The sequence below is a fragment of the Tepidimonas sediminis genome (assembly GCF_007556605.1).
GTDB lineage: Bacteria > Pseudomonadota > Gammaproteobacteria > Burkholderiales > Burkholderiaceae_C > Tepidimonas > Tepidimonas sediminis.
In genome coordinates, this window is record NZ_VJND01000003.1 from 166,147 (window position 1) to 250,016 (window position 83,870).

The following is an 83,870-nucleotide window of genomic DNA, read 5'->3' on the forward strand; positions in this document are numbered from 1 at the left end:
CTCGGCGGGCCAGTCGCGGCCGCGCTGCGTCCACAGCGACACGCAGCCCAGCCCCTCGTGCAGGAACACGAGCGGCGCGCGCGGCGGCGCACCGTCCGGCGGCGCCAGGTGGCGCACCTCCAGCGCCACGCCGCCGACGCGCACGTGGCTGGCCGCGGGGGGGACGGGCTCGACCATGCGCTCATGGTAGCGCGGCCCGGCCTGGGCCTGCGCCGGCGCGGTATGCTTGCGGCTCCATGCGCTTGCTGCTCGGTTCGTTCTGGCGCGCAGTCGCCTACTGCCTGCACCCGCGGGTCATTGCGCTGTCGTTGCTGCCGCTGGTGCTGATGGTGGCCGGCGCGTTCGCGCTCGGCTATCTTTTCTGGGACCGGGCGGTCGATGCCGTGCTGCACTGGCTGGAGTCATGGGCGCTGGTGGAGTGGGTGCTTGGCTGGCTCGACAGCGTCGGCCTGGGCGGGCTGCGCGCCGTGGTGGCGCCACTGCTGGTGCTGGTGCTGGCCACGCCGCTGATCGTGGTGGCGGCGCTGCTGCTGGTGGCGCTGCTGATGACCCCGGCGATCGTCGACCTGGTGGCGGCGCGGCGCTTTCCGGATCTGGAGCGTCGCCACGGCGCCGGCTGGTGGGGCAGTCTGGCCTGGTCGGTGGGGTCGACGCTGCTGGCGCTGCTGGTGCTCGTGGTCACGCTGCCGCTGTGGCTGATCCCGCCGCTGGCGCTGGCGCTGCCGGCCCTCATCTGGGGATGGCTCAGCTATCGGGTGCTGGCGTTCGATGCGCTGGCCGCGCACGCCAGCGCCGAGGAGCGGCGCGTCCTGCTGCGGCGCCACCGCGGCCCGCTGCTGGCCATGGGCGTGGCCACCGGCCTCATCAGCGCCGCTCCCAGCATGCTGTGGGCCTCCGGGGCGATGTTCATCGCGCTGGCGCCGCTGCTGCTGCCGCTGGCGATCTGGATCTACGCGCTGGTGTTCGCGTTCGCCTCGCTGTGGTTCGTGCACTACCTGCTGGCGGCCCTGGCCGCGCTGCGCGAGCAGACGGCTTTGCCGCCTTCACCGCCTGCGGCGCCGGCCGCGGCGAGCGTCATCGACGTGCCCGCCCGCGAACTGCCGGGCGAGGCCGACTCCTCCGTCCGTCCGTCCGCATCATGAATGCTGCTGCGCGCTTCGGCCTCATCATCATCGGCGACGAGATCCTGTCGGGCAAGCGACAGGACAAGCACCTCGGCAAGGTCATCGAGCTGCTGCAGGCGCGCGGCCTGGCGCTGGCCTGGGCGCGCTACCTCGGCGACGACCGCGCGCTCATCACCGAGGCGCTGCGTCAGGTCTTCGCCGGCAGCGACGTGGTGTTCTCCACCGGCGGTATCGGCGCCACGCCCGACGATCACACCCGCCAGGCTGCGGCGGCGGCGCTGGGTGTGGAGCTGGCCCTGCACCCCGAGGCCAAGGTGCTGATCGAGCAGCGCATGCGCGAGGTCGCGGCCGAGCAGGGCGTGCCGTTCGAGCCGGACCGTCCCGACAATCTCCAGCGGCTGCAGATGGGCATGTTCCCGCAGGGCGCCCGCATCATCCCGAACCCGTACAACCGCATTCCGGGCTTCACCTGCCTCGGACCGGGAGGCGCCGTGGTGCACTTCGTCCCGGGCTTTCCGGTGATGGCCTGGCCGATGATCGAGGCGCTGCTGGATACCGAGTACGCGCACCTGCACGGCCGCGGCCGCCAACACGAGCGCTCGGTGATCGTGCTGCGTGCGCTGGAGGCGACGCTGACGCCGTTGATGGAGCGCATCGAGGCACAGTTCGACGGCGTCAAGGTCTTCAGTCTGCCCAGCGTCGACCATCCCGAATACGGCCGCCACATCGAGCTCGGCGTCAAGGGGCCGGCCGAGGCGGTGGAGGCGGCCTATCGCGAGCTGCTGCAGGGGCTGCAGGCCCTGGGGCAGACCTTGGGCCCTGAATTGGTGCGTTGAGCGATGCACCAATCGGAGGCGGCGCACCATGATGGTGCAATCTCCCATTCCGGCGATCGGCTGGGTGCCGCGCTCCCCCTTGCCGGGGAACGCCGCTGCAGCGGCGGCGGGGCGCCGCGGGAGCTGGCATGGATCCTGCTAAATTCCGCTCATCCCTTTTCGACCCCCTGACCCAATCAAGGAGCAATGGCATGGCCAAGACCGTCGCCGACGTCATGAACATGATCAAGGAAAACGACGTCAAGTTCGTCGATTTCCGCTTCACCGACACCCGGGGCAAGGAGCAGCACGTCACCGTGCCGATCTCCGCCTTCAGCGAGGACAAGTTCACCTCCGGCCATGCCTTCGACGGCTCGTCGATCGCGGGCTGGAAGGGCATCGAGGCCTCGGACATGCTGCTGATGCCCGACCCCAACACGGCCAACATCGACCCGTTCTACGAGGAGACGACGCTGTTCCTGCAGTGCGACGTCATCGAGCCCAGCGACGGCAAGGCCTACGACCGCGACCCGCGCTCGATCGCCAAGCGCGCCGAAGCCTACCTGAAGGCCTCGGGCCTGGGGGATACCGCCTACTTCGGTCCCGAGCCGGAGTTCTTCGTCTTCGACAGCGTGACTTGGAACACCTCGATGGGCAAGGTGGGTTACGAGATCGAGGAGTACGAGGCGTCTTGGAACACGGGCACCAAGTATGAGAACGGCAACCGCGGCCACCGCCCGGCGGTCAAGGGGGGCTACTTCCCCGTGCCGCCGGTGGACAGCACGCACGACATGCGCGCCGAGATGGTGCTGATCCTCGAGAAGCTCGGCATCCCGGTGGAGGTGTTCCACCACGAGGTCGCCGGTGCCGGTCAGTGCGAGATCGGCACCAAGTTCAGCACGCTGGTGGAGCGCGCCGACTGGACGCAGACGCTCAAGTACGTGATCTGGAACGTGGCCGAGCGCTACGGCAAGACCGCCACCTTCATGCCAAAGCCGATGGCCGGCGACAACGGCAGCGGCATGCACGTGCACCAGTCGGTGTGGAAGGACGGCAAGAACCTGTTCGCCGGTGACGGCTACGCGGGCCTGAGCGACTTCGCGCTGTACTACATCGGCGGCATCATCAAGCACGCCCGCGCGCTCAACGCCATCACCAACCCGACCACCAACAGCTACAAGCGCCTGGTGCCGGGCTTCGAGGCGCCGGTCAAGCTCGCCTACTCGGCGCGCAACCGCTCGGCCTCGATCCGCATCCCGTACGTGGCCAACCCGAAGGCGCGCCGCATCGAGGCGCGTTTCCCGGACCCGACCGCCAACCCGTACCTGTGCTTCGCGGCGCTGCTGATGGCCGGTCTGGACGGCGTGGAGAACAAGATCCACCCGGGTGAGGCCGCCACCAAGGACCTCTACCACTTGCCGCCGGAGGAGGACAAGCTGGTGCCGACCGTCTGCCACAGCCTCGACATGGCGCTGGACTACCTCGACAAGGACCGTGCGTTCCTGACCAAGGGCGGCGTGTTCACCGACTCGATGATCGACGCCTACATCGAGTTGAAGATGCAGGAGGTCACCCGGTTCCGCATGGTGCCGCATCCGGTCGAGTTCGACATGTACTACAGCCTGTAAGGCGGGCGTTGGCGGCTCCCCGGTAGGGGGCCATCCGGCGATGGCGGGGCGGCCGGCGTGCCGCCCCGCGGCGTTTTCGGGGATACTGTGGCCCATGGTCAAGCAACGGTGTCGGGTGGGAGCGGTGGTGCTGGCGGTGGCGCTGGCCGGCGCGGCGCTGACGGCGGCGGCCCAGGGCGGCAAGATCTGGCGCTGCGGCAACGAGTACACCAACAACCCCGGGCCGGACCCGGCCGCGCGCGGCTGCCGCGAGGTGCTGGGCGGCAACCTGACGATCGTCGAGGGCACGCGCCCGGCCGCCGCCTCGGCGCCGGCTGCGGGCGGGGGCGCTGCCGGCTCACCGGCAGGCAACGGCCGCACGGCAGCCGAGCGCGTCGCCCCGGACCAGCAGCGCCAGCGCGACCTCGAGGCGCGCCGTATCCTCGAGCAGGAGCTGCGGCGCGCGCAGGAGCGGCTGGAGCAGGCGCGCGCCGACTACGCCGGCGGGCAGCCGCCGCGGCTGGCCAACGAACGCACCGACGGGCCGCGCTACCAGGCGCGCGTGGAGGAACTGCGTGCCCGCGTGGAGCGCGCCGAGGCCGACGTCGCGGCGCTGCAGCGCGAACTGGCGCGCCTGCCGCCGGCCCCCGGTGAGGGTCGCTGAGCACCCCCGCAAGCGGCGATGACACGCGCGCGCGAGCCCGACTACGCCGCCTTGGACCTGCTGGCCACGCTGGTGGCGGTGGTCGATGCGCAGGGGCGCATCCGCTTCGCCAACCACGCGCTGGAGGATGCCATCGGCCTGTCACGGCGCAACCTGCAGGGTGTCGACCTGGCCGACTGGCTGATGCAGCCGCAGCTGTGGCGCAACGCCCTGGAGGGGGCGCAGGCGCACGAGTACGCCGTCATCCGCTACGACACGCAGCTGCGCCGCCTGCTGCGCGCGCCACTGCCGGTGCACCTGGTGCTGGCCGCCACCGAGTCGCGCGAGCAGCGCATCGTCGAGATGCTGCCGCTGGAGCAGCAGGCGCGCCAGGAGCGCGAGGAGCGGCTGCTGGAGCAGGCCCAGGCCAACAAGGAGCTGATCCGCAACCTCGCGCACGAGATCAAGAACCCGCTGGGTGGCATCCGCGGCGCGGCGCAGCTGCTGCAGCTGGAGCTCGCCGATCGCGCCGACCTCGCCGAGTACACCGACGTCATCGTGCACGAGGCCGACCGGCTGCAGGCGCTGGTGGACCGGCTGCTGGCGCCGCACCGCCGTGCCCCGCAATGGGGCGAGGTCAACATCCACGAGGTGTGCGAGCGCGTGCGCGCGATCCTGCTGGCGGAGTTTCCGCGCGGTCTGGAGGTGGTGCGTGACTACGATACCTCGATCCCCGAGTTCCGCGGCGACCGCGAGCTGCTGATCCAGGCGGTACTCAACCTCGCCCACAACGCCGCGCAGGCGCTGCGCGAGCGCATCGAGGCGGGCGATGCCCGCATCACGCTGCGCACGCGCGTGCAGCGCCAGGTGACGTTCGGCAAGCGGCGCGTGCGGCTGGCATTGGAATTGCATGTGATCGACAACGGCCCCGGCGTGCCCGAGGACATCCGCGACCGCATCTTCTACCCGCTGGTGTCCGGACGCGACGGGGGGACGGGGCTCGGCCTGACGCTGGCGCAGACCTTCGTGCAGCAGCACCAGGGCCTGATCGAGTGCGACAGCCGGCCCGGCCACACCGATTTCACGATCCTGATCCCGCTGGCCTGGGGTGGCGGGGACAGGGTCGGCAGCGTCGAGGCATGCCCATGAAACCGATCTGGATCGTCGACGATGACCCCTCCATCCGCTTCGTGCTGGAGAAGGCGCTGGCGCGCGAGGGACTGCCCACCCGCAGCTTCGACGCGCCCAAGGCGGTGCTGGACGCGCTGGCCGGCGGCGCCGACGAGGGACCGCAGGTGCTGGTCAGCGACATCCGCATGCCCGGTGCCAGTGGCCTGCAGCTGCTGGAGCAGGTGCGGCGCCAGCGCCCGGGGCTGCCGGTCATCATCATGACCGCGTACTCCGACCTGGACAGCGCCGTGGCGGCCTTCCAGGGCGGCGCGTTCGAATACCTGCCCAAGCCGTTCGACCTGCCCAAGGCGGTGGAGCTGATCCGGCGCGCGGTCGACGAGAGCCTGCGCGAGGAAGAGGCCGCGGCCGAGACCGTCAACGGCGGCGCCCCCGAGATCCTGGGCCAGGCGCCGGCGATGCAGGACGTCTTCCGCGCCATCGGACGGTTGAGCCAGAGCCACGTCACCGTGCTGATCACCGGCGAGTCCGGCACCGGCAAGGAGCTGGTGGCGCGCGCGCTGCACAAGCACTCGCCGCGCGCCGGCGGGCCGTTCGTCGCCATCAACACCGCCGCGATCCCGAAGGACCTGCTGGAGTCCGAACTGTTCGGGCACGAGCGCGGCGCCTTCACCGGCGCGCAGGCGCAGCGCCGCGGCCGCTTCGAACAGGCCGAGGGCGGCACGCTGTTCCTCGACGAGATCGGCGACATGCCGCTGGAGCTGCAGACGCGCCTGCTGCGCGTGCTGTCCGACGGTCATTACTACCGCGTCGGCGGCCACGCGCCGCTCAAAGCCAACGTGCGCGTCATCGCCGCCACGCATCAAAATTTGGAACAACTGGTACGCGAGGGGCGGTTTCGCGAAGACCTCTATCACCGCCTCAACGTGATTCGGCTGCGCCTGCCCCCGCTGCGCGAGCGGCGCGAGGACATCCCGCTGCTGGCGCGCTTCTTTCTGCAGCAAAGCGCCCGCCAGCTGGCGGTGGAGCCCAAGCGCCTGTCGGAGGCGGCGCTGGCGGCGCTGCAGGCGTTCGATTTTCCCGGCAACGTGCGTCAGCTGGAGAACCTCTGTCACTGGCTGACCGTGATGGCGCCGGCGCAGGTGGTGGAGGTGGAGGACCTGCCGCCGGAGGTCCTGCAGGCCATTCCCGCGGCGGCCGCGGCGGCGCCGACGGCAGGTGCGGCGCCGCCGCGGGCTGTCCAGCCGGGGCCGTGGCCGTCCGGGGACACGCCGAGGACGGCCGCCCCGGCGCCGGCCGCCGGCTGGGAGGAGCCCCTGCGCGCCGAGGCGCAGCGCCTGCTGGCCGAAGGCCGGCGCGACGTCTGGGACGCCTTGATGCACCGGGTCGAGCGCTGCCTGCTCGACGCGGCGCTGCAGGCCACCCATGGCCGCCGGATCGAGGCTGCGCAGCGCCTGGGCATCGGCCGCAACACCATTACTCGCAAGCTGCAGGAGCTGGGGATGGGTTGAGTGCCGCTGCGGCCCGGCTACGCGAGCCGCGACGTCTGCCTAGTTCAGCGTCAGCACCAGCGGCGCGTGGTCGCTCGGCTGCGGGCGCTTGCGCAGCGCGCGCTCGATCGCGCAGGCGCGCACCAGGGGGCGCAGCGCCTCGCTGACGAGGATGTGGTCGATGCGCAGGCCGCGGTTTTTCGGGAAGGCCAGCTGGCGGTAGTCCCACCAGGTGTAGAGGCCTGCGCCCCCGTCCAGCAGGCGCAACGCGTCGTGCAGGCCCAGCCGCAGCAGCGCCTGCAGGTGCGCGCGCTCCTCGTCGGTGCAGTGGATGGCGCCGCGCAGCCCCTCCGGGTCCCAGACGTCGCGGTCGTCGAAGGTGATGTTGAAGTCGCCCATCAGCACCAGACGCGGATGGCGCGCCAGCTCGTCGGCCAGCCAGTCGCGCAGCGCCTGCAGCCAGCGCATCTTGTAGGCGAACTTGTCGCTGCCGGGGGCCTGGCCGTTGGGCACGTAGACGCCGACCACGCGCAGCGGCGCCTCCGTGCCGGCGGGCCGCACGGTGGCGGCGATCAGGCGCGCCTGTTCGTCCGCCAAGCCCGGCAGGTTGCGCTGCACGTCGGTCAACGTGCCGGGTGCGCGCACCAGCAGTGCCACGCCGTTGTACGTCTTCTGGCCCAGCCAGGCGGCGTGGTAGCCGGCCTGCGCCAGCGCCTCGTGCGGAAACTTGTCGTCGGGCAGCTTGAGTTCCTGCAGCGCCACCACGTCGGGGGCGCGCTCGGCCAGCCAGTCCAGCAGCTGCGGCAGCCGCACCGCGAGCGAATTGACGTTCCAGGTGGCGATCTGCATCGGGTCGGCCTCGTCGGAGGATGGCGCCGGATTATCGCCGCCGCGGCGTGCTCAGCAGGTCTCCAGCCCACCGTGATCCGGCGTGCCGACGGGTCGGCAAAGCCGCACCCGTCCGACGCCGTGCACGACGACGCGCACCGCGTGGCCGTCGGCCAGGCTCAGCGTCAGGTGGCCGGCGGTGGCGGTGCCGCGGCGCGGGCCGAACCAGAACGTGCCGCCGCTGACGCCGACAGCGAGCGCCACCCCGGGGTGGTCGGCGCCACGGCGCACGCGCTCCACGCCGTCCACGTGGCAGGCCCCCGGCTGGTGGCAGTCGCACGCATCGCTGCCCGCGTGGAAGCCGAGGCACCAGCCGTGGGCGTCGGCCTGCGCCGTCACGCCGAGGGTGAGGTGCCGCTTGGCGGCCTCGGACTGGGCGTGGCGCAGGTCGGCGGCGAGCAGCTCCGCGGTGGCGCGCAGGCGCGCGCGCTGCTGCCAGCCCGACCAGGCCGGCGCCCCGGCTCCCGCCAGCAGCGCCAGCACCGCCAGGCCGACCAGCAGCTCGATCAGCGTGAGCCCCCGGCCCCGTCGCCGGCTCCTTCCCCTGCGCCCCATCGCCGCGCGTCTCGTCGCCTGGCGACAGTATGCGCGGCGGCGGGCGCGCCGTCATTCCCTCGTTTGGGGGAGGGCGGACGGCCGCCTCAGACCGCCTGCTGCAGCCACGCCAGCTCGGCGGCGCTGAAGCCCGCGCGCTGGCGCGCCTCGGTGTTGAGCGGAGGGCGTGGGCGCGGGGCGCGGTACTGTCGCATCAAGTGGCGGAAGTGCGGCAGCGGCTCCAGCCCGTGCTGCGCGCACAGCCAGCCGTACCAGCGGTTGCCGATCGCCACGTGGCCGACCTCGTCGCGCAGGATGATGTCGAGGATCGCCGCCAGCGCCAGCGCCTGCGGCGTGCCGGCCTGGCGCAGCTTGGCCTGGATCGGCGGTGTGGCGTCCAGCCCGCGCGCCTCCAGCGTGCGCGGCACCAGCGCCATGCGCGCCACCACGTCGCCGGCGGTGCGCGCGCACATCGTCCACAGGCCGTCGTGGGCGTCGAAATCGCCGTAGGCCCAGCCGCGGCCGCCGTCGGGCCGCGGCAGCGTGGCCAGGTGCTGGCGCAGCAGGTCGAAGTGCTCGGCTTCCTCGGCGGCCACGCGCCACCAGTCGCGGTAGAAGTCGGCGGGCAGGCCGCCGAAGCGCCACACCGCATCCAGCGCCAGGTTGATGGCGTTGAACTCGATGTGGGCGATCGCGTGCGCCAGCGCCGCGTGTCCCTCCGGGGTGAAGGGCGAGCGCGCCGGCACCTCAGCCGGGTCGACCAGCCGCGGGCGCGACGGGCGGCCCGGCAAGGGACGGCCGGGCGGCGGTGTCAGCGCACCATCGGGGTCGAGCCAGCGGGGCTGCGGCCAGCCCGCCGCCGACCACGCGAGCCAGGCCGCGCGCACCCCGGCCACCTTGGCGGACGGATCCGGTTCCGTCAGCCAGTGCAGGGCCTCGGCGCGCATGTCGCGGGCGGTGGCGGAAACGGTGGACGGCGCAGCGGGCATCGATAGAATTCTAAGGATGGCGATCTACCAGCTCGACGACCTGCGTCCCGACCTGCACCCCACCGCCTGGGTGGCCGACAGCGCCCGCGTGATCGGCCGCGTCACGCTCGGCCCCGACGTCAGCGTCTGGGACGGGGCGGTGCTGCGCGGTGACAACGACCCGATCACGATCGGCGAGGGCAGCAACGTGCAGGACGGCAGCGTGCTGCACACCGACGTCGGCGTGCCGCTGACCATCGGCGCGCGTGTCACGATCGGGCACATGGTGATGCTGCACGGCTGCACGATCGGCGACGAGTCGCTGATCGGCATCGGTGCCATCGTGCTCAACGGCGCGCGCATCGGCCGCCACTGCCTGGTGGGGGCGGGCGCGCTGGTCACCGAGGGCAAGACGTTCCCGGACGGCGTGCTGATCCTGGGCAGCCCGGCCAAGGTGGTGCGCGAGCTGACGGCGCAGGAGATCGAGGCGCTGCGCGCCAGCGCCCGGCACTACATCGACAACGCCCGTCGCTTCCGCGCCGGCCTGCGGCGGCTGGACGCCTGATGGCGGGGACGGCGCGCGTGTCGGAATTGCAGCGCTTCCTGTTCGACGGCGTTCCGGTGCGCGGCGCGCTGGTGCGGCTGACCGGCGACTGGCAGGCGCTGCTGCGGCGCCGCCAAGCCTCGGGGGGCTATCCGCCGGCGGTGACGGCGCTGCTGGGCGAGATGACCGCCGCGGCGGTGCTGCTGCACACCAGCATCAAGTTTGCCGGCACACTGGTGTTGCAGATCCTTGGCGACGGGCCGGTCAAAGTGGCGGTGGCCGAAGTGCAACCCGATCTCGCGTTCCGCGCCACGGCCACGGTGATCGGGACGGTGGCACCCGATGCACCGCTGGCGGACATGGTCAACGTGCTGGGGCAGGGGCGCTGCGCGATCACGCTCGACCCGCGCCAGACCTCGCCCAGCCTCAAACCGTACCAGGGCGTGGTGCCGCTCGTGGATGCCGCGGGCCGCAAGCTGCCGCGCCTGGCCGACATGCTGGAGCATTACATGCGCCAGAGCGAGCAGCTCGACACGCGGCTGGTGCTGGCGGCGGATGAGCGCACCGCCGCCGGGCTGCTGATCCAGCGCATGCCGGCCACCGGCGAGGCCAACCTCGCCGGCACTGCGGCGGTGACGGCCGAGGGTGACGCGCTGGACGCCAACGAGGATTTCCGGCGGCTGGCGCTGCTGGCCGCCAGCCTCAAGCCCGAGGAGCTGCTGACGCTGGACGGCGACACCATCCTGCACCGCCTGTTCTGGCAGGAACGGCTGCTGCGCTTGGTGCCGCAGGGGCCGACGGCCCAGCCGCATTTCGCCTGCACCTGTTCGCGCGAGCGCGTGGCGGCGATGCTGCGCGGCCTGGGCGTGGCGGAGGTGGAGGCGATCCTGGCGGAGCAGGGCGAGGTGGACGTGGCGTGCGAGTTCTGCGGCCAGCGTTACCGCTTCGACCCGGTCGATGCGGCGCGGCTGTTCCTGGAGCCGGCGCAGCAGTCCCCGGGCAGCGACCAGCTGCAGTAGGCCGCCTGCTCACGGGCGTGCGCCGGCGGCAGCCGGCCGCTGGATCTGCACGAAGATCTCGTCGGGCTTGACCAGCCCCAGCTCCTGGCGCGCGATCTCCTCCACCGTCTCCAGTCCCTCGCGCAGGTCGCGCACCTCGGCGGCCAGCCGCTCGTTGCGCTGGCGCGCCTGCTCGTTGGCCAGCTCCAGCTCCGCCAGCTCGCGCCGCAGCGCGCGCACCTCCGCCACGCTGGCCCGGCCGAACCAGATGTGCCCCTGCACCAGCGCGAGCAGCGCCAGCAGCAGCAGCGTCACCCAGCGCGCCGGGCGCATCGGGGTCGTCCGGTCGGCGGTCAGCGCAGGTTGTAGAACGCGTCGCGGCCCGGATAGACCGCCACGTCGCCCAGGTCCTCCTCGATGCGCAGCAGCTGGTTGTACTTGGCCATGCGGTCGCTGCGGCTCATCGAGCCGGTCTTGATCTGGCCGGCGTTGGTGCCGACCGCGATATCGGCGATGGTGCTGTCCTCGGTCTCGCCGGAGCGGTGGCTGATGACGGCGGTGTAGCCGGCGCGCTTGGCCATCTCGATGGCCGCAAACGTCTCGGTCAGTGTGCCGATCTGGTTGATCTTGATGAGGATGGAGTTGGCGATGCCCTTGGCGATGCCTTCCTTCAGGATCCTGGTGTTGGTGACGAACAGGTCGTCGCCGACCAGTTGCACCTGCCGGCCCAGCCGCTGGGTCAGCAGCGCCCAGCCGTCCCAGTCGCCCTCGGCCATGCCGTCCTCGATGCTGACGATCGGGTACTTGTCGCACCAGGTGGCCAGCACGTCGGTCCACTCGGCGGCGCTGAGCACCAGCCCCTCACCTTCCAGGTGGTAGCGGCCGTCGCGGAAGAATTCGCTGGAGGCGCAGTCCAGCCCCAGCGCCACCTGCGTGCCGGGGGTGTAACCGGCCTTCTCGATGGCCTCCAGGATCAGCTGGATGGCGGCCTCGTGGCTGGCCACGTTCGGGGCAAAGCCCCCCTCGTCGCCGACCGCGGTGCTCATGCCGCGGTCGTGGATGATTTTCTTGAGCGCATGAAACACCTCCGCACCCCAGCGGATCGCCTCGCGGAACGACGGCGCCCCCACCGGCAGGATCATGAACTCCTGCAGGTCGAGGTTGTTGTTGGCGTGCGCGCCGCCGTTGATGACGTTCATCATCGGCACCGGCAGGGTGGTGGCGGCGCTGCCGCCGAAGTAGCGGTACAGGGGCAGGCCGGACTCTTCGGCCGCGGCGCGCGCCACCGCCATGCTGACGGCCAGCAGCGCGTTGGCGCCCAGGCGGCTCTTGTTCTCGGTGCCGTCCAGCTCGATCAGCGTCTTGTCGAGGAAAGCCTGTTCGCTGGCGTCCAGCCCCAGCACCGCTTCGCTGATCTCGGTGTTGATGTGCTCGACGGCCTTCAGCACCCCCTTGCCGAGGTAGCGGCTGGGGTCGCCGTCGCGCAGCTCGATGGCCTCGCGGCTGCCGGTGGAGGCGCCGGACGGCACGGCCGCACGGCCCATCACGCCCGACTCCAGCAGGACGTCGCACTCGACGGTGGGGTTGCCGCGGCTGTCCAGGATCTCGCGGCCGACGATATCGACGATGGCGCTCATGGTTTGGGGTTTCCTTCGTTGCGTGGGATGGTGGGGATCAGGTCAATCGGTGGGCCGGTTGGCGGGCTCTCAGGCCACGCCTTCGACGGCGATCATGCGCATCACGGCGGCACCGGCGCGGGCCTCGCGCGCGCGGCGGTACTCGGGCGAGTCGTGGAAGGCGCGCGCCGCCTCCACCGACGGGAAGCGCAGCACGACGATGCGGCTGGGCTGCCAGCCGCCCTCCAGCACCGTGACCGCGCCGCCGCGCACCAGCACCTCGGCGCCGTGTGCCTGCATGGCGGCGCTGGACCAGCGCTTGTACTCCTCGTACTGCTGCGGATCGGTGACGTCGACGTCGGCGATGATGTAGGCGCTCATGGTGGGTCGGCGGGGGTGTTGAGGGCGCGCTGCAGCACGAGGCCGGCAAAGCGCAGCAGGGTGTCCAGTTCGCGGTCGATGACCGCGCGCGCGATCTCGGGGTCGAGATCCTGGTATTCGTGCACCAGCACATTGCGAAACGCCACCATGCGGCCAAGCTCGGCGGCCAGTGCGGCGTCGATCCAGCCGTGGCGGGCCAGCGCCTGGAACGCGGCGCGGGCGCCCTCGGGTGCACCCAGCTTCTCCTCGGCCACGATCAGGTTGGCCATGTCGATGGCTTGCTCGCAGGCGCGCTGGACGTTGAGCAGCGCGGCGTCCTGGTGCGTGAGGTCGTGCGCGAAGTCGTCGGTGGCGGCGCGCTCGGCGCGCGCCCGCTGCACGGCGCGTTGCAGCCGCTGGGCCTTCTGGGCCAGCACCTCGCGCAGCGTCGGCGTCACGCGGCGGCCTCCTGCAGCCCGGTGGCGAGCGCGCGCAGCGCGGCGCGGCGGGCCGGCTGCAGATCCTGCCAGTCGCGCAGCACGCGCGCCCACAGGCGCCAGGCATCGCGCTCGTCGTGCGCCAGCAGCAGCCGTCCACTCGACAGGACGATGAACTGCGTGACGGTCGGCGCGCGCGCCAGATCCAGCAGGTCCACCTCGCGCCCAAGCCGCTCGCCCAGCCGCGCGGCGGCCTGCAGCCAGCGCCCGGCGGGCAACGGTCGCGGCAGCCACACCGCGACGTCCAGGTCGCTGTCGGGGCGCAGCGCGTCGCGCATCGCACTGCCGTGCAGCCAGGCCAGCGTCGCCTCCGGCAGCGCGTCGCGCAGCGCCGCGCGCAGCGCCTCGTCGAGCGGGTGGGCCTGCGGCGGCATCATGCGGCGGCGAACTCCGCTTCCAGCAGCGGCTGGCGCTTGACGACGGCGTCCAGCTCGCGCAGCGACTCGAGCAGCGGCCGCATGAACTTCAGCGGCACGGCGTTGGGGCCGTCCGACAGCGCCCGCGCCGGGTCGGGGTGCGTCTCCATGAACAGCCCGGCCACGCCGACCGCCACCGCGGCGCGCGCCAGCGGCGGCACGAACTCGCGCTGGCCGCCGCTGCTCGTGCCCTGGCCGCCGGGCAGCTGCACGCTGTGCGTGGCGTCGAACACCACCGGCGCGCCGCTCGCGCGCATGATGACCAGGCTCCTCATGTCCGACACCAGGTTGTGGTAGCCGAAGCTGTAGCCGCGCTCGCAGGCCAGGAAGTTGTCCTCGGGCAGGCCCTTTTCGCGCGCGGCGGCGCGGGCCTTGTCGATGACGTTCTTCATGTCGTGCGGCGCGAGGAACTGGCCCTTCTTGATGTTGACGGGCTTGCCGGACTGCGCCACGGCGCGGATGAAATCGGTCTGGCGGCACAGGAAGGCCGGCGTCTGCAGCACGTCCACCACCGCCGCCACGGCCGGCACCTCGGCCTCGGTGTGCACGTCGGTCAGCACCGGCACGCCGATCTCGCGCCGCACCTTGGCCAGGATCTCCAGCCCGCGCTCCATGCCCGGGCCGCGGAACGACGCGCCGCTGGAGCGGTTGGCCTTGTCGTAGCTGCTCTTGAAGATGAAGGGGATGCCCAGCGCCGCCGTGATCTCCTTGAGCTGCCCGGCCACGTCCAGCTGCAGCTGCTCGCTTTCGACCACGCACGGTCCGGCGATCAGGAAGAACGGGCGCTCCAGCCCGACCTCGAAGCCGCACAGCTTCATGCGCCGGCCTCCTGGCGCTGGTGCTGGTGCTGCAGCGCCGCGGCGATGTAGGCGTTGAACAGCGGGTGGCCGTCCCACGGGGTGGACTTGAACTCGGGGTGAAACTGCACGCCCATGAACCAGGGGTGCACGTCCTGCGGCAGCTCGACGATCTCGGTGAGCTGCTCGCGCTGCGTCAGCGCCGAGATCACGAGCCCGGCCTGGCGCAGCCGATCCAGATACTGCGTGTTGGCCTCGTAGCGGTGGCGGTGGCGCTCAGTGACCACCGGGCCGTAAATCTGGTAAGCGAGCGTTCCGGGGAGCACGTCGGCGCTCTGGGCGCCCAGCCGCATCGTGCCGCCGAGGTCGCCGCCCTCGCTGCGCTTCTGCAGCGTGCCGCTGGCATCCAGCCACTCGTCGATCAGGGCGATGACCGGGTGCGGCGTCTGCGGGTCGAATTCGGTCGAGTTGGCCCCCTCCAGCCCAGCCACGTGGCGCGCGAACTCGATCGTGGCCACCTGCATGCCCAGGCAGATGCCGAGGTACGGCACCTTGTGCTCGCGCGCGAACTGGGCGGCGCGGATCTTGCCTTCCACGCCGCGTTTGCCGAAGCCGCCGGGCACGAGGATGGCGTCGAAGCCGCGCAGGCGCTGCTCGACGTCGCCGACCTCCAGCGTCTCGGAGTCGATGTAGGTGATGGCCACGCGCACGTGGTTCTTCAGCCCGGCGTGCCGCAGCGCCTCGTTGAGCGACTTGTAGCTGTCGGACAGATCGACATATTTGCCAACCATGGCGATGCGCACTTCGCCTTGCGGGTGCTCGACCTCATAGACCAGGTCGTCCCAGCGCTTGAGGTTGGCCGGCGGGGTGTGCAGGCGCAGCCGGTCGCAGATCAGGCCGTCGAGCCCCTGCTCGTGCAGCACGCGCGGCACCTTGTAGATCGTGTCCACGTCGGGCAGCGAGATCACGCCCCACAGCGGCACGTTGGTGAACAGGCTGATCTTCTCGCGCTCCTCGTCGGGGATGGCGCGGTCGGCGCGGCACAGCAGCGCGTCGGGCTGGATGCCGATCTCGCGCAGCTTCTGCACCGTGTGCTGGGTGGGCTTGGTCTTGAGCTCGCCGGCGGCGGCGATCCACGGCACGTAGGTCAGGTGCACGAAGGCCGAGTTGTTCGGCCCCAAACGCAGGCTCATCTGCCGTGCCGCCTCCAGGAACGGCAGCGACTCGATGTCGCCCACCGTGCCGCCGATCTCGGCGATGGCCACGTCCACGCCCTCGGCGCCGCGCTGGATGAAAGCCTGGATCTCGTTGGTGACGTGCGGGATGACCTGCACCGTCTTGCCGAGGTAGTCGCCGCGGCGCTCCTTTTCCAGCACCGACTTGTAGATCTGCCCGGTGGTGAAGTTGTTGGTGCGCTTCATCCGCGTGGTGATGAAGCGCTCGTAGTGGCCCAGGTCCAGGTCGGTCTCGGCGCCGTCGTCGGTGACGAACACCTCGCCGTGCTGGAACGGGCTCATCGTGCCCGGATCGACGTTGAGGTAGGGGTCGAGCTTGATCAGCGTGACCTTCAGGCCGCGCGACTCCAGCAGCGCGGCCAGCGACGCGGAGGCGATGCCCTTGCCCAGGGACGAAACCACGCCGCCGGTGACGAACACGTATTTGGTCATGACGAGGGGCGGGCCGCGCTTCCGGCCCGTCGGTGGAAAGGCAAATTATAAAAGCCGCCCCCTGCGGCGGGGCGCGCTATAGTGCAGCCGCATGAAGGAGCTGCACGACAAGCGCATCGTCCTGGGTCTGACCGGCGGGATCGCCTGCTACAAGGCGGCGGAACTCGCGCGCCAGCTGGTGCAGGCCGGCGCGCAGGTGCGCGTGGTGATGACCGAGGCGGCGGCGCAGTTCATCACGCCGCTGACGATGCAGGCGCTGAGCAACCACCCGGTCGTCATGAGCCAGTGGGACGCGCGCGAGCCCAACGCGATGGCGCACATCAACCTCGGCCGCTGGGCCGACGCGATCGTGGTGGCGCCCGCGAGTGCCGACTTCCTCGCCCAGCTGGCGCAGGGGCGCGCCGCCGAGCTGCTGGCGCTGCTGTGCCTGGCGCGGCCGGCCGAGCGCGTGCCGCTGCTGCTGGCCCCGGCGATGAACCGCGAGATGTGGGCGCACCCGGCCACGCGGCGCAACGTCGCGCTGGCGGCCGCCGATGGCGCGGTGGTGCTGGGCGTGGGGCAGGGCGAGCAGGCGTGCGGCGAGGTCGGCGACGGCCGCATGCTGGAGCCGCAGGAGATCGCCGAGGAGCTGATCGCCCACCTGCAGCCCAAGGTGCTGCGCGGCCAGCGCGTGCTGCTGACGGCGGGGCCGACGTTTGAGCCGATCGACCCGGTGCGCGGCATCACCAACCACAGCAGCGGCAAGATGGGCTTTGCCCTGGCGCGCGCGGCGCGCGAGGCCGGCGCCGAGGTGACGCTGGTGGCCGGCCCGGTGCACCTGCGCACGCCGCGCGGCGTGCGCCGCGTGGACGTCCAGACCGCGCAGCAGATGCTGGAGGCGGTGCTGGCGGAGGTGGAGGCCGCCACCGTCTTCATCGCCGCCGCCGCGGTGGCCGACTGGCGCCCGGCGCAGGCGGCCGAGCGCAAGCTCAAGAAGGACGGCGGCGGCCCGCCGCCGGCGCTGACCTTCGTCGAGAACCCGGACATCCTGGCCACGGTGGCGGCGCTGCCGCGCGCGCGCCGCGGCGAGCTCTACTGCGTCGGCTTCGCGGCCGAAAGCCACGATCTGCTGGCGCATGCGCAGGCCAAGCGCGCGCGCAAGGGCGTGCCGCTGCTGGTCGGCAACATCGGCCCGGCCACCTTCGGCCGCGACGACAACGCGCTGCTGCTGGTGGACGAGCGCGAGGCCGTGGAGCTGCCGCCGGGGCCGAAGATCACGCTGGCGCGCCAGCTCATCGGCGAGATCGCGCGTCGGATCGGCCATGTCGGCGCCCACGACCGCCCACCGATTTGAGTCTGTGGCCCTAGGGGTGCCATATCTTTGGTGATCTATCATCGAAAGATGAACGGCAAGAAGGTCATCCGGCGGCTGGAGCAGGCGGGCTGGCGCGTGGCGCGGGTGCAGGGAAGCCACCCCATCCTCGTCAAGCCGGGCTTCCCGCGCAGCGTGCCGGTGCCCGTGCACGGCAGCCGCGACCTCTCCGCCGGCCTCATCGACGCCATCGAACGGCAAAGGGGAGTCAAGCTGACATGAACGTCGCCTACCCCTATACCTTGCAGCCGCAGCCCGAAGGCGGGTTTCTCGTGCAGTTCGTCGATCTGGAGGAGGCCTTCACCGAAGGCGACACCGAAGAGCAGGCCGCCTTCAACGCCGCGGAGGTGCTCACCGGCGTGCTGGCCGTGCGGCTCGAACAGGGCGAGGACATCCCGCCACCGTCGCCGGCCTTGGGTCGCCCGGTGGCCATTCCCGACGCGCCCGTGCAGGCCGCGCTCCTGATCCACTTTGCGCGGCAGGGACACAGCCTCGCGGAGCTCGCCCGCGCCATGGGCACCTCCTGGCCGGCGGCGCAGCGGCTGACCCGCCCCGGCAACCCCACGCTCAAGCAACTGGAGCGGGCGGCGGCCGCCTTGGGCAAGCGGCTGGTGCTCAGCTTGGAGTGAGTCAGGCCGCCGCCGGCCGGATACGGAACCACAGCGCGTACAGCGCCGGCACGAACAGCAGCGTGATCGCCGTGCCGACGGCCACGCCGCCGATCAGCACGTAGGCCAGCGGCCCCCAGAAGCTGTCGTGCGTCAGCGGCACGAAGGCCAGCACGGCGGCCAGCGCCGTCAGCACCACCGGACGGGCGCGTTGCACCGCCGCTTCGACCACGGCGTCGAAGGCGCTCAGGCCGGCTTCGAAGTTGTCGGCCACCTGCTGCGTCAGGATCAGCGTGTTGCGCATCAGGATGCCGGCCAGGCCCGTCAGCCCCAGCAGCGCCACGAAGCCGAACGGCTGCCAGAACACCAGCAGCGCCAGCACCGCGCCGATCAGCCCCAGCGGCGCGGTGGCCACGACCATGAAGGTGCCGGCGAACGAGCGCATCTGCAGCATGATGAAGATGAGCATCGCCGCCACCATGAGCGGCTGCAGCTTCTGGATCGAGAGGTTGGCCTTCTCGGACTGCTCCACCGAGCCGCCGATGGCCACGCGGTAGCCGGGCGGCAGCTCGGCGCGCAGCGACTGCAGCGCCTGCCAGACGGCGGCGGTGACGTCGTTGGGCTGCGCGCCGCGCACCTCGGCCTGCACGGCCACGAACGGCTCGCGGTTGTAGCGCTTGATGACCGGCTCCTCGTAGCGCACTTCGATGGTGCCGAGCTGCGCCAGCGGCACCTTGCGCCCGTCGCGGTTGAGCAGCTCCAGCGCCCCGACGCTGTCGGCGCCGGGCCGCGCGCCGAGCACCGCACCGCGCGCCATCAGCTCCACCGTGCGGTTGCCGATGCGCAGCTGCGTCACCGGCACGCCGTCGAGCAGCGTCTGCAGCTGCTGAGCCACGTCCTGCGGCGTGAGGCCCAGCAGCCGCAGCCGGTCGGCGTCGGCGCGCAGTGCCAGCACCGGCACGCGCTCGTCCCATTCCAGGTGCGCGTCCACGACGTGCGGGTTGGCCGCCATCACCTCGCGCACGCGGTGGGCGACGCGGCGCAGCTCCACCGGATCGGGCCCGAAGACGCGGAACTGCACCGGCCAGGCCACCGGCGGGCCGTACAGCAGCCGCGCCACGCGCACGCGCGCCTCGGCGAATTCGCCGCGCTGGATGTGGTCTTCGAGCGTGGCGATGATGCGGTCGCGGCTCGCCTCGTCGTGCGCGACGACGATGAGCTTGCCAAACGCCGGGTTGGGTGGCTCGGGGTTGGCGGAGATGAAAAATCGCGGCGCGCCTGCTCCGACGTAGGCCGACAGCGTCTTGACCTCCGGCATCGGCGCCAGGATCGCCTCCAGCCGGCGCACGGTCTGGTCGGTGACGCGGATGCTGGTGCCCTGCGGCAGATAGACGCTGACCAGCACCTCGGGGCGGTCGCTGCTGGGGAAGAACTGCTTGGGCACCACCTTGGCCATGGCCAGCCCGGCCAGCGCCAGCAGCGCCACGGTGGCGGCCACCACCGTCTTGCGCTGCGTCACGCACCAAGCCACGACGGCCCGCAGCCGGCGGTACGCCGGGGTCTGGTAGAGCTGGTCATGGCCGTGGCGCGCCTCGGGCGGCACGTCGCGCAGCATCTTCACGCCGAGGTACGGGGTGAACGTCACCGCCACCAGCCACGACACCAGCAGGCTGATCGCCAGCACCCAGAAGATGTTGCCGGCGTATTCGCCCACGCCCGAGCGCGCAAAGCCGATCGGCAGGAAGCCCGCCACCGTGACCAGCGTGCCGAACAGCATCGGCGCGGCCGTCACGTTCCAGGCGTGGGCGGCGGCGCGCACCCGGTCCCAGCCTTCCTCCATCTTCACCAGCATCATCTCCACGGCGATGATGGCGTCGTCCACCAGCAGGCCCAGCGAGATGATCAGCGCCCCCAGCGTGATGCGGTCCAGGTTGATGCCCATGGCCTTGAAGACCACGAAGCTCAGGCCCAGCGTCACCGGCACCGCGATGCCGACGATCAGGCCCGCGCGCAGCCCGATGGCCAGCATGCTCACCGCCATGACCACCGCCACCGCCACCAGAAACTTGATCTGGAACAGGTTGACCGCCTTGGCGATGGCGTCGGCCTGGTTGGTCAGCTGCGTCAGCTCCAGTCCCAGCGGCAGCTCGGCCTTCTCGCGCTCCAGATAGGCGTGCAGGCGCTCGCCGAGCTGCAGGCCGTTTTCCCCTTTGTTCATCACGACGCCGATCAGCACCGCATCCTGACCGCGCGCGCGCACCAGGTAGCCGGGCGGATCCTCGTGGCCGCGGCGGATGGTGGCGATGTCGCCCAGCCGGATCACCTTGCCGCCGGCGCGGATCGGCAGCCGCGCCAGTGCCTCGGGGTCCGATAGGTCGGCGTCGAGCCGGATGTGCAGGCGCGGGCCGTCGGTTTCCAGCCTGCCGGTGGGCACCAGGCGGTTGCTGGCGTCGATGGCCTCGAAGATGGCCTGCGGCGACAGGCCCAGGTTGACCAGCCGCGCGTTGTCGAATTCCACATACATGCGCTGGGTGCGCTCGCCCAGCAGCAGCGCCTTGTGCACGCCTTCGATGCGCTGGATCTCATCGCGCAGCCGTTCGGCCTCGCGCACCAGCCCATCGTGCGGCAGCTTGGGCGCGGTCAGCGCCAGCAGGCTGAAATAGACGTCGGCGAAGTCGTCGTTGGCCAGCGGGCCGATCACGCCGGCGGGCATTTCGCGCTGCGCGTCCCACATGCGCTTGCGCACCTGGTAGAACAGCTCCGGCACGCGGGCCTGCGGCGTGTAGTCGTAAAACTCCACCTGCAGCGTGGCCTGTCCGGGGCGGATCGTGGTCTCGATGCGGTAGAGAAATTCGACCTCCTGGATCTTTTTCTCCAGCCGGTCGACCACCTGCTCCTGCAGCTGCTGCGGCGTGGCGCCGGGCCAGGCCACGTTGACCTGCATCACGCGCACGGTAAAGGCGGGGTCCTCCGCGCGCCCGAGCGTCGCAAAGGCGTAGAGGCCGCCCAGCACCGACAGGATCAGGAAGAAGAGCGTGACGGCACGCTCGCGCACCGCCAGCGCCGACAGGTTCGGAAAGCTCATCGCGCGCGCTCCTGCACCGTCATGCCCGGCTGCAGCAGGTGCGTGCCCAGCGCCACCACGCGCTCGCCGGCCTGCAGCGGCGCGGCCACGACGGCATGGCGGTCGTCCAGCCGCAGCACGCGCACCGGCACCGCCTCCAGCTTGCCGTCGCGCACGCGCCAGACGCGCGGCCCCTCGGCGCGCTCATCCAGCGCGCCCACCGGCACGCGCCAGGTGCCGACCGGGCTGGTGCTCTCTGCGGCGGCGGCCGGCCGGCCCGGCAGTGCGAACTGCGTGCTGACGACGCTGCCCAGCGGCAGCTCCGCCGGCAGGCCGTCGGCGCGGTAGCGCGCGCGGCGCGTGCGCGCGAGCGTATCCACCATCGGGGCGGCCTCGCGCAGGGCGAGCGGCACCATGCGCCCGTCGGGCAGCCGTGCCTGACCGGTCGCGGGCGGGGTGACGGTCTCGGGGAAGAACACCTCCACCTCGCGTGCGCCGGCCTGCGCGAGCGTCGCCACCGGCTGGCCCGCCGCCACCACCTGGCCCGGCTGGCCGGTGACCTCGGTGACCACGCCGGCCGCGGGCGCGCGCAGCTGCGCGTAGGCGCGGCCGTTGCGCACCTGGCTCAACCGCGCCTGCGCGGCGTCGCGCCGGCTCGCGGCCTCGCGCGCAGCCAGCTGCGCGCGATCGGTGGCCTGTGCGCTGACGAAACCCTGCGCCGCGAGCGTGCGCACGCGCTCGAGATCCGCCTGCGCGGTGCGCAGCGCGGCCTCGGCGGCGGCCACGTCGGCCTCGGCGGCGCGCACGGCCTGCTCCAGATCCGCCGGATCCAGCTCGAACAGGACCTGCCCGGCCTGCACGCTCTGGCCGGCGTCCACGCGCCGCGCGGCGATGCGCCCGCCGACCTGAAACGCCAGCGGCGCCTCCACCCGCGCGCGCACCGTGCCGGACAGGCCCAGCCCTGCCGTCCCCAGCGGTTCCACGGTTGCGGTGGCCACCACGGGCGGGGCGGCCTGCGCGGCGGGGGCGCCGACGCGCTGGCAGCCAGCGGCCAGCGCCACCATCGAAATCGACACGACCAACGCGCCGAGGCGCAGGGGCTGAGCGTTCACGGGCCTGACCTCCACTTGGCTTGGCAATTTGTGAACGCAATCGTACACTAAATGCCATGACCATGCGAAAGGCCGAGGCGCGGGCCACCCCCGGCCGCCCGCCGGATGTGCGCAAGGACGAACTGATCCTGGAGGCCGGGCGGACGCTGTTGCTGGCTGGCGGGCCGGCGGCGCTGACGATGGATGCGGTGGCGCGCGCCAGCGGCGTCTCCAAGGCGACGCTCTACCGCCGCTGGCCGCACCGCGAGGCGCTGCTGGAGGCGCTGGTGCTGCGCGAGGCGCAGCCGCTGCTGGGCATGCTGGAGACGGTGCCGGCCGACGCCGCCGGGCTGGCCGCGGTGCTGGAGCGGTTTCTCGAGCAGCTGCTGGCGTTCGTCGGGCGGCCCCCTTACCGTGCCTACCTGCAGGCCATCGCCGCGCTGCCGCAGTCCCAGGCCGACCTGCAGCGCATCTGGCGCCTGGGGCCGCAGCAGGCGATCGATGCCGTCGCTTCCCTGCTGCGCCGCCACGCCGCAGCCCAAGGGCGGCGCTGGCCCGGCGCCGCCCGCGACGCCGAAACCCTGATCGGCATGGTCATGGGCATGGAGCTGGCGCGCATCCTCTACCGCCAGCCGCCGCGGCGCGCCGATGCGCGCCTGCGGCGCCGGCTCGTGCGGGCGGTGGCGCGGGATTTTCTCGATACGTGGGAAAGCGGCAGGGAGCCGGTGACGAAGCGATGAATCGCGTGATGGTGGCGGCGTATATTCCCCCTGATTCCCCCCGAATCCGTGGTCGCCCTAAGGAACGTCTGCACAACCACCCCCTGACCGGGTAGCATGACGCTTGTGAGGAAGCACACCGCAGGAGCGCCGCCGATGAAGCAAGCCAGCCTGGGAGCAGGGTTCGAGCTGAAGGTCAAGACCACCCGCAAGCGCGAGTTCCTGCGGCAAATGCAGCAGGTGGTGCCGGGGCGGCGGCTTGAGGCGCTGATTGCCCCGCACATGCCCTCGCCTGGCCCCAAGGGCGGCCGTCCTCCGTACCCGGTGTCGGTGCTGTTGCGCATCCACTTCCTGCAGCAGTGGTTCGCGCTGTCGGACCCGGCAGCGGAAGAGGCGCTGTACGACGTGCCGGCCTTTGCCGAATTCGTGGGTCTGGACCTGGGGGTGGACACCGTGCCGGATGAGACCACGATCCTGCGCTTTCGACACCTTCTGGAAGAGAAGAACCTGAGCGAGCGTATGCTGGGCTTGGTCAACGGCATCCTTACCGAACGCGGGCTGATGGTCAGAAGCGGCACGGTGGTGGATGCCACGCTCATGGCCGCGCCCAGCTCCACGAAGAACCAGACGCGCAGCCGCGACCCTGAGATGGCGAGCGGCGATGAGTCGGAGCCGCGAACGACGAAGAAAGGCAACCAGTGGTCCTTCGGCTGCAAGGCGCATGTGGGCACGGACGCGGCCAGTGGACTTGCCCACAGCGTGGTGGTCACGCCAGCCAACGTGGCCGACGTCACGCAGGCGCACGCGCTGCTGCACGGCAAGGAACAAGACGTCTTTGCCGATGCCGGCTACCAGGGCGTGGACAAGCGCGAGGAGGTGCAGGCTCGTCACCCCAAGGTCAACTGGCACGTGGCCATGCGGCCGGGCAAGCGCCGCCAGCTCGATCCGACCAGGCCGCTGGGTGCGGTGCTGGATGAGCTGGAAAGCGTCAAGGCGCGCATCCGCGCGCGCGGCGAGCACATCTTCGGCGTGCTCAAGTGCGTCTTCCGATACACGAAAGTCCGCTACAAGGGCCTGAAGAAGAACGCGGCGCAGATCACCACGCTCTTGATGCTGGCCAACCTGTGGCTTGCGCGCAGGCGGCTTATGCAGCCCTGCGTGGGGTAAGTGCGTCCAAACAGGGCCCACAAGCCCCCTGCGGGGCCGCCAAAGGCCCCTGCGGGGGCCGAAACGGCCCCGCAAGACCCCCGAAAGGACGCCGGAATCCATCATGTGAAACCCGCCACTGGCCACGGCGTCAGTAGCGGGGGTTGAGCAGACCTTCCAAAGGAGCTCGTTGGAAGACGAAATTCGAGGGGCACCTCATAGGCGGGAGAAGCAGCATGATGCTCAGTGTAATCGTGACCACCTACCGGCGGCACCGCCACCTCATCCGGGCTTTGGTCAGTGTCCTCATCCAGAAAATCAATCCTGATGATGCCAGGTTCGAGGTGATTGTGGCCAATGATGATCCTGATGATCAAATGATCGATCAGATCGCTCAAATCGTCTCCGGAGAGGTGGCTTATCAGGGATCGTTGCGAGTCATTAATCGGCGTACCGAGGATGTCGGTGGGGTTGCGGCGTCTCGAAATAGAGCGATAGAGGCAGCCAGAGGGGATTTTTTGCTATTTCTGGATGATGATGATTTTCTTGTGTCGGGTGCTTTGGCTTCTTTTGTATCCTTGCTCAAGGAGCATGCTTGTGATTTTGTCTATGCCAACCATGTTCACGTGATTGAAGATGCAGATCTGAATGAAATCACCCGAATCAGGAGGGTGCAGCAGGATATTTCGTACAACGATCTGTTGGTCATGAATAGGATCCCCGTGGGATCGTTTGTGATCGCGCGGCGCGTGATCCGTCATTTCTTTGATGAGAAGTATACGAGTCTTGAGGACTGGGTGTTTCTTTTGGACAATCTTCAGGGTGTTAGGTTGGTTCGTGGAGACTTTGATGCGGTAACAATCTGCCACAGTGTGGACAAGGGGTACAGGCACCGCAACCGCGAAGGGGGGGTCAGCCGGTTCGTCGAGAACGTATGCCGCCTTTATATCCGGCATCCATCTGTCGAAGTCTTGGAGGCGCGCCGAGAAGTGCTGGCGAGCGTTGAGCTCCCATCTGTCGCACAGCTTTTTATCGCTGGCGCGGTCTCAGCCCAGAGGGAAGTGGTTCCTCGCGTTGTCTCTACCAAGCAAGGGCGGTTTTTGATCGTCAACGAGGATGAGACCATACAGCACTCTTTGGTCTCGCGTGGATTCTTCGAGCCATTGCCCGCGTTGCTTGCTATTTTGATTGCTCGCCAGAGCCAGGGGCTGATCATTGATGTTGGTGCCAACGTGGGCAGCTTCGCCGTCCCAGTAGGGTTGTCGATCGGGGGTGAGCGTCTCGTTGCCATTGAACCGCAGCGCCAGGTGTTTGCGATGCTTGAGGCGAATCTTGTCATTAATGGTATCTTAGGAGTGAGATCCCACCGTGTGGTAGTCGACCAGGCAACGCGAGAAACCTCGACGCTTCGGGTTCCTATCTTTGATGTCCGCTGCGAAAACTACACCGGGGCGGTGTCGTTCGATCCGGAGGTGATTGCGGTCCGGTCGGAACTGCCCGGCGTGGCGGAATCTTCCCAGCGAGCCCAGCGGTACGAAGACGTGGCGGTCCGTGGACTCGATCAGCTTCTCCCTGGTGAAAATATAAATTTTATCAAAATCGATGTCGAGGGTATGGAGCAGGATGTCATCCGTTCGGGGTTTGGCTTGATTCAAAGGGAAAGGCCGTTTATCTACTACGAAGCGTGTCCGATCGAGCGACTTCAGTATCGTAGCCATGCGGTCGCGGAAATGCTCAGGGGGCTGGGCTACCGACTGTTCCCAGTCGGGGGCAATTTCTTCGCATGTCATCCTCAGCGTCTCGCTCCGTCGTTGCGTGACGCAATCGGCCTGCTGTTCGATCTAGACTCGCGGGCCCTTGAACACGAGCGTGAGTTGAGTATCGATCACGGGCTCGCAGCGGAGTTGTTGGCTCGATTTTGCGAGGCGGGCGCTCCGGTCACTTCGATTGTAGACGAAGGGGGCGGGTCAAGCACCAAGTGCAACAGCGGAATCACTGAAGGGAGCTGCTGGCGCGGGTGAGCTTGTCCAGCATGGCCTGGCAGCCGGCGATCGGCGGGCGGAAGCCGTGGATGGCACGGGGCCGATGCCCGAGCCGGTCGGCGATCGCATCGAGCTCTTCCTGGCTGTAGACCGACAGCTTCGTGCCCTTGGGCAGGTGCTGGCGCAGCAAACCGTTGATATTCTGATGAAACCGCAAGCGGTTTTGATGAAACCACTTGCGGTTTTGATGAAATCGCGGGCGATTTTCGCGACTGCCCCGCTGCCACGGACTGCGCGGGTCGCAGAAGCAGACCCGGATGCCGGTGGCCTCGGTCAGCTCGGGATGACGCGCCATTTCCTTGCCGCGGTCGTCGGTCAGGGTCTTGCGCATCGGCTTGGGCGTCTTGCGCAGCTTGGCGCTGAAGCCCTCCAGGGCCGAGGCTGCGGTGGCGTCCTTGAGCTTGGGGCTGCACACCAGACGCGAGCTGCGCTCCACCAACACCCCAACCGCCGAGCGGTTGGCCGCCCCCTTGAGGAGGTCGCCTTCCCAGTGGCCGGGGGAAGCCAGGTCGTTGGCTTTGGGCGGACGCAGGTGGATGCTGACCGCCTCGGGCAGCTGGCCTCTTCGGTCCTGCCCTCGAGACCGGGGCATGCGCTTGCCTTGCGCACGCCGCAGGCAGGCGATGAGCTCCTTGCGCAGCTCACCGCGCGGCATCGCATCGATGCAGTTGTCGATGGTCTCGTGCGAGACGCGGCGATCCGGATCGCCGGGCCACATGCGTCTCAAGTGTGCCGGCAATCTGAGACGGCGACCAGCCCTCCAGCAGGAAGTGGTGCACCACGCTATGAGCGGGCCTAAAGTTCTTCTTCAAGTCGCCGATAGCGTGACTGAGAGGAAGCGTGAGCTCCCTTGAAGGGGTTTGCTTTCCTTGACTTTTCTCGCCCCCAGGCAAGGTTCGCTCATGGAAAGGGGTAGGTCATGTCGATCATCTCAAGCCTGACGCCGACTCAGATCGCGGCGCTGACGACCACGCAGATCCAAGGTCTTACGACTGCGGACTTTCAAGCCTTGCGGCGGGATCAGTTGGCTGCCTTCACATCCGAGCAGATCGCGGCGATCGAGACGGAGGACTTCGTCACGCTCAGCAGCGCGCAGATCGGGGCCTTCAACGCCCAAGCGTTCGCTGAAGCGATGGGCCTCTATGACATGAAGTACCTGACGACCAGTCAGGTCCGGGGGCTGACCGCAGCCCAGCTCAATGCGCTTGGGGCGGAGATCGGTGAGTGGGACACGGAGGATCTGGCGCAGCTGACGGCGGTCCAGATCAAGGCACTCAGCACGGCGTCCATTCAGGCGCTGACCAGTGACCAGGTCAAGGCGCTGACGACGGCGCAGGTGGCGGCGTTGACGGCGGCGCAGGTGGCGGCGATCGAGACGGAAGACCTGAAGGAGATGAGCACGGCGCAGCTGCGGGCGCTGACGGCGGCGCAGGTCAAGGCGCTGACGACGGATCAGCTCAATGCGCTGTCGTCGGATCAGGTGCAGGCGCTGTCGAACACGCAGATTGCGGCGTTGACGACGACGCAGCTTGCGGGGGTCAACACGGACTTTACGAAGAACCTGAGCTCGTCGCAGGTCAAGGCGCTGACGGTGGCGCAGGTGGCGGCGCTGAGCACGGAGCAGATCGCCAGTCTGGATACTGAGGACGTGGCGGAGCTGACGGCGGCGCAGATCAAGGCGCTGAGCACGGCCCAGATCAAGGAGTTGACGACGGCGCAGGCGGCGGCGTTGAAGTTCCAGCAGATTGCGGCGCTGACGGCGGCGCAGGTGGCCGGGCTGGAGACGGAGGACATTCAGAAGCTCAGCACGGCCGCGATCAAGGGGCTGTCGGCGGCGGCGCTGGGGCAGCTCAGCAGCGACCAGATCCAGGCATTGAGCACGGATCAGCTGCAGCAGCTGGGGGTGTCGCAGATCAAGGGGCTGACGACGGCGGCGGCGCAGGCGCTGACCAGTGACCAGGTCAAGGCGCTGACGACGGCGCAGGTGGCGGCGTTGACGGCGGCGCAGGTGGCGGCGATCGAGACGGAAGACCTGAAGGAGATGAGCACGGCGCAGCTGCGGGCGCTGACGGCGGCGCAGGTCAAGGCGCTGACGACGGATCAGCTCAATGCGCTGTCGTCGGATCAGGTGCAGGCGCTGTCGAACACGCAGATTGCGGCGTTGACGACGACGCAGCTTGCGGGGGTCAACACGGACTTTACGAAGAACCTGAGCTCGTCGCAGGTCAAGGCGCTGACGGTGGCGCAGGTGGCGGCGCTGAGCACGGAGCAGATCGCCAGTCTGGATACTGAGGACGTGGCGGAGCTGACGGCGGCGCAGATCAAGGCGCTGAGCACGGCCCAGATCAAGGAGTTGACGACGGCGCAGGCGGCGGCGTTGAAGTTCCAGCAGATTGCGGCGCTGACGGCGGCGCAGGTGGCCGGGCTGGAGACGGAGGACATCGAAAAGCTGACCACGGCCGCGATCAAGGGGCTGTCGGCGGCGGCGCTGGGGCAGTTCAGCAGCGAGCAGATCCAGGCATTGAGCACGGATCAGCTGCAGCAGCTGGGGGCGGCGCAGATCAAGGGGCTGACGACGGCGGCGGCGCAGGCGCTGACCAGTGACCAGGTCAAGGCGCTGACGACGGCGCAGGTGGCGGCGCTGACGGCAGCGCAGGTGGCGGCGATCGAGACGGAAGACCTGAAGGAGATGAGCACGGCGCAGCTGCGGGCGCTGACGGTGGCGCAGGTCAAGGCGCTGACGTCGGATCAGCTCAATGCGCTGTCATCGGATCAGGTGCAGGCGCTGTCGAACACGCAGATTGCGGCGTTGACGACGACGCAGCTTGTGGGGGTCAACACGGACTTTACGAAGAACCTGAGCTCGTCGCAGGTCAAGGCGCTGACGGCGGCGCAGGTGGCGGCGCTGAGCACGGAGCAGATCGCCAGTCTGGATGCTGAGGACGTGGCGGAGCTGACGGCGGCGCAGGTCAAGGCGCTGAGCACGGCCCAGATCAAGGAGTTGACGACGGCGCAGGCGGCGGCGTTGAAGTTCCAGCAGATTGCGGCGCTGACGACGGCGCAGGTGGCCGGGCTGGAGACGGAGGACATCGAAAAGCTGACCACGGACGCAATCAGGGGTCTGTCGGCGGCGGTGATCAAGCAATTGACGACGGACCAAGTGGCAGCGCTGAGTTCCGATCAGGTTCGGGCCATGACACCGACCCAGATCGCGGCCTTCACCGCTGAACAGATGCCTCATCTCAAACTCAACTGAGGGGGACTGACTTCGCAATCGGGGCAATCCATCTTGCTACCATTGCAGCCCTGATGCTCCCTGGTTCACGCCCGCCTGCGGAAGATCGACTTCCGGTGGCGGGCTTTTCGCACGATCCACGCCCGGTGTCCGCAGGCAACGTGCGCGTGGAAAGGGAATCGAGATGACGGCGTCGATTCACCAAAACTTGCCTGCGTGGCTGGAGCAGGCGTGGCAGGGCAAACTCTCGCTGCTGGAGCTGACTTCCGCAGCCGAAGGCTTGGTACGGGCGGGCCATCCGGTGGCAGCCGTGGCCCTTTACCGGGCATGGCTGCGTGTGCCCCGAACCTCCCACGATCATCTGGCCTGGTTCAACCTGGGCGCATTGCTGGCACAGCTGGACGATCCCGCCGGCGCCCGTGACGCCTACCTGTCGGCCATCGCCCGTGCCCCCGGCTTTCTGCAGGCTCGCTTCAACCTGGGGCTGGTGTACGAGCGGCTGGGACACAGCGATGCGGCGATCGGCCAGTGGCGCACGGTGGCGCGGCTGGCCTCGGCGGCGGATCCGGACGGTCGCGCGCTCAAGCTGCTGGCGCTCAACAACCTCGGCCGCCATCTGGAGGACCTCAAGCGCTACGCCGAGGCCAGTGCCGCCCTGACGGAGAGCCTGCTGATCGAGCCCGACCAGCCGGACGTCATCCATCACTGGATCTTCGAGCGGGCCAAGCAGTGCCTGTGGCCAGTCCATGAACCGCTGCCCGGCCTTGACGTCGACAAGTTGTGGGCGCACACGTCGGCGCTGGCGATGATCGCGATGACGGATGATCCGCAGGCGCAGCTGGCGGCGGCGCAGCGCTACGTGCGCGACAAGCTCGGTGGCGGCATCCGCCCGGCGCTGGCGCAGCCAAGGGCCCATGGGCACCGACGGATCCGGATCGGCTACTGCTCCTCCGACTTCCGCCAGCATCCGGTGGCGATGCTGACGGCGGAACTGTTCGAGCTGCACGACCGCTCGGCGTTCGAGCTCTACGCCTTCGACTGGACGCCCGAGGACGCCTCGCCGTTGCGGCAGCGCATCAAGCGCGCCTTCGACCACTTCATCCGCATCGACGGGCTCGATGACGAGGCCGCGGCACGGTTGATCCGGTCGCACGAGATCGACGTGCTGGTGGATCTGCATGGCCAGACCATGGGCGCCCGTCCGGGCATCTTCACGTGGCGCCCGGCGCCGATCCAGATCACCTACCTGGGCCTGCCGGCGACGACGGGTTTCCCGTTCATCGATTACGTCATCGCCGACCGCTTCCTGATCCCGCCCGAGATGGCGCCGTTCTACACGGAAAAGCCGCTCTACATGCCCGGGGTCTATCAGGTCAGCGACCGGCGGCGCACGGTGGGGCCGACCCCGTCGCGGCAGGCCTGCGGCCTGCCCGAGCAGGCTTTCGTATTCTGCTGCATGAACAACAACTACAAGATCACGCCGGCGATGTTCGATGTCTGGATGCGCATCCTGCAGCAGGTGCCGGCCTCGGTGCTGTGGCTGCTGGCGGACAATGAACAGGCCCCCGAAAACCTCGTGCGCGAGGCGGTGGCGCGCGGCGTGGATCCGGCGCGTCTGATCTTCGCGCCGCGCACCAGCCCGGCCGACTACCTGGCCCGCTACGCGCTGGCGGATCTTTTCCTGGACACGTTCCCCTTCAACGCCGGCACGACCGCCAACGACGCGCTCTGGATGGGACTGCCGGTGTTGACCCTGTCGGGGCGCACGTTCGCGTCGCGCATGGCTGGGGCCCTGCTGACGGCAGCCGGGGTGCCCGAGCTGATCACCTTTGATGCGGCCACCTACGAGCGGCGTGCCATCGAGCTGGCCAACCGCCCGGACGAGCTGGCCGGCCTGCGTGCCCGACTGGCCGAAGCTCGCGAGGCGTCGCCGCTGTTCGACATCCCCGGCTGGGTACAGGCTTACGAGGCACGGCTCAAGGAACTGGTGGCGCAGTTGCCGGCCTGAATCGGGAGTCAACTCCTGCCCGTTCAGTGGCCGGGCATTCGCTGCCGTCGTCGATCACCCGCCGAGCAGGGCTTGGCGGACGGCGTCGTCGTCCACCCCCTCGATGGCCAGCCGTTTGGTGCGGCTGGTGTGACCGTGCGTGATGCGCACGCGCGAGCGGGGCACCCCGCATCGCTCGGCCACGAAAGCGATCAGCGCCTCGTTGGCCGCGCCGTCCACCGGCGGGGCGGCGAGCTGGATCTTCGGCAGACCGCCGTGCAGGCCCGCGAGCCGCGTCTGGCGCGCGCCGGGCTGGCAGTAGACGGTGAGGGTGGCGGTGACGGCGGGATCGCGCTTGGCCATGGCCGCGGGCGGGGGCGCCAGCAAAAAGCCCGCGCGCAGGCGGGCTGGGTATTCTGGTGCCGCAAAGAGGATTCGAACCTCCGACCTACTGATTACGAATCAGTTGCTCTACCAGCTGAGCTATTGCGGCTTGGCGACTTGCCTGTCTCAGGCAGGCAGTATCGCTGAAACCAACATTATACCGTTGTTGCGGGGGCTGGCTGACCGTCGGCCTCGAGGTGGTAGCGCGTCACGCGCTCGACCTCGTTCTTGGAGCCGAGGATGACGGCCACGCGGTCGTGCAGGCCCTTCGGTTCGATGTCGAGGATGCGCCGGCGCCCGTCGGTGGCGGCCCCGCCGGCCTGCTCGACGATCCAGCCCATCGGGTTGGCCTCGTACATCAGGCGCAGCTTGCCGGGCTTGTTGGGTTCGCGCTTGTCCCAGGGGTAGAGGAAGATGCCGCCGCGCGACAGGATACGGTGCACGTCGGCCACCATCGAGGCGATCCAGCGCATGTTGAAATCCTTGCCGCGCGGGCCTTCCGCGCCGGCCAGGCATTCCTCGATGTAGCGACGCACCGGCGCGGCCCAGTGGCGCCAGTTGCTCATGTTGATGGCGAACTCGCGCGTGTCCTCCGGGATGCGCACCTTGTCCTGCGTCAGCACCCAGGCGCCCTGTTCGCGGTCGAGCGTGAACATCGCCACGCCGTTGCCGACGGTGAGCACCAGCGTGGTCTGCGGGCCGTAGATGCAGTAGCCGGCGGCGACCTGCTGGCGCCCGGGCTGCAGGAAGTCGGCCTCGCTGACCGGCTCGATCAGCGTGGGGTCGTCGTGCTGGCGCTTCAGCACCGAGAAGATGGTGCCGATGCTGACGTTGCAGTCGATGTTGCTGGAGCCATCCAGCGGGTCGAACAGCAGCAGGTACTCGCCCTGCGGGTAGCGGTTGGGGATCGGGTGGATGCCGTCGAGCTCCTCCGAGGCCATCGCCGCCAGGTGGCCACCCCACTCGTTGGCCTCGATCAGCACCTCGTTGGCGATGACGTCGAGTTTCTTCTGCACCTCGCCCTGGACGTTCTCGGTGCCGGCCGAGCCGAGCACGCCGCCCAGCGCCCCCTTGCCGACGGCGATGGCGATGCGCTTGCAGGCGCGCGCGACGACCTCCAGCAGCAGCCGCAGCTCCGGCGTGATGGCGCCGTGCACGCGCTGCTGCTCGATCAGGTAGCGGGTCAGCGAGATGCGGGACTCGGACATGGGGCGACTCCGGGCGGAAGAAGGGAAGGGGGGGTCAGTCGGCCAGCGCGCGCGTGACGACCTCGCGCACGTCGGTGCTGAGCGGCTCGTGCGCGGCCACCGCCTGCAGCGCGGCCTGCGCGGCGCTGCGGTACGGCTCGGCGAGTTTTTTCCAGCGGTCCAGCGCGCGCGCCAGGCGCGCGGCCACTTGCGGGTTGAAGGCGTCGATCTCCAGCACGCGGTCGCGCCAGAAGGCGTAGCCGGCGCCGTCGGCGCGGTGGAAGCCCGCCGGGTTGGCGTGGCAGTAGGTGTGGATCAGACTGCGCGCGCGGTTGGGGTTGCGCAGGTGGAAGTCCGGGTGCTGCAGCAGCGCCTGCACGCGCGGCAGCGCGTCGCCGCCGCGGTCGGGCGCGCCGGCCTGCAGCGCGAACCACTTGTCCAGCACCAGCTCCTCGTCGCGGAAGCGGGCGTGGAACTGCTCCAGCGCGCGCGCCGCCAGCTCGTGCCCGGCCGTGACCAGGGCGCTGAGCGCCGCGTAACGGTCGGTCATGTTGGTGGCGTCCTTGAAGCGCTGGTAGGTCTTGCCGGGCCAGACCGGGTTGCCGTTGTCACGTGCGGCCAGGCACAGCATCTGCAGCGCCAGCCCGGTGAGCGCCCGCCGCCCGGCGCTGACCGGGTCGGGCCGGTAGGCGCCGTTGTCCTTGTGCTGTTCGTAGGCCCAGACCCAGTCCTCGTGCAGCGCGTGCGCGAGCTGGCGGCGCATCGCCTCGCGCACCGCGTGGATGCGCTGCGGATCGACCGCGTCGAGCTGTTCGGCGATGTAGGTCTCGGCCGGCAGCGTCAGCACCAGCTCCTTGAACGCCGCATCCAGCGTCGGGTGGCGCAGCACCGCGCGCATCGCCTCGAGGAACGGCGCGTCGAGCGGCTCGTGCACCGGGCCGTCGGCGCGCACCGCCGCCAGCGCCCGGCGCAGCGCCAGCTGCTGGCCGGCCTCCCAGCGGTTGAAGGCGTCGGTGTCGTGCGCCAGCAGCGTGCGCAGCTCGTCGTCCGTCAGCTCGTGCTCCAGGATCACCGGGGCGCTGAAACCGCGCAGCAGCGACGGCACCGGTGCCGCGTCCAGCCCCTCGAAGACGACGGTGGTCTGCGGCTCATGCAGCACCACCAGCCGCTCGGTGTGCGGCAGCGCGTGGCCCTGCGCATCCAGCAGACCCAGCGCCACCGGGATGACGAACGGCTCCTTGACCGGCTGGCCCGGCGTCGGCGGGCAGCTCTGCCGCAGCGTCAGCGTGTAGGTGCGCGCCTCTGGGTCGTACTGGCCGCGCGCCTGCACGTGGGGGGTGCCCGCCTGCGAGTACCAGCGCTTGAACTGCGGCAGCCGGCGCGCCAGCTCGCTGTCGGGGTTGGCGTCCGCCATCGCCTGCGCAAAGTCGTCGCAGGTGACGGCCTGGCCATCATGGCGCTCGAAGTAGAGCTTGAGCCCCCGCGCGAACCCGTCGCGGCCGACCAGGGTCTGCATCATCCGCACGACCTCGGCGCCCTTCTCGTACACCGTGACGGTGTAGAAGTTGTTGATCTCGGCGTACTGGTCGGGGCGCACCGGGTGCGCCATCGGGCCGGCGTCCTCCGGGAACTGCACGGTGCGCAGCACGCGCACGTCCTCGATGCGCTTGACGGCGCGCGCCGAGGGGCTGCCGGCCATGTCCTGGCTGAATTCCTGGTCGCGGAAGACCGTCAGCCCTTCCTTGAGGCTCAGCTGGAACCAGTCGCGGCAGGTCACGCGGTTGCCGGTCCAGTTGTGGAAATACTCGTGCGCCACCACCGACTCGATGTTGGCGTAGTCGGTGTCGGTGGCGGTGGCCGGGTTGGCCAGCACGTACTTGGTGTTGAAGATGTTGAGGCCCTTGTTCTCCATCGCGCCCATGTTGAAGTCGCCCGTGGCGACCACCATGAAGCGCTCCAGGTCCAGCGGCAGGCCAAAGCGCGTCTCGTCCCAGGCGATGGCTGCCATCAGCGACTGCATCGCGTGCTCGGTCTTGTCCAGGTCCGCTTGGCGAACGTAGATCTGCAGCAGGTGCTCGGTGCCGTGGCGGCTGACGATCGGCTGGCTGCGGCAGACCAGGTCGCCGGCCACCAGCGCGAACAGGTAGCACGGCTTGCGGTGCGGATCGACCCACTTGGCGTAGTGGCGTCCGCCGTCCAGCTCGCCGCTGTCGACCAGGTTGCCGTTGGACAGCAGGACGGGATAGCGCTTCTTGTCGGCGCGCAGCGTCACGGTGTAGGTGGCCATGACGTCGGGCCGGTCGAGGAAGTAGGTGATGCGCCGGAACCCCTCGGCCTCGCACTGCGTGAAGAAGGTGCCCTGGCTGACGTACAGGCCCATCAGCTGGGTGTTCTTCTCCGGCGCGCAGGTAGTGAAGATCTCCAGCTCGAACGGCTCGGGGCCTTCGGGCAGGGCCTCCAGCACGAGCTGGCCGCCGTCCATCTTGAAGCTGGTGCCCTGGCCGTTGACCAGCACGCGCGCGAGGTTGAGCTCCTCGCCGTCGAGCCGCAGCGGCTGCGCCGGCACGTCGGGGTTGCGGCGCACGCGCATGCGGTTGAGCACGCGCGTCTTGGCCGGGTCGAGGTCGAAGGTCAGATCGACGGTGTCGATCCAGTAGGCCGGCGGCGCGTAATCCTCGCGGCGCACGAGACGGGGGCTGCCTTCACGCATGGCGGTCATGGGTGCGGTCCTGATGGGGGAGGGGGTCAGACGCCCTGCTTGAGCGAGGCTTCGATGAACACGTCGAGATCGCCATCCAGCACCTTCTGCGGCGTGGAGACCTCGACGTTGGTGCGCAGATCCTTGACGCGGCTCTGATCCAGCACGTAGCTGCGGATCTGGTGGCCCCAGCCGACGTCGGTCTTGCTGGCCTCCAGCTGCTGCTGCGTCTCCATGCGCTTGCGCATCTCGAGCTCGTACAGCTTGGAGCGCAGGCGCTGCCACGCCAGGTCGCGGTTGGAGTGCTGGCTGCGGCTGTCCTGCGCGGTGACGACGATGCCGGTGGGGATGTGCGTCAGTCGCACCGCGGAGTCGGTCTTGTTGATGTGCTGGCCGCCGGCGCCGCTGGCGCGGTAGGTGTCCACGCGCACGTCGGCGGGATTGATCTCGACCTCGATCGAGTCGTCGATCTCCGGGTAGACGAACACCGACGCGAACGACGTGTGGCGCCCGCCGGAGGCGTCGAACGGCGACTTGCGCACCAGCCGGTGCACGCCGGTTTCGGTGCGCAACAGGCCGAAGGCGTAGTCGCCCTCGACCTTGATGGTCGCGCTCTTGATGCCGGCGGTGTCGCCGGGCTGCTCATCCTCCACCGTGGCCTTGAAGCCCTTGCGCTCGGCGTAGCGCAGGTACTGGCGCAGCAGCATCTGCGCCCAGTCGCAGGCTTCGGTGCCGCCGGCGCCGGCCTGGATGTCGATGAAGCAGTTGTTGGGGTCCGCCGGATTGTTGAACATGCGGCGGAATTCGAGCTTCTCGACCTCGGGCGCGATGCGCGCCACGTCGGCCTCGATCGTTTCCAGGCCCGCGTCGTCGCCCTCGGCGCGCGACATCTCGAACAGCTCGGTGTTGTCGGCCAGCTCCTGCGCCAGCCGGTCCAGCACCAGCACCACGTCCTCGAGCGACTTCTTCTCCTTGGCCAGCTCCTGCGCGCGCTTGGGGTCGTTCCAGACGCCCGGATCCTCCAGCGCGGCGTTGACCTCCGACAGCTTCAGCGCCTTGGCGTCGTAGTCAAAGAAACCTCCGCAAGTCGGCGACGCGCTGCGTCAGGTCCTGCAGGCGGTGGGCAAGGGCGTTGAGACGTTCGGCTTCCATGGGGTATTCCGTGCGTTTGCGTTGACCGTCGACAAACCCGCAATTTTCGCACGTCGAGCGATGCCGTGGGGCGGGGAAAGCGCGGCAGCCGGTGCGCCAAGGCGGATGCCCGCGCGCTCACGACCGGCGGCCCAGCTGTGCCACCAGCATGCCGGCGGTGATCAGCGCCGCGCCGCCCCAGCCGCGCCAGCCGATGGCCTCGCCCAGCATCCACCAGCCGCCCAGCGCGGCAAACACCCCTTCGCTGCTGTAGATGATGGCCGCGTGCGCAGGATGCGCGTGGCGCTGCGCGATCACCTGCAGCGTGTAGGCCACGCCGATCGAGAGGATGCCGCCCCAGGCGATGGCGCCGGCGGCGTCCCACAGGGCCGCCGGGCCCATCGGTTCGGCCCGTGCCAGCGCCACCGCCCACGACAGCGCCGCGGCCACCAGGTACTGCACCACCGACAGCCGCAGCGCGTCGTGGCGCCGGGCGTAGCGGTCCACCAGCAGCACGTGCGCCGCCCACATCGCGGCGCCACCCAGTTGCAGCCAGTCGCCCGGGGCGATGGAGGCGTCGGGCTTGACGCTGAGGAAGTACAGCCCGGCCGTGGCCAGCGCCACCGCCAGCCAGACCGGCGCGCCGGCCGGCCGGCCCGCCAGCGCCAGCAGCACCGGCACCAGCACCACGTACAGCCCGGTGATGAAGCCGGCGTTGGCCACGCTGGTGCCCAGCAGCCCCACCTGCTGCAGGTTGATGGCGACGAACAGCACCCCACCCAGCAGTGCGCCGTCGCGCCACAGCCCGCTGGAGGCCTGCACCGGGATGGCCGCGAACGGCCCGCCGCGCCAGCGCCACAGCGGGGCGATCAGCAGCACGCCCAGCGTCATGCGCGCGGCGGTGTAGGCGAACGGGCCGACGCTGTCCATGCCGAGCTGCTGGGCCACGAAGGTCGAGCCCCAGATGGCGGCCGTCAGCAGCATCAGCGCGTCGGTGGTCCAGACGCGACCGTGACGGTTCAAGCGGATTCCTCCCTTGGATGGTGGATGCGGGCGGCGGGCGGTCGGCGCCCGCGCGCGGCTCAGGCCAGGTGGGCCTCGATCAGCGCGGCCACGCGGGCGGGCTGGTCGTGGTGCAGCATGTGGCCGGCGTCGTCCACGCGCTCGATGCGGTACCGCCGCACCACCTGCAGGCGGCGATGATATTCGGCCAGCGAATGCTCGCCGCGCGGAAACCACTGCGCCAGGCTGTCGTCACTGGCCTCCACCACCAGCACCGGCGCCTCGATCGCCGCCCAGGTCGCCAGCACCTCGTCGAGCCGGTACGGCTGGCTGCTGCGCACCTTGTGCGCGGCATCACCGAGGATCACCCACTCGCCATCGGGGGCGGCGGGATCCAGCGGCCGCGCCCAGTGCTGCGCCAGCCAGCGCGCGCGCTCGGGCGGCAGACGCCGGTTGGTCTTCATCAGGCGCGCGGCCACGCCCTCCAGTCCCCGGTAGGTCTTCAGCGTGATCTGGCCGGCGGCGTGGGCCTGCAGCTCGTCCAGCCAGCGCGCCAGGTGCCGCGGCCCCTGTGCCGGCTCGCTGGCCGGCAGGCCGAAGCCTTCCAGGTTGACCAGCCGGCGCACGCGCTGTGGCCGCACCCCGGCATAGAGCATCGCGACGTTGCCCCCCATGCTGTGGCCGACCACGTCCACCGGCGCATCGGCCGGCCGGCCCAGCCGCACGTTGACCAGCGCGATGAGCGCATCGAGGTCGCCCAGGTAGTCGGCGAACACGTAGTGATCCGCCAGGCCGTAGGGCGGCGGCTGGTGTTGCGGCGGCAGTGCCGCCGACTGCGTCAGGCCGAAGCCGCGCCAGTCCGGCGCCACGCACAGGCGCGGCGAGGCCAGCGCATCGACCACGAACTGCCATGACGCGGCCACGTCCATCCAGCCGTGCAGCAGCCACAGCGGGGGGGTGTCGGCACGGGGCTGGCCCCACCAGCGCAGGTGGTGTCGCAGGCCGCGCAGCGTCTCGAACGTGCTGTGCGAGGGACGCAGGACTTGATACATTCCCGCCATTATTTCGGAGACGACCGGAAGCCCGACGCGATGGCCCGTCCTGCACGCGACAACCCGACCCTGCCGGCCGACGTCTACGCCCGGCTGCACGCGCAGTTCCGCTGGTGTGTGCCGGCGCGCTTCAACATCGCCGAAGTGTGCGTGCGCCGCTGGGCGGCACGGCCGGCCACGGCGCACGAGCCGGCCATCATCGAGGACGGTCCGGACCAGCGCCAGCCGCGGCGGTTCACCTGCGGCGAGCTGGCCGCCGAGGCCAACCGCCTGTCGCACGCGCTGCGGCTGCTGGGCGTGCAGCGCGGCGACCGGGTGGCCATCGTGTTGCCGCAGCGCTTCGAGACCGCCGTGGCCTACATGGCCGTGCTGCAGATGGGGGCGGTGGCGGTGCCGCTGTCGCAGCTGTTCGGGCCGGAGGCGCTGGAGTACCGGCTGCAGGACAGCGCCGCCGCCGTCGCGCTGGTGGACGAGGTCACCGGCCCCGGCGTGCAGGCGGTGCGCGCGCGCTGTCCGGCGCTGCGCCACGTCGTCGGGCTGACCGGCGCGTTCGACACCGACGTGCTCGACTGGCCCGGCGCGCGCGACGGCCTGCGCCGGCGCTTCGACTTGGTGGATACCGCCGCCGACGACCCGGCGGTGCTGATCTACACCAGCGGCACCACCGGCAACCCCAAGGGCGCGCTGATCCCGCACCGCGCGCTGATCGGCAACCTGAGCGGCTTCGTCTGCAGCCAGAACTGGTTCGGCTTCGACCCGTTCGACGCGCGCCGGCGCAGCGACGCCGTGTTCTGGAGCCCGGCCGACTGGGCCTGGACCGGCGGGCTGATGGATGCGCTGCTGCCGACGCTTTACTTCGGCCGCCCGATCGTCGCCTGGCGCGGGCGCTTCGACCCGATCGAGGCCTTCGCGCTGCTGCAGCGTCACCGCGTCACGCACACCTTCCTGTTCCCGACGGCGCTCAAGGCCATGATGAAGGCCGAGCCACAGCCGCGGCGGCGCTGGCGGCTGCGCCTGCAGGCCATCATGAGCGCCGGCGAGGCGGTGGGCGATGCGGTGTTCGCCTGGTGCCGCGACGAGCTCGGCGTCACCGTCAACGAGATGTTCGGCCAGACCGAGATCAATTACGTCGTCGGCAACTGCGCGCGTCTGTGGCCGGCGCGGCCCGGCAGCATGGGCCGCGCCTACCCCGGGCACCGCGTCGCGCTGCTGGACGAGGCCGGCCAGCCGGTGCCGCCCGGCACGGTCGGCGAGGTGGCGGTGCACCGGCGCGACGTGCACGGCGACCCGGACCCGGTGTTCTTCCTCGGCTACTGGGGCAACGAGGCCGCCACGCGCGCCAAGTTCACCGGCGATCCGGCCGACAGCTGGTGCCGCACCGGCGACCTGGCGGTGCAGGACGCCGACGGCTACCTGTGGTACCAGGGGCGGGCCGACGACGTCTTCAAGTCGGCCGGCTACCGCATCGGCCCGGGCGAGATCGAGAACTGCCTGGTCAAGCACCCGGCGGTGGCCAACGCCGCGGTGGTGCCCAAGCCCGACGCCGAGCGCGGCGCCGTCGTCAAGGCCTACGTGGTGCTGGCGCCGGCCTGGGCCGAGCGGCGCGCGCGCTGTGCCGACCCGGCCGCCGAGTTCGACCCGGCGCTGGTGGCCGAGCTGCAGCAGCACGTGCGCGGCCGGCTGGCGCCGTACGAGTACCCGAAGGAGATCGAGTTCATCGACGCGCTGCCGATGACCACCACCGGCAAGGTGCAGCGGCGCGTGCTGCGCCTGCAGGAGGAGGCGCGTGCGCGCGAGCGCGCCGGCGCGGTCGCCGGTGCCTGAACGCGCGCGCCCGTTTTCCTATCCCCCGTTCAAGGAAGCCCCACCGATGCAACCCGTCACCCTGGCCGCAGGCGGCCTGTCCGTCTCCCCGATCTGCCTGGGCACGATGACGTTCGGCGAGCAGGTCGCCGAGCGCGACGCCCACGCCATCCTCGACCGCGCGCTGGAGCGCGGCGTCAACTTTCTCGACACCGCCGAGATGTATTCCGTGCCGGCGCGCGCCGAGACCTACGGCGCCACCGAGACGATCCTGGGCAACTGGTTCGCCAGCCGCCCCGGCGTGCGCCAGCGCGTGGTGCTGGCCACCAAGGTGGCCGGCCCGTCGCGCGGCATGCCATGGATCCGCGGCGAGGCCTCGGGCCTGACCAAGGCCGAGATCCTGGCCGCCTGCGACGGCAGCCTGCGCCGGCTGCGCACCGACGTCATCGACCTCTACCAGATCCACTGGCCGGCGCGCAACGTGCCGATGTTCGGCGCGATCACCTTCGATCCGTCCAAGGACCGCCCGTGCGCCAGCATCATCGAGCAGCTGGAGGCGCTGGACGTGCTGGTGCGCGCCGGCAAGGTGCGCTACGTCGGCCTGTCCAACGAGACGCCGTACGGCGTGCACGAGTTCGTGCGCGTGGCCGAGCAGGCCGGCCTGCCGCGCGTGGTGACGGTGCAGAACCCGTACTGCCTGATCAACCGCAGCTACGAGAACGGCTTGGACGAGACCTGCCATCGCCTGGGCGTGGCGCTGCTGGCGTACTCGCCGCTGGGCTTCGGGCTGCTGACCGGCAAGTACGACGACACGGGGTTCGAGCACGCCGGGCCGCCGCAGGGCCGCATGGCGCTGTTCGAGAGCATGCGCAAGCAGCGCTGGGGCCGGCCGGAGGCGCTGGCCGCGGCGCGGCGCTACAACGCGCTGGCGCGCGAGCATGGCCTCACGCCGGTGCAGCTGGCGCTGGCGTTCTGCTACCGCAACTGGCGCGTGGCCAGCACCATCATCGGCGTGACGTCGCTGGCGCAGCTGGACGCCTGCCTGGACGCGTGGGACGTGCAGCTCACCCCGGAGCTGCTGCAGGCCGTCGACCGCATCCGCTGGGAACTGCGCGATCCGGCGCAGTGAGCCCCGCTGGCACAATCGCGTCCGCATCCGCTTCCGCCGCACAAGGAGGTTTCGTGTCCGTACCCGCGCCCTCGATCGCCCCGCTGGTGGCCGCGTTGCTGGCCTACGTGGTCGGCTCGCTGTCGTTTGCCGTGCTGGTCAGCCGCGCGTTCGGGCTGGCGGACCCGCGTACCTACGGCAGCGGCAATCCCGGTGCCACCAACGTGCTGCGCAGCGGCAGCAAGGCCGCCGCGGCGCTGACGCTGCTGCTCGATGCGTTGAAGGGTTGGTTGCCGGTGTGGGCCGTCGCCCGCTGGGGGGCGGCGTGGGGGCTGGGGGAGGGGACACTGGCGCTGGTCGGGCTGGCGGCCTTCCTCGGGCATCTCTTTCCGCTGTTCTTCCGCTTCCGCGGCGGCAAGGGGGTGGCCACGGCCGCCGGCGTCCTGATCGGCTGGGCGCCGTGGCTTGGCCTGCTGGTGGTGGGCACGTGGGGGGTGGTGGCGCTGGTGTGGCGCTACTCGTCGCTGGCGGCCATCGTCGCGGCGCTGGCCGCCCCGCTGCTGTACTGGCTGCTGGATGGTGCGCTGTGGACGGTGCGCGCCCCGGTGGGCGCGGCGCTGGCGGCGATGACGGTGCTGCTGCTGTGGCGCCACGCTGGCAACATCCAGCGCCTGCTGGCAGGACAGGAAAGCCGCATCGGTGGCGCTGGTGCGGCAGCGGCACCGCCGTCCTCGCGCGGGGCACGGCGCTGAGCGCGGGCGCGGCGCGCGCCGCGGCCCGGGTGGGGCCCCTCAGGCCGCCGGGCGCAGCGCGCGTGCCAGCCGCAGCAGGCGGCCGTGGTGGATGCGCGCGCGCACCTGCGCGGCCGGCAGTGCGGCCTCCACGGCGGCCTCGGTCGTGGTGCGCGTGTCCAGCGCCTGCGGCTGCGGGATCGGGCGCCCGTCGCGCTCCAGCACCGGCGCCACCCACGGCTCGGCCGGGCGCTCGGTGCGGCGCAGCACCACCGCCACGCGCCCATCGTGCAGCCGCACGAAGGCGCCCGGCGGGCACACCCCGAGCGTCGCCAGCATGGCCGCGCCGATCGCATCCAGCGCCGCGGCGCCCTGCGGCGCCAGCAGCTCCCACATCGCGGCCACGCTGTCGCGGCCATGCCGGTTCTGCCGCGGGCTCAGCAGGGCCGCGTAGCGGTCCAGCCGCTGCAGCAGCCGCGTGGTCAGGTCGTCGGTGTCGCGATCGTGGTGGTGCTCGACGATGGCCAGCCAGCGCGGTTCGCGCACCCCGCACTCGCGCAGCAGCTGCGCCGAGCGCGCGGCGTGGGTGTCGATGAGCGCACGTTGACGCGCGTCCGGGCCGTGCGGCTGGGTGGCCAAGGCGTCCTGCAGCGCGGTCATGCCCACGTTCATCGTCAGCGCGGCGCGCTCCAGTGCCTCGCGCTCGCTGGGCGCCAGCGCCAGCGCGGGGCCCACGGCGCGTGCCAGCGCCCAGCACACCAGCGCGTGCGCGGCGCTGTAGCCGACGGGCGAGGTGGTGCCGACCTGCACCAGCCACAGCAGCGCGGCGTCGGCGTCGGCGTCGAAGAGGCTGCGGGCTTCGTGCAGCAGGGCCTCCAGCTGCGCGACGAAGTCGGCCTCGCGCGGCGCCAGCAGCAAGGCGGCCAGCCGGGTCTCCAGCGCCAGCCAGCGGTCGGTCCAGTCGTCCATCGGGAGCGGGCGGTTTGCGACAATCCCCGCATGGTAGTCGAACATCGCGTGCCGCTGCAGTCCCTCAACACCTTCGGCATCGCCGCACGGGCGCATCGGCTCGTGCGCGTGCGCGGCGACGACGACGTGCTGGCGCTGCTGCGCCAGCCGGACTGGCGCTGGCAGGAAACCTTCATCCTCGGCGGCGGCAGCAACATCGTCCTCACCGGCGACCTGCGCCAGCTGGTGATCAAGGTCGAGATCGCGGGGCGGCGGCTGCTGCACGAGGACGCGCGCGGCTGGCTGGTGGAGGCGGGCGCCGGCGAGCGCTGGCACGACTTCGTCGCCTGGACGCTGCAGCAGGGCTGGCCGGGGCTGGAGAATCTGGCGCTGATTCCCGGCACGGTGGGCGCCGCACCGGTGCAGAACATCGGCGCCTACGGCGTGGAGCTGCAGGACCGCTTCCACTCCCTCGACGCCATCGACCTGGAGACCGGCGCGCGCCTGACGCTCGGCCACGAGCACTGCGCGTTCGGTTACCGCGACTCGGTGTTCAAGCACGCGCGCGCCGGCACGCACGGCATGGGTCTGAAGGGGCGCGCGCTGATCACGCGCGTGCGTTTCTGGCTGCCGCGGCGCTGGCGGCCGCAGCTGGGCTACCAGGATCTGCAGCGCAAGGTGGCCGAGACCGGCATCACCGACCCGACACCGCAGCAGGTGTTCGACTGGGTGTGCGCGATCCGCCGCGCCAAGCTGCCGGATCCGGCCGTGCTGGGCAACGCCGGCAGCTTCTTCAAGAACCCGACGGTGACGCCCGAGCAGTGCGCCGACATCATCGGCCGCGACCCGCGCGTGGTGCACTACCCGCTGCCGGACGGCCGCTTCAAGCTGGCCGCGGGCTGGCTGATCGATGCCTGTGGCTGGAAGGGCAAGACGGTGGGGCGCGCCGGCGTCTACGAGAAGCAGGCGCTGGTGCTGGTCAACCGGGGCGACGCCCGGCACCCCTGCACGGGGGGCGAGGTGATGACGCTGGCGCGCCTGATCCAGACCAGCGTCTACGAGCGGTTCGGCATCCGGCTGGAGCCGGAGCCGGTGGTGGTGGGCTGAGCCGCGGCGGCGTTCAAGCCGCCAGGGCCAGTTCGGCCGCACCCGCTGGGGCCGCCTCGCGCGCCGCCGGGCGCGGCGCCATGGCCTCCAGCGTTTCCACCATCGGCTGCGCGCTCAAGTGCCCGTCGCGCACCAGCGCGCGAAAGTCCTCCAGGGCGCCCTGGCGCATGCGCTCGATGCGCTGCGCGGCGCAGGCGGCGGGCTCGTCGCTGACGCGCTCGGCGGCGGCGAGTACCGACGCCGGCACCCATGCCTGCACGTGGCCGCAGCTGGGGCACACCAGCCCGCGGCGCTGCGCCACCAGCGTGCCGACGTAGCCGCCGGCCAGCGCGTGACGGCCGTCCCGTGCCCGCGGACAGACCAGAGGATGGGCGGGGGAGGGGACGACACCTGCCTGGGCGCGGTTGAGGCGATCGATCAGTTCGGCATCGAACGGCGCGGTGAGCCACATGGACAGCTGCTCCTGGTAACGGCGGAGAACCGCCGGCACAATCCATTCTGGTGGCCCGGCCACCGGTCGCCAAGGGAAGCTTGCAATGCCAAACGCTTGTTACACGTCGTTACCGACCTGGTGCCAAGGGCGCACGCGGCGCTGGCTGACCGCCGCGCTGGCGCTGCTGGCGTTGCTGACGCTGGTCTGGCTGGCCGGTCCGCGCGTGACGTACGGGCCGGACGAGCCGGCGCCGCGACCGGCGCCGCCGGCGCAGGCGGCGGCGCTGGATGCCTGGCTGGCCGAACGGGAGGCGGCCGTGCCCGGCGTGCGGCCGGCGGCCGCCAAGGGGATCGTCTGGTACCGCGAACCGGGGCGGCGCACGCCGTGGGCGGTGGTCTACCTGCACGGCTTCACCGCCACGCGCATGGAGACCTACCCGCTGGCCGAGCGCGTGGCGCAGGGGCTGCAGGCCAATCTGTTCCACACCCGTCTCACCGGACACGGCGTGCCGGCCGAGGCGCTGCGCCGCGTGACGGCGCAGGACTGGCTGGCCGACGCGGTGGAGGCGGTGCGCATCGGGCACGCCATCGGCGAGCGGGTGCTGGTCATCGGCACCTCCACGGGCGGCACGCTGGGAGCGTGGCTGGCGCTGCGGCCGGATGCAGCCGGCGTGCCGGTGGCGGCGCAGGTCTGGATCTCGCCGAACTTCGGTCCGGCCGATGCGCGCGCGGAGTGGATCCTCGGCCCCTGGGGCTGGGCGCTGACGCGGGCCATCACCGGCGGCACGGTCGGCGCGCCGCACGCCGACGAGCGCCGCAATGCGCACTGGACGCGCGTCTATCCGGCCGAGGCGCTGGTGCCGATGATGACGCTGGTGCGGCGCGTGCGCGACGGTGCGCTGGATCAGGTGCGCACGCCGGTGCTGGTGCTGGCCAGCCCGCGCGACCGCACGGTGGACGTGCGCCGCATCGAGGCGGCGGTGGCCCGCCTGGGCGGCCCGAAAAGGCTGGAGTGGGTGGAGGACGCCGGCGACGACGAACAGCACGTACTGGCCGGCGAGCTGCGCTCACCGGGCACCACCGAGCGGCTGGCCGCGCGCATCGTGCGCTGGGCGCGGGACGGCGTCTGACGGCCGGTCCTGCTCCCCGGCGCGCGGGTGGCGGCGCGTTCAGCCGCCGAGCTTGAGCAGGTCGCCATCCTGGCCGATGGCCAGCAGGCCGGCCTGAGTGTAGATGGCGAGCTTGTCGCGCGTGTCGGCGATGTCGAGGTTGCGCATCGTCAGCTGGCCGATGCGGTCGCGCGGCGTGAACACCGAGGCCCCCTTTTCCATCGTCAGCCGCTCGGGATGGTAGGTGAGGTTGGGGCTTTCGGTGTTGAGGATGGAGTAGTCGTTGCCGCGGCGCAGCTCCAGCGTCACCTCGCCGGTGATCGCGCGCGCCACCCAGCGCTGCGCGGCCTCGCGCAGCATGATGGCCTGCGGGTCGAACCAGCGACCCTGGTAGAGCAGGCGGCCGAGCTTGCGGCCGTTGTCGCGGTACTGCTCGATGGTGTCCTCGTTGTGGATGCCGGTGACCAGCCGCTCGTAGGCGATGAACAGCAGCGCCATGCCGGGGGCCTCGTAGATGCCGCGGCTCTTGGCCTCGATGATGCGGTTCTCGATCTGGTCGCTCATGCCCAGCCCGTGGCGCCCGCCGATGCGGTTGGCCTCGAGGAACAGCTCCACCAGATCGGGGTACTCGCGGCCGTTCAAGGCCACCGGGCGGCCTTCCTCGAAGCGCACCGTGACCTCCTCCGGGCGGATGTCGCAGTCCTCGCGCCAGAACGGCACGCCCATGATCGGGTTGACGATGCGGATGCTGGCGTCGAGGTGCTCCAGATCCTTGGCCTCGTGCGTGGCGCCCAGCATGTTGCTGTCGGTGCTGTAGGCCTTCTCCACCGACATGCGGTACTCGAAGCCGTGGCGGATCAGGAACTCGCTCATTTCCTTGCGGCCGCCGAGTTCGTCGATGAAGGTCTGGTCCAGCCACGGCTTGTAGATCTGCAGCCCCGGGTTGGTCAGCAGGCCGTAGCGGTAGAAGCGCTCGATGTCGTTGCCCTTGTAGGTGGAGCCGTCGCCCCAGATGTGGACGTCGTCCTCCTTCATCGCCGCCACCAGCATCGTGCCGGTGACCGCGCGGCCGATCGGCGTGGTGTTGAAGTAGGTCACGCCCGCGGTGCTGATGTGGAACGCCCCGCACTGCAGCGCCGCCAGCCCTTCGGCGGCCAGCTGCGGGCGGCAGTCCACCAGGCGCGCCTTCTCGGCGCCGTAGGCCAGCGCGCGCTTCGGGATGGCGTCGTAGTCCGGCTCGTCGGGTTGCCCCAGGTTGGCGGTGTAGGCGTAGGGGATCGCGCCCTTCTGGCGCATCCACAGCAGCGCGGCGCTGGTGTCCAGGCCGCCGGAGAAGGCGATGCCGACCTTGCGGCCGACGGGCAGGCTTTGCAGGATGGTGGACATGGCGTTCGATCCCGAGGAAAGGGGGAGGCGGCGGGCGCGTGGCCGCACGGCTCAGCCGAAGTGACAGACGTAGTGGTACGGTTCGCCTTCGACGCGGATCTGGAAGCTGGACTGCCCCGGCACGGCGAAGCGCTCGCCGGGGCCGAAGCGCCGCCACGCCGTCTCACCCGGCAGCAGCACCTCGCATTGGCCGGCCACCCCCTCCATCACCTCCGGCGCACCGGTGGTGAAGGTCAGCGTGGAGGGCAGGATGACGCCGACCGACTTGCGCGTGCCGTCGGGCAGCGTGACGGTGTGGCTGACGCACTGGCCGCCGAAGTAGACGTTGGCCTGCGTGGCGACGGTGACGCCGGCCAGGGTGAGGGTGGGGGTGCTCATGAGGCGCCGATTGTAGGCGCTGCCTGGCGGCATCCGCGGCGGCGCCGGCCTCAGCCGCGGCGCTGCCAAGCGTCGGGTTCGAAGCCGGCGGTGACGCTGCCGTCGCTCCATTCCACCACCGGGCGGCGGATCACCGTCGGCCGGGCCAGCATCAGCGCGCGGGCGCTGGCGGCGCCGGTGACGGTGGCGCGCGTCGCCTCGTCGAGCTGGCGCCAGGTGGTGCCGCGGCGGTTCAGCAGCGCCTCCCAGCCCAGCGCCGCGAGCCAGGCGTCGAGCCGCTCCTGCGGCACGCCCTGCTTCCTGAAGTCGTGGAACGCATGGGCGCGACCCTGCGCGTCCAGCCAGGCACGCGCCTTCTTGACCGTCTCGCAGTTCGGGATGCCGTACACCGTGATCATGGCCGCCATCGTAGCGCAGCGCGGCCGGCGGCGGGTTGGCACAATGCGCGTCGTCCTGCTCACCGAGGTTCCGATGATCCCCACCCGTTCCTCCCCAGCCGTCAACGCTACCGAGTCCGCCGGGACGGAGGCCACGCTGGTCTCGTGGCTGGCGCTGCTGGAGCAGCGGCACGGCCAGCGCATCACGCTCGGGCTGGAGCGCATGCGCGCGGTGGCCGACGTGCTGGGGCCGGCGCTGCAGCCGGCCTGCCCGGTGATCAGCGTGGCCGGCACCAACGGCAAGGGCTCCACCTGCGCGATGCTGGAGGCCGTCTACCGCGCCGCGGGCTACCGCACCGGGCTCTACACCTCGCCGCATCTGGTGCATTTCGAGGAGCGGGCACGGCTGGATGGCCAGCCGCTGGCCGAAGCGCGGCTCGTGCCGTCGTTCGCGGCGGTGGAGGCGGCGCGCCGCGCCGCCGGCGACGTGGCGCTGAGCTACTTCGAGTTCACGACGCTGGCCTGCGTGCACGCGCTGCTGGCGCAGCGGCCCGAGGTGCTGATCCTGGAGGTCGGCATGGGCGGGCGGCTCGACGCCGTCAACCTCTGGGATGCCGACTGTGCGGTCATCACCAGCATCGACCTGGACCACATGGAGTACCTCGGCCCCGACCGCGAGGCCATCGGCTACGAAAAGGCCGGCATCCTGCGCACCGGGCGCCCCGCCATCGTGGCCGATCCGGCGCCGCCGCGCGGCGTGATCGACCGCGCGCGTGAGATCGGCGCCGACCTGTGGCTGGCGGGGCGCGACTTCCGCCACGGCGGCGACCGCCAGCAGTGGCACTGGCAGGGGCGCACGCGCCGTTACGCCGGGCTGGCCTTTCCGGCGCTGCGCGGCGTCAACCAGCTGGTCAACGCCAGCGGCGCGCTGGCGGCGCTGGAGGCGCTGCATGCGCGCCTGCCGGTGACGGCGCAGGCGGTGCGGCAGGGGCTCGCCACCGTCGAGTGGCCGGGGCGCTTCCAGGTCGTGCCGGGGCAGCCGGTGCTGGTGCTGGACGTGGCGCACAACCCGCACGCGGCCGCCGCGCTGGCCGAAAACCTCGACGCGATGGGCTTCTACCCGCAGACGCAGGCGGTGTTTGGCGCCATGGCCGACAAGGACGTGGCGCCCATGCTGGCGCGGCTCGATGCGCTGGTGGATGGCTGGCACTTCTGCGACCTGCCGACGCCGCGCGCGGCCCGGGCCGAGGCGCTGCAGGCCGCCTGGCGGGCCGTCACGCGCCGCTCCGACGTCACCTCGGCGCTGCACGCGGATCCGGCGGCGGCCTTGCAGGCCGCGCTGGCCGCGGCCGACCCCGCTGGTAGAATCGTGGTCTTCGGCTCGTTCTTCACGGTGGGCGGCGTGCTGCGACACGGCTTGCCGCGCCTGGGCGCCAAGCACCTGCAGGCCTGACGCATGTTCCAACTCGGCTTCCGCTCGTCACGCGCCGCCGCCCCGGCGGATGACGGCCCCAGCCTGGAGGCGCTGCGGCGGCAGGCGCGCCGGCGCCTGATCGGTGCGGCGGTGCTGGTCGGGGCGGCCGTCATCGTGCTGCCGTGGCTGCTGGAAGCCCAGCCGCGCCCGGTGCCGGTGGACGTGGCCATCGAGATTCCGGCGCGCGACGCCGCCGCACCGTTGCCGGCTCCCGCCTCGGTCGGCCCCGGCGAGGCGATCGTGCCGGCCGCCGCTGCGCGCCAGGAGGTCGCCGCGCCCTCCGAGCCGGCCGGGCGGCCGGATCCGGCGCCCGCCGCGCCGGCCGGCGAGGCCGCCGCAGCTCCCCAGGCTCCGGCGCCGGTCACCCCGGTCACCCCGGCCAGCGGGGCCGGCACACCCCCGCCCGCCGAGGCGCCACGGGTGCGCGTGGTGGTGCAGGTCGGCGCCTACGCCGAGGCCGCGCGCGCGCAGGAGGTGCGCAGGCGGCTGGAGAGCGCAGGCTTCAAGACCTACACCCACGTCGCCGACACGCCCCAGGGCAAGCGCATCCGCGTGCGCGTCGGGCCGTTCGACAGCCGGGCCGAGGCCGAGAAGGTGGCCGAGAAGGTCAAGGCGCTGGGCCTGCCGGCGGCGGTGCTGATGCTGTGACGATGGCTGCGGTGGACGTGCTGCTGCTGGCCGTGCTGGCCGTCTCGGTGTTGCTCGGTCTGTGGCGCGGGCTGCTGTACGAGGTGGTGGCGCTGCTGGGCTGGGTGGCGGCGTTCGTCGCGGCCCAGCACGGCGCGCTGCCGCTGGGGCGCGCGCTGCCGTTGGACGGCTGGGCCGAGCCGCTGCGCTACGCGGCGGGCTTTGCGCTCGTGTTCGTGGGCGTGGCGCTGGCCGGCGGCCTGCTGGCGTGGCTGGCGCAGCGCGGCGCGGCGGCGGTGGGGTTGCGGCCGGTGGACCGCACGCTCGGTGGCTTGTTCGGCGCGCTGCGCGGGGTGATGCTGTTGCTGGGTCTGGCGCTGCTGCTGCGCCAGACCCCCTGGGCGCAGGCACCGGCCTGGCGCGCCTCGGTCGGGGCCGCCTGGCTGGAGCAGGGGTTGCTGGCGGCACGCGCCTTCGTGCCGCCGGAAGTCGCAGTGTATTTCCCTTGAGGGCGGCGAGAGGGCAGGATCATGTGTGGCATCGTCGGGGTCGTCAGCACCCAACCCGTCAACCAGCTCATCTACGATGCGCTGCTGCTGCTGCAGCACCGCGGTCAGGATGCCGCGGGCATCGTCACGCAGCTGGGGCACAAGTTCTTCATGCACAAGGCCAAGGGCATGGTGCGCGACGTGTTCCGCACGCGCAACATGCGCGCGCTGCCCGGCTCGTGCGGCCTGGGCCAGGTGCGCTACCCCACCGCGGGCAACGCCAACAGCGAGGAGGAGGCGCAGCCGTTCTACGTCAACGCGCCCTTCGGCGTCGTGCTGGCGCACAACGGCAACCTGACCAACGCCCGGCAGCTGCGCCAGGAGCTGGTGCAGACCGACCACCGCCACATCAACACCGAGAGCGACTCCGAGGTGCTGCTCAACGTGCTGGCGCACGAGCTCGGACGGGCCTCGCAGGGCGGATCGCTGCAGCTGGAGGCGATCTTCGCCGCGGTGGCTGCCGTGCACCGCCGCGTGCGCGGCAGCTATGCGGTGGTGGCGCTGATCGCCGGCCACGGCATGCTGGTGTTCCGCGACCCGTTCGGCATCCGACCCCTGTGCATCGGCCGCGGCCCGGACGGTACGGTGATCGCGGCCAGCGAGTCGGTGGCGCTGGAGGGCACCGGCCATCGTTTCGAGCGCGACGTCGCGCCGGGCGAGGCGATCTTCGTCACGCTCGACGGCCAGATCCACGCACGCCAGTGCGCCGAGGCGCCGCGCCACCATCCGTGCATCTTCGAGTTCGTGTACCTGGCGCGCCCCGATTCGGTGATCGATGGCATCTCGGTCTATCAGGCCCGGCTCAACATGGGCGAGACACTGGCCACGCGCGTCGTCTCCACCGTGCCGCCGGGCGAGATCGACGCCGTCATCCCCATTCCCGAGTCCAGCCGTCCGGCGGCGATGGAGGTGGCACGCCTGATCGGCCGTCCGTACCGCGAGGGCTTCGTGAAGAACCGCTACGTCGGCCGCACCTTCATCATGCCGGGGCAGGCGGTGCGCAAGAAGTCGGTGCGCCAGAAGCTCAACGTGATCGCCAGCGAATTCGCCGGGCGCAACGTGCTCTTGGTGGACGACTCCATCGTGCGCGGCACCACCAGCCGCGAGATCGTGCAGATGGCGCGCGAGGCCGGCGCGCGCAAGGTCTACCTGGCCAGCGCCGCCCCTCCGGTGCGCTACCCCAACGTCTACGGCATCGACATGCCGACGCAGGAGGAGCTGGTGGCGCACGGCCGCACGGTGGAGGAGGTGCGCCAGCTGATCGGCTGCGACGCGCTGATCTATCAGGACGTCGAGGCCATGAAGCGCGCGGTGGCGGCGCTCAACCCGCGGCTGGACGGCTTTGAGGCGTCGTGTTTCGACGGCGTCTACGTCACCGGTGACGTGACGCCAGAGTCGGTGGCGGCGATGAACGCGCCGCGCTGCCTCGCCAGCGGCGCCGACGACGAGGACGGCAGCGGCACGCGTCTGGCGCTGCCCAACGCGCAGGAGGCCTGAGTCCGTGGCGTGGCACCCCGAGACCGCCGCGGTGCGCGTGGCCGTGCCGCGCTCGCCGTACGGCGAGAACGCCGAGGCGCTGTATCTGACCAGCGGCTACGTGCAGCCCAGCGCCGAGGCGGCGGCCGCGCGCTTCGCCGGCGACGAGGACGGCTACACCTACGGCCGCTACGGCAACCCCACGACCGCCAGCTTCGAGCAGCGGCTGGCCGCGCTGGAGGGGACGGAAGCGGCGATCGCCACCTCCTCCGGCATGGCGGCGATCCTGATGCTGGCGCTGGGCCTGCTGCAGGCCGGCGACCACGTGGTCTGCTCGCGCTCGATGTTCGGCGCCACGATCAAGCTGATCGGCAGCGACCTGGCCAAGTTCGGCGTGCAGGCCACCTTCGTGCCGCAGACCGACCTGGACGCCTGGCGCGCGGCGGTGACGCCGCGCACGCGCCTGCTGCTGGCCGAGACGCCCACCAACCCGCTGACCGAGGTCTGCGACATCGCGGCGCTGGCCGACATCGCGCATGCCGCGGGTGCCTGGCTGGCGGTGGACAACTGCTTTGCCACGCCGGCGCTGCAGCGCCCGGCCGCGTTCGGCGCCGACATCGTCATCCATTCCGGCACCAAGTTCCTCGACGGGCAGGGGCGGGTGATGGCCGGCGCGCTGTGCGCCAGCCGCGCGCTGGTGGAGGAGAAATTCCTGCCGGTGCTGCGCAGCGCCGGCATGACGCTGGCGCCGTTCAACGCCTGGGTGGTGCTCAAGGGCCTGGAGACGCTGCACCTGCGCGTGCGCGCGCAAAGCGCCACGGCGCTGGCGCTGGCGCAGTGGCTGCAGGCCCACCCGGCGGTGGCGCGCGTCCACCACCCGGGTCTGCCGGGCCATCCGCAGCACGCGCTGGCGATGCGCCAGCAGGGCGGCTGCGGCGGCGCCATCGTCTCGTTCGAGGTCAAGGCCACGAGCCCCGAGGAGGGCCGCGCGCGGGCGTTCGCGGTGCTGGATGCGCTGCGGCTGGCCTCGCTGTCCACCAACCTCGGCGACACCAAGACGCTGTGCTCGCACCCGGCCAGCACCTCGCACGGGCGCCTGACCGAAGCGCAGCGCCAGGCTGCCGGCATCACGCAGGCGCTGATCCGCGTCTCGGTCGGCCTGGAGCACCTGGACGACCTCACCGCCGACCTGGCGCGCGGCCTGGACGCGCTCATCTGACGCGCCAGTGCGACCTTCCGATTCCGATCCATCATGACGCAACGAGTCCGCACCCGCTTCGCCCCGTCGCCGACGGGCTTCATCCACCTCGGCAACATCCGCTCGGCCCTCTATCCTTGGGCGTTCGCGCGCGCGCACGGCGGCGACTTCATCCTGCGCATCGAGGACACCGATCAGGAGCGCTCCACCGACGAGGCGGTGCGCGTGATCCTGGAGGCGATGGAGTGGCTGGGCCTGACCCCCGACGAGGGGCCGTACTACCAGATGCAGCGCATGGAGCGCTACCGCGAGGTCATCGCGCAGATGCTGCAGGCGGGGCTGGCCTACCACTGCTACATGACGCCTGAGGAGCTCGACGCCCTGCGCGAGCGCCAGATGGCGGCCAGGCTCAAGCCGCGCTACGACGGCACCTGGCGCCCGGAGCCCGGCAAGGTGCTGCCCACGCCTCCCAGCGGCGTGCTGCCGGTGATCCGCTTCAAGAACCCGCTTTCGGGCAGCGTCGTGTGGGACGACAAGGTCAAGGGTCGCATCGAGATCTGCAACGACGAGCTCGACGACCTCGTGATTGCGCGCCAGGCGCCGGTGGGCCAGATCGGCGTGCCGACCTACAACTTCTGCGTCGTCGTCGACGACATCGACATGCGCATCACGCACGTCATCCGCGGCGACGACCACGTCAACAACACCCCGCGCCAGATCAACATCATCCGCGCGCTGGGCCACGAGCCGCCGGTGTACGCCCACCTGCCCACCGTGCTCAACGAGCAGGGCGAGAAGATGAGCAAGCGCCACGGCGCCAAGCCGGTGACGTGGTACCGCGATGCCGGCTTTCTGCCCGACGCGATGATCAACTACCTGGCGCGGCTGGGCTGGAGCCACGGCGACGACGAGATCTTCACGCGCGAGCAGTTCCTGAAGTGGTTCGACCTCGACCATCTGGGCAGGAGCGCGGCGCAGTTCGACGAGGCCAAGCTGCGCTGGGTCAACGCGCAGCACATGAAGATGACGCCCAACGAGCGGCTGGCGCCGCTGGTGGCCGAGCAGCTGGCGCGCCGCGGCCTGCAGGCCGACGAGCGGCTGCCCGCGATCTGCGGCCTTTTCAAGGACCGCTGCGACACCACGGTGGCGCTGGCGGACTGGGCGCAGCCGTATTACCAGGCGCCGACCCCGCGCGCCGAGGATCTGGCGCAGCATGTCACCGACGCGGTGCGCCCGGCGCTGGCCGAGCTGCGCCAGCGCCTCGCCGACGTGCCGTGGACGGCGGCCGACATCGCCGCGGCGCTGAAAGCGACGCTGGCCAGCCACGGCCTGAAGATGCCGCAGCTGGCCATGCCGGTGCGCGTGCTGGTCATGGGCGTGGCGCAGACGCCGTCGGTGGACGCCGTGCTGGCGCTGCACCGGCGCGAGGACGTGCTGGCGCGGCTGGCCGCGGCCTGACGCGGCCGGCGGGGTGGGGCAGGGCGGCCTCTTTTTTGGCGCCAGGCCCGAAAACGTGTCGGATTTGTGGCTATAATGCAGGTCTCGACAGCGCACGACGCCAACGACGCGACAGCGACGCAGCGATCGAAGCTTCGAGTCCCGTGGGGGTATAGCTCAGCTGGGAGAGCGCTTGCATGGCATGCAAGAGGTCAGCGGTTCGATCCCGCTTACCTCCACCACCGGATATCCGACCCTATCGTCTAGAGGCCTAGGACATCACCCTTTCACGGTGAGTACCGGGGTTCGAATCCCCGTAGGGTCGCCAAGCACAACTGGAGCGGTAGTTCAGTTGGTCAGAATACCGGCCTGTCACGCCGGGGGTCGCGGGTTCGAGCCCCGTCCGCTCCGCCAACGTCCACGTCTCGACCCTATCGTCTAGAGGCCTAGGACATCACCCTTTCACGGTGAGTACCGGGGTTCGAATCCCCGTAGGGTCGCCAACCACGACTGGAGCGGTAGTTCAGTTGGTCAGAATACCGGCCTGTCACGCCGGGGGTCGCGGGTTCGAGCCCCGTCCGCTCCGCCAACACCGATGACGCCACCCCTGCGGGTGGCGTCATGCTTTTTGAAGGTTCTCGCCTCGACGAGGACTGCCAGTCCGGCTGGGCGCGCCAGCGGGTGCGGTGTGCGGATCCGCGACGTGAGCACCGGGGGCCATGACGGCGGCCGTCAACTGTCTGCCAGCTGCCAGAAACTCCATTTGCGGCCATGGTCGCGCCGGACTTCGGCCACGAACCTGGCGTGTGAGCACAGCGGTTCGAGCGATGGGGTCAGTTGGGCGATGGCCTGCAGCTTGGCCCAGTAGCGCGCTGCATGGCGGTATGCCTGTGACTGCCCGCGCGACAGGATGTCGAGCAGCAGCGCCCGGTACACGGCCGTGGCGCCGGTCCAGAGTTGGTGCGCCTCGAGCTTCTTGGCCAGCGGCACGAGGAGCTCGTAGAAACGTCCATCGAGCTGCGACGCCCGTTGCACCAGCATCCCCTGTGCCCCCTCGCCATCGCCGGTCTCCAACAACAACTCGGCTGCGGCGACCGGATCGGGCCAGGCGCGTGCCACGGCACGCGCGTGCTCGACAGCGGCGGACTGCTGCAGCGGTGGCAGCAGCTCCATCCAATTGCGGAAGTCGGAAATCGTCAGCGTGCGCTCGAACGCCTGTTGCCGCAGCAGGACCGCCTCGTCGCGGCGGCCGAGCTGCTGCAGCGCCTGCGCGCGCAGCCGCAGGCGTGTGTCCTCATGGCGCTGCCAAGGACCGTCGAGCCAGGGTAGTGCGTCCGCCGGGCGCCCCACTTCCAGGTAGTGGCGCACGAACGCCTCCTTTTGCAGTTCGTTGGGCTGCGGACTGTGGCGCAGGGTGGCGCGCACCTGGACGTCCGGGTCCTGCAGGGCTTCGGCAAGCAGGACCATGGCCGTTGCAGGGTGGAACACCCCACGCGGGAGATCCGGTTCGCCCCTTGCCCGGGCGGCCGCGAGAATCGCATCCTGCTGCGCTTCGTAGCGGGCAACCAGACCGCGCAGATGCGCCTCGTCCAGCAGCAGATTCGCCCGGCGCAGCAGTTCTTCGCGCGCCCCGTACTCGTCGTGGTCGTACAGGGTGGCCAGCCGCTCGGGCCAGAAGTCGGCCGGTGTCTCGCAGCACGCGGCGCAGCGCAGCCAGAGGCGGCACGCCTCGCGCACGGTCTCGCCGACGAGGCCGGCGGAATCGTCGGCGCGTTCGAACCAATGGGCATCGGAGGCAATGTAGTCTTCCACCAGCTCCAGTGCGCGCATCGGGTCAACCGGCAGAAGCTCGCGCTCGATCTGCGCCAGCCAGTCCTGCTGTTCCTTGAAGAACTGGCGGGCCTCGTCCCAGTCCAAATACCGGCGGCTGCGTTTCCAGCCGCTCAGCGTCTTGCGGAACGCCGCCGCCAGGCGTTTGCCGTCGCGTGCCACCGAGAGGCGCTCGAGCCTCCTGCGGACGAGCTCGGATTCGGATGCGAGTTCGAGCAGGATGTCGACCAGCGTGGATGCATCCTGCTGGCGCAGGAAGGCTGCGAGGGTTTCGTTGGCGGGCTTGCGGGGCATCGACCGATGGTAGGCGGGCAACCTCAAGCGGATGCAGGCACGGCCACACCGTGTGCCTCGACGAAAGTCACCAGTTCGTCCCACGGCATCGGGCGCGCGAAACGGAAGCCCTGCACGTCCAGCGGCGCGTGCGGCGCCAGGAACGCCAGCTGCGCGTCCGTCTCCACGCCTTCGACCACCACGCGCGCGTGCAGCGCGGCGGCCAGCTCCAGCACCGCGGTGACGATGCGCTCGCTCGGGCCGCCGGTGCCGACGTGGTCGGTGAAGCGCTTGTCCACCTTGAGCTCGTCCACCGGCGTGCGCAGCAGGTAGGCCAGACTCGAGTAGCCGGTGCCGAAGTCGTCCAGCGCGACGTGGCCGCCGCCCTCGCGCACGCGCTGCAGCCAGGCCAGCGTCGAGGGGCTGTCGGCCATCCACACCGACTCGGTGACCTCGATGGTGAGGTTGGGCAGCGCGGCGCGGTGCTCCTCCAGCCAGTCGCGCAACGAGGCGTCGCCGAACTGCGCGCTGGAGACGTTGACCGCCAGCCGCATGCCGTGGCCCCAGCGGCGCGCGACCTCCAGCGCGCGCCGCGCCGCCTCGCGCAGTACCCACGCGCCGATGCGGCGGATCTGGCCGCTGGCCTCGGCCACGCCGATGAACTCCACCGGCGAGACCAGGCCGCGCGTCGGGTGGCGCCAGCGCAGCAACACCTCGGCGGCGCGCACGCGCTCGCCGGGCAGGGTGACGATGGGCTGGAAATGCAGCTCGAAGGCGCCGTCGGCCAGCGCCTGCTCCAGCCCGGCCTTGATGTCGGCCAGGTGACGCGCGCGGCTTTCCATCTGCGGCGAGTAGAAGCGCATGCGGTCGCGCCCGCTGTTCTTGGCGGCGTACATCGCGGTGTCGGCCATGCGCAGCAGCTCCTCGGCCGTCTCGCCGTCGCTCGGGTAATTGGCCACGCCGATGCTGGCGCTCAGGCGCAACACGTTGCCGTGCAGGTCCAGCGGCTGGCGCACGGTCTGCAGGATGCCGTCGGCGATGCGCTCCACCACCAGCGGCGACTGCGGGCCGTCGAGCAGCACGACGAACTCGTCGCCGCCGAAGCGGGCCACGGTGTCGTTGGGGCGCAGCGCGCGGCGAAGGCGGCCGGCGATCTCCACCAGCACCTCGTCGCCCAGCTCGTGGCCGTGGACGTCGTTGATGTCCTTGAAGCCGTCCAGGTCGCAGAACATCACGTACAGCGGCCGCAGCTCGCGCTGCGCGCGCAGCAGCGCCTGCTCCAGGCGGTCGCGGTACAGCGCGCGGTTGGGCAGGCCGGTCAGGGCGTCGAAGTTGGCCTGGCGGAAGATGGTCTGCTCGCGCGCCTTGGCCTCGTCGATGTTTTCCAGCAGCAGCACGACCAGATCGCCCAGCGGCTCCGGATGCCGTGCCAGCGAGGCGTGCTGGCGCGCCCAGCGCAGCGCCCCGTCGCGCGCCAGCAGCCGCTGCTCCAGCGGCGGCGACGGCCGTCCGCTGCCCAAGGCGCGCCAGTGCGTGCGCGCGGCCTGGCGGTCGTCAGGGTGGAGCCAGTCCAGCCAGGCCGAGCCGTGCAGCTCCTCGGCGGTGGCGGCCAGCCGGCCGGCCAGCGCGGCGTTGGCTTCCAGCACGGTGCCGTCGGGGGCGCACACCGCAATGCCCACGCTCGGGTTGTCCCACACCGCCTGCAGGCGCGCGTGCACGCCGCGCTCGCGCTGCTCCAGCTCCACCAGCTCGGTGACGTCCAGCAGCGAGGCGGCGATCAGGCGCCGCCCGTCGCCGCCGGGGCTGACGCGCGCGGCGCGCTCCTGCACGTGCCGCGAGCCGCCCTCGGGGGTGCGCAGGCGGTAGCGCTGCGTCCACTGGTCGCTGCGCTCGTCGTGCCAGCGTGCCTGCACGCGCCCCTGGTCAGCCGGGTCGATGGCATCGAGGAGCCAGCCCAGTGGGGCCTGGCCATCTTCGCCTGCCGGCTGCGCCAGCCACTCCTCCAGCCGACGCGAGGCATAGACCACCCGGCTGCGCAGCACGTCCAGCAGCACCACGCCCTCGTGCAGCGCGTCGGTGAGCGCCGACAGGCGCGCCTGCAGCTCCAGCCGCGCCTCCTCGGCCCGACGCAGCGCGGTCAGGTCGGTCAGCGCCACCACGTAACCGGTGCGATCGTCGTGCGTGTGCCACGGCACCAGCTGCACCCACAGGCGTGCCCCGGGCAGTTCCACGCCGCCCTGCCACGGGCCGGCCGCCCCGCGCACCACGTGCTCCACCAGCCCGGCCGGCCAGGCGAAGCGACGCGCATCGAACGTCCACGGCAGCCCCAGCATCGTCTCGCGCAGGGCCAGCAGCTCGGCGGCCTGCTGGTTGAAGCGCAGCAGGCGCCGTTCGTGATCGAGCACCAGCAGCGCGGTGCCGGCGCTTTCCTGCACCGCGTGCAGCAGGTCGTTGAGCTGCTGCTGCTCGCGCAGCGAGCGGTCCAGCTCCTCGTTGAGCGTGCGCAACTCTTCGTTGGAGGCCTCCAGCTCCTCGTTGGACGCCTCCAGTTCCTCGTTGGCGGCCTCCAGTTCCTCGGTGGTGACGCTGAGGGCCTCGTTGAGCTGCTGCAGCTGGCGCTGGCTGCGCTCCAACGCATCGACGAAGCTCTCCAGCCGCTCCTGCTGCAGCCGCCGCTCGTCTTCGGGCGGCGCGTCGACCGCCTCGGGGGCGGCGGGTGCCGCCGCCGGCCGCGCCGCGGCGAAGCTCAGGACCACGAAGCGCTCACCACCGGCCTCCAGGCGCGCCCCCTCCAGCACCCGCGGCGGCTGGTCCGCCAGCGACGGCAGCGGCACGCGCAGCGCCGCCTCGTCCTCGGTCAGCAAGCGGTGCAGCGCCAGCTGCACGTCGCGCCGCCAGGCCGGGGCGACGAGGTTGGGCAGCGTAAGCTCCACGGTGGGGCCAGCCGGCCAGTGCATCAACCCCTCCATGGAACCCACGACGTGCAGGGGGTGGCCGTCGCGATCCAGCAGCACGGTCGGTGGGGCGTGACGCTCGATCAGGTGTTGCAGCAGCCGGTCGCGCAAATCGTGCTCGAGCCGGTCCACCGGCCGCAGCTGCGGCACGGGCGGCGGCGCCAGTGCCGTGTCCGCCGGCCGTGCGCCCCGCTGGCGCCGCGCCGGCAGCTTCAGCGCGGGTTCGCCGGCGTCCGGGCGCTTGCGCCAGAGGTGCTCCTGCGTCGACACGGGCGCGAACAGCGTGCGCGTGCGCGCCGTCAGTGCCTCGGAGCGGCCCAGCATCAGCAGCCCGTCGGGCAGCAACGCGTGGTAGAGCCGCCGCAGCACCTCGTCCTTGGCCGCGCCCTTGAGGTAGATCAGCACGTTGCGGCACGCCACCAGGTCCATGCGCAGGAACGGCAGGTCCTGCAGCGCGTCGTGGCGCGCGAACACGCAGCGCCGGCGCAGTTCCTGCTGCACGCGCAGCGTGTGCCCGATGCGGGTGAAGTGGCGCTCGCGCCACGCCGGCGGCAGCGTCTGCGCGCTGTCCTCGTCGAACAGACCGCTGCGCGCCTGATCCAGCGCCGGCGTGCTGACGTCGGTGCCCAGCACCATCCAGTCCAGTGTCAGGCCGAGCTCGCGCAGCAGGTCGTCGGTCAGCATCGCCAGGCCGTAGACCTCCTCGCCGGTGGAGCAGCCCACCGACCACAGCCGCAGGCTGGCGGCGCCTTCGGCAGCGCGGCGCTGGATGCGCTCGCGCCAGGCGATGCGCAGCGCCGCGAACGCGCTCGGGTTGCGCAGCCACTCGGTCACGCCAATGGTGACCGACTGCGCCAGCGCGTGCAGCAACTGGGGGTCGCGCTCGGTGGCGGCCAGCAGCTGCGCCAGACTGGTGGCGCCCTGCTGGCGCATCACGCGCTCGAACTGCCGCCGCAGCGTCGCCTCCTGATATTGGCCCAGCTCCAGGCCGGTGCTGCTGGCGAGGCGCTGCAGCAACGCCCCGAAGGCGGCACGTTCGTCGGCCAAGGTGCCGGTGGCGGGGGTAGACGGCTGGCTGCGCGGATTCAGCAACGCCGCCAGCCGCCGCCCCAGCGCCACCGCGGTGTCGACGTGGTCGGCCAGGCCACGCTCGACGATGGCCTGCGGCATCGACGCAAACGGCGCCTCCGAGGGGGCCTCGGCCCACACCGCGCCACCGGCGTCGCGCACCACCCGCGCGCCCACGGCCCCGTCCTGGCCGGTGCCGGACAGCACGATGGCCATCGCGCGTGGCCCGAGTGCACGCGCCGCGCTGGCGAACAGCCGGTCCAGCGAGGGCGCCGGTCCTTGGCCCGGGACGCTCGGGTACAGGCGCAGCCGCTGGCCCTCGATCTCGACATGGTGCCCCGGTGGCGTCACGTGGATCACGCCGCCGCGCAACGGGGCACCGTCGGTGACCTGTTCCACCGGCACGCCGGTGACGGTCTGCAGCAGGCGCGTCAGCGCCGACGCTTCGGTGGCGGCGATGTGCTGCGCCACCACGCAGGCAAGGCGCGCGTCGCGTGGCACGGCCGCCAGCAGTTCGCGCAGCGGCTCCAGCCCGCCGGCCGAGGCGCCGAGCAAAGCCACCAGCTGGGGGTGGAGGGCGGGGTTCACCTTGGACGTCCTTGTCGATTGGGCCATTGTAGACCCCGCTTACACTTGCGCACCATGTTGTTGCTGGGCATCGAGTCGTCGTGCGACGAGACCGGGGTGGCGCTGGTGCATGCCGAGCGCGACGGTGTGCCGCGGCTGCTGGGGGCGGCGCTGCACAGCCAGGTCGCGATGCACCGCGACTACGGCGGTGTGGTGCCGGAGCTGGCCAGCCGCGACCACATCCGCCGTCTGCTGCCGCTGCTGCGCGAGGCGCTGGCGCAGGCCGGCGTGGCGCTGCACGAGGTGCAGGCGGTGGCCTACACGCGCGGCCCCGGGCTGGCGGGGGCGCTGCTCGTGGGCGCGGGGCTGGCCACGGCGCTGGCCTGCGCGCTGGGCGTGCCCGCGCTGGGCGTGCACCATCTGGAAGGGCACCTGCTGTCGCCCTTTCTCAGCGCCGACCCCCCGGCGTTTCCGTTCGTCGCGCTGCTGGTCTCGGGCGGGCACACGCAGCTGATGCGCGTCGACGGCGTCGGGCGCTACGCGCTGCTCGGCGAGACCATCGACGACGCCGCCGGCGAAGCGTTCGACAAGTCGGCCAAGCTGCTGGGGCTGGGGTATCCGGGCGGGCCGGCGCTGGCGCGGCTGGCCGAGCAGGGCGATGCGGCGGCCTTCGCGCTGCCGCGGCCGCTCATGCACAGCGGCGACCTGGACTTCTCGTTCGCCGGCCTCAAGACCGCGGTGCTGACGCAGGTGCGCCGGCTCGGGGCCGAGCTGGAGGCGCGCAAGGCCGACCTGGCCGCCGCCACCCAGGCTGCCATCGTCGACGTGCTCGTGCACAAGGCGCTGGCGGCCCTGCGCGCCACCGGGCTGAAGCGGCTGGTGGTGGCCGGCGGCGTCGGGGCCAACCGTCGCCTGCGCGCGCAGCTGGACGAGGCGTGCGCACGCCACGGCTGGCGCGTGCACTACCCCGAGCCGGCGCTGTGCACCGACAACGGCGCGATGATCGCGCTGGCGGCGGCGATGCGCTGGCAGGCCGGGGGCTGGCCGCCGCAGGGCGAGGGGCTGGCCTTCGACGTGCGGCCGCGCTGGCCGCTGGAGGAAGTGGCGCTGCCGGTGGCGGCAGGGGGCTGAGCGGTGTGGCCGTGCGGGAGGGGCCAGCGGAGGTCGCCGCTCGATGCGGGGGCCATGGCGGTCTGCGTCCGCGGCAACCGCTTTGTACGGTGGGGTGTACGCTGTCGTAATTATGAATTACGACAGCGCTACAATGTCGGCCATCGCGATTCCGATGACGATGGAGCAGGCATGACCCGACCCACCTTCGATCCCTGTCCTTCCCCTTCCCGGCGCAGTGCGCTGCTCCGCCTGCTGGGCGGGGCGGCCGCGCTGGCGCTGCCCCCCATGGCGGTGCGGGCGCGTGGCGCCGCGCCGGTGCGCGTGGCGCTGATCGAGGCGCTGTCGGGCCCGGTCGGCAACGCCGGCGAGGCGGTGTTGCGCAACCTGGTCTGGGCGTGCGAGCGCGTCAATGCGCGCGGCGGCGTGGACATGGGCGGCGAGGTGCGCCGGCCGCTGCAGATCGTGCGCTTCGACAGCAAGGGCCAGCCGCAGGAGGCGCTCTCGGCGCTGCAGTCGGCGCTGGATGACGGCATCACCGTGGTCGCGCAGGGCAACTCCTCGGCCGTGGCGGCGGCGCTGATCGAGGCGATCAACCGCCACAACGAGCGCGAGCCGCAGCGCCAGGTGGTGTTCCTGAACTACTCGGCAGTCGACCCGGTGTTGACCAATGAGCGCTGCAGCTTCTGGCACTTCCGCTTCGACGCGCACGCCGACATGCGCATGGCCGCGCTCATGGAAGTGCTGCGGCAGGACGCAGGGGTCAAGAGCGTCTACCTGATCGGGCAGGACTACAGCTTCGGCCAGGCCGTGCTGCGCGAGGCACGCCGCCAGCTGGCGCTGCAGCGCCCGGACGTGCGCATCGCCGGCGAAGAGCTGCATCCGCTGGCGCGCATCAAGGACTTCATCCCGTACGTGACCAAGATCAAGGCCAGCGGCGCGCAGGCCGTCATCACCGGCAACTGGGGCAACGACCTGACGCTGCTGGTGCGTGCCGCCCGCGAGCTGGGCTACGAGGGCAAGTTCTACACGTTCTATGGCAACGCGCTGGGGGCGCCGGCGGCGATCGGCGAGGCCGGCGTCGGCAAGGTGATCGCGGTGGCGGACTGGTTCCCCAACGCCCCGGGGGAAGCATCGCGCCGGCTGGTGGAGGCGTTCCGCCAGCGCTTCCCGAATCCGGCCGAAGACTACATCCACCTGCGCATGCAGCTGATGATCGAGGCGCTGGCGCAGGCGCTGACGCGCGCCGCGCGCGCGGCCGGCACCGGCGGGCCGGGCGGACTCCCGCCGGCGGTGGCGCTGGCGCGCGCGCTGGAGCAGGCCGACGTGACGCTGGCGGGGCAGCGGCTGCGCATGCGCGCCGAGGACCACCAGGCGCAGCAACCGCTGATGGTGGCCGTGATGGAGCGTCAGGGTGCGCCGGGCGTGCCATTCGATGTCGAGGGCTCGGGCTACGGCTTTCGGGTGCTGCAGCGCATCGAGGCCGCCGCGGCCGAGCAGCCGCACACCTGCCGCATGGTGCGCCCGGACGCCACCGCGCCGGCCCCGGTATAATCGCGGACCTCCCGCATGGTGCGGGATGCACGCGGGCACGTGGCCGGACAGGCAGTCCGGCTGCCGCCCGTCGCAAGTTTTTCCGGAGTCGTTTTCATGATCACATCCGACATCAAGGCCAAGGTCGTCGCCGAGCATGCGCGCGGCGAGCGTGACACCGGCAGCCCCGAGGTGCAGGTGGCGCTGCTGACGGCGCGCATCAACGACCTCACCCCGCACTTCAAGGCGCATCCCAAGGACCACCACGGCCGCCGCGGGCTGCTCAAGCTGGTCAGCCGCCGGCGCAAGCTGCTGGACTACCTCAAGGCCAAGGACGCCGACCGCTACGTCGCGCTGATCAAGAAGCTCGGCCTGCGCAAGTGAGCGAGTAGGCCGTCGCACGATCCGCACGGGTGTGCTGCCCGCCAGTCCCCTGCCGGCGCCCCGGGTCATCGCAGGCCCTGGGCGCCGTTTGCCATGCGGACCCTTTCCCGTCGTCGCCGCCCAGAGCGAAGCTGTGTCATTCCAAGGCCCGCCGCACGGCGGCCGGCGCTGGAATGGCATCGTGTTCTGAGCGGGCGACCCCAACCCCAGGAGTGAACCCATGAGCCTGTTCCAGAAACACACCAAGACCTTCCAGTGGGGCCGTCACACGGTCACGATGGAGACCGGCGAGATCGCCCGGCAGGCCACCGGCGCCGTGCTGCTCGACATGGACGGCACCGTCGTGCTGGCCACCGTCGTCGCGCGCCCTGAGCCCAAGCCCGGCCAGGACTTCTTTCCGCTGACGGTCGATTACGTCGAGAAGGCCTACGCCGCCGGCAAGATCCCGGGCAGCTTCTTCAAGCGCGAGGGTCGTCCGAGCGAGTACGAGACGCTGACCAGCCGCCTGATCGACCGTCCGATCCGGCCGCTGTTTCCGGACGGCTTCTTCAACGAGGTGCAGATCGTCGTCCACACGCTGTCGCTCAATCCGGACGTGGACGCCGACATCCCGGCGCTGATTGCCTCCAGCGCGGCGCTGGCCATCAGCGGCATCCCGTTCAACGGCCCGATCGGTGCGGCGCGCGTCGGCTACATCAACGGCGAGTACGTGCTCAACCCCGGCCCGGCCGAGCGCGCCAACTCGCGCCTTGACCTGGTGGTGGCCGGCACCGAGGCGGCCGTGCTGATGGTGGAGTCGGAGGCCGACCAGCTGCCCGAGGAGGTGATGCTCGGGGCGGTGGTGTTCGGTCACGAGCAGGGCAAGGTCGTCATCGAGGCCATCCACGATCTGGTGCACGTGGCTGGCAAGCCGGCCTGGGACTGGCAGCCGCCGCCGCGCGACGAGGCCCTCATCGCCAAGGTCAGCGAGCTGGGCGAGGCGCGCCTGCGCGCGGCCTACCAGATCCGCAACAAGCAGGCGCGCACGCAAGCCCTGCGCGAGGCGTATGCGGCGGTGAAGGCCGGCTTGACGGAGCAGGGCATCGCGTTCGACGAGGTCAAGGTCGACGGCCTGCTGTTCGACATCGAGGCGCGCATCGTGCGCCAGCAGATCCTCAACGGCGAGCCGCGCATCGACGGCCGCGACACGCGCACCGTGCGTCCGATCGAGATCCGCACCGGCGTGCTGCCGCGCACGCACGGCTCGGCACTGTTCACCCGCGGCGAGACGCAGGCGCTGGTGATTGCCACCCTGGGCACCGAGCGCGACGCGCAGATCATCGATGCGCTGTCGGGTGAATACCAGGATCGCTTCATGCTGCACTACAACATGCCGCCGTTCGCCACCGGCGAGACGGGGCGTGTCGGCGCACCGAAGCGGCGCGAGATCGGCCACGGCCGTCTGGCCAAGCGCGCGCTGGTGGCGTGCCTGCCGAGCAAGGACGAGTTCCCTTACACCATCCGCGTCGTCTCCGAGGTCACCGAGTCCAACGGCTCCTCGTCGATGGCCACCGTCTGCGGCGGCTGCCTGGCGCTGATGGATGCCGGCGTGCCGATGAAGGCGCACGTGGCCGGCATCGCGATGGGCCTGATCAAGGAGGGCAACAAATTCGCGGTGCTGACCGACATCCTCGGTGACGAGGACCACCTGGGCGACATGGACTTCAAGGTGGCCGGCACGACGCAGGGCGTGACGGCGCTGCAGATGGACATCAAGATCCAGGGCATCACCAAGGAGATCATGCAGGTGGCGCTGGCGCAGGCCAAGGAGGCGCGGCTGCACATCCTGGCCAAGATGCAGGAGGCCATCGCCGGGGCGCGCGAGGACATCTCGGTCTACGCGCCGCGTCTGTACACGATGAAGATCAACCCCGAGCGCATCCGCGACGTCATCGGCAAGGGCGGCGCCACCATCCGCGCCATCACCGAGGAGACCGGCACGACGATCGACATCGCCGAGGACGGCACGATCACGATCGCCTCCACCGACGCCGACCGCGCCGCGCTGGCGCGCAAGCGCATCGAGGAGCTGACCGCCGAGGTCGAGGTCGGCCAGGTGTACGAAGGCCCGGTGACCAAGATCCTGGATTTCGGCGCGCTGGTCAACATCCTGCCCGGCAAGGACGGCCTGCTGCACATCAGCCAGATCGCCAACCAGCGTGTCGAGAAGGTCAGCGACTTCCTCAAGGAAGGCCAGATCGTCAAGGTCAAGGTCATCGAGACCGACGACAAGGGGCGCATCAAGCTGTCGATGCGCGCGCTGCTGGAGCCCGGCACGCAGGGTGCCCAGCAGCAACAGCAGCAGTGACGCGCAGCGCCGCGTCGGCGCACGGAGGACGTGGATGGCTCACTTGATGAACGCGATCGAGATCAGCGCGCCGGGCGGACCGGAGGCGCTGCGCATGGTGCAGCGTCCACGGCCCGAGCCGCGCGGCGGCGAGGTCCTGATTCGCGTCAGCGCCAGCGGCGTCAACCGGCCCGACGTGCTGCAGCGCCGCGGTGCCTATCCGCCCCCGCCGGGGGCCTCCGATCTGCCAGGGCTGGAGGTGGCCGGCGTCATCGAAAGCGGCGACGTCGAGGCCATGGAGGCCGCCGGGCTGCGCATCGGTCAGCGCGTCTGCGCGCTGCTGGCCGGCGGCGGCTACGCCGAGTACTGCGTCGCCCCGGTGGGACAGGTGCTGCCGGTGCCGCGCGGCTGGAGCGACGTCGAGGCCGCCGGCATCCCCGAGACGTTCTTCACCGTCTGGAGCAACGTGTTCGACCGCGGCCGCCTGCAGGCCGGCGAAACGCTGCTCGTGCATGGCGGCGCCAGCGGCATCGGCGTGACGGCGATCCAGATGGCGCGCGCCTTCGGCGCGCGCGTCATCGTCACCGTCGGCAGCCGAGACAAGGCCGCCGCCTGCCTGCGGCTGGGTGCCGAGCACGCGATCCTGTATCGCGAGCAGGACTTCGCCGCCGAGGTGCTGCGGCTGACGCTGGGGCGGGGGGCCGACGTCATTCTCGACATGGTGGCCGGGCCGTACGTCGAGCGCGAGATCGGCTGCCTGGCCGACGATGGCCGGCTGGTCATCATCGCCGTGCAGGGGGGCACCGAGGCGCGGCTCGATGCCGGTCAGGTGCTGCGCCGGCGCCTGACGATCACCGGCTCGACCTTGCGGCCGCGGCCGGTGGCGTTCAAGGCGGCGATCGCGCGCGAGCTGCACCACCACGTCTGGCCGCTGATCGAGCGTGGCGCCATCCGCCCGGTGGTGCACCGGGTGCTGCCGGCCTCCCAGGCCGCGCAGGCGCACGCGCTGATGGAGGCCGACACGCACGTCGGCAAGATCATCCTGGACTGGACGGCGCCGCCGTCCTGAACATGCTGGAGGACGCTTTCGTGACGCGCAAGCTGATTGCGGGCAACTGGAAGATGAACGGCAGCCTGGAGGCCAACGAGGCGCTGCTGCGCGCCGTGCTGGCCGGGCTGCCGGCCGAGCCGGCGGCCGACGTGGCGGTGTGCGTGCCGGCGCCGTACCTGGCGCAGGTGCAGGCGCTGTGCCAGGGCGGCCCGGTGGCCTGGGGTGCGCAGGACGTCTCCGCGCACGAGCGCGGCGCCTTCACCGGCGAGGTCAGCGCGGCGATGCTGCGCGACTTCGGCTGCCGCTACGTCATCGTCGGTCACTCCGAGCGGCGCCAGTACCACGGCGAGACCGACGAGGTGGTGGCGGCCAAGGCGCAGCGCGCGCTGGCCGCCGGCATCACGCCGATCGTCTGCGTCGGCGAGACCGAGGCGCAGCGCGACGCCGGCGAGACCGAGCTCGTCGTCAAGCGCCAGCTGGCGGCGGTGATCCACGCCCTGGGGCACTGTGTCGGCGAGATCGTCGTGGCCTACGAGCCGGTGTGGGCCATCGGCACCGGACGCACCGCCACGCCTGAGCAGGCGCAGGCGGTGCACGCGGTGCTGCGCGCGCAGCTGCGCGCGGCCGTGGCGGGGCAGCGGCGCGTGCGCATCCTCTACGGCGGCAGCATGAACGCCGGCAACGCCGCGGCGCTGCTGGCCCAGCCCGACATCGACGGTGGCCTGATCGGCGGCGCCTCGCTGAAGGCCGACGAATTTCTGCGCATCGTCGCGGCGGCCGGCTGAAGGCGCGCGACGTCGACGGCGCGCCGGGGGCTGGACGGTGGGAATCCGTCCATGGCGGCCCTGGCGCGCGAAGATTGGGTGATGTCACTCCGGAAAGGTGAACGATGAATGTCTTGCATACGTTGCTGGTGATCGTGCAGGTGCTGTCGGCGCTGGCGATGATCGGTCTGGTGCTGATGCAGCACGGCAAGGGGGCGGACGCCGGCGCGGCGTTCGGCGGGGGTGCCTCCGCCAGTCTGTTCGGTGCCAGCGGCGGCGCCAACTTCCTGTCGCGCAGCACGGCGGTGCTGGCCACGGTGTTCCTCGCCTCCACGCTGGCGCTGGCCTTCCTCGGCTACCAGCGCCCCAGCGCGCCGGCCGCCGCCGGCAGCGTGCTGGAGACGCTGCCCGCCGCCCCCGCGGCGCCGGCCGCCCCGGCCGGCGCCGACGGCGGCGCGGCACAGATCCCGGGCAAATGACCGCATCCGGTGCGCCCCATGCCCACGCGCGCACCGGGGTGGGGCGGAAATCGCCCCGTTTCCGGGTACAATGCAGCCATCCGTCGTCGAGGACGAGAACCTGCCGGTGAGGTACAGCCAGATCCGGCCCTCGGCGATGCTGCCCCAGCCGACGTGGTGGAATTGGTAGACACGCTATCTTGAGGGGGTAGTGGCGAAAGCTGTGCGAGTTCGAGTCTCGCCGTCGGCACCAACCACATCATGACAGGCGCCTGCAGGGCGCCTTTTTGCGGAGACGACCGTGAGCCTCGAGCAGTATCTGCCCGTACTCCTGTTCCTTCTCGTGGGCTTTGCGGTCGGAGTACTCCCACAGGTATTTGGTTACCTGCTGGGTCCGAATCGCCCCGACCCGGAGAAAAATTCTCCGTACGAGTGCGGCTTCGAGGCTTTCGAGGATGCGCGCATGAAGTTCGATGTGCGCTATTACCTCGTGGCCATTCTGTTCATCCTGTTCGATCTCGAGATCGCCTTCCTGATTCCGTGGGCGGTGGCCTTCGCCGACATCGGCGCCACCGGCTTCTGGGCCGGGGTCATGTTCCTGACGATCCTGGTGGTGGGCTTCGTCTACGAGTGGAAGAAGGGCGCGCTGGACTGGGAGTGAGTGCCCGCTGCGCGGCCGCATGCACCGCCGGCGCCGGCCGGCCAGGAGCTGACGCATGATCGAGGGTGTGTTCAAGCAGGGCTTCCTCACCACCAGCTACGACGCGGTGGTGAACTGGGCCAAGACCGGCTCGTTGTGGCCGATGACGTTCGGTCTGGCGTGCTGCGCCGTCGAGATGATGCACGCGGCCACCGCGCGCTACGACATCGCGCGCTTCGGCGCCGAGGTGTTCCGCGCCAGCCCGCGGCAGTCCGACCTGATGATCGTGGCCGGCACGCTGTGCAACAAGATGGCCCCCGCGCTGCGCAAGGTGTATGACCAGATGGCCGAGCCGCGCTGGGTGATCAGCATGGGCTCGTGCGCCAACGGCGGCGGCTACTACCACTACAGCTACAGCGTGGTGCGGGGCTGCGACCGCATCGTGCCGGTGGACGTCTACGTGCCGGGCTGCCCGCCCACCGCCGAGGCGCTGCTGTACGGGATCATCCAGCTGCAGCACAAGATCCGGCGCACGCAGACCATCGCGCGCGTCTGAGGGGGGCGAGCAGGAGGGGCATGGGATGACGGCGAGCATGGAGGCTGGACGCTGGGCGGCGCTGGCGCAGCAGACCGAGCGGCCCGCGCCGGAGACGGTGCGCGACGCGGTGCAGGCGGCGCTGCAGGATTGCGAGGCGCGCGTGACGCTGCAGCGCGGCGAGGTCACGGTGGAAGTGCCGGCGGCGCGCTACCACGAGGCGATGCGCCGCCTGCGCGACGCCGAGGGGTGCCGCTTCGAGCAGCTCATCGATCTGTGCGGCGTGGACTATTCGACGTACGGCAACGGGGTGTGGGAGGGGCCGCGCTTCGCGGTGGTGGCGCACCTGTTGTCGGTGTCGCTGAACCAGCGCGTGCGCGTGCGCACCTTCTGTCCGGACGATGATTTTCCGGTGATCGACTCCGTCATCGACGTCTGGCCCTCGGTCAACTGGTACGAGCGCGAGGCCTTCGACCTGTTCGGCATCGTCTTCGAGGGTCATCCGGACCTGCGCCGCATCCTGACCGACTACGGCTTCATCGGCCATCCGTTCCGCAAGGATTTTCCGCTGTCGGGCCACGTCGAGATGCGCTACGACCCCGAGCGGCGCCGCGTGGTCTACGAGCCGGTGACGATCGAGCCGCGCGAAATCACGCCGCGCATCATCCGCGAGGACGCCTACGGGGGGCTGCACTGACCGGCGCGCCGGTGGCGCCCGAGGTGGATCGGACATGGCAGAGATCAAGAACTACACCCTCAACTTCGGCCCGCAGCACCCGGCCGCGCACGGCGTGCTGCGCCTGGTGCTGGAGCTCGACGGCGAGGTGGTGCAGCGCGCCGACCCGCACATCGGCCTGCTGCACCGCGCCACCGAGAAGCTCGCGGAGCACAAGACGTACATCCAGTCGCTGCCATACATGGACCGGCTGGACTACGTCTCGATGATGTGCAACGAGCACGCCTACTGCCTGGCGATCGAGAAGCTGCTCGGCATCGAGGTGCCGATCCGCGCGCAGTACATCCGCGTGATGTTCGCCGAGATCACGCGCCTGCTCAACCACCTGATGTGGCTGGGCTCGCACGGCAACGACTGCGGCAGCTCCACGATCCTGCTGTACTGCTTCCGCGAGCGCGAGGATCTGTTCGACATGTACGAGGCGGTCTCGGGCGCGCGCATGCACGCGGCCTACTTCCGCCCCGGGGGGGTCTACCGCGACCTGCCCGACACGATGCCGCAGCACAAGCCCAGCCGGGTGCGCAGCGCCCGCGCCACCGAAGCGCTCAACCGCAACCGCCAGGGCTCGCTGCTGGACTTCATCGACGACTTCACGCAGCGTTTTCCCAAGTACCTGGACGAATACCACACGCTGCTGACCGACAACCGCATCTGGAAGCAGCGCACGGTCGGCATCGGCGTGGTCTCGCCCGAGCAGGCACTGGCGCTGGGCATGACCGGTCCGATGCTGCGCGGCTCGGGCGTGGCCTGGGACCTGCGCAAGAAGCAGCCCTACGAGGTCTACGACCGGCTGGAGTTCGACATCCCCGTCGGCACCAACGGCGACACCTACGACCGCTACCTGGTGCGCATGGAGGAGATGCGCCAGTCCAACCGCATCATCAAGCAGTGCGTGGACTGGCTGCGCGCCAACCCCGGCCCGGTGATCACCGACAACCTGAAGGTCGCGCCGCCGAAGCGCGAGGCGATGAAGGCCGACATGGAGGCCCTCATCCACCACTTCAAGCTGTTCACCGAGGGCTTCCATGTGCCGCCGGGCGAGGCGTACGCGGCGGTGGAGCATCCCAAGGGCGAGTTCGGCATCTACCTCATCAGCGACGGCGCCAACAAGCCCTACCGGCTCAAGATCCGCGCCCCGGGCTTTGCCCACCTGTCCTCGCTCAACGAGCTGGCGCGCGGGCACATGCTGGCCGATGCGGTGGCCATCATCGGCACGCTGGACATCGTGTTTGGAGAGATCGACCGATGAGCACCGACGCAACCCGTTCCGTCGAGCCGATGCCGCTGTCGGAGGCGACCCGGCAGCGCTTCGCGCGCGAGGTGGCCAAGTACCCGCCGGACCAGAAGCAGTCGGCGGTGATGGCGTGCCTGGCCATCATCCAGCAGGAGCAGGGCTGGGTCAGCCCCGCGGCGGAGCTTGCGGTGGCCGACTACCTCGGCATGGCGCCGATGGCGGTGCACGAGGTCACCACCTTCTACAACATGTACAACCAGCAGCCGGTGGGCCGCTTCAAGCTCAACGTCTGCACCAACCTGCCCTGCGCGCTGCGCGACGGGGCCCGCACGCTGCAGCTGCTGGCCGAAAAGCTGGGGGTGCAGCCGGGCGGCACGACGGCCGATGGGTGCTTCACGCTGCAGCCGTCGGAGTGCCTGGGCGCGTGCGCCGATGCGCCGGTGCTGCTGGTCAACGACCGGCACATGTGCAGTTTCATGACGCCGGAGCGCCTGGACCAGTTGATCGAGGGGCTGCGCGCAGCCGCCGCGGAGGAGCGGGCATGAAGGTCGAGGCATTGCTGAAGCAGTTTCAGGCCACCGGGGTGCAGACCTGCTTCCACGGTCGCCACATCCAGCCGCAGATCTACGCCGGGCTCGACGGTACCAACTGGCGGCTCAAGGACTACGAGGCCCGCGGCGGCTACCAGGCGCTGCGCAAGGTGCTCGGCAAGGACGGCGGGCCGGGCATGACGCCGGATGAGGTCATCGCCGAGGTCAAGGCCAGCGCCCTGCGCGGCCGCGGCGGCGCGGGGTTCCCCACGGGCCTCAAGTGGAGCTTCATGCCGCGCCAGTTCCCCGGGCAGAAGTACCTGGTGTGCAATTCCGACGAAGGCGAGCCGGGCACGTGCAAGGACCGCGACATCCTGATGCACAACCCGCACATCGTCATCGAGGGCATGCTGATCGCCGCCTACGCGATCGGCGCCTCGGTCGGCTACAACTACATCCACGGCGAGATCTTCCAGGTCTACGAACGCTTCCAGGAGGCGCTGGAGGAAGCGCGCGCGGCCGGCTACCTGGGCGAGAACATCCTCGGCAGCGGCTTCAGCTTCCAGCTGCACGCCCACCACGGCTTCGGCGCCTACATCTGCGGCGAGGAGACGGCGCTGCTGGAGTCCCTGGAGGGCAAGAAGGGGCAGCCGCGCTTCAAGCCGCCGTTTCCGGCGAGCTTCGGCCTGTACGGCAAGCCGACCACCATCAACAACACCGAGACGTTCGCCGCGGTGCCGTGGATCATCCGCCACGGCGGCCAGGCCTACCTCGAGGTCGGCAAGCCCAACAACGGCGGCACCAAGATCTTCTCGGTCAGCGGCGACGTCGAGCGTCCCGGCAACTACGAGATTCCGCTGGGCACGCCGTTTGCCAAGCTTCTGGAGCTCGCCGGCGGCGTGCGCGGCGGGCGCAAGCTCAAGGCCGTGATCCCCGGCGGCTCCTCGGCGCCGGTGCTGCCGGCCGAGATCATGATGGACCTGACGATGGACTACGACGCCATCGCCAAGGCCGGCTCGATGCTGGGCTCCGGCGCCGTCATCGTCATGGACGAGACGCGCTGCATGGTCAAGTCGCTGCAGCGGCTCAGCTACTTCTACATGCATGAGTCGTGCGGCCAGTGCACGCCGTGCCGTGAGGGCACCGGCTGGCTGTGGCGCGTCGTCGACCGCATCGAGCGCGGGCTGGGGCGGCCGCAGGATCTGGAGCTGCTCGACAGCGTCGCGGAAAACATCATGGGCCGCACGATCTGTGCGCTGGGCGATGCGGCGGCCATGCCGGTGCGCGGGATGATCAAGCATTTCCGCCACGAATTCGAGTACCACGTCGAGCACAAGACCTGCATGGTCCCGGCCTATGTCTGAGGGAAGCCCCGCCATGGTGGAAATCGAGATCGACGGCCAGAAGGTGGCGGTGCCGCCCGGCAGCATGGTCATGCATGCGGCCGAGAAGGCCGGCGTCTACATCCCGCACTTCTGCTACCACAAGAAGCTGTCCATCGCGGCCAACTGCCGCATGTGCCTGGTCGACATCGAAAAGGCGCCCAAGCCGATGCCGGCCTGCGCCACGCCGGTGACCATGGGCATGGTCGTGCGCACCAAGAGCGACAAGGCCATCAGGGCGCAGAAGGCGGTGATGGAGTTTTTGCTCATCAACCACCCGCTGGACTGCCCGATCTGTGATCAGGGTGGGGAGTGCCAGCTGCAGGATCTGGCGGTGGGGTACGGCGGCACGCGCTCGCGCTACGAGGAGGAAAAGCGCGTCGTCTTCCACAAGAACGTCGGGCCGCTCATCTCGATGGAGGAGATGAGCCGCTGCATCCACTGCACCCGCTGCGTGCGCTTCGGGCAGGAGATCGCCGGCGTGATGGAGCTCGGCATGAGCCACCGCGGCGAGCACTCCGAGATCGAGACCTTCGTTGGGGCCACGGTCGATTCGGAGCTGTCGGGCAACATGATCGACCTGTGCCCGGTCGGGGCGCTGACCAGCAAGCCGTTCCGCTACGCCGCGCGCACGTGGGAGCTGGCGCGGCGCAGGAGCATCAGCCCGCACGATTCCACCGGCGCCAACCTGATCGTGCAGGTCAAGGGTGACCGGGTGCTGCGCGTGGTGCCGTACGAGAACGAGGCCGTCAACGAGTGCTGGATCGCCGACCGCGACCGCTTCAGCTACGAGGCGCTCAACGGTCCGGATCGGCTGACCCGGCCGATGGTCAAGCAGGGCGGTCAATGGCATGCGGTGGACTGGAAGAACGCGCTGGAGTTCGTGGCCAATGGTCTGCAGGGCGTGCGCGAGCGCCACGGCGCCGGCGCGATCGGGCTGCTGGCCAGCCCGCACGCCACTGTCGAGGAACTGGCCTTGGCGCGCGCGCTGATGGCGGGGCTCGGCAGCCCCAACCTCGACCACCGGTTGCGCAGCCATGCCTTCGACAACGCGGCACCGGCTGGCCGGGCGCGCTGGCTGGGGCTGCCGATCGCCGAGCTGTCCCAGCTGGAGCGGGCCTTCGTCATCGGTTCCAACCTGCGCAAGGATCACCCGCTGTTCGCGCAGCGCATCCGCCAGGCGGCCCGCAAGGGCGCGCAGGTCTCGGCGCTGGTGGCGCAGCGGCACGACTGGGCGATGCCGCTGCACGCGGTGCTGCAGGCGCCGGCCACGCACTGGGTGGAGGCGCTGGCGCGCGTGGCGGTGGCGCTGGCCGAGGAGCGCGGCGTGGCACGCCCGCTCGGCACCGAGGCCGTGGCGGCCGACGACACCGCGCGCGCCATCGCCCGTTCGCTGCTGGGCGGCCAGCACAAGGCCGTGTTGCTGGGCAACGCGGCGGCGCACCATGAGCGCGCCGCCAGTCTGCTGGCGTTGGCGCAGTGGATCGCCCAGCAGACCGGCGCGCGCTGGGGCTACCTGACCGAGGCGGCCAACACCGTGGGCGCGCAGCTGGTCGGCGCGCTGCCGGGCGAGGGCGGGCTCGATGCGCAGCGCATGCTGGAAGGGACGTTGAAGGCCGTGCTGCTGCTCGGCGTGGAGCCGGGCGCCGACACCGCCGGTGACGGCGCCGCGCTGCGCCAGGCCGAGCTGGTGGTGACGCTGAGCCCGTTCAAGACCAACCTCGACATCAGCGACGTGCTGCTGCCGGTGGCACCGTTCACCGAAACGTCCGGTTCGTTCGTCAACGCCGAGGGTCGCCTGCAGAGCTTCCAGGCGGTGGTCAAGCCGCTTGCCGAGACGCGGCCGGCGTGGAAGGTGCTGCGCGTGCTGGGCAACCTGCTGCAGTTGCCCGGCTTCGAGTACGAGACCTCGCAGCAGGTGCTGGCCGCCGCGCTGCCGGGGGTGGCCGACGGCGGCTTCGTGCCCGCCGAACGGCTGGACAACGCCACCGCCGCGGTGGTCGACCTCACGCCGGCCGGCCGCGTACCCTGCGTGGCGTCCATTTACCAGCTGGATGCGCTGGTGCGGCGGGCGCCGGCACTGCAGGCCACGGCCGATGCACGCGCCGCGCGCGCTGAGGCCGCGCAAGGAGTGAGCGCATGATCGACGCCATTTACCAAGGAGGGCTGGGGCTGAGCGACGCCGCCTGGTGGACCCAGGCCGGCTGGCCCGTCGTCTGGATCCTGCTCAAGATCACGGTGCTGCTGGCGCCACTGATGCTGCTGGTGGCCTACCTGACGTGGTGGGAGCGGAGGCTGCTCGGTTTCATGCAGGTTCGCCTGGGTCCCAACCGCGTCGGGCCGTTCGGGCTGCTGCAGCCGATCGCCGACGCGCTCAAGCTCCTGACCAAGGAGCTGATCCGGCCCACCGCGGCCAACGGCGGGCTGTTCCGGCTGGGGCCGGTGCTGGCCATCATGCCGGCGCTGGCAGCGTGGGTGGCGGTGCCGTTCGGGCCCGACGTCGTGCTGGCCAACGTCAACGCCGGGCTGCTGGTGATCCTGGCCATCACGTCGATCGAGGTCTACGGCGTCATCATCGCCGGCTGGGCCTCCAACTCCAAGTACGCCTTCCTCGGCGCGCTGCGCGCCTCGGCGCAGATGGTCAGCTACGAGATCGCGATCGGCTTCTGCTTCCTCGTCGTCGTGATGACCGCCGGCAGCCTGAACCTGTCGGAGATCGTCGCCTCGCAGTCGCGCGGCATGGCGGCCGACATGGGGCTGAACTTCCTGTCGTGGAACTGGCTGCCGCTGCTGCCCATCTTCATGGTCTACCTGATCTCGGCGGTGGCCGAGACCAACCGCCATCCGTTCGACGTCGTCGAGGGCGAGGCCGAGATCGTGGCCGGCCACATGGTCGAGTACTCCGGCATGGGCTTCGCGATCTTCTTCCTCGCGGAGTACGCCAGCATGTGGCTGGTGTCGATCCTGGCGGTGCTGATGTTCCTGGGCGGCTGGCTGCCGCCGATCGACAGCGAGCTCTTCAACGCCATCCCCGGCTGGGTGTGGCTGGGTCTGAAGACCGCCATCGTCGTCTCGATGTTCATCTGGATCCGCGCCACCTTCCCGCGCTTCCGCTACGACCAGATCATGCGCCTGGGCTGGAAGATCTTCATCCCGGTGACGCTGATCTGGTTGCTGCTGGTCGGCGCGGTGATGCAGACGCCGTGGAATCCGTGGAAGTGAAGGAGGCACGCCGCATGTCCGCCACCGCCGTCGCGCCCTTCTCGCTGAAGGATTTCTTCAAGAGCTTCCTGCTGCTGGAGCTGTTCAAGGGCATGGCCCTGACCGGCCGCTACGCGCTGCGGCCCAAAGTCACGCTGCAGTATCCGGAGGAGAAGACGCCGCTGTCGCCGCGCTTCCGCGGCCTGCACGCGCAGCGCCGCTACCCCAATGGCGAGGAGCGCTGCATCGCCTGCAAACTGTGCGAGGCGGTCTGCCCCGCCATGGCCATCACGATCGAGTCGGCGCAGCGCGAGGACGGCACGCGCCGCACCACGCGCTACGACATCGACCTGACCAAGTGCATCTTCTGCGGCTTCTGCGAGGAGGCCTGCCCGGTCGACGCCATCGTCGAGACGCACATCTTCGAATATCACGGCGAGAAGCGCGGCGACCTGTACTTCACCAAGGAGATGCTGCTGGCGGTCGGCGACCGGTATGAGAAAGAGATCGCCGCGGCCAAGGCGGCCGACGCCAAGTACCGCTGAACGAGGAGCCGCCCCCGGGCCCGAACGATCATGGATTTCGTCGCAGGATTCTTCTACGTCTTTTCGGCGGTGCTGCTGTTGGCGGCGCTGCGCGTCATCACGGCGCGCAACCCGGTGCACGCGGTGCTGTACCTGATGCTGGCCTTCTCGCAGGCGGCGGCGCTGTGGCTGCTGCTGAAGGCCGAGTTCCTCGGCATCGCGCTGGTGCTGGTCTACCTCGGCGCGGTGATGGTGCTGTTCCTGTTCGTCGTCATGATGCTCGACATCAACGTCGACGCGATGCGCGCCGGCTTCTGGCGCCACCTGCCGCTGGCGCTGATCCTGGGCGCGGTGGTCAGCGTCGAGTTGATCGCGGTGGTCTGGGCCGGGTTCCCGACCGCCACCGCCGACGCGACGGTGGCCATGCGCGCGATGCACGCGCCCGATCACCACAACACCGCCGAGCTGGGCCGGCTGTTGTTCAGCGCGTACCTGTACCCGGTGCAGGTCGCCGCCGTGATCCTGCTGGTGGCGATGGTGGCGGCGATCGCCCTGACGCTGCGCGGCCGCAAGGACACCAAGACCATCGATCCGGGGCTGCAGGTGCGCGTGAAGGCGACGCAGCGGCTGCGCGTGCTGTCGGTGCCGCCGGCGCGCGTGGCCGCTGCGGCCCCGAAGCAGGAGGAGGGCGCATGAGCACGCTGGGCAGTCTGGGGGTCGGCCATTTTCTCGCGGTCGGCGCGATCCTGTTCGCGCTGTCGGTGGTCGGCATCTTCCTCAACCGCAAGAACCTGATCGTGCTGCTGATGGCCATCGAGCTGATGCTGCTGGCCGTCAACATCAACTTCGTCGCGTTTGCGCACTACCTGGGCGATCTGCACGGGCAGGTGTTCGTGTTCTTCATCCTGACCGTGGCGGCAGCCGAGTCGGCGATTGGCTTGGCGATCCTGGTGCTGCTGTTCCGCAACAAGTCCTCGATCGACGTCGAGACGCTCGACACCCTCAAGGGTTGAGGGCCACCCCCGCAACCCCACCGATCCCCCGAGAGACCATGACGACCCTATCCGCAAGCATGCTGCTGGCCGTGCCGCTGGCGCCGCTCGCCGGCGCCGCCGCCGCCGGCATCCTCGGCACCCGTCTGGGCGGCAACTGGATCGGCCGGCGCTGGTCGCACAGCCTGACCATCCTGGGCGTGCTGGTGTCGTTCATCCTGTCGGCCATCACGCTCAAGCGCGTCGCGCTCGACGGCGCCTACTTCGACCAGACGATCTACGAGTGGATGGTGATCGGCGGCCTCAAGATGGAGGTCGGCTTCCTGGTCGACGGGCTGACCGCGATGATGATGTGCGTGGTCACCTTCGTGTCGCTGATGGTGCACATCTACACCATCGGCTACATGGAGGACGACCCCGGCTACAACCGCTTCTTCGCCTACATCTCGCTGTTCACCTTCTCGATGCTCATGCTGGTCATGAGCAACAACCTGCTGCAGCTGTTCTTCGGCTGGGAGGCGGTGGGCCTGGTGTCGTACCTGCTGATCGGCTTCTGGTTCCACAAGCCGACGGCGATCTTCGCCAACATGAAGGCGTTCCTCGTCAACCGGGTCGGCGACTTTGGCTTCATCCTCGGCATCGGGCTGCTGGCGGCCTACACCGGCACGCTGAACTACAACGAGATCTTCGACCAGGCCGACAAGCTCGCCACGATCGAGTTCCCGTGGTACGTCTTCGGGCAGGAGGCGATGCTGGTGACGGTGATCGGCATCTGCCTGTTCATCGGCGCGATGGGCAAGAGCGCGCAGTTCCCGCTGCACGTCTGGCTGCCGGACTCGATGGAAGGCCCGACCCCGATCTCGGCGCTGATCCACGCCGCGACGATGGTGACGGCCGGCATCTTCATGGTCGCGCGCATGTCGCCGATCTACGAGCTGTCGGATGCGGCGCTGAACTTCATTCTCGTCATCGGCGCCATCACCGCGCTGTTCATGGGGTTCCTGGGCATCATCCAGAACGACATCAAGCGCGTGGTGGCGTACTCGACGCTGTCGCAGCTGGGCTACATGACGGTGGCGCTGGGCGCGTCGGCCTACTCGGTGGCGGTGTTCCACCTGATGACGCACGCGTTCTTCAAGGCGCTGCTGTTCCTGGCGGCCGGCTCGGTCATCATCGGCATGCACCACAACCAGGACATCCGCTGGATGGGCGGCGTGCGCAAGTACATGCCGATCACCTGGATCACCTTCCTGCTGGGCACGCTGGCGCTGGTCGGCACGCCGCTGTTCTCGGGCTTCTACTCCAAGGACGCGATCATCGAGGCGGTGCACTTCAGCAACCTGCCGGCCTCGGGCTTCGCGTACGCCGCGGTGCTGGCCGGGGTGTTCGTGACCGCGTTCTACTCGTTCCGGGTGTACTTCCTGGTCTTCCACGGCGCCGAGCGCTACGACCAGAACCCGGACGCGCACCACGGCCACCACGGGGATCACGACGACCACGTCGACGGCAAGCCGCACGAGTCACCGTGGGTGGTGACCGCGCCGCTGCTGCTGCTGGCGGTGCCGTCGGTGGTGATCGGCTTCCTGACCATCCAGCCGATGCTGTTCGGCGAGTTCCTGGCCGCCTCGATCGAGGTGCACGCCGACCAGCACCCGGCGATGGCCAGGTTCGCGCAAGCCTTCCACGGCCCGCTGGCGATGGCGCTGCACGCCTTCAGCACGCCGCCGTTCTACCTGGCGCTGGCCGGGGCGGTGTCGGCGTGGTACCTGTACATGGTGCGCCCCGACCTGCCCGGGCGGATCGCCCAGGCGCTGCGGCCGCTGGTGGTGGTGCTGGAAAACAAGTACTACATGGACTGGATCAACGAGAACGTGATCGCGCGCGCGGCGCGCGGCATTGGGGTTGGACTGTGGAAGGGGGGCGACCGCGGCCTCATCGAGACCGGCGTGGTCAACCTGAGCTGGAAGGTCGTCGGCGCGCTGGCCGCCTTGGTGCGCCGACTGCAAACCGGCTTCCTGTACCACTACGCCTTCGTGATGATCGTCGGTGTCGTGGCGCTGATGACCACCTACGTCTGGCTCGCCCGCTGAGGAGAACGCACGCATGGGTCTGCTGAGTCTGGCGATCTGGACGCCGATCGCTTTCGGGACGGTGCTGTTGGCGCTGGGGCGCGACGAGCACGCGCGCGCGGTGCGCTGGCTCGCGCTGGTGGGGGCGCTGCTGGGGTTGGCGGTCACGGTTCCGCTGGTGACGGGCTTCGATGCCTCCTCCGCCGCGATGCAGTTCGTCGAGAAGGCGCCCTGGATCGAGCGCTTCAATGTCCACTACCACCTCGGGGTGGACGGGATTTCGCTCTGGCTGGTGCCGCTGACCGCGTTCATCACGGTCATCGTCGTGCTGGCCGGCTGGGAGGTGATCACCGAGCGCGTCAACCAGTACATGGGCGCGTTCCTGATCCTCTCGGGCCTGATGATCGGCGTGTTCGCGGCGCTGGACGCGATGCTGTTCTACATCTTCTTCGAGGCCACGCTCATCCCGATGTACATCATCATCGGCATCTGGGGCGGCCCGAACAAGATCTACGCCGCCTTCAAGTTCTTCCTCTACACGCTGCTGGGCTCGCTGTTGATGCTGGTGGCGCTGATCTACCTTTACAACGTCTCGGGCGGCAGCTTCGACCTGGCGGCGTGGTGGACGCTGCCGCTGCCGGCGGGCGTGCAGACGGCGCTGTTCTTCGCGTTCTTGGCGGCGTTCGCGGTCAAGGTGCCGATGTGGCCGGTGCACACCTGGCTGCCGGACGTGCACGTCGAGGCGCCCACCGGCGGCTCGGCGGTGCTGGCGGCCATCATGCTCAAGCTCGGCGCCTACGGCTTCCTGCGCTTCTCGCTGCCGATCACGCCCGATGCCGCGCATCAGTGGGCGCCGTTGATCATCGGCCTGTCGCTGGTGGCGGTGATCTACGTCGGCCTGGTGGCGCTGGTGCAGCAGGACATGAAGAAGCTCGTGGCCTACTCGTCGGTGGCGCACATGGGCTTCGTGACGCTGGGCTTCTTCCTGTTCAACGACCTGGGCGTCAGCGGCGGCCTGGTGCAGATGATCGCGCACGGCTTCGTGTCGGCGGCGATGTTCCTGTGCATCGGCGTGCTCTACGACCGCGTGCACTCGCGCGAGATCAAGGACTACGGCGGCGTGGTGGCGACGATGCCGGCGTTTGCGGCGTTTGCGGCGCTGTTCGTGATGGCCAACGCCGGCCTGCCCGGCACGGCGGGCTTCGTCGGCGAGTGGATGGTGATCCTGGCCGCGGTGCGCGAGAACTTCTGGATCGGCCTGCTGGCGGCCACCTCGCTGATTCTGGGGGCGGCGTACTCGCTGTGGATGTTCAAGCGTGTCTACCTTGGCGCGCCGGTGCACGAGCACGTCAAGGCCCTCAAGGACATCAGCGCGCGCGAATACCTGATCCTGCTGCTGCTGGCCATCATGGTGCTGTACCTCGGCATCCACCCCAAGCCGTTCACCGACGCGATGGAGCCAGCGGTGCAGCAGCTGCTCAAGCACGTGGCCGTCTCCAAGCTGGGCTGAGCATCCCTCGCAACCGTTTCGTCTGACAAGAAAGCGACCTGCCGATGATCGATGCCGTCAGTTGGGCCACCGCCACGCCGGAGCTGCTGCTGCTGGCGATGGCGTGCGTGATCGCCCTGTACGACCTGTTCGTCGACTCACCGCTGCGTGATTCCACCTACCGCCTGACGCAGCTGACGCTGGGGGTGGTGGCCGCGCTGGAGGGTTACCTGGCCCTCAGTGGCCAGACCCTGATCGGCTTTGGCGGCATGATCGTCAGCGACCCGATGGGGGCGTGGCTCAAGTGCTTCGCCACCTTGGCGCTGATGGTGACGCTGGTGTACGCGCGTCCGTACGCCGGCGCGCGCGACATGCTGCGCGGCGGCGAGCTGTTCACGCTGTCGATGTTTGCGCTGCTGGGCATGTTCGTGATGATCAGCGGACACCATTTCCTGGTCATCTACCTGGGGCTGGAGCTGCTGACGCTGTCGAGCTACGCGCTGGTGGCGCTGCGACGCGACGACGCGCGCGCCACCGAGGCGGCGATGAAGTACTTCGTCCTGGGCGCGCTGGCCAGCGGCTTCCTGCTCTACGGCCTGTCGCTGATCTACGGCGCCACCGGCAGCCTGCTCGTGCCCACGGTGGCGCAGGCGGTGGCGGCCGGCGTGCGCGAGCCGATGGTGCTCACGCTCGGGGTGGTGTTCGTGGTGGCCGGGCTGGCGTTCAAGCTCGGCGTGGTGCCGTTCCACATGTGGGTGCCCGACATCTACCATGGCGCCCCCACCGCGATCACGGTGCTGATCGGCGGCGCGCCCAAGCTCGCGGCGTTCGCGATTCTGGTGCGGCTGCTGGCCGAGGCGCTGCCGGGCGCGGCGGCCGACTGGGAGTCCATGCTGGCGACGCTGGCCGTGCTGTCGCTGCTGGTGGGCAACCTGGCCGCGGTGGCGCAGCGCAACGTCAAGCGGATGCTGGCGTTTTCCACCATCGCGCAGATGGGCTTCATGCTGCTGGCGCTGGTGGGCGGCATCGCCGGTGGTGGGCACGCGGGCGAGGCCTGGGGCGCGGCGATGTTCTACGTCGTCACCTACGTGCTGACGACGCTGGCCACCTTCGGCGTGATGCTGCTGCTGACGCGCGCCGGCTTCGAGTCGGAGGAGCTGGAGGACTTCGCGGGGCTGAACCAGCGCAGTCCGCTGTACGCCGGGGTGATGGCGGCGTGCCTGCTGTCGCTGGCGGGGATTCCGCCGCTGGTGGGGTTCTACGCCAAGCTGGCGGTGCTGCAGGCGCTGCTG

At 70.4% G+C, this 83,870-nt stretch carries 74 protein-coding genes, 7 tRNA genes and 1 pseudogene (1 of these 82 running past the window's edge); 54 read left to right on the top strand and 28 right to left on the bottom strand.

What is annotated here, in order from left to right; genetic code table 11:
• Positions 1-177: the 5' portion of an alpha/beta fold hydrolase gene (locus Tsedi_RS04020; protein WP_143893836.1), read on the bottom strand. 639 nt of this gene lie to the left of the window's left edge; the window shows 177 of its 816 coding nt (coding positions 1-177); its start codon is at positions 175-177; the stop codon falls past the left edge of the window.
• A 59-nt stretch (positions 178-236) separates the two neighbouring features.
• Between Tsedi_RS04020 and Tsedi_RS04025 the strand changes: the two genes are divergently transcribed.
• From Tsedi_RS04025 to ntrC, 6 genes are all read left to right on the top strand, one after another.
• Positions 237-1,142, top strand: coding sequence for an EI24 domain-containing protein (locus tag Tsedi_RS04025; RefSeq protein WP_143893838.1), 906 nt, complete (start codon positions 237-239; stop codon positions 1,140-1,142).
• Entirely contained in the window at positions 1,139-1,960 is an 822-nt protein-coding gene (locus Tsedi_RS04030) for a competence/damage-inducible protein A (protein WP_143893840.1), read from the top strand. The genes Tsedi_RS04025 and Tsedi_RS04030 overlap by 4 nt, the downstream gene beginning before the upstream one ends.
• 191 nt (positions 1,961-2,151) lie before the next feature.
• Positions 2,152-3,567 carry a type I glutamate--ammonia ligase gene (gene glnA / locus Tsedi_RS04035; protein WP_143893842.1) on the top strand — a complete coding sequence of 472 codons (1,416 nt, stop codon included), beginning with the start codon at positions 2,152-2,154 and terminating at the stop codon, positions 3,565-3,567.
• 94 nt (positions 3,568-3,661) lie between these two features.
• Positions 3,662-4,210, top strand: a complete 549-nt coding sequence (locus Tsedi_RS04040) for an HlyD family secretion protein (protein WP_246099172.1) — start codon at positions 3,662-3,664, stop codon at positions 4,208-4,210.
• Between the two features lie 18 nt (positions 4,211-4,228).
• Complete coding sequence (glnL, locus tag Tsedi_RS04045; RefSeq protein ID WP_143893844.1) at positions 4,229-5,338, top strand: nitrogen regulation protein NR(II); 1,110 nt, start codon at positions 4,229-4,231, stop codon at positions 5,336-5,338.
• Positions 5,335-6,828: a nitrogen regulation protein NR(I) gene (gene ntrC / locus Tsedi_RS04050; RefSeq protein ID WP_143893845.1), complete on the top strand. Its 1,494-nt coding sequence runs from the start codon at positions 5,335-5,337 to the stop codon at positions 6,826-6,828. Before glnL ends, ntrC begins: the two co-directional genes overlap by 4 nt.
• Before the next feature lie 39 nt (positions 6,829-6,867).
• On the opposite strand, the gene Tsedi_RS04055 is transcribed toward ntrC, so the two are convergent.
• The 3 genes from Tsedi_RS04055 to Tsedi_RS04065 form a co-directional block, all read right to left on the bottom strand.
• The gene (locus Tsedi_RS04055; protein ID WP_143893847.1) at positions 6,868-7,656 is read right to left on the bottom strand and encodes an exodeoxyribonuclease III; all 789 of its coding nucleotides are present in this window, start codon (positions 7,654-7,656) and stop codon (positions 6,868-6,870) included.
• Between the two features lie 51 nt (positions 7,657-7,707).
• Positions 7,708-8,250 carry a GspH/FimT family pseudopilin gene (locus tag Tsedi_RS04060; RefSeq protein WP_143893850.1) on the bottom strand — a complete coding sequence of 181 codons (543 nt, stop codon included), beginning with the start codon at positions 8,248-8,250 and terminating at the stop codon, positions 7,708-7,710.
• Between the two features lie 86 nt (positions 8,251-8,336).
• On the bottom strand, positions 8,337-9,218 hold the full coding sequence (locus tag Tsedi_RS04065; protein ID WP_246099173.1) for a ferritin-like domain-containing protein: 882 nt from the start codon (positions 9,216-9,218) through the stop codon (positions 8,337-8,339).
• Positions 9,219-9,234: 16 nt separating this feature from the next.
• Here Tsedi_RS04065 and Tsedi_RS04070 point away from each other — a divergent pair, with 16 nt between their 5' ends.
• The gene (locus Tsedi_RS04070; RefSeq protein ID WP_143893852.1) at positions 9,235-9,762 is read left to right on the top strand and encodes a gamma carbonic anhydrase family protein; all 528 of its coding nucleotides are present in this window, start codon (positions 9,235-9,237) and stop codon (positions 9,760-9,762) included.
• A gap of 17 nt (positions 9,763-9,779) precedes the next feature.
• Positions 9,780-10,760 (top strand): Hsp33 family molecular chaperone HslO, encoded by a 981-nt coding sequence (gene hslO / locus Tsedi_RS04075; RefSeq protein ID WP_143893999.1) that lies wholly within the window; start codon positions 9,780-9,782, stop codon positions 10,758-10,760.
• Positions 10,761-10,769: 9 nt separating this feature from the next.
• Here the strand turns inward: hslO and Tsedi_RS04080 are convergent, their stop codons facing one another.
• The 7 genes from Tsedi_RS04080 to Tsedi_RS04110 all read right to left on the bottom strand — a co-directional run bounded on the left by Tsedi_RS04080 (position 10,770) and on the right by Tsedi_RS04110 (position 16,092).
• The gene (locus Tsedi_RS04080) at positions 10,770-11,072 is read right to left on the bottom strand and encodes a septum formation initiator family protein (RefSeq protein WP_143893854.1); all 303 of its coding nucleotides are present in this window, start codon (positions 11,070-11,072) and stop codon (positions 10,770-10,772) included.
• 20 nt (positions 11,073-11,092) lie between these two features.
• Complete coding sequence (gene eno / locus Tsedi_RS04085) at positions 11,093-12,376, bottom strand: phosphopyruvate hydratase (RefSeq protein ID WP_143893856.1); 1,284 nt, start codon at positions 12,374-12,376, stop codon at positions 11,093-11,095.
• A gap of 69 nt (positions 12,377-12,445) precedes the next feature.
• Positions 12,446-12,736 (bottom strand): DUF1330 domain-containing protein, encoded by a 291-nt coding sequence (locus Tsedi_RS04090; RefSeq protein WP_143893858.1) that lies wholly within the window; start codon positions 12,734-12,736, stop codon positions 12,446-12,448.
• Positions 12,733-13,173, bottom strand: coding sequence for a type VII toxin-antitoxin system HepT family RNase toxin (gene hepT / locus Tsedi_RS04095; protein ID WP_246099174.1), 441 nt, complete (start codon positions 13,171-13,173; stop codon positions 12,733-12,735). Before hepT ends, Tsedi_RS04090 begins: the two co-directional genes overlap by 4 nt.
• Positions 13,170-13,589 (bottom strand): type VII toxin-antitoxin system MntA family adenylyltransferase antitoxin, encoded by a 420-nt coding sequence (mntA, locus tag Tsedi_RS04100; RefSeq protein ID WP_143893860.1) that lies wholly within the window; start codon positions 13,587-13,589, stop codon positions 13,170-13,172. Before mntA ends, hepT begins: the two co-directional genes overlap by 4 nt.
• Positions 13,586-14,446, bottom strand: a complete 861-nt coding sequence (gene kdsA, locus Tsedi_RS04105; RefSeq protein ID WP_143893862.1) for a 3-deoxy-8-phosphooctulonate synthase — start codon at positions 14,444-14,446, stop codon at positions 13,586-13,588. Before kdsA ends, mntA begins: the two co-directional genes overlap by 4 nt.
• Positions 14,443-16,092 carry a CTP synthase gene (locus tag Tsedi_RS04110; protein ID WP_143893864.1) on the bottom strand — a complete coding sequence of 550 codons (1,650 nt, stop codon included), beginning with the start codon at positions 16,090-16,092 and terminating at the stop codon, positions 14,443-14,445. Before Tsedi_RS04110 ends, kdsA begins: the two co-directional genes overlap by 4 nt.
• Positions 16,093-16,183: 91 nt before the next feature.
• On the opposite strand from Tsedi_RS04110, the gene coaBC reads away from it, so the two are divergent.
• The 3 genes from coaBC to Tsedi_RS04125 are packed head-to-tail and all read left to right on the top strand — an operon-like array spanning position 16,184 to position 18,072.
• On the top strand, positions 16,184-17,425 hold the full coding sequence (gene coaBC, locus Tsedi_RS04115) for a bifunctional phosphopantothenoylcysteine decarboxylase/phosphopantothenate--cysteine ligase CoaBC (RefSeq protein WP_143893866.1): 1,242 nt from the start codon (positions 16,184-16,186) through the stop codon (positions 17,423-17,425).
• Between the two features lie 48 nt (positions 17,426-17,473).
• A complete protein-coding gene (locus tag Tsedi_RS04120; RefSeq protein ID WP_143893868.1) occupies positions 17,474-17,665 on the top strand; it encodes a type II toxin-antitoxin system HicA family toxin in 192 nt (63 codons plus the stop codon).
• Positions 17,662-18,072, top strand: coding sequence for a type II toxin-antitoxin system HicB family antitoxin (locus Tsedi_RS04125; protein WP_143893870.1), 411 nt, complete (start codon positions 17,662-17,664; stop codon positions 18,070-18,072). The genes Tsedi_RS04120 and Tsedi_RS04125 overlap by 4 nt, the downstream gene beginning before the upstream one ends.
• Before the next feature lies 1 nt (position 18,073).
• Here the strand turns inward: Tsedi_RS04125 and Tsedi_RS04130 are convergent, their stop codons facing one another.
• Entirely contained in the window at positions 18,074-21,136 is a 3,063-nt protein-coding gene (locus Tsedi_RS04130; protein ID WP_143893872.1) for an efflux RND transporter permease subunit, read from the bottom strand.
• Positions 21,133-22,227, bottom strand: a complete 1,095-nt coding sequence (locus Tsedi_RS04135) for an efflux RND transporter periplasmic adaptor subunit (protein WP_221934198.1) — start codon at positions 22,225-22,227, stop codon at positions 21,133-21,135. Before Tsedi_RS04135 ends, Tsedi_RS04130 begins: the two co-directional genes overlap by 4 nt.
• Before the next feature lie 56 nt (positions 22,228-22,283).
• Between Tsedi_RS04135 and Tsedi_RS04140 the strand changes: the two genes are divergently transcribed.
• The 3 genes from Tsedi_RS04140 (at position 22,284) to Tsedi_RS04150 (ending at position 26,092) form a co-directional block, all read left to right on the top strand.
• A complete protein-coding gene (locus Tsedi_RS04140; protein WP_143893874.1) occupies positions 22,284-22,946 on the top strand; it encodes a TetR/AcrR family transcriptional regulator in 663 nt (220 codons plus the stop codon).
• 135 nt (positions 22,947-23,081) lie between these two features.
• Positions 23,082-24,092: an IS5 family transposase gene (locus Tsedi_RS04145; RefSeq protein ID WP_143893876.1), complete on the top strand. Its 1,011-nt coding sequence runs from the start codon at positions 23,082-23,084 to the stop codon at positions 24,090-24,092.
• 233 nt (positions 24,093-24,325) lie between these two features.
• Entirely contained in the window at positions 24,326-26,092 is a 1,767-nt protein-coding gene (locus Tsedi_RS04150; RefSeq protein WP_185970575.1) for an FkbM family methyltransferase, read from the top strand.
• Here Tsedi_RS04150 and Tsedi_RS04155 read toward each other — a convergent pair.
• Positions 26,064-26,895, bottom strand: a pseudogene (locus Tsedi_RS04155) (IS30 family transposase); the annotation flags it as partial. The gene Tsedi_RS04150 and the pseudogene Tsedi_RS04155 overlap by 29 nt on opposite strands.
• A 242-nt stretch (positions 26,896-27,137) precedes the next feature.
• Here Tsedi_RS04155 and Tsedi_RS12155 point away from each other — a divergent pair.
• Both Tsedi_RS12155 and Tsedi_RS04160 read left to right on the top strand, forming a co-directional pair.
• Positions 27,138-29,369: a hypothetical protein gene (locus tag Tsedi_RS12155; RefSeq protein ID WP_185970576.1), complete on the top strand. Its 2,232-nt coding sequence runs from the start codon at positions 27,138-27,140 to the stop codon at positions 29,367-29,369.
• A 187-nt stretch (positions 29,370-29,556) separates the two neighbouring features.
• Entirely contained in the window at positions 29,557-31,356 is a 1,800-nt protein-coding gene (locus Tsedi_RS04160; protein WP_246099175.1) for an O-linked N-acetylglucosamine transferase, SPINDLY family protein, read from the top strand.
• 54 nt (positions 31,357-31,410) lie between these two features.
• On the opposite strand, the gene Tsedi_RS04165 is transcribed toward Tsedi_RS04160, so the two are convergent.
• The 7 genes from Tsedi_RS04165 to Tsedi_RS04195 form a co-directional block, all read right to left on the bottom strand.
• On the bottom strand, positions 31,411-31,698 hold the full coding sequence (locus tag Tsedi_RS04165; protein WP_143893882.1) for a DUF167 domain-containing protein: 288 nt from the start codon (positions 31,696-31,698) through the stop codon (positions 31,411-31,413).
• Between the two features lie 54 nt (positions 31,699-31,752).
• Positions 31,753-31,828, bottom strand: a tRNA-Thr gene (locus Tsedi_RS04170).
• 46 nt (positions 31,829-31,874) lie between these two features.
• Positions 31,875-32,927 (bottom strand): class 1 fructose-bisphosphatase, encoded by a 1,053-nt coding sequence (locus tag Tsedi_RS04175; protein WP_143893884.1) that lies wholly within the window; start codon positions 32,925-32,927, stop codon positions 31,875-31,877.
• A 34-nt stretch (positions 32,928-32,961) separates the two neighbouring features.
• On the bottom strand, positions 32,962-35,616 hold the full coding sequence (gene pepN / locus Tsedi_RS04180) for an aminopeptidase N (protein ID WP_143894004.1): 2,655 nt from the start codon (positions 35,614-35,616) through the stop codon (positions 32,962-32,964).
• 35 nt (positions 35,617-35,651) lie between these two features.
• Positions 35,652-36,756, bottom strand: a protein-coding gene (gene prfB, locus Tsedi_RS04185) for a peptide chain release factor 2 (RefSeq protein WP_143893886.1) whose coding sequence is annotated in 2 segments (ribosomal slippage) — positions 35,652-36,674 and positions 36,676-36,756 — 1,104 coding nt in all. Because the reading frame shifts where the segments join, the coding sequence is not laid out codon by codon here.
• Between the two features lie 117 nt (positions 36,757-36,873).
• Complete coding sequence (locus tag Tsedi_RS04190) at positions 36,874-37,758, bottom strand: DMT family transporter (protein ID WP_246099176.1); 885 nt, start codon at positions 37,756-37,758, stop codon at positions 36,874-36,876.
• A 59-nt stretch (positions 37,759-37,817) separates the two neighbouring features.
• The gene (locus tag Tsedi_RS04195; RefSeq protein ID WP_143893888.1) at positions 37,818-38,789 is read right to left on the bottom strand and encodes an alpha/beta fold hydrolase; all 972 of its coding nucleotides are present in this window, start codon (positions 38,787-38,789) and stop codon (positions 37,818-37,820) included.
• Positions 38,790-38,828: 39 nt separating this feature from the next.
• On the opposite strand from Tsedi_RS04195, the gene Tsedi_RS04200 reads away from it, so the two are divergent.
• Genes Tsedi_RS04200 through plsY form a run of 3 tightly spaced genes read left to right on the top strand, consistent with a single transcriptional unit; the run spans position 38,829 to position 42,452 of the window.
• Positions 38,829-40,613 carry an acetate--CoA ligase gene (locus Tsedi_RS04200; protein ID WP_143893890.1) on the top strand — a complete coding sequence of 595 codons (1,785 nt, stop codon included), beginning with the start codon at positions 38,829-38,831 and terminating at the stop codon, positions 40,611-40,613.
• A 46-nt stretch (positions 40,614-40,659) separates the two neighbouring features.
• Positions 40,660-41,721, top strand: a complete 1,062-nt coding sequence (locus Tsedi_RS04205) for an aldo/keto reductase (RefSeq protein WP_143893892.1) — start codon at positions 40,660-40,662, stop codon at positions 41,719-41,721.
• A gap of 53 nt (positions 41,722-41,774) precedes the next feature.
• Positions 41,775-42,452 (top strand): glycerol-3-phosphate 1-O-acyltransferase PlsY, encoded by a 678-nt coding sequence (plsY, locus tag Tsedi_RS04210; RefSeq protein ID WP_143893894.1) that lies wholly within the window; start codon positions 41,775-41,777, stop codon positions 42,450-42,452.
• Positions 42,453-42,491: 39 nt separating this feature from the next.
• Here plsY and Tsedi_RS04215 read toward each other — a convergent pair whose 3' ends face one another.
• Complete coding sequence (locus tag Tsedi_RS04215; RefSeq protein ID WP_143893896.1) at positions 42,492-43,400, bottom strand: HD-GYP domain-containing protein; 909 nt, start codon at positions 43,398-43,400, stop codon at positions 42,492-42,494.
• A gap of 30 nt (positions 43,401-43,430) precedes the next feature.
• Here Tsedi_RS04215 and murB point away from each other — a divergent pair, with 30 nt between their 5' ends.
• Complete coding sequence (gene murB / locus Tsedi_RS04220) at positions 43,431-44,486, top strand: UDP-N-acetylmuramate dehydrogenase (RefSeq protein WP_143893898.1); 1,056 nt, start codon at positions 43,431-43,433, stop codon at positions 44,484-44,486.
• A gap of 13 nt (positions 44,487-44,499) precedes the next feature.
• Here murB and Tsedi_RS04225 read toward each other — a convergent pair whose 3' ends face one another.
• On the bottom strand, positions 44,500-44,937 hold the full coding sequence (locus Tsedi_RS04225; RefSeq protein ID WP_143893900.1) for a hypothetical protein: 438 nt from the start codon (positions 44,935-44,937) through the stop codon (positions 44,500-44,502).
• A gap of 85 nt (positions 44,938-45,022) precedes the next feature.
• On the opposite strand from Tsedi_RS04225, the gene Tsedi_RS04230 reads away from it, so the two are divergent.
• Positions 45,023-46,048 (top strand): alpha/beta hydrolase, encoded by a 1,026-nt coding sequence (locus Tsedi_RS04230; protein ID WP_143893902.1) that lies wholly within the window; start codon positions 45,023-45,025, stop codon positions 46,046-46,048.
• Between the two features lie 39 nt (positions 46,049-46,087).
• Here Tsedi_RS04230 and argG read toward each other — a convergent pair whose 3' ends face one another.
• The 3 genes from argG to Tsedi_RS04245 are packed head-to-tail and all read right to left on the bottom strand — an operon-like array spanning position 46,088 to position 48,198.
• Positions 46,088-47,413 (bottom strand): argininosuccinate synthase, encoded by a 1,326-nt coding sequence (gene argG, locus Tsedi_RS04235; protein WP_143893904.1) that lies wholly within the window; start codon positions 47,411-47,413, stop codon positions 46,088-46,090.
• Positions 47,414-47,464: 51 nt separating this feature from the next.
• Positions 47,465-47,791: a pyrimidine/purine nucleoside phosphorylase gene (gene ppnP, locus Tsedi_RS04240; RefSeq protein WP_143893906.1), complete on the bottom strand. Its 327-nt coding sequence runs from the start codon at positions 47,789-47,791 to the stop codon at positions 47,465-47,467.
• A gap of 50 nt (positions 47,792-47,841) precedes the next feature.
• Positions 47,842-48,198, bottom strand: coding sequence for an ArsC family reductase (locus Tsedi_RS04245; RefSeq protein ID WP_143893908.1), 357 nt, complete (start codon positions 48,196-48,198; stop codon positions 47,842-47,844).
• Between the two features lie 64 nt (positions 48,199-48,262).
• Between Tsedi_RS04245 and folC the strand changes: the two genes are divergently transcribed.
• The 11 genes from folC (at position 48,263) to Tsedi_RS04300 (ending at position 55,517) form a co-directional block, all read left to right on the top strand.
• Positions 48,263-49,621, top strand: a complete 1,359-nt coding sequence (gene folC / locus Tsedi_RS04250) for a bifunctional tetrahydrofolate synthase/dihydrofolate synthase (protein WP_143893910.1) — start codon at positions 48,263-48,265, stop codon at positions 49,619-49,621.
• Between the two features lie 3 nt (positions 49,622-49,624).
• On the top strand, positions 49,625-50,290 hold the full coding sequence (locus tag Tsedi_RS12435) for an SPOR domain-containing protein (protein ID WP_143893912.1): 666 nt from the start codon (positions 49,625-49,627) through the stop codon (positions 50,288-50,290).
• A gap of 2 nt (positions 50,291-50,292) precedes the next feature.
• Complete coding sequence (locus Tsedi_RS04260) at positions 50,293-50,778, top strand: CvpA family protein (protein WP_143893914.1); 486 nt, start codon at positions 50,293-50,295, stop codon at positions 50,776-50,778.
• Between the two features lie 21 nt (positions 50,779-50,799).
• Positions 50,800-52,314 (top strand): amidophosphoribosyltransferase, encoded by a 1,515-nt coding sequence (gene purF, locus Tsedi_RS04265; protein WP_143893917.1) that lies wholly within the window; start codon positions 50,800-50,802, stop codon positions 52,312-52,314.
• A gap of 4 nt (positions 52,315-52,318) precedes the next feature.
• Positions 52,319-53,512, top strand: a complete 1,194-nt coding sequence (locus Tsedi_RS04270) for an O-succinylhomoserine sulfhydrylase (RefSeq protein ID WP_143893919.1) — start codon at positions 52,319-52,321, stop codon at positions 53,510-53,512.
• Positions 53,513-53,545: 33 nt separating this feature from the next.
• Complete coding sequence (gltX, locus tag Tsedi_RS04275; protein ID WP_143893921.1) at positions 53,546-54,949, top strand: glutamate--tRNA ligase; 1,404 nt, start codon at positions 53,546-53,548, stop codon at positions 54,947-54,949.
• Between the two features lie 145 nt (positions 54,950-55,094).
• A tRNA-Ala gene (locus Tsedi_RS04280) sits at positions 55,095-55,170 on the top strand.
• 10 nt (positions 55,171-55,180) lie between these two features.
• Positions 55,181-55,256 (top strand) — tRNA-Glu (locus tag Tsedi_RS04285).
• Between the two features lie 9 nt (positions 55,257-55,265).
• Positions 55,266-55,342: transfer RNA gene (locus tag Tsedi_RS04290), tRNA-Asp, on the top strand.
• A 13-nt stretch (positions 55,343-55,355) separates the two neighbouring features.
• Positions 55,356-55,431: transfer RNA gene (locus Tsedi_RS04295), tRNA-Glu, on the top strand.
• Positions 55,432-55,440: 9 nt separating this feature from the next.
• Positions 55,441-55,517: transfer RNA gene (locus Tsedi_RS04300), tRNA-Asp, on the top strand.
• Between the two features lie 143 nt (positions 55,518-55,660).
• Here the strand turns inward: Tsedi_RS04300 and Tsedi_RS04305 are convergent.
• The gene (locus tag Tsedi_RS04305; protein WP_143893923.1) at positions 55,661-57,052 is read right to left on the bottom strand and encodes a DUF6880 family protein; all 1,392 of its coding nucleotides are present in this window, start codon (positions 57,050-57,052) and stop codon (positions 55,661-55,663) included.
• Between the two features lie 23 nt (positions 57,053-57,075).
• Positions 57,076-61,641 (bottom strand): EAL domain-containing protein, encoded by a 4,566-nt coding sequence (locus Tsedi_RS04310; protein WP_185970577.1) that lies wholly within the window; start codon positions 61,639-61,641, stop codon positions 57,076-57,078.
• Between the two features lie 54 nt (positions 61,642-61,695).
• Between Tsedi_RS04310 and tsaD the strand changes: the two genes are divergently transcribed.
• The 22 genes from tsaD to nuoN all read left to right on the top strand — a co-directional run.
• Positions 61,696-62,751 carry a tRNA (adenosine(37)-N6)-threonylcarbamoyltransferase complex transferase subunit TsaD gene (tsaD, locus tag Tsedi_RS04315; RefSeq protein ID WP_143893927.1) on the top strand — a complete coding sequence of 352 codons (1,056 nt, stop codon included), beginning with the start codon at positions 61,696-61,698 and terminating at the stop codon, positions 62,749-62,751.
• Positions 62,752-63,018: 267 nt separating this feature from the next.
• Positions 63,019-64,284, top strand: coding sequence for a branched-chain amino acid ABC transporter substrate-binding protein (locus Tsedi_RS04320; RefSeq protein WP_143894007.1), 1,266 nt, complete (start codon positions 63,019-63,021; stop codon positions 64,282-64,284).
• A gap of 96 nt (positions 64,285-64,380) precedes the next feature.
• Positions 64,381-64,647 (top strand): 30S ribosomal protein S15, encoded by a 267-nt coding sequence (gene rpsO, locus Tsedi_RS04325; RefSeq protein ID WP_143893929.1) that lies wholly within the window; start codon positions 64,381-64,383, stop codon positions 64,645-64,647.
• A 220-nt stretch (positions 64,648-64,867) separates the two neighbouring features.
• The gene (pnp, locus tag Tsedi_RS04330) at positions 64,868-66,994 is read left to right on the top strand and encodes a polyribonucleotide nucleotidyltransferase (protein WP_143893931.1); all 2,127 of its coding nucleotides are present in this window, start codon (positions 64,868-64,870) and stop codon (positions 66,992-66,994) included.
• Positions 66,995-67,040: 46 nt separating this feature from the next.
• Complete coding sequence (locus tag Tsedi_RS04335; protein WP_185970578.1) at positions 67,041-68,042, top strand: NAD(P)H-quinone oxidoreductase; 1,002 nt, start codon at positions 67,041-67,043, stop codon at positions 68,040-68,042.
• 2 nt (positions 68,043-68,044) lie between these two features.
• On the top strand, positions 68,045-68,809 hold the full coding sequence (tpiA, locus tag Tsedi_RS04340) for a triose-phosphate isomerase (protein ID WP_143893935.1): 765 nt from the start codon (positions 68,045-68,047) through the stop codon (positions 68,807-68,809).
• Between the two features lie 104 nt (positions 68,810-68,913).
• Positions 68,914-69,267 carry a preprotein translocase subunit SecG gene (gene secG / locus Tsedi_RS04345; RefSeq protein WP_143893937.1) on the top strand — a complete coding sequence of 118 codons (354 nt, stop codon included), beginning with the start codon at positions 68,914-68,916 and terminating at the stop codon, positions 69,265-69,267.
• A 147-nt stretch (positions 69,268-69,414) separates the two neighbouring features.
• Positions 69,415-69,499: transfer RNA gene (locus Tsedi_RS04350), tRNA-Leu, on the top strand.
• Between the two features lie 48 nt (positions 69,500-69,547).
• Positions 69,548-69,907, top strand: coding sequence for an NADH-quinone oxidoreductase subunit A (locus Tsedi_RS04355; RefSeq protein WP_143893939.1), 360 nt, complete (start codon positions 69,548-69,550; stop codon positions 69,905-69,907).
• 55 nt (positions 69,908-69,962) lie between these two features.
• Positions 69,963-70,442, top strand: coding sequence for a NuoB/complex I 20 kDa subunit family protein (locus Tsedi_RS04360; RefSeq protein WP_143889092.1), 480 nt, complete (start codon positions 69,963-69,965; stop codon positions 70,440-70,442).
• 37 nt (positions 70,443-70,479) lie between these two features.
• On the top strand, positions 70,480-71,118 hold the full coding sequence (locus Tsedi_RS04365) for an NADH-quinone oxidoreductase subunit C (RefSeq protein WP_143894009.1): 639 nt from the start codon (positions 70,480-70,482) through the stop codon (positions 71,116-71,118).
• A 34-nt stretch (positions 71,119-71,152) separates the two neighbouring features.
• Positions 71,153-72,406 carry an NADH-quinone oxidoreductase subunit D gene (locus Tsedi_RS04370; protein WP_143893941.1) on the top strand — a complete coding sequence of 418 codons (1,254 nt, stop codon included), beginning with the start codon at positions 71,153-71,155 and terminating at the stop codon, positions 72,404-72,406.
• Positions 72,403-72,936, top strand: coding sequence for an NADH-quinone oxidoreductase subunit NuoE (gene nuoE, locus Tsedi_RS04375; RefSeq protein ID WP_143893943.1), 534 nt, complete (start codon positions 72,403-72,405; stop codon positions 72,934-72,936). Before Tsedi_RS04370 ends, nuoE begins: the two co-directional genes overlap by 4 nt.
• Positions 72,933-74,285, top strand: coding sequence for an NADH-quinone oxidoreductase subunit NuoF (gene nuoF / locus Tsedi_RS04380; RefSeq protein ID WP_143893945.1), 1,353 nt, complete (start codon positions 72,933-72,935; stop codon positions 74,283-74,285). The genes nuoE and nuoF overlap by 4 nt, the downstream gene beginning before the upstream one ends.
• 13 nt (positions 74,286-74,298) lie before the next feature.
• Positions 74,299-76,446 (top strand): NADH-quinone oxidoreductase subunit NuoG, encoded by a 2,148-nt coding sequence (gene nuoG / locus Tsedi_RS04385; protein WP_143893947.1) that lies wholly within the window; start codon positions 74,299-74,301, stop codon positions 76,444-76,446.
• Positions 76,443-77,525 carry an NADH-quinone oxidoreductase subunit NuoH gene (gene nuoH, locus Tsedi_RS04390; RefSeq protein WP_143893948.1) on the top strand — a complete coding sequence of 361 codons (1,083 nt, stop codon included), beginning with the start codon at positions 76,443-76,445 and terminating at the stop codon, positions 77,523-77,525. The genes nuoG and nuoH overlap by 4 nt, the downstream gene beginning before the upstream one ends.
• 14 nt (positions 77,526-77,539) lie before the next feature.
• Positions 77,540-78,049, top strand: coding sequence for an NADH-quinone oxidoreductase subunit NuoI (gene nuoI, locus Tsedi_RS04395; RefSeq protein ID WP_143893950.1), 510 nt, complete (start codon positions 77,540-77,542; stop codon positions 78,047-78,049).
• A 30-nt stretch (positions 78,050-78,079) separates the two neighbouring features.
• Complete coding sequence (locus Tsedi_RS04400) at positions 78,080-78,724, top strand: NADH-quinone oxidoreductase subunit J (RefSeq protein WP_143893952.1); 645 nt, start codon at positions 78,080-78,082, stop codon at positions 78,722-78,724.
• Positions 78,721-79,041 carry an NADH-quinone oxidoreductase subunit NuoK gene (nuoK, locus tag Tsedi_RS04405; protein ID WP_143893954.1) on the top strand — a complete coding sequence of 107 codons (321 nt, stop codon included), beginning with the start codon at positions 78,721-78,723 and terminating at the stop codon, positions 79,039-79,041. Before Tsedi_RS04400 ends, nuoK begins: the two co-directional genes overlap by 4 nt.
• A 38-nt stretch (positions 79,042-79,079) precedes the next feature.
• Positions 79,080-81,110 (top strand): NADH-quinone oxidoreductase subunit L, encoded by a 2,031-nt coding sequence (nuoL, locus tag Tsedi_RS04410; RefSeq protein WP_246099177.1) that lies wholly within the window; start codon positions 79,080-79,082, stop codon positions 81,108-81,110.
• A gap of 13 nt (positions 81,111-81,123) precedes the next feature.
• Complete coding sequence (locus tag Tsedi_RS04415) at positions 81,124-82,599, top strand: NADH-quinone oxidoreductase subunit M (protein WP_143893956.1); 1,476 nt, start codon at positions 81,124-81,126, stop codon at positions 82,597-82,599.
• 44 nt (positions 82,600-82,643) lie between these two features.
• A partial coding sequence (gene nuoN, locus Tsedi_RS04420; protein WP_143893958.1) for an NADH-quinone oxidoreductase subunit NuoN occupies positions 82,644-83,870 on the top strand: 1,227 nt, incomplete at its 3' end.

Excerpts from the sequence above, each read along its gene's own strand:
- Tsedi_RS04025 (WP_143893838.1), top strand. The coding sequence starts at position 237 with ATGCGCTTGCTGCTCGGTTCGTTCTGGCGCGCAGTCGCCTACTGCCTG.
- Tsedi_RS04030 (WP_143893840.1), top strand. The coding sequence starts at position 1,139 with ATGAATGCTGCTGCGCGCTTCGGCCTCATCATCATCGGCGACGAGATC.
- glnA (WP_143893842.1), top strand. The coding sequence starts at position 2,152 with ATGGCCAAGACCGTCGCCGACGTCATGAACATGATCAAGGAAAACGAC.
- Tsedi_RS04040 (WP_246099172.1), top strand. The coding sequence starts at position 3,662 with ATGGTCAAGCAACGGTGTCGGGTGGGAGCGGTGGTGCTGGCGGTGGCG.
- glnL (WP_143893844.1), top strand. The coding sequence starts at position 4,229 with ATGACACGCGCGCGCGAGCCCGACTACGCCGCCTTGGACCTGCTGGCC.
- ntrC (WP_143893845.1), top strand. The coding sequence starts at position 5,335 with ATGAAACCGATCTGGATCGTCGACGATGACCCCTCCATCCGCTTCGTG.
- Tsedi_RS04055 (WP_143893847.1), bottom strand. The coding sequence starts at position 7,656 with ATGCAGATCGCCACCTGGAACGTCAATTCGCTCGCGGTGCGGCTGCCG.
- Tsedi_RS04060 (WP_143893850.1), bottom strand. The coding sequence starts at position 8,250 with ATGGGGCGCAGGGGAAGGAGCCGGCGACGGGGCCGGGGGCTCACGCTG.
- Tsedi_RS04065 (WP_246099173.1), bottom strand. The coding sequence starts at position 9,218 with ATGCCCGCTGCGCCGTCCACCGTTTCCGCCACCGCCCGCGACATGCGC.
- Tsedi_RS04070 (WP_143893852.1), top strand. The coding sequence starts at position 9,235 with ATGGCGATCTACCAGCTCGACGACCTGCGTCCCGACCTGCACCCCACC.
- Tsedi_RS04080 (WP_143893854.1), bottom strand. The coding sequence starts at position 11,072 with ATGCGCCCGGCGCGCTGGGTGACGCTGCTGCTGCTGGCGCTGCTCGCG.
- eno (WP_143893856.1), bottom strand. The coding sequence starts at position 12,376 with ATGAGCGCCATCGTCGATATCGTCGGCCGCGAGATCCTGGACAGCCGC.
- Tsedi_RS04090 (WP_143893858.1), bottom strand. The coding sequence starts at position 12,736 with ATGAGCGCCTACATCATCGCCGACGTCGACGTCACCGATCCGCAGCAG.
- mntA (WP_143893860.1), bottom strand. The coding sequence starts at position 13,589 with ATGATGCCGCCGCAGGCCCACCCGCTCGACGAGGCGCTGCGCGCGGCG.
- kdsA (WP_143893862.1), bottom strand. The coding sequence starts at position 14,446 with ATGAAGCTGTGCGGCTTCGAGGTCGGGCTGGAGCGCCCGTTCTTCCTG.
- Tsedi_RS04110 (WP_143893864.1), bottom strand. The coding sequence starts at position 16,092 with ATGACCAAATACGTGTTCGTCACCGGCGGCGTGGTTTCGTCCCTGGGC.
- coaBC (WP_143893866.1), top strand. The coding sequence starts at position 16,184 with ATGAAGGAGCTGCACGACAAGCGCATCGTCCTGGGTCTGACCGGCGGG.
- Tsedi_RS04120 (WP_143893868.1), top strand. The coding sequence starts at position 17,474 with ATGAACGGCAAGAAGGTCATCCGGCGGCTGGAGCAGGCGGGCTGGCGC.
- Tsedi_RS04125 (WP_143893870.1), top strand. The coding sequence starts at position 17,662 with ATGAACGTCGCCTACCCCTATACCTTGCAGCCGCAGCCCGAAGGCGGG.
- Tsedi_RS04130 (WP_143893872.1), bottom strand. The coding sequence starts at position 21,136 with ATGAGCTTTCCGAACCTGTCGGCGCTGGCGGTGCGCGAGCGTGCCGTC.
- Tsedi_RS04140 (WP_143893874.1), top strand. The coding sequence starts at position 22,284 with ATGACCATGCGAAAGGCCGAGGCGCGGGCCACCCCCGGCCGCCCGCCG.
- Tsedi_RS04145 (WP_143893876.1), top strand. The coding sequence starts at position 23,082 with ATGAAGCAAGCCAGCCTGGGAGCAGGGTTCGAGCTGAAGGTCAAGACC.
- Tsedi_RS04165 (WP_143893882.1), bottom strand. The coding sequence starts at position 31,698 with ATGGCCAAGCGCGATCCCGCCGTCACCGCCACCCTCACCGTCTACTGC.
- Tsedi_RS04175 (WP_143893884.1), bottom strand. The coding sequence starts at position 32,927 with ATGTCCGAGTCCCGCATCTCGCTGACCCGCTACCTGATCGAGCAGCAG.
- pepN (WP_143894004.1), bottom strand. The coding sequence starts at position 35,616 with ATGCGTGAAGGCAGCCCCCGTCTCGTGCGCCGCGAGGATTACGCGCCG.
- Tsedi_RS04195 (WP_143893888.1), bottom strand. The coding sequence starts at position 38,789 with ATGTATCAAGTCCTGCGTCCCTCGCACAGCACGTTCGAGACGCTGCGC.
- Tsedi_RS04200 (WP_143893890.1), top strand. The coding sequence starts at position 38,829 with ATGGCCCGTCCTGCACGCGACAACCCGACCCTGCCGGCCGACGTCTAC.
- Tsedi_RS04205 (WP_143893892.1), top strand. The coding sequence starts at position 40,660 with ATGCAACCCGTCACCCTGGCCGCAGGCGGCCTGTCCGTCTCCCCGATC.
- Tsedi_RS04215 (WP_143893896.1), bottom strand. The coding sequence starts at position 43,400 with ATGGACGACTGGACCGACCGCTGGCTGGCGCTGGAGACCCGGCTGGCC.
- murB (WP_143893898.1), top strand. The coding sequence starts at position 43,431 with ATGGTAGTCGAACATCGCGTGCCGCTGCAGTCCCTCAACACCTTCGGC.
- Tsedi_RS04225 (WP_143893900.1), bottom strand. The coding sequence starts at position 44,937 with ATGTGGCTCACCGCGCCGTTCGATGCCGAACTGATCGATCGCCTCAAC.
- Tsedi_RS04230 (WP_143893902.1), top strand. The coding sequence starts at position 45,023 with ATGCCAAACGCTTGTTACACGTCGTTACCGACCTGGTGCCAAGGGCGC.
- argG (WP_143893904.1), bottom strand. The coding sequence starts at position 47,413 with ATGTCCACCATCCTGCAAAGCCTGCCCGTCGGCCGCAAGGTCGGCATC.
- ppnP (WP_143893906.1), bottom strand. The coding sequence starts at position 47,791 with ATGAGCACCCCCACCCTCACCCTGGCCGGCGTCACCGTCGCCACGCAG.
- Tsedi_RS04245 (WP_143893908.1), bottom strand. The coding sequence starts at position 48,198 with ATGGCGGCCATGATCACGGTGTACGGCATCCCGAACTGCGAGACGGTC.
- folC (WP_143893910.1), top strand. The coding sequence starts at position 48,263 with ATGATCCCCACCCGTTCCTCCCCAGCCGTCAACGCTACCGAGTCCGCC.
- Tsedi_RS12435 (WP_143893912.1), top strand. The coding sequence starts at position 49,625 with ATGTTCCAACTCGGCTTCCGCTCGTCACGCGCCGCCGCCCCGGCGGAT.
- Tsedi_RS04260 (WP_143893914.1), top strand. The coding sequence starts at position 50,293 with ATGGCTGCGGTGGACGTGCTGCTGCTGGCCGTGCTGGCCGTCTCGGTG.
- purF (WP_143893917.1), top strand. The coding sequence starts at position 50,800 with ATGTGTGGCATCGTCGGGGTCGTCAGCACCCAACCCGTCAACCAGCTC.
- gltX (WP_143893921.1), top strand. The coding sequence starts at position 53,546 with ATGACGCAACGAGTCCGCACCCGCTTCGCCCCGTCGCCGACGGGCTTC.
- Tsedi_RS04305 (WP_143893923.1), bottom strand. The coding sequence starts at position 57,052 with ATGCCCCGCAAGCCCGCCAACGAAACCCTCGCAGCCTTCCTGCGCCAG.
- tsaD (WP_143893927.1), top strand. The coding sequence starts at position 61,696 with ATGTTGTTGCTGGGCATCGAGTCGTCGTGCGACGAGACCGGGGTGGCG.
- Tsedi_RS04320 (WP_143894007.1), top strand. The coding sequence starts at position 63,019 with ATGGCGGTGCGGGCGCGTGGCGCCGCGCCGGTGCGCGTGGCGCTGATC.
- rpsO (WP_143893929.1), top strand. The coding sequence starts at position 64,381 with ATGATCACATCCGACATCAAGGCCAAGGTCGTCGCCGAGCATGCGCGC.
- pnp (WP_143893931.1), top strand. The coding sequence starts at position 64,868 with ATGAGCCTGTTCCAGAAACACACCAAGACCTTCCAGTGGGGCCGTCAC.
- Tsedi_RS04335 (WP_185970578.1), top strand. The coding sequence starts at position 67,041 with ATGAACGCGATCGAGATCAGCGCGCCGGGCGGACCGGAGGCGCTGCGC.
- tpiA (WP_143893935.1), top strand. The coding sequence starts at position 68,045 with ATGCTGGAGGACGCTTTCGTGACGCGCAAGCTGATTGCGGGCAACTGG.
- secG (WP_143893937.1), top strand. The coding sequence starts at position 68,914 with ATGAATGTCTTGCATACGTTGCTGGTGATCGTGCAGGTGCTGTCGGCG.
- Tsedi_RS04360 (WP_143889092.1), top strand. The coding sequence starts at position 69,963 with ATGATCGAGGGTGTGTTCAAGCAGGGCTTCCTCACCACCAGCTACGAC.
- Tsedi_RS04365 (WP_143894009.1), top strand. The coding sequence starts at position 70,480 with ATGGAGGCTGGACGCTGGGCGGCGCTGGCGCAGCAGACCGAGCGGCCC.
- Tsedi_RS04370 (WP_143893941.1), top strand. The coding sequence starts at position 71,153 with ATGGCAGAGATCAAGAACTACACCCTCAACTTCGGCCCGCAGCACCCG.
- nuoE (WP_143893943.1), top strand. The coding sequence starts at position 72,403 with ATGAGCACCGACGCAACCCGTTCCGTCGAGCCGATGCCGCTGTCGGAG.
- nuoF (WP_143893945.1), top strand. The coding sequence starts at position 72,933 with ATGAAGGTCGAGGCATTGCTGAAGCAGTTTCAGGCCACCGGGGTGCAG.
- nuoG (WP_143893947.1), top strand. The coding sequence starts at position 74,299 with ATGGTGGAAATCGAGATCGACGGCCAGAAGGTGGCGGTGCCGCCCGGC.
- nuoH (WP_143893948.1), top strand. The coding sequence starts at position 76,443 with ATGATCGACGCCATTTACCAAGGAGGGCTGGGGCTGAGCGACGCCGCC.
- nuoI (WP_143893950.1), top strand. The coding sequence starts at position 77,540 with ATGTCCGCCACCGCCGTCGCGCCCTTCTCGCTGAAGGATTTCTTCAAG.
- Tsedi_RS04400 (WP_143893952.1), top strand. The coding sequence starts at position 78,080 with ATGGATTTCGTCGCAGGATTCTTCTACGTCTTTTCGGCGGTGCTGCTG.
- nuoK (WP_143893954.1), top strand. The coding sequence starts at position 78,721 with ATGAGCACGCTGGGCAGTCTGGGGGTCGGCCATTTTCTCGCGGTCGGC.
- nuoL (WP_246099177.1), top strand. The coding sequence starts at position 79,080 with ATGACGACCCTATCCGCAAGCATGCTGCTGGCCGTGCCGCTGGCGCCG.
- Tsedi_RS04415 (WP_143893956.1), top strand. The coding sequence starts at position 81,124 with ATGGGTCTGCTGAGTCTGGCGATCTGGACGCCGATCGCTTTCGGGACG.